The organism is Neorhizobium sp. NCHU2750 (assembly GCF_003597675.1).
Classification (GTDB): domain Bacteria; phylum Pseudomonadota; class Alphaproteobacteria; order Rhizobiales; family Rhizobiaceae; genus Neorhizobium.
On sequence record NZ_CP030827.1, the window covers coordinates 227,013 to 341,136 of the forward strand.

At 60.5% G+C, this 114,124-nt stretch carries 108 protein-coding genes and 1 tRNA gene (2 of these 109 only partly in view); 73 read left to right on the top strand and 36 right to left on the bottom strand.

Features of this window, described 5'->3' with window-relative positions:
- Both NCHU2750_RS01085 and NCHU2750_RS01090 read left to right on the top strand, forming a co-directional pair.
- Nucleotides 1-225, top strand: the end of a protein-coding gene (locus NCHU2750_RS01085; RefSeq protein ID WP_162939421.1) for a hypothetical protein. It extends 471 nt beyond the left edge of the window; 225 of the gene's 696 nt are visible here — the last part of the coding sequence; its start codon lies off the left edge, out of view; the stop codon is at nt 223-225.
- 184 nt (nt 226-409) lie between these two features.
- Nucleotides 410-607, top strand: coding sequence for a transcriptional repressor TraM (locus NCHU2750_RS01090; protein ID WP_119938760.1), 198 nt, complete (start codon nt 410-412; stop codon nt 605-607).
- Between the two features lie 176 nt (nt 608-783).
- On the opposite strand, the gene NCHU2750_RS01095 is transcribed toward NCHU2750_RS01090, so the two are convergent.
- The 3 genes from NCHU2750_RS01095 to NCHU2750_RS01105 all read right to left on the bottom strand — a co-directional run bounded on the left by NCHU2750_RS01095 (nt 784) and on the right by NCHU2750_RS01105 (nt 2,803).
- The gene (locus NCHU2750_RS01095) at nt 784-1,074 is read right to left on the bottom strand and encodes a hypothetical protein (protein ID WP_119938762.1); all 291 of its coding nucleotides are present in this window, start codon (nt 1,072-1,074) and stop codon (nt 784-786) included.
- On the bottom strand, nt 1,071-1,745 hold the full coding sequence (locus NCHU2750_RS01100; RefSeq protein ID WP_119938763.1) for a ParA family protein: 675 nt from the start codon (nt 1,743-1,745) through the stop codon (nt 1,071-1,073). Before NCHU2750_RS01100 ends, NCHU2750_RS01095 begins: the two co-directional genes overlap by 4 nt.
- 497 nt (nt 1,746-2,242) lie before the next feature.
- Nucleotides 2,243-2,803 carry a hypothetical protein gene (locus NCHU2750_RS01105; RefSeq protein WP_162939440.1) on the bottom strand — a complete coding sequence of 187 codons (561 nt, stop codon included), beginning with the start codon at nt 2,801-2,803 and terminating at the stop codon, nt 2,243-2,245.
- Between the two features lie 381 nt (nt 2,804-3,184).
- Between NCHU2750_RS01105 and NCHU2750_RS01110 the strand changes: the two genes are divergently transcribed.
- Both NCHU2750_RS01110 and NCHU2750_RS01115 read left to right on the top strand, forming a co-directional pair.
- Entirely contained in the window at nt 3,185-3,421 is a 237-nt protein-coding gene (locus NCHU2750_RS01110; protein WP_245480305.1) for a hypothetical protein, read from the top strand.
- The gene (locus NCHU2750_RS01115; protein ID WP_119938767.1) at nt 3,418-4,509 is read left to right on the top strand and encodes a tyrosine-type recombinase/integrase; all 1,092 of its coding nucleotides are present in this window, start codon (nt 3,418-3,420) and stop codon (nt 4,507-4,509) included. Before NCHU2750_RS01110 ends, NCHU2750_RS01115 begins: the two co-directional genes overlap by 4 nt.
- A gap of 69 nt (nt 4,510-4,578) precedes the next feature.
- Here the strand turns inward: NCHU2750_RS01115 and NCHU2750_RS01120 are convergent.
- The 10 genes from NCHU2750_RS01120 to NCHU2750_RS01160 form a co-directional block, all read right to left on the bottom strand.
- A tRNA-Phe gene (locus NCHU2750_RS01120) sits at nt 4,579-4,654 on the bottom strand.
- 10 nt (nt 4,655-4,664) lie between these two features.
- Nucleotides 4,665-4,862: a hypothetical protein gene (locus NCHU2750_RS30285; protein WP_162939441.1), complete on the bottom strand. Its 198-nt coding sequence runs from the start codon at nt 4,860-4,862 to the stop codon at nt 4,665-4,667.
- A gap of 19 nt (nt 4,863-4,881) precedes the next feature.
- Nucleotides 4,882-5,097, bottom strand: a complete 216-nt coding sequence (gene yacG, locus NCHU2750_RS01125; protein ID WP_119938769.1) for a DNA gyrase inhibitor YacG — start codon at nt 5,095-5,097, stop codon at nt 4,882-4,884.
- 80 nt (nt 5,098-5,177) lie between these two features.
- Nucleotides 5,178-5,798: a Maf-like protein gene (locus NCHU2750_RS01130; RefSeq protein ID WP_162939442.1), complete on the bottom strand. Its 621-nt coding sequence runs from the start codon at nt 5,796-5,798 to the stop codon at nt 5,178-5,180.
- 23 nt (nt 5,799-5,821) lie between these two features.
- On the bottom strand, nt 5,822-6,040 hold the full coding sequence (gene infA / locus NCHU2750_RS01135) for a translation initiation factor IF-1 (protein WP_014327290.1): 219 nt from the start codon (nt 6,038-6,040) through the stop codon (nt 5,822-5,824).
- A gap of 155 nt (nt 6,041-6,195) precedes the next feature.
- Complete coding sequence (locus tag NCHU2750_RS01140; protein WP_502703811.1) at nt 6,196-6,687, bottom strand: arsenate-mycothiol transferase ArsC; 492 nt, start codon at nt 6,685-6,687, stop codon at nt 6,196-6,198.
- A 2-nt stretch (nt 6,688-6,689) separates the two neighbouring features.
- Nucleotides 6,690-7,163, bottom strand: coding sequence for a UPF0262 family protein (locus NCHU2750_RS01145; protein ID WP_119938773.1), 474 nt, complete (start codon nt 7,161-7,163; stop codon nt 6,690-6,692).
- A gap of 3 nt (nt 7,164-7,166) precedes the next feature.
- Nucleotides 7,167-8,465: a histidinol dehydrogenase gene (gene hisD / locus NCHU2750_RS01150; protein ID WP_119938775.1), complete on the bottom strand. Its 1,299-nt coding sequence runs from the start codon at nt 8,463-8,465 to the stop codon at nt 7,167-7,169.
- Nucleotides 8,466-8,519: 54 nt separating this feature from the next.
- Nucleotides 8,520-8,951 (bottom strand): DUF2948 family protein, encoded by a 432-nt coding sequence (locus NCHU2750_RS01155; RefSeq protein WP_119938777.1) that lies wholly within the window; start codon nt 8,949-8,951, stop codon nt 8,520-8,522.
- Nucleotides 8,952-9,149: 198 nt separating this feature from the next.
- Nucleotides 9,150-9,407 (bottom strand): hypothetical protein, encoded by a 258-nt coding sequence (locus NCHU2750_RS01160; RefSeq protein ID WP_119938779.1) that lies wholly within the window; start codon nt 9,405-9,407, stop codon nt 9,150-9,152.
- A gap of 123 nt (nt 9,408-9,530) precedes the next feature.
- Here NCHU2750_RS01160 and NCHU2750_RS01165 point away from each other — a divergent pair, with 123 nt between their 5' ends.
- A complete protein-coding gene (locus NCHU2750_RS01165; RefSeq protein ID WP_245480306.1) occupies nt 9,531-10,112 on the top strand; it encodes a DNA-3-methyladenine glycosylase in 582 nt (193 codons plus the stop codon).
- A gap of 93 nt (nt 10,113-10,205) precedes the next feature.
- A complete protein-coding gene (locus NCHU2750_RS01170) occupies nt 10,206-10,427 on the top strand; it encodes a hypothetical protein (RefSeq protein ID WP_119942796.1) in 222 nt (73 codons plus the stop codon).
- A 100-nt stretch (nt 10,428-10,527) separates the two neighbouring features.
- Here NCHU2750_RS01170 and NCHU2750_RS01175 read toward each other — a convergent pair whose 3' ends face one another.
- Genes NCHU2750_RS01175 through bcsN form a run of 3 tightly spaced genes read right to left on the bottom strand, consistent with a single transcriptional unit; the run spans nt 10,528 to nt 16,309 of the window.
- Entirely contained in the window at nt 10,528-13,020 is a 2,493-nt protein-coding gene (locus NCHU2750_RS01175) for a cellulose biosynthesis cyclic di-GMP-binding regulatory protein BcsB (protein ID WP_119938782.1), read from the bottom strand.
- Nucleotides 13,021-13,029: 9 nt separating this feature from the next.
- A complete protein-coding gene (gene bcsA, locus NCHU2750_RS01180) occupies nt 13,030-15,210 on the bottom strand; it encodes a UDP-forming cellulose synthase catalytic subunit (RefSeq protein ID WP_119938783.1) in 2,181 nt (726 codons plus the stop codon).
- Nucleotides 15,211-15,250: 40 nt separating this feature from the next.
- Nucleotides 15,251-16,309, bottom strand: a complete 1,059-nt coding sequence (bcsN, locus tag NCHU2750_RS01185; RefSeq protein WP_119938784.1) for a cellulose biosynthesis protein BcsN — start codon at nt 16,307-16,309, stop codon at nt 15,251-15,253.
- A gap of 243 nt (nt 16,310-16,552) precedes the next feature.
- Here bcsN and NCHU2750_RS01190 point away from each other — a divergent pair, with 243 nt between their 5' ends.
- From NCHU2750_RS01190 to visR, 14 genes are all read left to right on the top strand, one after another.
- Complete coding sequence (locus tag NCHU2750_RS01190) at nt 16,553-18,862, top strand: cellulose synthase (protein WP_119938785.1); 2,310 nt, start codon at nt 16,553-16,555, stop codon at nt 18,860-18,862.
- Between the two features lie 369 nt (nt 18,863-19,231).
- Entirely contained in the window at nt 19,232-20,836 is a 1,605-nt protein-coding gene (locus tag NCHU2750_RS01195) for a methyl-accepting chemotaxis protein (RefSeq protein ID WP_119942798.1), read from the top strand.
- Entirely contained in the window at nt 20,836-21,129 is a 294-nt protein-coding gene (locus NCHU2750_RS01200; RefSeq protein ID WP_119938786.1) for an STAS domain-containing protein, read from the top strand. The genes NCHU2750_RS01195 and NCHU2750_RS01200 overlap by 1 nt, the downstream gene beginning before the upstream one ends.
- A 2-nt stretch (nt 21,130-21,131) precedes the next feature.
- Nucleotides 21,132-21,497: a chemotaxis response regulator CheY1 gene (gene cheY1, locus NCHU2750_RS01205; RefSeq protein WP_119938787.1), complete on the top strand. Its 366-nt coding sequence runs from the start codon at nt 21,132-21,134 to the stop codon at nt 21,495-21,497.
- Between the two features lie 16 nt (nt 21,498-21,513).
- A complete protein-coding gene (locus NCHU2750_RS01210; protein WP_119938788.1) occupies nt 21,514-23,745 on the top strand; it encodes a chemotaxis protein CheA in 2,232 nt (743 codons plus the stop codon).
- 8 nt (nt 23,746-23,753) lie between these two features.
- Entirely contained in the window at nt 23,754-24,239 is a 486-nt protein-coding gene (locus NCHU2750_RS01215) for a chemotaxis protein CheW (RefSeq protein WP_119938789.1), read from the top strand.
- Entirely contained in the window at nt 24,236-25,144 is a 909-nt protein-coding gene (gene cheR / locus NCHU2750_RS01220; protein ID WP_119938790.1) for a protein-glutamate O-methyltransferase CheR, read from the top strand. Before NCHU2750_RS01215 ends, cheR begins: the two co-directional genes overlap by 4 nt.
- A complete protein-coding gene (cheB, locus tag NCHU2750_RS01225; protein ID WP_119938791.1) occupies nt 25,141-26,190 on the top strand; it encodes a protein-glutamate O-methylesterase CheB in 1,050 nt (349 codons plus the stop codon). The genes cheR and cheB overlap by 4 nt, the downstream gene beginning before the upstream one ends.
- Nucleotides 26,191-26,580 carry a response regulator gene (locus NCHU2750_RS01230; protein WP_119938792.1) on the top strand — a complete coding sequence of 130 codons (390 nt, stop codon included), beginning with the start codon at nt 26,191-26,193 and terminating at the stop codon, nt 26,578-26,580.
- Complete coding sequence (gene cheD, locus NCHU2750_RS01235; protein ID WP_119938793.1) at nt 26,577-27,134, top strand: chemoreceptor glutamine deamidase CheD; 558 nt, start codon at nt 26,577-26,579, stop codon at nt 27,132-27,134. The genes NCHU2750_RS01230 and cheD overlap by 4 nt, the downstream gene beginning before the upstream one ends.
- Nucleotides 27,135-27,165: 31 nt before the next feature.
- Nucleotides 27,166-27,555 carry a chemotaxis protein CheT gene (cheT, locus tag NCHU2750_RS01240; RefSeq protein ID WP_119938794.1) on the top strand — a complete coding sequence of 130 codons (390 nt, stop codon included), beginning with the start codon at nt 27,166-27,168 and terminating at the stop codon, nt 27,553-27,555.
- A 142-nt stretch (nt 27,556-27,697) separates the two neighbouring features.
- Nucleotides 27,698-29,371 carry a flagellar basal-body MS-ring/collar protein FliF gene (fliF, locus tag NCHU2750_RS01245; RefSeq protein WP_119938795.1) on the top strand — a complete coding sequence of 558 codons (1,674 nt, stop codon included), beginning with the start codon at nt 27,698-27,700 and terminating at the stop codon, nt 29,369-29,371.
- Nucleotides 29,372-29,683: 312 nt separating this feature from the next.
- Nucleotides 29,684-30,406 (top strand): transcriptional regulator VisN, encoded by a 723-nt coding sequence (visN, locus tag NCHU2750_RS01250; protein ID WP_502703861.1) that lies wholly within the window; start codon nt 29,684-29,686, stop codon nt 30,404-30,406.
- 12 nt (nt 30,407-30,418) lie between these two features.
- On the top strand, nt 30,419-31,165 hold the full coding sequence (visR, locus tag NCHU2750_RS01255) for a transcriptional regulator VisR (protein ID WP_119938797.1): 747 nt from the start codon (nt 30,419-30,421) through the stop codon (nt 31,163-31,165).
- Between the two features lie 34 nt (nt 31,166-31,199).
- On the opposite strand, the gene flhB is transcribed toward visR, so the two are convergent.
- From flhB to flgF, 8 genes are all read right to left on the bottom strand, one after another.
- Entirely contained in the window at nt 31,200-32,282 is a 1,083-nt protein-coding gene (flhB, locus tag NCHU2750_RS01260; protein WP_119938798.1) for a flagellar biosynthesis protein FlhB, read from the bottom strand.
- 218 nt (nt 32,283-32,500) lie between these two features.
- Nucleotides 32,501-33,547 carry a flagellar motor switch protein FliG gene (gene fliG / locus NCHU2750_RS01265; RefSeq protein WP_119938799.1) on the bottom strand — a complete coding sequence of 349 codons (1,047 nt, stop codon included), beginning with the start codon at nt 33,545-33,547 and terminating at the stop codon, nt 32,501-32,503.
- Between the two features lie 31 nt (nt 33,548-33,578).
- Entirely contained in the window at nt 33,579-34,106 is a 528-nt protein-coding gene (gene fliN, locus NCHU2750_RS01270) for a flagellar motor switch protein FliN (RefSeq protein WP_119938800.1), read from the bottom strand.
- A 69-nt stretch (nt 34,107-34,175) separates the two neighbouring features.
- Entirely contained in the window at nt 34,176-35,132 is a 957-nt protein-coding gene (locus NCHU2750_RS01275; RefSeq protein ID WP_245480440.1) for a FliM/FliN family flagellar motor switch protein, read from the bottom strand.
- Between the two features lie 5 nt (nt 35,133-35,137).
- On the bottom strand, nt 35,138-36,010 hold the full coding sequence (motA, locus tag NCHU2750_RS01280; protein WP_119938801.1) for a flagellar motor stator protein MotA: 873 nt from the start codon (nt 36,008-36,010) through the stop codon (nt 35,138-35,140).
- 109 nt (nt 36,011-36,119) lie between these two features.
- On the bottom strand, nt 36,120-36,680 hold the full coding sequence (locus NCHU2750_RS01285) for a hypothetical protein (protein ID WP_245480307.1): 561 nt from the start codon (nt 36,678-36,680) through the stop codon (nt 36,120-36,122).
- A complete protein-coding gene (gene fliI, locus NCHU2750_RS01290; protein WP_502703862.1) occupies nt 36,680-38,023 on the bottom strand; it encodes a flagellar protein export ATPase FliI in 1,344 nt (447 codons plus the stop codon). The genes NCHU2750_RS01285 and fliI overlap by 1 nt, the downstream gene beginning before the upstream one ends.
- A gap of 80 nt (nt 38,024-38,103) precedes the next feature.
- Entirely contained in the window at nt 38,104-38,841 is a 738-nt protein-coding gene (gene flgF / locus NCHU2750_RS01295; RefSeq protein WP_119938802.1) for a flagellar basal-body rod protein FlgF, read from the bottom strand.
- Nucleotides 38,842-39,058: 217 nt separating this feature from the next.
- Between flgF and flgB the strand changes: the two genes are divergently transcribed.
- Genes flgB through fliP form a run of 10 tightly spaced genes read left to right on the top strand, consistent with a single transcriptional unit; the run spans nt 39,059 to nt 45,206 of the window.
- Nucleotides 39,059-39,466: a flagellar basal body rod protein FlgB gene (gene flgB, locus NCHU2750_RS01300; protein WP_119938803.1), complete on the top strand. Its 408-nt coding sequence runs from the start codon at nt 39,059-39,061 to the stop codon at nt 39,464-39,466.
- A gap of 1 nt (nt 39,467) precedes the next feature.
- On the top strand, nt 39,468-39,881 hold the full coding sequence (gene flgC / locus NCHU2750_RS01305; RefSeq protein ID WP_119938804.1) for a flagellar basal body rod protein FlgC: 414 nt from the start codon (nt 39,468-39,470) through the stop codon (nt 39,879-39,881).
- A 2-nt stretch (nt 39,882-39,883) separates the two neighbouring features.
- Nucleotides 39,884-40,231: a flagellar hook-basal body complex protein FliE gene (gene fliE / locus NCHU2750_RS01310; protein WP_119942807.1), complete on the top strand. Its 348-nt coding sequence runs from the start codon at nt 39,884-39,886 to the stop codon at nt 40,229-40,231.
- 20 nt (nt 40,232-40,251) lie between these two features.
- Nucleotides 40,252-41,040: a flagellar basal-body rod protein FlgG gene (flgG, locus tag NCHU2750_RS01315; RefSeq protein ID WP_119938805.1), complete on the top strand. Its 789-nt coding sequence runs from the start codon at nt 40,252-40,254 to the stop codon at nt 41,038-41,040.
- Nucleotides 41,041-41,063: 23 nt separating this feature from the next.
- Nucleotides 41,064-41,549: a flagellar basal body P-ring formation chaperone FlgA gene (gene flgA, locus NCHU2750_RS01320; RefSeq protein WP_119938806.1), complete on the top strand. Its 486-nt coding sequence runs from the start codon at nt 41,064-41,066 to the stop codon at nt 41,547-41,549.
- Nucleotides 41,546-42,670: a flagellar basal body P-ring protein FlgI gene (locus NCHU2750_RS01325; RefSeq protein WP_119938807.1), complete on the top strand. Its 1,125-nt coding sequence runs from the start codon at nt 41,546-41,548 to the stop codon at nt 42,668-42,670. The genes flgA and NCHU2750_RS01325 overlap by 4 nt, the downstream gene beginning before the upstream one ends.
- Nucleotides 42,667-43,221 (top strand): MotE family protein, encoded by a 555-nt coding sequence (locus tag NCHU2750_RS01330; RefSeq protein WP_119938808.1) that lies wholly within the window; start codon nt 42,667-42,669, stop codon nt 43,219-43,221. The genes NCHU2750_RS01325 and NCHU2750_RS01330 overlap by 4 nt, the downstream gene beginning before the upstream one ends.
- Nucleotides 43,218-43,934, top strand: a complete 717-nt coding sequence (flgH, locus tag NCHU2750_RS01335) for a flagellar basal body L-ring protein FlgH (RefSeq protein WP_119938809.1) — start codon at nt 43,218-43,220, stop codon at nt 43,932-43,934. Before NCHU2750_RS01330 ends, flgH begins: the two co-directional genes overlap by 4 nt.
- Before the next feature lie 34 nt (nt 43,935-43,968).
- Nucleotides 43,969-44,475 (top strand): flagellar basal body-associated FliL family protein, encoded by a 507-nt coding sequence (locus NCHU2750_RS01340; RefSeq protein ID WP_119938810.1) that lies wholly within the window; start codon nt 43,969-43,971, stop codon nt 44,473-44,475.
- On the top strand, nt 44,472-45,206 hold the full coding sequence (gene fliP / locus NCHU2750_RS01345; RefSeq protein ID WP_119938811.1) for a flagellar type III secretion system pore protein FliP: 735 nt from the start codon (nt 44,472-44,474) through the stop codon (nt 45,204-45,206). The genes NCHU2750_RS01340 and fliP overlap by 4 nt, the downstream gene beginning before the upstream one ends.
- A 530-nt stretch (nt 45,207-45,736) precedes the next feature.
- On the opposite strand, the gene NCHU2750_RS01355 is transcribed toward fliP, so the two are convergent.
- On the bottom strand, nt 45,737-46,201 hold the full coding sequence (locus NCHU2750_RS01355) for a BspJ family T4SS effector nucleomodulin (protein ID WP_119938813.1): 465 nt from the start codon (nt 46,199-46,201) through the stop codon (nt 45,737-45,739).
- Between the two features lie 365 nt (nt 46,202-46,566).
- Nucleotides 46,567-48,495, bottom strand: coding sequence for an O-linked N-acetylglucosamine transferase, SPINDLY family protein (locus tag NCHU2750_RS01360; protein ID WP_119938814.1), 1,929 nt, complete (start codon nt 48,493-48,495; stop codon nt 46,567-46,569).
- A 391-nt stretch (nt 48,496-48,886) separates the two neighbouring features.
- Between NCHU2750_RS01360 and NCHU2750_RS01365 the strand changes: the two genes are divergently transcribed.
- The 10 genes from NCHU2750_RS01365 to rem (NCHU2750_RS01410) all read left to right on the top strand — a co-directional run bounded on the left by NCHU2750_RS01365 (nt 48,887) and on the right by rem (NCHU2750_RS01410) (nt 60,070).
- Nucleotides 48,887-49,765, top strand: coding sequence for a flagellin N-terminal helical domain-containing protein (locus NCHU2750_RS01365; protein ID WP_119938815.1), 879 nt, complete (start codon nt 48,887-48,889; stop codon nt 49,763-49,765).
- A gap of 364 nt (nt 49,766-50,129) precedes the next feature.
- The gene (locus tag NCHU2750_RS01370) at nt 50,130-51,011 is read left to right on the top strand and encodes a flagellin N-terminal helical domain-containing protein (protein WP_119938816.1); all 882 of its coding nucleotides are present in this window, start codon (nt 50,130-50,132) and stop codon (nt 51,009-51,011) included.
- Between the two features lie 293 nt (nt 51,012-51,304).
- Nucleotides 51,305-52,189, top strand: coding sequence for a flagellin N-terminal helical domain-containing protein (locus NCHU2750_RS01375; protein ID WP_119938817.1), 885 nt, complete (start codon nt 51,305-51,307; stop codon nt 52,187-52,189).
- Between the two features lie 312 nt (nt 52,190-52,501).
- The gene (locus tag NCHU2750_RS01380; RefSeq protein ID WP_119938818.1) at nt 52,502-53,470 is read left to right on the top strand and encodes a flagellin N-terminal helical domain-containing protein; all 969 of its coding nucleotides are present in this window, start codon (nt 52,502-52,504) and stop codon (nt 53,468-53,470) included.
- A gap of 184 nt (nt 53,471-53,654) precedes the next feature.
- Nucleotides 53,655-54,302 carry a hypothetical protein gene (locus NCHU2750_RS01385; RefSeq protein ID WP_119938819.1) on the top strand — a complete coding sequence of 216 codons (648 nt, stop codon included), beginning with the start codon at nt 53,655-53,657 and terminating at the stop codon, nt 54,300-54,302.
- Complete coding sequence (locus tag NCHU2750_RS01390) at nt 54,295-55,644, top strand: MotB family protein (protein WP_119938820.1); 1,350 nt, start codon at nt 54,295-54,297, stop codon at nt 55,642-55,644. The genes NCHU2750_RS01385 and NCHU2750_RS01390 overlap by 8 nt, the downstream gene beginning before the upstream one ends.
- A 6-nt stretch (nt 55,645-55,650) precedes the next feature.
- Nucleotides 55,651-56,979, top strand: coding sequence for a MotC family chemotaxis protein (locus NCHU2750_RS01395; RefSeq protein WP_119938821.1), 1,329 nt, complete (start codon nt 55,651-55,653; stop codon nt 56,977-56,979).
- Nucleotides 56,976-58,598: a flagellar hook-length control protein FliK gene (gene fliK, locus NCHU2750_RS01400; protein WP_119938822.1), complete on the top strand. Its 1,623-nt coding sequence runs from the start codon at nt 56,976-56,978 to the stop codon at nt 58,596-58,598. The genes NCHU2750_RS01395 and fliK overlap by 4 nt, the downstream gene beginning before the upstream one ends.
- The gene (locus NCHU2750_RS01405; RefSeq protein WP_119938823.1) at nt 58,531-59,127 is read left to right on the top strand and encodes a lytic transglycosylase domain-containing protein; all 597 of its coding nucleotides are present in this window, start codon (nt 58,531-58,533) and stop codon (nt 59,125-59,127) included. The genes fliK and NCHU2750_RS01405 overlap by 68 nt, the downstream gene beginning before the upstream one ends.
- Nucleotides 59,128-59,398: 271 nt before the next feature.
- A complete protein-coding gene (rem, locus tag NCHU2750_RS01410) occupies nt 59,399-60,070 on the top strand; it encodes a transcriptional activator Rem (protein WP_119938824.1) in 672 nt (223 codons plus the stop codon).
- Nucleotides 60,071-60,222: 152 nt separating this feature from the next.
- On the opposite strand, the gene NCHU2750_RS01415 is transcribed toward rem (NCHU2750_RS01410), so the two are convergent.
- A complete protein-coding gene (locus NCHU2750_RS01415) occupies nt 60,223-62,427 on the bottom strand; it encodes a DUF1217 domain-containing protein (RefSeq protein ID WP_119938825.1) in 2,205 nt (734 codons plus the stop codon).
- Between the two features lie 355 nt (nt 62,428-62,782).
- Here NCHU2750_RS01415 and flhA point away from each other — a divergent pair, with 355 nt between their 5' ends.
- From flhA to NCHU2750_RS01460, 9 genes are all read left to right on the top strand, one after another.
- A complete protein-coding gene (gene flhA / locus NCHU2750_RS01420; RefSeq protein ID WP_119938826.1) occupies nt 62,783-64,873 on the top strand; it encodes a flagellar biosynthesis protein FlhA in 2,091 nt (696 codons plus the stop codon).
- On the top strand, nt 64,870-65,622 hold the full coding sequence (fliR, locus tag NCHU2750_RS01425) for a flagellar biosynthetic protein FliR (RefSeq protein ID WP_119938827.1): 753 nt from the start codon (nt 64,870-64,872) through the stop codon (nt 65,620-65,622). The genes flhA and fliR overlap by 4 nt, the downstream gene beginning before the upstream one ends.
- 10 nt (nt 65,623-65,632) lie before the next feature.
- The gene (locus NCHU2750_RS01430) at nt 65,633-66,043 is read left to right on the top strand and encodes a hypothetical protein (protein ID WP_119938828.1); all 411 of its coding nucleotides are present in this window, start codon (nt 65,633-65,635) and stop codon (nt 66,041-66,043) included.
- Nucleotides 66,044-66,086: 43 nt separating this feature from the next.
- Nucleotides 66,087-66,653 (top strand): rod-binding protein, encoded by a 567-nt coding sequence (locus tag NCHU2750_RS01435; protein WP_119938829.1) that lies wholly within the window; start codon nt 66,087-66,089, stop codon nt 66,651-66,653.
- Between the two features lie 29 nt (nt 66,654-66,682).
- The gene (locus tag NCHU2750_RS01440) at nt 66,683-67,051 is read left to right on the top strand and encodes a hypothetical protein (RefSeq protein ID WP_119938830.1); all 369 of its coding nucleotides are present in this window, start codon (nt 66,683-66,685) and stop codon (nt 67,049-67,051) included.
- Nucleotides 67,048-67,593, top strand: coding sequence for a flagellar basal body-associated FliL family protein (locus NCHU2750_RS01445; RefSeq protein ID WP_119938831.1), 546 nt, complete (start codon nt 67,048-67,050; stop codon nt 67,591-67,593). Before NCHU2750_RS01440 ends, NCHU2750_RS01445 begins: the two co-directional genes overlap by 4 nt.
- Nucleotides 67,594-67,706: 113 nt before the next feature.
- Nucleotides 67,707-68,912, top strand: a complete 1,206-nt coding sequence (locus NCHU2750_RS01450; protein ID WP_162939443.1) for a glycosyltransferase family 2 protein — start codon at nt 67,707-67,709, stop codon at nt 68,910-68,912.
- Between the two features lie 49 nt (nt 68,913-68,961).
- Nucleotides 68,962-70,110 (top strand): UDP-galactopyranose mutase, encoded by a 1,149-nt coding sequence (glf, locus tag NCHU2750_RS01455; RefSeq protein ID WP_119938833.1) that lies wholly within the window; start codon nt 68,962-68,964, stop codon nt 70,108-70,110.
- Between the two features lie 140 nt (nt 70,111-70,250).
- Nucleotides 70,251-72,041: a polysialyltransferase family glycosyltransferase gene (locus tag NCHU2750_RS01460; protein WP_119938834.1), complete on the top strand. Its 1,791-nt coding sequence runs from the start codon at nt 70,251-70,253 to the stop codon at nt 72,039-72,041.
- Between the two features lie 202 nt (nt 72,042-72,243).
- On the opposite strand, the gene NCHU2750_RS01465 is transcribed toward NCHU2750_RS01460, so the two are convergent.
- Nucleotides 72,244-73,371 (bottom strand): DUF707 domain-containing protein, encoded by a 1,128-nt coding sequence (locus tag NCHU2750_RS01465; RefSeq protein ID WP_119938835.1) that lies wholly within the window; start codon nt 73,369-73,371, stop codon nt 72,244-72,246.
- A gap of 486 nt (nt 73,372-73,857) precedes the next feature.
- Between NCHU2750_RS01465 and rem (NCHU2750_RS01470) the strand changes: the two genes are divergently transcribed.
- The 9 genes from rem (NCHU2750_RS01470) to NCHU2750_RS01510 all read left to right on the top strand — a co-directional run bounded on the left by rem (NCHU2750_RS01470) (nt 73,858) and on the right by NCHU2750_RS01510 (nt 87,755).
- Nucleotides 73,858-74,529: a transcriptional activator Rem gene (rem, locus tag NCHU2750_RS01470; RefSeq protein WP_119938836.1), complete on the top strand. Its 672-nt coding sequence runs from the start codon at nt 73,858-73,860 to the stop codon at nt 74,527-74,529.
- Between the two features lie 220 nt (nt 74,530-74,749).
- On the top strand, nt 74,750-76,042 hold the full coding sequence (locus NCHU2750_RS01475) for a flagellar hook protein FlgE (RefSeq protein ID WP_119938837.1): 1,293 nt from the start codon (nt 74,750-74,752) through the stop codon (nt 76,040-76,042).
- Nucleotides 76,043-76,061: 19 nt separating this feature from the next.
- Complete coding sequence (gene flgK / locus NCHU2750_RS01480; protein ID WP_119938838.1) at nt 76,062-77,516, top strand: flagellar hook-associated protein FlgK; 1,455 nt, start codon at nt 76,062-76,064, stop codon at nt 77,514-77,516.
- Nucleotides 77,517-77,518: 2 nt separating this feature from the next.
- Entirely contained in the window at nt 77,519-78,547 is a 1,029-nt protein-coding gene (locus NCHU2750_RS01485) for a flagellar hook-associated family protein (RefSeq protein WP_119938839.1), read from the top strand.
- 48 nt (nt 78,548-78,595) lie between these two features.
- A complete protein-coding gene (gene flaF / locus NCHU2750_RS01490; protein ID WP_119938840.1) occupies nt 78,596-78,943 on the top strand; it encodes a flagellar biosynthesis regulator FlaF in 348 nt (115 codons plus the stop codon).
- On the top strand, nt 78,940-79,386 hold the full coding sequence (gene flbT, locus NCHU2750_RS01495) for a flagellar biosynthesis repressor FlbT (RefSeq protein WP_119938841.1): 447 nt from the start codon (nt 78,940-78,942) through the stop codon (nt 79,384-79,386). The genes flaF and flbT overlap by 4 nt, the downstream gene beginning before the upstream one ends.
- Nucleotides 79,380-79,811 (top strand): flagellar hook assembly protein FlgD, encoded by a 432-nt coding sequence (gene flgD / locus NCHU2750_RS01500; protein ID WP_119938842.1) that lies wholly within the window; start codon nt 79,380-79,382, stop codon nt 79,809-79,811. Before flbT ends, flgD begins: the two co-directional genes overlap by 7 nt.
- Before the next feature lie 83 nt (nt 79,812-79,894).
- Complete coding sequence (gene fliQ / locus NCHU2750_RS01505; RefSeq protein WP_119938843.1) at nt 79,895-80,161, top strand: flagellar biosynthesis protein FliQ; 267 nt, start codon at nt 79,895-79,897, stop codon at nt 80,159-80,161.
- Between the two features lie 274 nt (nt 80,162-80,435).
- The gene (locus NCHU2750_RS01510) at nt 80,436-87,755 is read left to right on the top strand and encodes a beta strand repeat-containing protein (RefSeq protein ID WP_119938844.1); all 7,320 of its coding nucleotides are present in this window, start codon (nt 80,436-80,438) and stop codon (nt 87,753-87,755) included.
- A gap of 42 nt (nt 87,756-87,797) precedes the next feature.
- Here the strand turns inward: NCHU2750_RS01510 and NCHU2750_RS01515 are convergent, their stop codons facing one another.
- Complete coding sequence (locus NCHU2750_RS01515; protein WP_119942809.1) at nt 87,798-89,837, bottom strand: O-linked N-acetylglucosamine transferase, SPINDLY family protein; 2,040 nt, start codon at nt 89,835-89,837, stop codon at nt 87,798-87,800.
- Between the two features lie 239 nt (nt 89,838-90,076).
- Here NCHU2750_RS01515 and NCHU2750_RS01520 point away from each other — a divergent pair, with 239 nt between their 5' ends.
- From NCHU2750_RS01520 to NCHU2750_RS01570, 11 genes are all read left to right on the top strand, one after another.
- The gene (locus tag NCHU2750_RS01520; RefSeq protein ID WP_162939444.1) at nt 90,077-90,721 is read left to right on the top strand and encodes a hypothetical protein; all 645 of its coding nucleotides are present in this window, start codon (nt 90,077-90,079) and stop codon (nt 90,719-90,721) included.
- An 87-nt stretch (nt 90,722-90,808) separates the two neighbouring features.
- Nucleotides 90,809-92,653, top strand: coding sequence for a GumC domain-containing protein (locus NCHU2750_RS01525; protein ID WP_119938846.1), 1,845 nt, complete (start codon nt 90,809-90,811; stop codon nt 92,651-92,653).
- Nucleotides 92,654-92,829: 176 nt separating this feature from the next.
- Complete coding sequence (folD, locus tag NCHU2750_RS01530) at nt 92,830-93,729, top strand: bifunctional methylenetetrahydrofolate dehydrogenase/methenyltetrahydrofolate cyclohydrolase FolD (protein WP_119942811.1); 900 nt, start codon at nt 92,830-92,832, stop codon at nt 93,727-93,729.
- A 144-nt stretch (nt 93,730-93,873) separates the two neighbouring features.
- On the top strand, nt 93,874-95,235 hold the full coding sequence (locus tag NCHU2750_RS01535; RefSeq protein WP_119938847.1) for an ABC transporter substrate-binding protein: 1,362 nt from the start codon (nt 93,874-93,876) through the stop codon (nt 95,233-95,235).
- 205 nt (nt 95,236-95,440) lie between these two features.
- Entirely contained in the window at nt 95,441-96,454 is a 1,014-nt protein-coding gene (locus NCHU2750_RS01540) for a carbohydrate ABC transporter permease (RefSeq protein WP_119938848.1), read from the top strand.
- 1 nt (nt 96,455) lies between these two features.
- Nucleotides 96,456-97,625, top strand: a complete 1,170-nt coding sequence (locus tag NCHU2750_RS01545) for a carbohydrate ABC transporter permease (RefSeq protein WP_119938849.1) — start codon at nt 96,456-96,458, stop codon at nt 97,623-97,625.
- A 50-nt stretch (nt 97,626-97,675) separates the two neighbouring features.
- Nucleotides 97,676-99,343, top strand: a complete 1,668-nt coding sequence (gene bglA / locus NCHU2750_RS01550; RefSeq protein ID WP_119938850.1) for a beta-galactosidase BglA — start codon at nt 97,676-97,678, stop codon at nt 99,341-99,343.
- A gap of 23 nt (nt 99,344-99,366) precedes the next feature.
- Nucleotides 99,367-100,455, top strand: a complete 1,089-nt coding sequence (locus NCHU2750_RS01555; protein WP_119938851.1) for an ABC transporter ATP-binding protein — start codon at nt 99,367-99,369, stop codon at nt 100,453-100,455.
- 177 nt (nt 100,456-100,632) lie between these two features.
- Nucleotides 100,633-100,989, top strand: a complete 357-nt coding sequence (locus tag NCHU2750_RS01560; protein ID WP_119942813.1) for a hypothetical protein — start codon at nt 100,633-100,635, stop codon at nt 100,987-100,989.
- Nucleotides 100,990-101,130: 141 nt separating this feature from the next.
- The gene (locus tag NCHU2750_RS01565) at nt 101,131-101,376 is read left to right on the top strand and encodes a DUF982 domain-containing protein (RefSeq protein ID WP_119938852.1); all 246 of its coding nucleotides are present in this window, start codon (nt 101,131-101,133) and stop codon (nt 101,374-101,376) included.
- Nucleotides 101,377-101,506: 130 nt separating this feature from the next.
- Nucleotides 101,507-101,971: an Imm26 family immunity protein gene (locus NCHU2750_RS01570; protein ID WP_119938853.1), complete on the top strand. Its 465-nt coding sequence runs from the start codon at nt 101,507-101,509 to the stop codon at nt 101,969-101,971.
- 121 nt (nt 101,972-102,092) lie between these two features.
- Here the strand turns inward: NCHU2750_RS01570 and edd are convergent, their stop codons facing one another.
- The 5 genes from edd to NCHU2750_RS01595 form a co-directional block, all read right to left on the bottom strand.
- The gene (gene edd, locus NCHU2750_RS01575) at nt 102,093-103,910 is read right to left on the bottom strand and encodes a phosphogluconate dehydratase (protein ID WP_119938854.1); all 1,818 of its coding nucleotides are present in this window, start codon (nt 103,908-103,910) and stop codon (nt 102,093-102,095) included.
- A gap of 112 nt (nt 103,911-104,022) precedes the next feature.
- The gene (pgl, locus tag NCHU2750_RS01580) at nt 104,023-104,721 is read right to left on the bottom strand and encodes a 6-phosphogluconolactonase (RefSeq protein ID WP_119938855.1); all 699 of its coding nucleotides are present in this window, start codon (nt 104,719-104,721) and stop codon (nt 104,023-104,025) included.
- Nucleotides 104,722-104,726: 5 nt separating this feature from the next.
- On the bottom strand, nt 104,727-106,205 hold the full coding sequence (gene zwf, locus NCHU2750_RS01585; protein ID WP_119938856.1) for a glucose-6-phosphate dehydrogenase: 1,479 nt from the start codon (nt 106,203-106,205) through the stop codon (nt 104,727-104,729).
- 77 nt (nt 106,206-106,282) lie between these two features.
- Nucleotides 106,283-107,572, bottom strand: a complete 1,290-nt coding sequence (locus NCHU2750_RS01590; protein WP_119938857.1) for an NAD(P)/FAD-dependent oxidoreductase — start codon at nt 107,570-107,572, stop codon at nt 106,283-106,285.
- A gap of 11 nt (nt 107,573-107,583) precedes the next feature.
- Nucleotides 107,584-109,023 carry a glutamine synthetase family protein gene (locus NCHU2750_RS01595; RefSeq protein WP_119938858.1) on the bottom strand — a complete coding sequence of 480 codons (1,440 nt, stop codon included), beginning with the start codon at nt 109,021-109,023 and terminating at the stop codon, nt 107,584-107,586.
- Between the two features lie 138 nt (nt 109,024-109,161).
- Here NCHU2750_RS01595 and NCHU2750_RS01600 point away from each other — a divergent pair, with 138 nt between their 5' ends.
- From NCHU2750_RS01600 to NCHU2750_RS31110, 4 genes are all read left to right on the top strand, one after another.
- Complete coding sequence (locus tag NCHU2750_RS01600; protein ID WP_119938859.1) at nt 109,162-110,346, top strand: BaiN/RdsA family NAD(P)/FAD-dependent oxidoreductase; 1,185 nt, start codon at nt 109,162-109,164, stop codon at nt 110,344-110,346.
- A 170-nt stretch (nt 110,347-110,516) separates the two neighbouring features.
- On the top strand, nt 110,517-110,651 hold the full coding sequence (locus NCHU2750_RS31105; protein WP_256377696.1) for a hypothetical protein: 135 nt from the start codon (nt 110,517-110,519) through the stop codon (nt 110,649-110,651).
- Nucleotides 110,652-110,802: 151 nt separating this feature from the next.
- Nucleotides 110,803-112,644: a methyl-accepting chemotaxis protein gene (locus tag NCHU2750_RS01605; protein ID WP_119942815.1), complete on the top strand. Its 1,842-nt coding sequence runs from the start codon at nt 110,803-110,805 to the stop codon at nt 112,642-112,644.
- Between the two features lie 119 nt (nt 112,645-112,763).
- Entirely contained in the window at nt 112,764-112,886 is a 123-nt protein-coding gene (locus NCHU2750_RS31110) for a hypothetical protein (protein WP_256377697.1), read from the top strand.
- A 6-nt stretch (nt 112,887-112,892) separates the two neighbouring features.
- Here NCHU2750_RS31110 and NCHU2750_RS01610 read toward each other — a convergent pair whose 3' ends face one another.
- Both NCHU2750_RS01610 and aceA read right to left on the bottom strand, forming a co-directional pair.
- A complete protein-coding gene (locus NCHU2750_RS01610) occupies nt 112,893-113,144 on the bottom strand; it encodes an SMc00767 family acetate metabolism repressor (protein WP_119938860.1) in 252 nt (83 codons plus the stop codon).
- A gap of 211 nt (nt 113,145-113,355) precedes the next feature.
- Nucleotides 113,356-114,124: the 3' portion of an isocitrate lyase gene (gene aceA / locus NCHU2750_RS01615; protein ID WP_119938861.1), read on the bottom strand. 521 nt of this gene lie beyond the right edge of the window; only the last 769 of its 1,290 coding nucleotides appear in the window; the start codon falls outside the window, past its right edge; its stop codon occupies nt 113,356-113,358.

Below are 114,124 nucleotides of genomic sequence, written 5' to 3' on the forward strand. Positions count from 1 at the left end.
TACAACCCTGCGATGGCCTTCGAGCACAATCTAGCTGAGCGAGAACAACTGCTATCGCGCTTACTGTCTTTATCAAAACCCAAGACGACGATTGAAGTTACCGCAAAAATGCACTGCCTGCTGACCATGCAGGACCCCGACAACAAACTCGCTGACGCACCATGGCGCAATTTGCGGCAAATGTTGCTCGACCTCATAGAGGTTACGCGATCGCCCACACCCTGAAAACCTGCCCCAAGCCTTGCTATCGAGTACCGGCAAGCGCCAATATGCGATTTAGTCGCCTATTTGCGTGAGAGTAGAACGATGCGTCACCTCGAAGATGTCTCGGACCTGATGTTGTCAGCCAGACAGCTCTCATCCGGCGGAAACCCTGACGGTGAGAGCTATCCAGACACATCGGCGCCTGATGAAACAGGCCGAAGACCTCTTTCAGGGTCTGCCCGAAGAATACCAGACCGGAGAATCTCGAGGCGGCGAACAGCGTCTCGCCTATGTCGAGGCTGAACTCGAAATGTTCACTCAAGCGGAAACGGTCAACCTGTTGGTCAAGATGCTCGGCTATATTCCGGAACTGCCCGAAGATGAAGAGTGTCCTCGGGACTGAGGGGCGCGTTGTCCATTGTCCGCTCACAAGGCCCAAAAGGTACCTCGATCAACTTGGCGACCGGATTCGACGCAAAGCAATCTGGGTAAATAAGAATAACGCGCGTTGACGTTGACGCATTTTGACGCAGCATAGATGCGTTCTATGGAGTGCGGAAAGCCGTCGTGCTTCGCTAGTTACACTCCCGCCCTGTCCATGAGCTCCTTCAGTGCCTCAGGATAGGACATTCTGTTCTGTTCGCAGAACAGCAGGAATCGATTGAAAGTCGTCACCGGCGGCCGAATATTCAAGTTGGCGGATGGCTCTGATGGTTTGCGGCGAGTCAGCTTCTGAACGGGTTCCCGAGCAACAAATCCATGGCGCTCACCGATCGCGTCTACCTTTGAATCTGAAATTTTGACAGCTTCATCCTTATCAGGCGTGATGTTGGCGAGCTTGCCGCCAAAGCCGAGGTTTTTTCCGCTCATGCCGCCACCTTCGCGTCGATCACCAAATTTACAAGTTCCTCAGCGAGACGAAAAGCGTTATCTCGCGCTGCAGGGAGACCATTGACCTCACGACCGTCAAGTTCGGTCAGGTCCTGCTGGTAAAAGAACATTGCCTTATATGCTGACCGTTCGTTCAAGTGGTTTCTAAAAATTGGAACATCGCTTGCAGTGAGTTGCGAGGTGATCTGCCTCTCAAGCTTCGTGGCGATTGCAGGTGAGGTTCGAGTGAACAGAATTTTGTAGGGAATGGTCTTCTCGAAAGCCTGCTCCTCTTCGTGAATGAGGTTAATGGCGCGTGCGGCCAGCTCTGCATCCGTTGGGCTAGCTTGAATGGGAATGACAACCAATTGAGCTCTTGCCAGTGCTCGCGACATAAGACGGCTTGCAGTGCCTTCGAGGTCAACGAATACGAATTGAAACTTTCTACGGTACTCGTCGAGTTTTGAAGTGATAGTGCTCTCGTTGACATCACCGTCGACGATCACCGGATTTCTAGAAGCTCCCGCCCTCCATCCTTTGATGGCCCGGTTCGGATCGCAATCGAGAATTATCACGCTCGCTCCCTGTTCAGCCAGAGACGTCGCAAGAACCAACGTACATGTCGACTTTCCCGCGCCACCTTTAGGATTGGCCACCGTGATGACAGGCATTTCCGACCTCCTATTTCGTGATGAAGCAGTTCACCGCATCATAATGCTTTAACATGCGTTAACACGCTTTCTGTCGCGTCACAATGCAAGATCGTTAACGTGCGTCAATCTTGACGCATGCTCTTCCTGATGGCAGGTGCCAATTATCGTTGATGGGTACAGCCGTTACCCTGCTACTGAAATCACTGTAATACCCAAGCTGTTTCGAAGCGGAACAAGCGCAGAAGGAAACCGCCTACCCAAAACCGAGCGGACATCAACAAGGTATGTTTCGGACAAGAAGCCACGCTCAGCCTCCATCACCGCTTTGTATTTCACGCACTGGAAGAGACCCCGCGCAATGTCAGCATCGTTCGAAATGGATGACTTTACCTCGACAGCGAATTTATCTGCTCCCGAAATAAAGAGGACGTCTGGCTTATCACCGGACGGCAATGGTTGCTCGGAAGCCCCTATTGCAGCACTGATTATTCCAACCAAACTCGGATCGCGAATGATTAGATCCTTGAGGGCTTTGTGCTGAGGGCCTTCTCCGCCACCATTGCCACGACCCGTCTTCGCTTTCGCATCTTCGCTTTCGCAATTACCTGTGACCGATCATCTTCACTCATGACGAGATCGAATTCGCTCAACAACTCCCGCCAATATGGGTACGCAAAAACGTCCGCCCAGTAGCCGTTGAGGTATAGTCTTTTTTGCTGCCGATCGAGCTCCCCATAGTCGACATCTCTACCGGCAAGAAAGCTATCGAAACCAGGCCCAGGCATCTGGGTTCCCTTGTTGATAACAAGTGACTGAATGTGGGGAGGCGCTCGCTTCTTCCATCCGCTTTTACGGGAGAGCTCGTCGAGACTGTGGCCAACGCTGCCTAACACCCAATTCAAATCCCGTGGGTTGGGCATGCCCAGCTCCCAGGCTAGCCCCTCATAGGTAATTGGCTTCCCCGATAGGGCTTGACGTACCAGGATAGGAAGCGCTCGCCTAGCTCGCTCCTGATAAAGCTTCTCTCCGAAGATGTCTCCAGCAACAGAACTCGTTTCAGCCACATAAATCTTCATGAAAACGTGATTTTAGAAGACAGGGCCCGCACCGTGCTTCCAGATTCAGATGATAAGTGGTCTCCCGCCAAAATCACAAGGCGTCCACTCCAACCTTGGTTTCCCGCTCGCACCATTCCGGCGCCCACAAGGTCGAGCTAATTCAGGTCATACAATTTGTTCGCCGTTCGTTCATTGTAGAATTCTGCAATTCCATACTCCTGAGGAATCGTAGTTCAATGAACCACATGAAAACATTCGGAAGGCTGCGGCAAACCGTCGTTCGTTATTGAGGGAGCTGTCAAACGTGGAGGCGATCGTCCTCTGCTTACGCTCGATCACTCGAACCGCTTCGTCGTCTTGTCCAGTGAAGTAATCAAGGTCAGCAGCGGAGGCGAAACAATGGCGAATGCGATGTTGAATATTAGGATTGTTCAGCCGCGGATGATGTCGATGAAGCAGGCGGCAGACTATGTCGGCCTGCCGATGCGACGGTTTCCACGCATCTGCACTGTTCGGCCGGTCGCGTTGCCGGAGAGCGAAGAGCGCTATGACATTCGAGACCTCGACCGATGGCTCGATCAGATCAAAGCTGGAAACGCGGACACCGACGCGGAGATCCTGGAGCGACTCGGATGACAAAAGTGCGAGCCAGACGTCCCAATAAGTACAAGGGATGGCAGATATTCAGGGACCATGACGGTGAATGGCGCTGCTATCACCGCAAAACCCGCGAGAAAATCGACTGCCAGAAATTCGAACCGTACTCGCTGGCCTTCGACATGGAGATCCATCGCATCAACGGATTGGTGGGTGAAAAGCAGACCAGACCAGGCACGCTCGGCATGCTGATCACCAAGTACCGCGAGAGCACAAGGTTTCGCAACGAGCTGGCGCCACGAACTCGGTCAGACTATCAGAAATGCTTCGACTACCTCCAGGCGATCGAAGACACGCCGTTAGACCGCTTCAACCCACCGCTCATCGCCAAGATCCGCGACAAGGCGCTAGAGAAGCACAGGTTCCGATTCGCAAACTACGTTCGCTCTGTGCTGTCCGTTATTTTCGACTGGGGCATCGAATATGGCTACACGAAAGACAACCCAGCAGCCAAGGTAAAACCCGCCCGCCGCCCTAAAACTCTGCCCGATGCAAATCGGCCATGGACGGACGCCGAGCGCGATACCGTGCTGGCAGCACTTCCGACCCACATGGAGCTGCCGATCGCTCTCATGATGTTCTACGCGCTGGATCCGCAGGACGCGCTGGCGCTACCAAGGACAGCTATAACGGAGAAAGGTTTGGATACACGGCGCAACAAAACGGGCCGCCCGATTTACCTGCCGCTGTTTGAGCCGGTGGAAGCGGCGATGGAGCGCGCTCCGAAACACGATGCCGTAACGCTCTGTGCTAACAGCTGGGGCCGTCCGTGGACCTACAATGGTTTCAGTACGAGCTGGGCGAAAGTGAAGGGCAAAATGGAGACCGAAGGGGCGATCCAGCCCGGCCTGACCTTGAAAGGCCTTCGGCACACCGTCGCAACCATTCTAGCCGAAATGGGCAAGGACAACGGCACCATCGCGCTGGTGCTAGGCCACGCCACCGAAGCTATGGCAAAACACTATTCGCGACGGGCGGATATGACGACACGAGCGTCGGCGGCGGTCAGCGATTTCGAGGCAGAATTGAACAAACGAAAAACGAAAGTTGTCAAACCAGCAGTTTGAAACTGTCAAACTCGCAAAAATTGGAGATTATAAAACGTGAAAAATGCTATACACAGCAAGGGCTTAGAATGGTGCCCGGAGGCGGATTTGAACCACCGACACGCGGATTTTCAATCCGCTGCTCTACCAACTGAGCTATCCGGGCATCCAAGGCTTCAAGCCTTCCGGTCAAAACCGGCGGGGGCGTCTCCCCCGGAAGCGAGCGGGGTTATAACATCTTGTTCGGCCATGTCCAGCACCCTGCGCGACTTTTTTGACAGGTTTGCGAAATTCGTAAATTCACAAGCAAAAACAATCGCAAAATAGACGACCTCGATCGCAATTGAAGCGCCGGTGCCTGTGGAAAGTCTCAAGCGTGGCCGCCTTCAGCCCTCAGTCACGTCCGTCCGGGTCGTCTGCCTTGCTTTCGTCGTCGGCGACAGGAATGGCATAGGAACCTTTGAGCCAGCGCGACAGGTCGAGCGTGCGGCAGCGCTCGGAACAGAACGGATAGTCCTCGCGTGAGGAAGGCTTGCCGCATTCGGGGCAGGGGCGGGCTTTTCTCAGAGGCTCGACCTTGCCGCCCGTCTTGATCGGTTCTGATGCCATGGGAGATGCTCCTCTTGCCGGATGGATATGGGGCGCTACGGCAGTCTGGCCGAAGCAGGATCAGGGCATGGGATAGGGGCTCAGGCTTCCGGCCAGCCCTGCGCCACGTCGAAACCTTCGCCGGCAAGCAGGGTCGTCACGTCATACAGCGGCAGGCCGACGACGTTGCTGTAGGAACCGACGAGCTTCTGCACGAAGGCGCCGGCAATGCCCTGGATCGCATAGGCACCCGCCTTGCCGCGCCATTGGCCGGATGAGATGTAGGTCTCGATCTCGCGGGTGGATAGCCGCTTGAAGCGCACTTTCGTTTCCACCACCTTCTGGCGGAACTGGCCGCCGGGGGTGACGAGGCAGATGCCGGTATAGACCCAGTGGCCGCGGCCGGAGAGGAGGTGCAGCGCAGCCGATGCCTCTTCCGTATATTCGGTCTTTTCAAGGATGCGCCGCCCGACGGCGACGACGGTATCGGCAGACAGGATATAGCTGTGTCGCCAGGCCGGGTCGTCCTTGATCGCCCGATAGCTGGCTTCCGCCTTCTCTGTGGAAAGGCGCCGTGCCAGCGAGCGCGGATGTTCTGCCCGCTTCGGCGTCTCGTCTATATCCATCGGCATCAGCCGCGCAGGCTCGATGCCAACCTGGTTCAGGAGGTCGAGGCGGCGCGGCGAACCGGATGCCAGTATCAGCTTTTGCTCGAGCGCCATCAGCTCTTGCCCCTGCCTGTCGCTTACTTGAAGCGATAGGTGATGCGGCCCTTGGTCAGGTCATAGGGCGTCATTTCGACAAGAACCTTGTCGCCGGCCAGAACGCGGATACGGTTCTTGCGCATGCGGCCCGCGGTATGGGCAATGATTTCGTGGTCGTTTTCGAGCTTCACCCGGAAGGTCGCATTCGGCAGCAGTTCCGTGACGACGCCCGGAAATTCGAGGACTTCTTCTTTAGCCATTTACTGGTGTTCTTTCTGTGGTTGGTCGCAGGCGCGGTCAGGTTTTGAAAGACCGGCGCCGCAAAATTGGGCGGAAACTACACAATCGTGTCCGCTTTGTGAACCTCGCTTCACATCTATTCTTTTCGAGCCTCAAATGCCGGTCTTTTCAGCCGTCAACCGCTGGCCGGTGGCGGCCGCCGGATGGGCTTCATCCGCTTGTCGATCAGCTTCCACAAATGGTCACGGACCTCGCGATAGGCATCGAGCCGCTGGTCGCGCGTGCCGGTCACCACGGTCGGGTCCATGGTCGGCCAGTAGACCACGTCGACCGGACTGGAACGGGTCAGTTCCAGCGCCACGTGATGGGCCTCGGGCGCCAGCGTCACGATCAGGTCGAAGAAATCATCCTCGATTTCTTCCAGCGTACGTGGCTTGTGCGGCCGGTTATGGGCAAGCGAAAGGCCCACCTCTTCCAGCACCACATCGACGAAGGGATCCGGGTCGCCGGAACGGACACCGGCCGACTGGATATATATATCGGGTTGCAGCAGGCTCTTTGCAATGGCCTCGGCCATCGGCGAGCGGATCGAGTTCTGCCCGCACATGAACAGGATCGCCGTCGGAATGCCGATCGTCTGCTTCCGGTTGGGAGCCTCCGCGGTCATCGTCAGCCGCGCCAGTAAAGCACGCAGACGAGCGTGAACAGCCGCCTTGCGGTGTCGAAATCGACGCCGATCTTGCCGTCCAGCCGGTCCATCAGCGTCTGCGAACCTTCGTTATGGATGCCGCGCCGGCCCATGTCGATCGCCTCGATGCGCGAAGGGGTCGCCGTCTTGATCGCCTCGTAATAGCTCTCGCAGACCATGAAATAGTCCTTGATGATCCGCCTAAACGGCGTCAGCGAAAGAATATGAGTGGCGACATCCTCGTCGCCTTCGGTGGTGATCGTCAGCACCAGCCGCGCATTGACGAGCGAAAGACGCAGCCTGTAGGGCCCGCCCTGATGACCGAGCGGGGTGAACGAGTTTTCCTCGACGAGATCGAAGATCGCCACCGCGCGCTCGTGCTCGACATCGGGGGTGGAGCGCCCGATCGAGTCGTCGAGGACGACATCGCAGAGACGAAACTCCCCCGTGGCCATGGCTTATTCTCCGGGGTTGAGGCGGATTGAAACGGAGCGCGCATGGCCGTCCAGCCCTTCAGACGTGGCAAGCGTGATCGCTGCCGGCGCCAGCTGGCGAAGCTGGTCTGCGCCAAGCCTGAGGATCGACGAGCGCTTGACGAAGTCGAGCACGCCGAGACCGGAGGAAAAGCGCGCCGAACGCGCGGTCGGCAGCACGTGGTTGGAGCCACCCACATAGTCGCCGATCACTTCCGGCGTATGGCGGCCGACGAAGATCGCCCCGGCATTGCGGATACCCGCCATCAGCGCGTCAGGATCGGCAACCGCAAGCTCCAGATGCTCGGCGGCGATCCGGTTGGCGAGCGGCAGTGCCTTTTCGAAACTCTCGACCAGGATCACCGCGCCGAAATCCCGCCAGCTTGCCGTAGCGATCTCGGTGCGCGACAGGGTCTTCAACTGCCGCTCGACGGCGGCTTCCACCGCCCGGCCGAAATCGGCATCGTCGGTCATCAGGATCGACTGGGCGCCGGCATCGTGCTCGGCCTGAGCCAGCAGATCGGCGGCAATCCAGTCCGGATCGTTGTCGCGGTCGGCAATGACAAGCACTTCGGACGGGCCGGCGATCATGTCGATGCCGACCGTGCCGAATACCTGGCGCTTGGCGGCTGCCACATAGGCATTGCCGGGACCGACGATTTTTGCCACCGGCGCGATCGTCTCCGTGCCATAGGCAAGTGCTGCGACGGCCTGCGCTCCACCGACGCGGTAGATTTCGCTGACTCCTGCAATGCGCGCGGCAGCCAGAACCGCGGGATTGATCTTGCCGCCACCGGCCGGCACCACCATCACGAGGCGCGGCACGCCGGCAACCTTGGCCGGCACGGCATTCATCAGCACGGAGCTCGGATAGCTCGCCGTGCCGCCTGGAACATAGAGGCCGACCGCCTCGATCGCCGTCCAGCGCGAGCCGAGACCGACGCCGATATCGTCCTCGTAGATGTCGTCCTTCGGCATCTGCCGCGCATGGTGCTTTTCGATGCGCTGGGCGGCAAGCTTCAGGGCATCGATCACAGCCGGATCGGTTTCTGCCACCGCCGCGTCGATTTCCGCTTCGCTGATCCGGATGCCGTCGCGGGCCAGATCGACCTTGTCGAACCGGGCCGAATAATCGATCAGCGCCGCATCGCCGCGGGCGCGTACGTCGTCGATGATCGTCTTGACGGCGGCATTGACGTCTTCGGAGACCTCGCGCTTGGTCGACAGGAACGCCGCAAAGCGGGTTTCGAAATCTTCTGATGCCTGTTCAAGCCAGCTTGCCACGCGGATTGCCCTTCCATTCCTATGCCGTCATTCGATGGCCGGTCAGGGATCCGTTCAGGGATGCTGCGGCCTCGATGCGGTTTCCCACGCGCCGCCGATATCCGCAAGTGCGACTTCGATGCATTCGACATCGAGCGCGATCATGCCGCTTCCCGAAAGCACCAGTTCCACCGTCCCGTCCGGGCCTTCGCCCTTCTGTTCGAAGCGCACGGCGAGAAGCGACAGCACGTCGTCAGGTCGCCCGCGGTTGATACCGGTGGAGCGCACGGCCGAGACGCGCTTGAACACAAGGGCAGCCCGGTGGCGTTCGAAACCCTTGCGCTTGCCCTCTGCCGCAGCCCAGTCGAAGCGGTTGGCGGCAAGCGAGAAGGTCCGGTCCGATGAAGACCAGTGCACATCCGAAAGCTTGAAGACGGCATCCTGCATATGGGCGGATACGACGCCCAGATCATCCGTATCGAGAGCCAGAAGCTTGAGCCCGGTCATGCGTTCATTCCATCCTTCCCGTGAGGTCGGGGACTGCCATCCGGCAGTCGATTGTTCCATGACAGGGAGATAGGATGGACGGCTTGCGGAAGCAACCGTGCCTTGCGAAGTCTTGCGCCGTTGCTGCGAGGGCAAATGGTGCCGAACGGGGAGCGGCATCGTTCGGCTATCCCATATCGGTTGTCCCGAGTGGGAGGTTTAAGCCATGCCGCCCAGAGCCTGCCCTTCGCCGAACGGACGCAATGAGCGGTTGGTCTTGACGACCGTGTGGATCAGCACGTCGTCGTCGCGAATGCCCATCTGGTAGAAGCGGATCGTCATCGCCGCAAGCCGTTCGGATGCCGGATCGTGGCGCGACATGCAGGCGATGTAGCGCGCTGTCTCGAAGATCGTCTGCAGACGCTCCAACTCGTCCGGACCAATCGGTTCGTAGCTTGTGACTTTCGAATGTTCCATGTCCTTGCCAGCCCTCAAGGATTATTTAGTGCTGACTAATAAATGCAGGTTTTGCGCTCACATGAAAGGCAGGCAGGCAAACAGCTTTAATGCGTGGTAAACCGCTGTGCCGCGCTCTTAACCATGAGCGCTCGCGACCTGCTTTGGGGAGACATGATGGAACCGGCCTTCTTTGCCCGCTCGGCCGTCGAAGTGGCACATGATCTTATCGGCATCGGACTTGAGGTCGGCGGGGCGGGCGGCATGATCATCGAGACGGAAGCCTATGAACCGGACGATCCCGCCTCGCACAGTTTCAACGGTCAGACGCTGCGCAATCGTGCTATGTTCGGCCCGCCCGGCCATGCCTATGTCTATCGGTCCTACGGCATTCACTGGTGCCTGAATTTCGTCTGCCGGCCGGGAAGCGCCGTGCTCATCCGCGCGCTTGAACCGCTGTCAGGCCTCGCGGCGATGGCGGCCCGGCGCGAGCGCGGCGACCCGCTTCTGCTATGTTCCGGTCCGGGCCGTCTTTGCCAGGCACTCGGCGTCGGTATCGAACATGATGGTCTGTCGCTGTTCGAACCGCCCTTTGCTCTTTATGATGCAGAGCGGCCGCCGTTGGTTTCTTCAGACAGGCGCATCGGCATTTCCCGTGCGGTGGAACGCCCCTGGCGCTTCGGTCTTCAGGGCTCCCCCTTCGTCAGCCGGCGTTTCGCTGCGTAACCCCTCCCACTCCGGGGATAGCATTGGCCAGAGGCTTGCCTTGTCGAAGGCATCGGATAAATGACGGCGCAGGATCAACCGGCGGAGGGTGCCATGGACGACGTGATACAAATCGACAACCGCGGCGATTTCGGCCTCTGGGCGATCGAGATCGCTAAGCAGATTGTCAGCGAACAGGGTTTCGAGCTTGCCAGGGCTGCCCGCGATGGCAGCGAGGAAGATGTCCGGGTGGCCGGCAACGCCCTCGGCCAGGCGATCACCAATGCCATGCTGGAAGTTTATGATGGCCTCACCGAGGGCCTGCCCGAAGAGTAAGCGGCAGACATGCCGTCGCCCGGCAGGATTGCGGGCCTGATTGCTGTGTTCGATGTCGGGCGAACGCGCCAATTGGCCGCCCGCTCTCTCATGGTTTGGCTCAGCGGCGGCCGAGCAGGCTCAGCAAGCCGCCGGTCGCAAGGCCGAGCAACAGGCTGCCCGCGGCGAGCAGCAGCGCATAGGACATGATGTTGTCCGATAGCCAGTTCGCTGCAATCAGCCGTGCATTGCTGAACGTGAGGTCATGGGTCGGCATGAAACGGAACCAGCTGACCGGCACGCTCCCCGTCTCCTCGTCCGGACCGCTATAAATCGCGATCCGGCCGCCGAGTTTTTCCCATTGCTGGCGGGGCGAGACCTGCCGCATGCTGTCGTCGAGCTCTGCCGCATCCGGCGCAAGCACGGCAGTCCAGGTGCCCTGGCCGGTCGGGTCGCTCTCCTGCGCCACGATCAGCTGCGCCGATTTAGGCGGCTTGTAGAGCTGGTCGGTGGCAGGCGCGAAACGCATGGTGGACAGAGACAGGTCGTAATTCTGCTTCGCCCAGGCACTGATCTGCGAGAACTGCCGGCTGAGGAAGTTGCTGTCGGCCCGCTGCTGCCAGTCCTGCAGGTTGATGCCCGGTGCCGTGATCGTGTGCGGGGTGATATCCGGGCTCCAGCTGTTGCGGCTGTCCTGGTCGATCTTCAGTTGTGAAAGCACATTGAGCGGCATTTCCGATATACCGCCGACGAAGATCGCATTGCGCTCCGCCATCCGCGCCGCCGAAATAGTCACGTTGAAGGGGATGATGTGATGGGCCGCCACCGCGAGCTTGCCGGTAAATGTTGCCGCGGCCGAAAGTGTCGGCTCGTCTATGCGTCCGAGAAAGAGCGACACCGGTTCCTGCTCCTGCTCGCGCGAATAGGGAAAACCGGTGCCGACCGTGGCGGCAACATTCGGAACCTGGGCAATGCGGGCGAAATCCGGCATATGGAACTGCGAGGTGCCGAAGATCGCAAAACGGGGCTTGGTGTCGCTGCTCGCACCCGGTGCGCAGGCGGCATCCGATGCAGTCCGCAGCGCAGCCTCGAAGGTGATCGTGTTCACACCGGGGTGGAAATGCCTGAGCGTGAGCTTGATCGGCAAATGGTGCAGCACGGCCCCGCCCGCAGAGGTGATAGGCACGGTGGTTGCGATATTGCCGTTGACGAATATGTCGAGATGGCTGCCGGGCAGCACGTCCGGCGTATAGGCTGCATCAAGCAGGATGCGCGCCTCGCCATAGGCATTGGCATAGAAATCGGCCGGCACCCCGATGGTAAAGCTGGTGCGGAACAGCCGACCGTCAAATTCCTGGCTGTTGACGCCGAGAGCCGAGAAATCCAGGGTCGTGTCCGAGAACAGGAAAGGCGTATCCATGCCCCGCCAGCTCTCCGTCGACAGCACCTCGCGGCGCTGCATCGACCGTCCATCGATCGAACCGATGAAGCTTTCGACAAGGCTGCTGATCGATGGCCAGTTCGGCCCCGCCAGCACGAGAGCGGAAACGCCGCTCTCGCCGGGATAGTCGATGAAGCTCGCCATCGCAGTGTTATTGGCCGAGGGCGTCAGCCCGGGCAGGACGGATTTCAGTTCGTCATTCGTCCCGACGAAGACGGCGACCTCGCCCGGCTGCAGCGTGCCCTCAGCCTGCCGCTGGAAGGAGAATGACTGATTGGGCATGCCGCCGATCAGGGAAAGTGCCTGCGAAAGCCGCATCAGCGTATCGGTGGCGCCCAACTGGTCCAGCGCCGGTGCGATGATCCTGAAGCGGGTATTGCCCTTGCCGTCGACGCCGATCGCCCTCAGGTCGTCCAGCGTTCCGAGCCGGCGGTCGTTGGCGCCGTCGAAGGAGATGTAGGTGCCTGCCGGATCGACATCGGTCCATAGCTCGTAGGTGGATTCGATCGTGCAGTCGGTGCGGTGACGCTGGCTGGCGCCGAAACGCACCATGTTGCCGCCGGCCTTCAGCAGCCCGGCCGGGATCTCGAAGATGCGCTCCGCCGGTTTTTCTGCCGATGCGATCGGCTCTGCGGCAACCACCACGTCATTGATGGTGACGGTCAGCTTCGAGGTCTCGGGGGCGACGAAGATGGAGTTCTGGTAGGTCACGTGCAGCCGCGCGGCGCGCCCGGCCTGATCCGCGGTCAGATAGACCGACCATGCCCGCTGCTCGATCTCGCCGTTGAGCCGCATGTCGGAGAAGGGGAGAAGGTAGCGACGCGTCTGGTCGGTCGGCGCGACAGCTGTTGCCTGCTTGGTCTGGGACGGGGCGACGGTCGGGGCAGCGTTCTGCATCGGCGCCGGGGCGGCCTGCGGCTCCTGGCTCGGGCGTGGCGGCTGGGCGCTCCACTGTGCCGGTGTCTGCTGCTGCGGCGCCGGGCTCGGCTGGACAGGAACGGCGGCTACCGGCGGCTGGACCGGCGCGGCGGGCCTCGGCGTGTCCTTGATGCCCTGATCATGCCGTTCCACGCCCATGTCGAACGGCATGGCGTTGGGCTGTGTCGTGCCTTGTTGGGCAAGAGCCTGTGTGGCGGCGAGGGCGGTAAGCGCGATGACGATCAATCTGTTCATGCCGCGCTCCTAACCGTTTTCCGTGCTGCGCGACGACTTGCTCAGGTCACGCATCAGGTAGCCCAGTCCACGGCTCGTCTGGTAGAGCGCCAGGCCGAGGAACCAGAAGGTTCCGCGGAACAGCCCGGGATTTTTACGACGCGACGTCTGGAACTGCGTCCACTGCGCCGAATTGGCGAACATCAGGTCGGCGATCAGTCGGTGATCGACCGATTTCTGCGGCATGTAGCGGCAGCCGACCGAGGTCACGTCGCCGGTGCGGTCGAAATTGCGGATCTCGACGGGGAGTTCGCTGACCGGCAGGTCGCTGAACGGCTGGAAGCGGATATGCCCTACCGTTTCCATGGCAATAGCCGTGGCACCCTCGGTATAGACCTCAAGCGATGCGCCGTGCACCGACACGTTGTTGATCGTTGCCGTATACCATTTGCCATCGACGCCGAATTCGCAGCGCCGGCTGATCTTGACGCGGCGCGATGCCTGTCGTTCGCCGCGTTCCGACACGACGCCGAGGGCCGCGCCCGCGATGATGATGTTGAGCAGGTTCCAGCCGCCCACCACCAGCGTCACGTCGGCCTTGAACGGCTCGGTATAGAGTTTGTAGACGCTCATCGCGAGCGCCACGATCAACACGAAGAAGATCACGAAGAACGGCCGGCTGACTTCCGAAAGGCGGCTGACGGACACGGATTCGTCCTTGGCCGTGACCTTGAAGGTCGGCTTGCGCGGATTGAGCATGACCGAGATGACGGCGGGCAGAAGATGCACCGTCTGCACATATTCGTAGAGTTCGGAAATCCATGGCCAGCGGAACGAGCCGTAGAGATAGTTCTGCATCATCATGTTCACCGCCATGTAGGTCAGCGAATAGACGAGAAACTCGCCGCCCGACGAGGTGAAGATCTCCAGGTCGAAGAAGATGTAGAACAGCGGTGCGAACAGGAAGATCGTCCGCGGAAAAGGAAACAGCCAGAACAGCGTCGAGGACATGTAGCAGAGGCGCTGTGCCGGCGAGAGGCCACGCTTCAAGGGTGGGAAGCGGAAGCGCAGGATCTGCATCATGCCCTGCGCCCAGCGCGAACGCTGGCCGATGAAGCTTGCAAACGTCGCCGGCTGCAGGCCTGCGATCAGCGGCCGGTCGACATAGATGCTGTTCCAGCCCAGGCCGTGCAGGTCGAGCGCCGTTTCGCAGTCCTCGGTGATGCTGACGCCGGAAAAGCCGTTGGAGACCTGCAACGCCTTGCGGTTCAACACCGCTGCAGAGCCGCAGAAGAACGACGCGTTCCACTTGTCGAGCCCGCGCTGGATGATGCCGTAGAACATCTCGTTCTCACTCGGCATCTTCTCGAAGGTCTGCAGGTTGCGTTCGACCGGATCGGGATTGAGGAAGAAGTGCGGCGTCTGGACGAGGAAGAGCTTCGGGTCCTTCTCGAAATAATGCACCGTCTCCAGAAGAAAGTCGCGCGTCGGCGCGTGGTCCGCGTCGAACACGGCAATCAGGTCGCCGTTCGAATGGGCAAGCCCGTTATTGAGATTGCCGGCCTTGGCATGCTCGTTGCGCTCGCGCGTCAGGTAGCGCACGCCGAGTTCCTCGCACAGCGTCTTCAGCTTTTCGTGGCGTGCCTCGGCCGCGCGCGCGTCGGCGACATTGTTGGCCTTGCGCTTCTGCACCGTGCCGCCGTCGTCGAGCAGCCAGACGGTCAGCTTTTCGGCCGGGTAGTCCATGTTGCGGGCGGCGGCCAGCGTGTTGGCAAGCAGCACCTCGTCCTCGTTGTAGCTCGGAACGAACACGTCGACCGTCGGCAGATTGTCTTCACTGCTGGAACGGCTGCCGGGCCGGCTCGGCGGCAGCGGCATGGCGACGACGAACAGGCTGAGTGACAGCATCAGCACGCTGTACATCTCGGCGAGATAGACGAGCATGCCGGGAATGAAGTTTTCCAGCTGGTTGACCGGCGGCAGTGTGCTCGTCGTGCGCCAGTAGACATAGCGCAGCACCATGCCGGTGCCGAAGGCAAGTGCCACCAGGCGCCATCTGCCGCCAGCATCGAGCAGCTTGATGATCGCCATGATGGCGACGATCATACCACTGGCGATCAGCTGCGTGCGCGTGTTGATGGGCAAGGTCACCAGAAGAATGATCATCGCGGTGGCGATGGCCCAGATGACGGCAGAATATAGTGTCCTCATGACGCACTACCTCGATGAAACCCGGCGGCAAGAATGCAAGTCAGCGGCAGGCAACGTTTGTTCCGCCGGACGTTCCGGCACAGGATGGTGATGGAACGTCGACCCGTTGCACGGCAGGCGCGGTCGCCGCGCCGTAAGAGGTCGGCGTTGCGTAAGTCCCTGTCCGGCTGCTCGCTGAAGCCGGGCTTGCGGACGGATAACCGGACACGCCGGCCGCTCCACCGGGGGCGGGAACCCTCGGGCGATCGGGCGAAAACTGCGGTTCCTCGACCTGCGGTGCCACGCGCGGCCGGGCCGGCTGGACCCGGCGCGGCGCGGCGGCGGCGGGTTGCCGCACCGGCAGGGTCTGCACGATCGGTTCCGAGGAGGCCGGCCGTGGATAGATCGGCGCACCCGTTCCGCCGATTGCTGGGTTCAGCCCGCGTGATTCGCCATAAGGGTTCCATCCGAGCGCGTCGACCGATGCATTGATGGTGAAATTATACATCAGCGAAAGCAGTTTCGCTTCGGTGGCATTCGCCTCGCAGGTCCGGACCCGGATCTGGATCACGCCGTAATTGGCAAGCGGCGACATGCTCTGCACACGCGAGCGGATCTGCTGCCAGGCATAAAAACACAGATCCGAGCCTGCACCGCGGCCGAAAGCATAGCCGAACGGGCCGTAGACATTCTGCACATAGGACGTCGAACGGGCCATCGGCACGCGCGGCAAGGCTCTGCGCATTTCTGCCAGAATCCGCCCCTCGGTGACTGAGGAGTAGGTAAGGTCGTCTTCCGACTGGCTGAAGTCACTCTCTGTACCGAACAACTGGACCTTGATCATGTTCTGGCCGGGCGTCGAGGCCGAATTGCCGAGATAGATGTCCTGGCTGATCGCGTTGCCGTAGCGGTGCTGGATGACGTTGACAACCGCAGGCCCGGCGGGCGGAGGCGTGACGATTGCCTTGGCAGGCTCGACGCTCTTGACCACGTCTTCCGGCTGGATCGGCTTGCCGCCGCAGCCGGCAAGCGTCAGGGAAACGATCCCCAGAAGCACAGCGAGCCCCGGTCGGACCATCCCGCTTCTTCTGGACGTGTTGGTAATGAGCCTGTCCGTCATCGAAATTCCAGTGTTGGGGGCAGCCACTCATTACTCATTGCCCGCGTGTCCGCGAAATCCGCCGCTTCGACATAATTTTTGCGACGAAACGAGTCACTTTGTCATTTATTCACGAATTCTTATTTACTGATGAAATCTAAATTGTTCGTTAACCATCTGGTCGCATTCTTTAACCATTCGAGTTCAAATCTGGGCTTGAAGACGCGTGCCTTGACATCTGGGCATACAAGGACCGGAGTGCATATGCGATTTTCGCTGATCTCGTTGGCAGCTTTCGGCGTGGCGGTAGCGGCAATTGTCGTCTTCGAGCGCCGGCCGGCTGTCGATTTCAACGATGTGACCGGCTCGCTGACGGCGACCGGCCCTGCATCTGCGGCGGACTTTTCGGCAGATGCCGAGCGGACCGGGCGGCTTTCGGCCTCGGCACCGGACCAGAAATACGCACGTGCTCCACTTGTCGTCGCCCAGGCGCAGCCATCTGCCGCTGCCGGATCGACACAGCCGTCCGAGATTGCCCAGGCCGCGCCACCGGCATCGCAGGCGGCAGGATCCGCCGTGCCAGCCGCAGGTAACTCGTCGTCCGCCGCACCGCAGGTCGACGAAAGCGCACTCCGTTATTTTGCTGCCCGCGGAGATACCGCTCGCCTGCAGGCCGAAATTTCCCGTCTGCGTGCGCTCTATCCGAACTGGACACCGCCGACCGACCCACTGGCCATCCGCCCGACGACCGATCCGCAGCTCGAGAACATGTGGCAGCTCTATGCCCAGTCGCGTTATGCCGATGTCCGCAAGGCGATTGCCGACCGCCAGGCAAGCGAGCCGAACTGGCAGCCGCCGGCGGATCTGCTCGACCGCCTGAAGCTTGCCGAGGCCCGTTCGCAGCTTACCGCGGCCTCCGACGCCAAGACCTATGACGAGGTGATCCGCATCGCGGCGGAAAATCCGACCTTGCTGACCTGCAGCGAAGTCGACGTTCTCTGGCGTCTGGCCGAAGCCTTTGCCGATACCGACCGCAAGGCCCGTGCCCGCGACGCCTATCTCTACATCTTGAGCAATTGCAGCGGCGCTCCCGAGCGTCTTGCAACCGTGCAGAAGGCAAGCCAGCTTCTGCCGCCCGATATGATCGACCAGTTGCTCGCCAAGGAGCGCACCGGTGCGGACGGCAAGCCGGAATTCGACAGTCTGAGAGATGATCTCGCCCGCCGCATGGTGGGCGACGGCAATACCGATCCCAAGCTGGTCGTGCCCGCAGCCTATCTGACGCGGCTCGAAAACCTCGCCGAAAAGGGCGATCTGGCGTCGGATTCGCTGCTGCTCGGCTGGTATTACTATCGCCGGGACAATCTCGGCGGTGCCGAACGCTGGTTCCGCAAGGCCTTCACCAAGGAAGAGACCGCGTCGGCGGCGCAGGGCCTGGCGCTCACCCTGACGCGCCAGAACTCGCCGCTCGAGGCCGAAAGCGTTCTCTACAAGTGGCGTGATGATTCGCCGGGTACCAAGGCTGCCTATATGGCGGCGGTCGCCAATCTGCTGGCCATCGACCCGCCGCCGATCCTGCAGGAACAGGTTCTTGGTCGCATGGCGACCGCTGTCATGGAGGCAAAGGATGCCGCTGCCGCCCAGCAGTTCGGCTGGTATGCCCGTTACATGCATCAACCGGCAACGGCCGCCCAGTGGTTCGCTGCGGCTCTCTCCTGGAAGCCTGACGACGAGCCCTCTGCCTATGGCCTAGTGCTGAGCCGCAACGATCTCGGCGACAAGACCGGCGTCGCGGCCATCCAGCGCGTCTGGGGTGGCCGTTCTGAGCGTATCGCCAATCTCGGCGAGGACGATAATCGCCGCGGCCGGCCGGGCCAGAGTTCTGTGGCGCAGAATTACGTGGCCCAGATCGATGGCCCGCAGGCGACCCGCCAGCCGGTTCAGCCCATCCAGCCACAGGCCTATGTCCGCGAGACCGCGCCTCGGTTGCCCGATGCCTATGCACCGACACCCGTTCAGCGCGCGGCCCCGCGTGTCCTTCGTGCCGCACCGGCCGTACCCGTGGCGCGCGGATGCTCCACGACGATCGATCCCCGCTTCCTGTCGCCCGAACAGGCGCTGACGCGGGGCTGGTGCCTGATGGACCTCAACCGCCCGCTCGAAGCCGTCCAGGCGTTTGATGCCGCAAGCCTCGCCTCAGCCCCTGCCGCGCGTTCCGATGCCGCCTACGGCAAGAGCCTTGCCTATCTGCGCGCCGGCCTGACCGACAAGGCTGCGGCTGCCGCCACGACCGCGCCGCAGAACAACACGCGGGCGGTGGAACTCCAGTCCGCCATCCTGTCCAACCGCGCCGTCAGCGCATTCAAGGCGGGACGTTACCAGGAGGCGCTGATCGCGCTCGACCAGCGAGCCCAGATCGTGCCGGAGCAGACCGATCTGATGAGCCTTCGCGGCTACGCCTATCTGCGGGCCGGCCGCCGGGCCGATGCGATGCGCATATTCGAGGCGCTCGCAAATCTCGGCAATCGCGACGGTCTGAGGGCACTTGCCGACCTGACGACACCCGGGCATTGAGCCGCCGAAACCGCTGATTGTATCGACCGCGTAACGGCACTTCCCGTGCCGCGACCTACACAGTCAGTCTGTAGCAAAACGGCGTCGTTCTACTATCCATTAACCTTCGGGCAAGGAATTAACCATACAAATTGGTTATCACGGTGGAATGGGACGACTGAGGTCTGCCCACCAGGCATGAAGCCGCCAAAGCCGTACCGGTATCAATCCGGTATCCTCTCATGAACAGTCAGAAAACCTGCGATGACCGCGTTTGCGCTGCACGGGATCACCATCTCCCGTGCCGGTCGAGTTCCGTTCGTCCCCGGTCCCTGACCGACATGAGTTTCTTACGCTGCACTTTCAGGCTGTGTGGTTTTGGGGACGGATTTGGTGCAGGACACGCCAAGCGATCAGATGCGACGTGGCCAGGCGGGCAGCCTTGGCGAGAGACTGGCATTTGCCGGCCTCGACGGCGATCTGCGCGATCTGCTCCGCCGCTGTCGCCCCCAGCTCGAAGGCCGTGTCAAGAATGGCCTGCGCGATCTCATGCACCGCCTGCAGGCCTCGCCGGAAGCGTCCCGCCATTTTGAAAGCGAACAGCAGGTCGAGCGACTGAGCGATCTTCAGTCCTCCCACTGGTCGGTTCTGACCGATGCCCGTTTCGACGCGCTCTATGCCGATCGCGTCAAGGTTCTCTCCGATACCGAAAGCCGCATGGGCCTCGACCCGCGCTGGCACATCGCCGGCCATTCGGTCGTCCTGGAACATCTCGTTCTCGGTGCCGTCGAAGACATGGCGCCACGCTCCTTCATGCCCGGCGCCCGCCGGCGCGAACAGGAACTGCGCGATCTGCTCGCCGCCATCATGCGCCTCGTCATGGTCGACGTCGAAATCGCCGTATCGCTGCGCTTCAACGAAATGCGCCAGAAGCATCAGCGCGCGCTCGCCGATCAGCGGACCGCCGACCAGGCCGAGGCGGTCGAGACGTTTTCCGCCGTCATCGCCGCACTTGCCGACCGCGATCTGACGGCAACGCTTCCCGGCGACATGCCGGATGCCTATCGCGAACTCGCCGACCTCCTGTCGCAGGCGATCGGCGGCATGCGCCAGTCCGTCGAGGCGATCGGCAGTGCCAATGCCCAGGCAGCCGGCATCGCCGCATCCATGTCCGGCAATGCCGCTACCTTCGCAGCCGCATCGGAAGAACAGGCCCGCCGCGCAGAGGCCGCCCACAAGGATCTTCATCAGCTTTCCGCACTTGTCCGGGAAAGCGTTGCCGGCACCTCGGTCGCCGAGAAGGCTGCCGTCGTGACGCGCCGCTCCGTCGAGGAAAGCGGCGAGATCGTCGGCCGCGCCATCAGTGCTATGTCCGATATCGAAAAGTCGGCCGAAAAGATCGGCGAGATCATCGGCGTCATCGATGAGATCGCCTTCCAGACCAATCTCCTGGCGCTGAACGCCGGAATCGAGGCCGCCCGTGCCGGCGATAGTGGCCGGGGATTTGCCGTCGTCGCCCAGGAAGTCCGGGGCCTTGCCCAGCGCTCGGCGGAAGCGGCCCGTGAAATCAAGACGCTCGTCACCGGCACCAAGGGGCAGGTCGATGCCGGCGTGCAGATGGTTCACCGCACCCAGACCGCGATCGGCAGCATTGTCGAGCAAGTCGGCGAGATCAATGATGCCATTTCGGGTGTCGCGCGCCGCACCGCCGAACAGGCGGACGGTCTCGGCCGCGTCACCCATGACATGGCCTCGCTCAGCCAAGACATGAGCGCCAATGCCAGCTTTGCCCGCAATTCGGGCGACAGCGCCGACGAACTCCACACCGTCATCCTGGAACTCGGACGCACCGTGCGCGAGTTCCGCATCGCCCGGCAGCGAAGCTTCGAAGACGGCTACGACGACCGCCGCCCGGCAGCCGTGGCTCATGAACGACACGACGCCCCGGCAGCGCTCGAGGCACAACCCTTTTACAAACTGCAAGGAAGACGCTGATGGCAGCACGCAAGGCAGCATCGGGAAGTCTGGCGCTCGCGCCGGTCCTCGACCTCAACGAAGCATCGGTGCTGCATGGCAAGTTGATGTCCATGCGCGGCAAGGGCATCGCCATCGATGCCTCCGCGGTGGAACGCGTCGGCGTGCAGTGCGCCCAGGTCCTCGTGGCCGGCGCCAGGGCATGGGCTGCCGACAAAAAGTCCTTTGAAATTGCGAAGTCATCCGACGCCTTCGCCAAGACGATGCAGCTGATTGGCATCGACGACGATAATTTGGTTGCTAAGGAGATCTAGCAATGAAGAAAAAAGTACTGACCGTGGACGATTCACGGACGATCCGGAACATGCTTCTGGTCACCCTCAACAATGCCGGTTTCGAGACCATTCAGGCCGAAGACGGCGTTGAAGGCCTCGAGGTTCTCGAAGGCTGCGAGCCCGATGTCATCGTCACCGACATCAACATGCCGCGCCTCGACGGCTTCGGCTTCATCGAAGGCGTTCGCCGCAACGAGAAGTACCGCGCCATCCCGATCCTGGTCCTGACCACCGAGAGCGATGCCGAGAAGAAGAACCGTGCGCGCCAGGCCGGTGCGACCGGCTGGATCGTCAAGCCTTTCGACCCTGCCAAACTCATTGATGCGATCGAGCGTGTAACCGCCTGAACCGGGAATTCTTCCGATGGATATGAACGAAATCAAAGAGATCTTCTTTCAGGAATGCGAAGAGCAGCTCGCTGAACTGGAATCTGGTCTTCTCAAGCTGAACGACGGGGATCGCGACCCCGAGACGGTCAATGCCGTGTTTCGCGCCGTTCATTCCATCAAGGGCGGCGCCGGCGCTTTCGGCCTGGAAGAGCTGGTCGCCTTTGCCCACGTCTTCGAGACGACGCTGGATTGCGTGCGCTCCAATAAGCTGGAGCCGAACCAGGACGTTCTCAAGGTCATGCTCAAATCTGCCGACGTGCTGGCCGACCTTGTCACCTGCTCGCGGGATGGCGGCAGCGTCGAGGAAAGCCGCACGCGCACGCTGGTGAAGGAACTGGAGGCCTTGGCCAATGGTGAAGCCCCGCCGGCAGCCGAAGCGCCGAAGGCTGCCAAGCCCGCTGCCGCCGCGGCACCTGCGCCGAAGCCGACCGACGACAGCGGTTTCCAGCCGATCCCCTTCACCTTCGACGATTTCGGCGGAGAGGAAGAGACCGAAGAGCAGTTCACCTACGACGTCACCTTCAAGCCCGCGCGCGAGCTTTATGCCAAGGGCAACGAGGCGGCGCTCCTGCTCAGGGATCTCTCCCGTCTCGGCGAGATGAGCATCGCCTGCAACATGGACCAGCTGCCTGCGCTGGAAAGCATGGATCCTGAAGCATCCTATTTCGGTTGGAAGATCTCGATCACCACGCCGAAATCAGAGGATGAGGTCCGCGCCGTCTTCGAATTCGCCGAATGGGATTGCGAGCTGGAAATTAAGCCGGCCGAAGCCTCCGAGGCCGAAGAGCTGCCGATGATCCCCGTACCTTTCGATCTTTCCGCGCTCGACGATGAGCCGGCGGAAGTGGTCGAGACGCAGCCGGAAGCGGTTGCAGCCGCAACCGCAGAGACAGCAGCCAACGTGACCAAGGCCGTCCATGCCGCGGTCGAAAAGAAGGAAAGCGCTGCCGCCGCTGCAGCTGCCGCCCAGAACAACGCCGCTGCCGCCGCATCCTCGGCCGGCCAGACGATCCGCGTCGATCTCGATCGCGTCGACCGCCTGATCAACCTTGTCGGCGAGCTTGTCATCAACCAGGCAATGCTCTCCCAGAGCGTCGTCGAAAACGACACGAACGGTACTTCGTCCATTAACATGGGTCTCGAAGAGCTGCAGCAGCTCACCCGCGAGATCCAGGACTCGGTCATGGCGATCCGCGCTCAGCCGGTCAAGCCGGTCTTCCAGCGCATGTCGCGTATCGTCCGCGAAGTGGCCGACATGGTCGGCAAGCAGATCCGCCTTGTCACCGAAGGTGAAAACACCGAAGTCGATAAGACGGTCATCGACAAGATCGCCGAACCGCTGACCCACATGATCCGCAATGCCGTCGACCACGGCATCGAGAGCCCGGAAAAGCGCGTAGCCGCCGGCAAGGATCCGGAAGGCACGATCAAGCTTTCCGCAAAGCATCGGTCCGGCCGTATCCTGATCGAACTGCAGGACGATGGCGGCGGCATCAACCGCGAACGCGTCAAGCAGAAGGCGATCGACAACGACCTGATCAGCCCGGATGCCAATCTGTCCGACGAAGAGATCGACAACCTGATCTTTGCACCGGGCTTCTCCACCGCCGACAAGATCTCCGACATTTCCGGCCGCGGCGTCGGCATGGACGTCGTCAAGCGGTCCATCCAGGCACTCGGCGGTCGTATCTCGATCTCCTCGCGTCCGGGTCTCGGCTCGACCTTCACCATGAGCCTGCCGCTGACGCTCGCCGTTCTCGACGGCATGGTCGTCACCGTTGCCGGCCAGACGCTGGTCGTGCCGCTGACGGCGATCGTCGAAACCTTGCAGCCGGAAGCATCCTCCATCCATTCCTTCGGCGCGAACCAGCGGCTCATCTCGATCCGCAACTCGTTCTGCCCGCTGGTCGATGTCGGCCGCATCCTGAATTTCCGCGCCAACCAGGCCAACCCGGTCGAAGGCGTCGCACTGCTGGTCGAGTCCGAGGGTGGTGGTCAGCGCGCGCTGATGGTCGATGCCATCCAGGGCCAGCGCCAGGTCGTCATCAAGTCGCTCGAGGCGAACTACACGCATGTCCCGGGTATCGCCGCGGCAACCATTCTCGGTGATGGACGCGTGGCTCTCATTCTCGATGTCGACGCCGTCGTGGGTGCCTCGCGCGGCCAGTCGCTGAAACCTGAAATGTCGCTGGCAGCAGCAGGATAACGGGATCGATGACCGTCTCTTATGCCGTAAAATCTCTTTCGCAGGGGTTCCGGGAGCTGATTGCCTTCCGGATCGGCGACCAGGAATTTTGCGTCAACGTCATGTCCGTCCGCGAAATCCGCGGATGGACCCAGGCGACCCCGATGCCGCACGCGCCATCATACGTGATGGGTGTGATCAACTTGCGCGGCGCGGTACTGCCTATCGTCGACATGTCTGCCCGGCTGGGCATGAAGGAAGCGGAACCGACGGCTCGCCACGTGATCATCGTCGCTCAGGTGAAGAGCAAGACGGTCGGTCTTTTGGTCGAGGCCGTTTCCGATATCCTTACGATTACCGACGATACTATCCAGCCTGTGCCGGAAATATCCTCCGATCTGGAAAAACAGTACGCGAGAGGGATCCTGGCCATCGACAAGCGGATGATCTGCCTGATCGAACTGGAAGCCCTGTTCCCCGAAAAAGCTCACGACAAGGAAAGTGAAGCTGCATGATGCCGTTGGGCGCGATTGATAGCCGGCAGTCCCCGGATGAGGTTCTGGCAAGCGGAGAATATCCGCTGACCCGCCGCGACCTCGCCGATATCGCTGCGATGATCTATGCGGATGCCGGAATCTATCTGAACGATTCCAAGGCCTCGCTCGTCTATTCGCGCCTGTCGAAGCATATTCGCAATCTCGGCCTGCGCGGCTTCCGCGAATACTGCACGCTTGTGGCTTCGCCTGAAGGTGCCCCGGTTCGGCGTGAGATGCTCTCGCATCTGACCACCAATTTCACCCGCTTCTTCCGCGAAAACCACCATTTCGAACATCTTCGCGACGAGGTTCTGCCGGGGCTCATCAACCGCGCCAAGTCTGGCGGCAGGGTTCGCATCTGGTCGGCCGCCTGCTCCGACGGGCAGGAACCCTATTCGATTGCGCTGACGGTGATGAGCCTCTTGCCGAATGCCGCCGATTACGATTTCCGCATTCTGGCCACCGACATCGATCCGAAGATCCTCGCCATCGCTCGTGCCGGTGCCTACGAGGAAGGAGCGCTCGAAAGCGTTTCGCCTGCCATGCGCAAGCAATGGTTCCGCGATGTCGACGTCAACGGTCGCCGCAAGTGCCAGATCGATGACCGGGTCAAGAAGCTGATCACCTTCAACGAGCTGAACCTGATGGCCCAATGGCCGTTCAAGGGCGGCTTCGACGTCATTTTCTGCCGTAACGTCGTGATCTATTTCGACGAGCCGACCCAGATGAAGATCTGGTCGCGTTTCGCTTCTCTGCTGCCGGAAGGCGGCCACCTCTATATCGGTCATTCCGAGCGCGTGTCGGGCGATGCCAAGCATCTCTTCGACAATATCGGCATCACCACCTATCGCTATATCGGCAAGCATGGAGGTCACCGCCCATGAGCGCCCCCGCACGCGTTCTCGTCGTCGATGACAGCCCCACGATGCGAGGCCTGATCACGGCCGTCCTCAACTCTGATCCGGATGTTGATGTTGTCGGCCAGGCCGGCGATGCGATGGAGGCCCGCGCCGCCATCAAGCAGCTCAATCCCGACGTCGTGACGCTGGACATCGAGATGCCCAACATGAACGGGCTGGAATTTCTCGAAAAGATCATGCGGCTGCGGCCGATGCCGGTCATCATGGTCTCGACCATGACCCATCACGGCGCCAATGCGACGCTCGCAGCGCTTGAGATCGGCGCCTTCGATTGCGTCGGCAAGCCGGCACCGGGGGATCGGCGCCCGTTCATGGATCTCGCCGAGAAGGTCAAGGCAGCGGCCCGTTCCGGCCGCAAATGGGCAACTGCGCCGACGCCAGCTCAGGTCGCTCCGCCACCATCGGTTCATGATTATCGCGTCGGTCGCAAGATTGTCGCCATCGGATCGTCGACCGGAGGCGTCGAGGCGTTGATCGCAGTGTTGCAGAAATTCCCGCAAAACTGCCCGCCGACGGTAATCACTCAACATATGCCTCCGACGTTTACCAAAAGTTTTGCTGAACGTCTTAATCGTATCTGCGCCCCTGTTGTGGAAGAAGCGACCGATGGCGCGCGTCTGGAGATCGGCAAGATCTACCTCGCGCCCGGTGGCGAACGTCACATGCAGGTGGCAAACCCGTCAGCGCCATGCTGCCGGCTGATTGAAAAGGACCCCGTCAACGGCCACCGGCCGTCGGTCGATGTGCTTTTCAACTCGGTCGCGGAATTGGCCGGCCGCAATGCGGTCGGTGTGATTTTGACTGGCATGGGGCGCGATGGGGCCTCCGGACTTCTGAAAATGCGCAGCGCTGGCGCCCGCACGATCGGACAGAACGAGAAGACCTGTGTTGTCTATGGGATGCCGAGGGTTGCCTATGAATTGGGGGCCGTCGAGCAACAACTTCCCTTGGGCTCCATTGGAGAAGAAGTTTTGAAATTAACTGCCGCCCGAAAAGAAGGTACCGAATAAATGTCTCTCGCTGAAAAAATCAAAGTTCTGATTGTCGACGATCAGGTCACCAGCCGTCTTCTGCTCAGCGATGCCCTGACACAGCTCGGCTTCAAGCAGATCACTTCGGCAGGTGATGGTGTGCAAGGCATGAAGATCATGTCCGAACAGCCCCACCACCTGGTCATCTCCGACTTCAACATGCCCAACATGGATGGCATCGGCTTCCTCCAAGCTGTGCGTTCCAACCCGACGACCAAGAAGGCAGCCTTCATCATCCTGACCGCGCAGGGCGACCGCGCGCTGGTTCAGAAGGCGGCCCAGCTTGGTGCCAACAACGTTCTGGCCAAGCCATTCACCATCGAAAAGATGAAGGCAGCCATCGAGGCTGTATTCGGAGCCCTTAAATGAGTGATGCCATCGCGGGCAGGCGCGTCCATATCATCCAGGGAGAGTACAAGGTCATCGACGACCCTGACGTCGTCCTGTCGACGATACTTGGCTCGTGCGTGGCCGCATGTCTTCGCGATCCCGTCGCCGGTGTCGGCGGGATGAACCATTTCCTGTTGCCAGGCTCGGGCGGGGCCATGGCATCGGGAGGTGACGCGACGCGCTACGGCGTGCATCTGATGGAACTGTTGATCAACGGTCTCCTGAAGAAGGGCGCCCGCCGCGACCGGCTCGAAGCCAAGGTCTTCGGCGGCGCAAAGACCATCGCCAGCTTCTCCAATGTGGGTGAGCAGAACGCGGCCTTTGCCATGCAGTTTCTGAGAGATGAAGGCATCCAGGTGGTCGGTTCGTCCACCGGGGGGGAGCACGGCCGCAAACTGGAATACTGGCCGGTCAATGGCCGGGCCCGGCAATATCCTCTCACCGGCGCCGAAACCCAGAGAACGGTCGCGCTCGAGCAGCGCCCGATACGTACACCACAGAAGCCGGTCGACAACTCGATCGAGTTCTTCTGATTTTCATTTTCAGCGATTTTCGGGGACTTGCATGAACGAGATAGTGAAGCCTGCGACTGAGCCCCTCGAAGAATCGCTACCGGAAATCCTGATGCGTCTGGTTTCCGAGCTGCATGATGTCGCCTATCTGATCGAGCGCGTCGAGCCCCAGATCGTGGAAGTGGGCGGCGCCGATATCCTCAATTCACCCGACGCGATGAAGGTGCTGCAGGGCATCGACCTTGCCGTCCAGAAAACCCGTGGACTGGCGGAATTCATCGATACCATCACCAGCGCCATCCCCGAACACTGGCGTGTCGACGTCTCGACGGCGCTCAGCCTGGTAAAGCTTGCCGACATGCAGAAATCGCTCGCAAGCGGCTTGCGCCACGGGCATTCTCAGCCGTTGAGCAAGGCAGCCGGCGACTTCGATTTCTTCTGATCTGACCGCAGGTCGCAAGGGTCAGGACCCGGCCACCCCATCTCCAAACATTCCATATTGCCGAAATGCTCGCACAAGCTTCGCATCCTAGGGTGCGCTCGGGCAGAAGCTCTATAACCGTGTTCGGCGATGTGGGAACAGAATGAATCTGTTAGCTCAATTTTCACAAATTTTTAAAAATCTGGCGTCACTTGGTCAGACAAGACTTATTGCCATGGGCGCTGCCGCCGCGATTTCCATCGCGATTGTCGTTGCAGCGGCGATGTTTGTTAATAAGCCTGCTTACGAGACGCTGTATGTGAACCTTGAGACCAGTGATCTCAATCAGGTCAGCATGGCGCTAGCCGAAGCGAACATGGACTTCGAAGTCGGTTCGGACGGCAAGAGCATTCAGGTCCCGGTCGGCAATACCGGCAAGGCACGCCTTCTGCTTGCAGAAAAGGGCCTGCCCAACAGCAGCAATGCCGGCTACGAGCTTTTCGATAATGTCGGTTCCCTCGGCTTGACCTCCTTCATGCAGGAAGTGACCCGCGTCAGAGCCCTGGAAGGCGAAATCGCCCGCACCATCGAGCAGATCAGCGGCATCTCGGCCGCCCGTGTCCACCTCGTCATGCCCGATGTCGGCAATTTCCGCCGTGCCCAGCAGAAGCCCACGGCTTCGGTGATGATCCGCGCCAATTCCTCCACCGGCCGCAAGGCCGCATCGTCGATTCGCCACCTCGTCGCTTCCGCCGTTCCCGGGCTTGATGTCGAAGACGTCACTATTCTCGATTCCACCGGCCAGTTGCTTGCCTCTGGAGATGACGGCAGCAACAATCAGCTGAACCGCTCGCTCGGCATCGTCCAGTCCGTCCAGTCGGAAATCGAATCGAACATCGACAAGGCGCTGGCTCCGTTCCTCGGCATGGACAATTTCCGTTCCAGCGTCACGGCATCGCTCAACACCGACAGCCAGCAGATCCAGGAAACCACCTACGATCCGAATTCGCGCGTCGAACGTTCGGTTCGCACGACCAAGGAAAACTCGCAGTCGCAGCAGGCTTCGGAAGACAACGCCGCGACAGTGGAGCAGAACGTTCCCCAGGCTGCCCCCCAGCAGGGTGGCAACAATGGTCCGAAGTCTTCCGACCAGTCCGACAAGCGTGAAGAACAGACCAACTACGAAATCAACCAGAAGACCGTTGCGACGACCCGCAACAGCTATCAGATCGACAAGGTCTCGATTGCCGTCGTCGTCAACAAGGGCCGCATTGCCAAGATGGTCGGCGAACCGGCCGACCAGGCAAAGATCGACGCCTATCTGGCTGAAATGCAGAAGATCGTCGCCTCGGCTGCCGGCATCAGCACCGATCGTGGTGATGTGGTGACCGTCACCGCCATGGATTTCCTCGACAACCAGCTGCTCGACGAAACCGACACTGGCCCTGGCCTGATGGACGTGCTGACCCGCAATGCCGGTGGCATCATCAACTCGCTCGCCTTCCTCGCGGTTGCATTTCTGGTCGTCTGGCTTGGCCTTCGTCCGATCATCCGCACCGTCACCGGCACAGGCAAGTCCAGCGAGACGCTGGCCGAGGGCGCCGGTCTCGAACTGCCCGACTTCTCGCCGGCCGGTGGAGCTCCCGCTCTCATGGATGGCTTCGGCTCGGATTTCGGCTTCGACGGCAGCAGCGATCTGTTGGGCGAGGAAGAGGCGGATGGCTTCAACCGCCGCGTCAAGGAAGGCCCGGAAAAGCGTCTTGCCCGCATGGTCGAGATCTCCGAAGAGCGGGCTGCCAAGATTCTCCGCAAATGGGCCTTCGAAAAGGCCGCCTGATCGGCGCTCACGAAAATATGATGATGAAAGGCCGGGCATGTTCCCGGCCTTTTCCTATGTTCTGGCTAAGGCTTTCCCCGTTTATTACTGGCCAAAATGCGACACGTGGATCGCAATTGGGGAAATCTCCGCCGCAGGCGATGGCAAATGTGAGTGCATCTCCTAAGATACGCCATGATTCGTTGACGGGCCCCGCGGGCCATCGATTCGAGATTTGCAGCATGTATCGGCGTACGGGATAAATGGATAGACTTCTCCAGGCGAGGTCGTAATCCACGCAGCAGGAGCAGATAACGAATGGAGTTATCGGGCATGGATGTCACGGCGCAAGGCCGCTCCGTTCCGGAGGCAACAGACGCTCGTTCTCTGTCTCGCGCACAATTGGCCCGCCGTTTTTCGGCCCTTGCCGGAGCCGACAATCTCCAGGTGATCATGCGGCTGCTTGCAGATCATGTCGGTGCTTCGCATTTCCTCCTCGTCCGCTATGACCTGATCCAGGAACATGGGCTCGATTTCATCGTCACATCCAACTGGCCATTCGACCTGGTCCGCCGGCTGGGTGCCGAACTGGCAAGCGGCTATGCCCGCTCCACCGAGCTGGAGAAATGTTTCTCCGTTCTGGCGCCGACTTTCTCGCTGTTGCCGGACGACGTCGTGCTGCCCGACAGGATCAGTCGCCAGTATTGCTCCCTGACCTTTTGCGTCGGACGCACGCGCTTTTCTCTCATGTTTCTGTTCCAGGAGGGCATCATCCTCTCCCAGGAGCAGTTGAAGGAGGTCGGGTTGCTGGCCGCCTATGGCGCAAGTTTCGTGGAAAGCGTCGAATCGCGCACCGAACGTGACTTCGAGCTCACCGAGCGCGAGCTCGAATGTCTCTTCTGGATCGCCGAGGGCAAGACCAGCGACGAGATTGCGGTGATCCTCGGGATCTCGCGTAACACCATCAACAACTACATCACCAGCGTGATGCGCAAGACGGCGACGAAAACCCGCTCCGAGGCGATTGCCTACGCGGTTCGCAACAATCTGGTTTAGGGCGGCGATTGCATGGGGTATTCACGAGGCGGAACTGCTGACGGGCCGGGGAGCATCCAGTACCTGCGTCTTCAGCGCGGCTCGAGCCGGTCCGACATTTTCCCCAAGCTGATTGCCATGCAGAAGAGCCTGAAGGCTCGGAACTTCGCCGTTTTCCGGATTACCGGCGCAGGCTTGCCGAACAAGCGCAAGCTGGTCTGCGAACTGGAAAACTGGGGCACGGGTGCTGGCGAAGAGCGGGTGCGCCTGCTGCATGAGGTCGAGGACATCCTGCTCGATCATATTGAAATGTCGCTTCTGCCGCTGATCTGGAATGGTTCGGGTGCCGCAAGTGTCGCGAATGCGGGCGAGTTTGCCCCGCTGATCCGCAGGCTGGAGCCGACCGGACTGTCTTTCGCCGGTCTGGTCTTCCCGGTGCGTCTCGGCGCTCTTGGAAACGGGTATGTGGCATTTTTCGGTGACCAGCTTGAGTTGACGGCCGATCTCGTTATCGAGCAGCACGTTCACAGTAGCCAGATCATGATGGACTTGCTCGCGCTCGACGAGCGTCGCAGCGTGCCGTCCGAATCGCTGAGCGAGCGCGAGATAACCTGCCTTCAATTGGCGGGTGACGGGCGAATAAGCGAAGAGATTGCCGAAAAGCTCGGCCTCTCCGTCCACACCGTCAACGCCTATCTCGGATCCGCGACGATCAAGCTCGACTCGGTCAACCGCATCCAGGCGATCGCCAAGGCAATCCGGCTCGGCTATATCACCTGACCCGGCCTGAGCTCACGGCCGAAAGACCGGGCCGTCAACGACGCTGGCCGCGCCTTGCCCTCAACGCATAGACCTTGTGAATGAGTTCCGCGACCGCCTTGTAGAACGGCGGCGGGATGATGCCATCCACGGTAACCTGCGCAAACATCGAGCGCGCCAGCGGCGGATCCTCGAAGATCGGGATGTTGTTGGCTTCGGCAACTTCGCGGATCTTCAACGCGACGAGGTCCTGCCCCTTCGCGAGGACCACCGGGGCATCGCTTTCCCCCTGGGCATAACGGAGTGCCACGGCGTAATGCGTCGGGTTGGCGATGACGAGTGTTGCACGGGGTACGTTGGCCATCATCCGGCGCCGCGCACGGTCGCGGCCGATGGAACGGATGCGGGCCTTGACGATCGGATCGCCTTGGGACTGCTTGAACTCGTCCTTCACTTCCTGTTTGGTCATCCGCATCATCGTGTACCAGTGATGCCGGGTCCAGAAAAAGTCGGCGACCGCCACGATGGCGGTGGCGAAGAGGATCACGATCATGATCTTCTTCATCACGCGCATCATCGTCACGATGATCACCTGCGGATCGGAAAAGAGCGCATCGATCGATCGGAAATAATCGTTGTGCAGGATGACGACCATGATGATCGACACAATGATGATCTTGAAAAGTGACTTGCCGAACTCGACCAGGCCCTGAACGCTGAACAGACGGCCCCAGCCCTTGACGATCGAGATCCGCTCGGCCTGCGGCGTGATCCGTTTGAGCACGAATTGCGGCATGTGCTGTGCCACGTTCGAGCCGATGCCGAAGGCGATGAACAGCACGGCAACAGGCAGCAGCATTCCACTCACGTCCCAGGCAAGCCGCACGGCCAGCGAGACGAGGTCGCTCGCCGATTGGATCGTCCATTGATCCGGCTCTTCGAAAATGTCACGCAGCGTCTCTGCAAGGCGTGCCGCGCCCTTTGGCAGGAAGAACACGAGGTAGATGTAGAAGGCGAGAGCCGAGGCGAATATCGGGACTTCGCGGGACGTGGGGATATTGCCCTCGGCAAACGCGTCCCGAATCTTTTTCTCGGTCGGGGCCTCTGTTTTACTGTCCTTGTCCTGATCGTCTGACACGAGCGTCTTCCTGGCGGTCTGCGCGCGACAACGCGAACGGTTCTTTCCAAAAACCCTAGTCCTGTGGCCGCAGACGGGCAATCGCGCGGCAGGCGGGCAGGGGCGTTTTCAACAGCGATTGGTGACGTCTTTACCCACAAACGCATAGACCCGAAAATCGCTGCCGATTTTCGGGTCTATTGCTCGTTTTCGTGCCCTCAGGCGTCGATCGTGGAGGATCAGGCGGCTGCGCCGGCGTCCTCTGCTTCCTTTTCCTTGAGCATGATCTGCCCGGAATTGGCCAGCCTGAGTGCTTCCTGCGCGATGGCGCGGCGGGCAATCGCGATTTCGCGCGGATTGGTGCCGGGCGTTTCGACCTGCAGGTCCGATTCGATCATGCGGCGCGCGCGCGGGCTGAGCGACGACAGCACGCTTTCGCGAAGCGCCGGCGACGATGTCCGGAGCGCCATGGTGATGACTTCGCCGGAAATGTCGTTGAGCAGCAGGACGCGGCTGCGCTGCGGCATGAGCAGGATGTCGTCGAACAGGAAGATCTTCGGGCGAACCTTGTTGACGGCCTCCTGGCTGATCTCCTCGAGCGAGGTGAGCAAGGTGTCGACATCGGGCTTGGTCAGTTCGTTCATCAGTTCGGCAACCTTGATCGGGCCGGCCGAATTCTTCTCGCGCTCGATCTCGCTGATCAGGTCGACGACCTTGTTCTCGATGATCTGGGCGGCCTTCGGGTTGACGTTCTTCAGGTTGACCGTACGGTTCATGATGTCGGCGCGCTGGCCATCGGGCAGCTTCAGAAGCACCTTGGCACCGAAGCCGGAAGGCAGCATCGACAGGATATAGGCAACCGTCTGCGGATGCTCGCGCAAGAGGAAGGCGGCAATGAAATCCGGCTCGGCTTCCTGCAGCCTGTCCCAGATGGATTCTTCATAGGACTGGAAGGCCATGCGGCGGCCAAGCAGCCCGTCGACTTCTTCGGGGGTAAGACCGGCCTCGAGAATGCTCTCGATGACCTTGGCATTGTCCATAAGGCCCGCGCCTTCGGTGAACAGGTCCTCGAACTCGTTGACCAGCTGTCCAAGCTCGTTCGGCGGAATGGTGCGCAGGGTCTGCGCTGCGGCGATGATCGCCTGCAGTTCCGCTTGGGTGAAATATTTGAGCAGCTTTCCGGCGACATTCTTTCCCATGGCAAGCAGCACAGCCGCTGCCTTTTCCGCCTGGGAAAGAGGTTTGTCTGTCAATGCCCCGCCGCCGAAGTCTTCAAAGTCCATCATGGTCTTTTCCTCTTTGCTTCAGACGTCAGGATCAGGATGTCCTGGAGCTCATGACTTCGATGAGCTTTACGCCGAAGCGGGTATCGTCGTCTTCGAGAACGGTGATCTCTCCACGAGCGATGCGGCGGCCGTTGACCGTGATGTCAACCGGTTCGCCAATCTTCTTGTCGAGCGCCACGACGGCACCCTCTTGCAGGTTCATCAGATTGGACACTGAAATACGACTCGTTCCAAGCACAACATGAACATCAATCGGGATATCCATGATCAGGTCAAGGTTCGTATGCAGGCCTGAGCCGGCTTTCCCACCCGTATCTCCGGCCGGGAAGTCGAAATCGCCGCCCGCGCCGGCGTCACTGCCGAAGGAGGGCAGTTCCGGGCTGGTTTCGGCGCCGGCGGGGAAGTCGAAGCCGAAACTGTCGTCGGCCGAAGGCGCGGTGCCATCGGCGTCATGCTTCATCACACCACGAAGGTCGTTGACCGCGTTGTCGAAGTCAAAGTCCGAACCTGATGTGTCCAGTGCGTTGTCTTCCGTCGAAGCTGTTTTCTTTGTCGCCATGAAATTAGCATTCCCGTTCCAAATTTATCGGCCACCGGCCTCGTCGCCCGGTCGCAGAACTCGCCTGCGTCAGCCGAGCAAATGTTTCAAAATGTCGTTTTCGTTGCTGACATTTTCCTTGACGCGAACCGTGTAGTTTTCGCCGCTCCTGCCGAACTCGCAATTATACATCTCGCGCCCGTTGGCGCTCACGTCGACGACGATCTCCTCGCTGTCGCGGAAGGCGATGACGTCGCCCGCCACCAGTTTCGAGATCGTTGCCAGAGTGAGGGCCTCCAGCGGGATCTTCGCCTCCAGCGTCACGCGCGAGCGGCGGACCTGCTCGGACATGCTTTCCGTCCACTTCTCGTGGTCGCGGGAAAGCTCGCCCTTGGGCTTTGGAAGCGTCACCGTGGTCTTCAACAGATATTGCTGCGGAATGACGAGGAAGAAGTCCGAGGTCACCTTGCCGAGCTTGATGCCGATGCGGATCGAGACGGCGAACGGATCGGCCGCGTCTTCCTCAGGCTTCAGCCGTGCATCGGCATTGTGCGGTGGCTCGATCGAAGGCTCGAAGCCGCCTGGTGCGTTGACACCCGAGCGCAGCACCTGGGCAATCTTGTCGAAGACCACCACGGAAAGCTCCAGTTCGATCTGCGAAAGCTGCCGCGTCGGCGGCTGGAAGATGGTTTCGGGCATGGCACCGAGCAGGGTCTCCATCATCGTGATGACGAAGGCGTTGCCGCAGGCGATGACGAAGTTCGGGCACCAGTTGCGAAGGGTGGCATCCACCAACGCGACATTGTCGCCGAGCGCGCCGACGAGTTCGCTCATCACGCCCGACTGGTAGCCTTCGTAGGAAATCTCCACGCCAAGCCCGAGCTCGCTCTGCAGCACGTCGGGCAGGAAGGCGAGGTAGAGGCTGCCGAAATCCTGGCTCAGCCGCTCCAGCGTCTTTTGGTCGCCGAGCGAGCCGGTCAGGCGGGCAAGAAGCGCCCGTCCCATGGCCGGCTGCTGTTGCGAAGCTTGGGGATTGCTGTTCTGCATGATCGTCACGCTGCCTTCGTGTCGCCGCCGGGTTTCATCATTTCCTGCTCGACCGAGTCGATCGAAGGACGGTCGGACGAGGAGATCGTCTTGCGGCCGTATTCAAGCGCCACCTGCGGTACGGAGCCGTTCATGTAGGCAAGCAGGGTCTGCTTGACGATGATATAGAGCCGATGCTGCTTGGTCCGCACGATCTTGATCTGCGACACGAGCGGGTTGCAGAGGCAGTAGGAAAGGAAGATGCCGAGCATCGTGCCGACCAGTGCCGAGCCGATCAGGCCGCCGAGCACTTCCGGCGATTCATTGATATGGCTCATGGCCTTGATGACGCCGAGAACGGCGGCGATAATACCGAGTGCGGGGAAGGCGTCGCCCATCAGCTGGATCGCGTGATAGGGCTTCAGCCGGTCATGCAGGATGGTTTCGATTTCCTCGTCCATCAGCGCCTCGATCTCGTGCGAGCGGGCATTGCCGATGATGATCAGTCGAACGTAATCGCAGATGAACGCCGTCAGCTCGGTATCCTTGAGAACCATCGGGGCGGACTGGAAGATCGAGGATTCCTGCGGATTGTCGATATGCGCTTCGATTTCGTTACGCGACTTCGTCCTCAGGTCACGCATCAGCGAGTAGAGAACGCCGAGCACTTCCAGATAGGCCTTTTCCTTCGGCACGGCACCCTTGAAGGCCTCGCCGATCGCCTTGCCGGAATCCTTCAGCACCTTCATCGGATTGGCCATGACGAAACTGCCGACACCGGCGCCGCCGATGACCATGAGCTCGAACGGCTGCATCAACAGGCCCACATGGCCGCCCATGGCCATGAAGCCGCCAATGATACAGCCAACGGTGATTACCAATCCGATAATAAGATTCATAGTAAGCTCGCATCCAACGCTTTTGCTTGAATAGACTGATAAGGCGTCTGCCTTGCGTGAGACTGTTGTGGTCTGGTCCGGCTAAACTGGCTTTGCGGGCCGCAGCGTCTCATTCGCTGTAGATCTTTCCCGCAGACGTGACGATTTCCCATTTGCCGCTGCGTTGCCTGAGGCTCGCTAGGCGCGAATTATCCGGCAGCGTAGAACCGATCTGCACCAGGAAAATGCCGCTCGCATTCTCGATCAGAGCGCGGCCGTTTGCAACATGCAGAAGCTTGAAATCGGTGCCGCCGGGGAAGGGCTGGTTCTGGAAGCCGCCCGGCTCGCCCGAACTGTCGGAACCGGACGATGGAATTGCCGCCGTCGTCAGGCGGTCGTCAGCCGGAGGAGGCTCGGTGGTCCTGTCTGCCTCGTCGACAAGCGGATCGCGCATCGCGCCGATACCGGCATCGCCTACGGGACGAATGTGGCTCGCATTGCGCATGCCCTCCCAGCCGGCGACGTTGACGCCGAACTTGTCCTGATTGAAGAACACATACCAGGGGAAGGCCGCACAGAGCATCGAAAAGCCGATCAGCGAGGCGACGATCCATCGGTCTATCGGCTTCGTCACGGCGCTGCCGCCGCTGCGGCGCCGCCTGAATGGTATCTTGCCTGGAAGCTTGGCCATCAGGCACCCCTCTTTCCTGCCGGTACGGCGCGATTATTGCCGGTGAGGGCAGCCTTCAGTGCGTTGGCAAGCTCCGTATAGGCATCGATTACCACCGGATCTCCGGGCGATTGCTTCAGCACGTCGTAGATGATCGGCACCTGCTTGACCGCCATGTCGAGATCGGGATCGGCACCCGGCCGGTAGCCGCCGATCAGGCGCAGGTCCTTCGTCTCCTCGTAGATATTGATCAGGCCTTTCAGCCGCGAAACCAGCCGTTCCTGGTCACCCGTCCAGGCCTTGCGTGCCAGACGCGAGATCGACGACAGCGGATTGACGGGCGGATAGCGGCCCTCGTCGGCCAGCGCGCGGTCGAGCACGATATGGCCATCGAGGATACCGCGGGTCGAATCGGCGATCGGGTCGTTGTGATTGTCCCCGTCGACGAGGATCGAGATGATCGCCGTGATCGTTCCTGCACCCTCCATGCCGGGTCCGGCACGTTCCAGCAGCCGCGGCAGCTCGGTGAAGACGGAAGCGGGATAGCCGCGCGCAACCGGCGGCTCGCCGGCTGCGATCGCGACCTCGCGGATGGCATGGGCGAATCGCGTCACGCTGTCGGCGATGAAAAGCACGTTCTGGCCCTGGTCGCGAAAATGTTCGGCGATCGTCATGCCGACCAGCGGCGCCATCTTGCGCAGCATCGGGCTCTCGTCGCTGGTGGTGACGACGATCACAGCCTTTGCGACGTTCTTGCCGAGCGTGTCCTCGATGAATTCGCGCACTTCACGGCCGCGTTCGCCGACAAGCGTGATCACCACGCGGTCGAAGGCATCGGCCTTTGCAAGCATCGACAGCAATGTCGATTTGCCGACGCCGGACCCGGCGAAAACCCCGAGACGCTGGCCATAGCAGATCGGCGCGAAGATATCGATCGCCTTGACGCCGGTACGGAACGATGTGTCCACGCGTCTTCGGGTCATCGACGGCGGCGGCTGGCTATTGATCGAGCGCTGCACTGGGCCTTCACGAAGCGGCCCCTTGCCGTCGATCGGGCGGCATAGCGAGTTGATCGTCCTGCCGCACCAGCTGTCGCTCGGCGCGAGCCGGAATTCGCCGGTGCGCAGCACCAGGTCGTCGACGCCGATCGGCGCACCCGGTTCGATCGGGCAGACATAGATGAGGTCGGGCTCGACGCGCACGACCTCGCCCATATGCAGGCCGGTCGCGCTCTGGTGAGAGACGAATTCGCCGAGGCGCACGTGCCGGGACAGGCCGCTGACCGTATAATAACCGGCGGCGATCATTCTCACCCGGCCGCCCCAGGAGAGAACATGCGCGGGATCGGCATAAAGGGCTGCCATATCGGCAAGCCGGTCCAGACGGTTCATTGCCACCGGCTGGAAATCCTCGGGCTGGGCTGCGGTCATCATTACTGTGTCCGTCAGCTGGTAACGCCGCCAAGCGTCTTCATCGCTTCAGAGAAGGTGTCTTCGCTCGTGCTCATCAGCGACGAGATGCTTTCAAAGGCGCGGTTGACCTGAATGAGCTGCGTCATCTCGCCGATGGCATTGACGTTGGACTGCTCGAGAAAGCCCTGCATCACGCCCACGCCCATCGTGTCGACCACCGGCTGTGGCGTTTCGGTGGAGACCACGCCGCTGTTGTCGGTGCGATAAAAGCCCTTGCTCAGATCGGCGGTAAAGACGCCGATCTGCCCGACGGTCCGGCCATTCTGGTTGATACGGCCATCGGTGCCCACCTTGGGCGAACCACCGGTCGGGTCGAGTTGGATCGGACCTCCTCCCGAATCGAGCACCGGATAACCCAGTACCGAGACCAGGCTGCCGTCGAGCGACATGGAAAAGCGGCCGTCGCGGGTCAATACCGGCCCCTGCGGCGTCTGGACCTGGAACCATGCGTCGCCTTTGACGGCGAAGTCGAGCGAGTTGCCCGTCTGCTCGACGTCGCCGGTCTTCGTCGACAGATAGTCGTTACCCTGCGTGACGAAAGCCACCTTGGTATTGTTCTGGTTCTTCGTCTGGCTGAGAACCTGATCGAACTTCACCTCCGTCGCGCGAAAGCCCGTCGTATTCATGTTGGCGATGTTGTCGGAGATCGTGGTGAGGCGATGTTCGAGCGCGATCTGGGACGAAAGGCCGACATAGAGACCGGATTGCATGTGTGGCTCCTGATTTAAAGGATACGCCGCATGCCCTCGCGGGGGAGAGCTCTGGCAAGTTCGGGAACACAGTTAAGTGCCCGGCCTTGCGCGAACCTGTTTGACGAGAACGAAGGGATTTCCGCTGTTTTCCGTCGAAATCTGAAGCCGGCCCCTACCGCAAGTCCCGCGCAAGATTGTCCCTCTAGCGTCCTGGACGACAAGATGGAGAACACCCATGACCACCCAGCCGATCCAGTTGTTCGAGCTTGCGTCTCGGCAGGCAGAATGGCTGTCCGTCAGACAGCAGGTTGTCACGACGAACGTCGCCAATGCCAATACCCCGAAGTTTCATGCGAAGGATGTCACTCCGTTCGACGCGGAGTTGAAGTCCACCAGTGGCATGGGCCCGATGGCAATGGCGCGCACCAACCCGGCGCACATGGTCGCCGACATCGCCGGTAACGGCGAGGTCGAAGTCAAGGATGGCAAGCTCGATCAGGAAATCGGTGTCCAGGAATCGGGCAACACCGTCGCCCTGGCGACTGAAATGACCAAGATGGGCGACATCAAGCGGCAGTTCGATCTGAACACGCAGCTCGTCGGCTCGATGAACAAGATGATGCTGGCGGTACTGGGCAAGTAAGATGGATTCACTGATCGCTTCGATGAAGATCGCCGGCAGCGGCCTGGAGGCTCAGTCCACTCGCCTGCGTGTCGTTTCCGAAAACATCGCGAACGCCCGCACCACCGGCGACACTCCCGGTGCGGATCCCTATCGCCGCAAGATCATCACCTTCGGTGACGAGATGGACAAGGTCGCAGGCGTCAACATGGTCGACGTCAAGAAGATCGGCACGGATCAGGGCAAGTTCACCGAGGAATATGATCCCGACCATCCGGCCGCCGACGAGCACGGAATGGTCAAGTATCCGAATGTGAACGTGATGATCGAAATGGCCGATCTTCGCGAAGCCAACCGCAGTTACGAGGCTAACCTGCAGAGCATCAAGCAGACGCGGGACCTGATCTCGTCGACAATCGATTTGTTGAAAGGTTAATGATGATCGATAGCATTTCAAGCATCGGTTCGCTGACGAAGTCCAACGGTCTCGACCAGACGGAAAGCACCGGCACCAGCCTCACGGATATGCTCGGCACGGCAGCCGGCACGGTCGCCACCGGCGTCGCCGGCCCGTCTTTCGGCAGCTATCTGGCCGATGCCGCCAAGGGCGCTCTCGACACCGTCAAGAACGGCGAGGCCATGTCCTTTGCCGGAATCCAGGGCAAGGCATCCACTCGTGAGGTTGTCGATGCCGTGATGGACGCGAACCGCACCCTTCAGACCGCGATCGCGGTCAGGGACAAGGTCGTCTCCGCGTTCCTCGACATCACTAAAATGCAGATCTAGAAAGCAGGGGTTATACCGTCATGAGAGCACTCGCTATTGCCGCTACGGGTATGAACGCCCAGCAGACCAACCTGGATGTCATCGCAAACAACATCGCCAACATCAACACGACCGCCTTCAAGCGCGGCCGTGCGGAATTCACCGATCTTCTTTATCAGACGGAACGAGCAGCCGGCCTTGCCAACCGTGCCGACCAGGCGATCGTACCGGAAGGCGCCAATATCGGTCTCGGCGTGCAGACGGTTTCCACCCGCAAGCTGTTCGAACAGGGTGAGCTGACCCAGACCAGCAACGATCTCGACGTCGCGATCGTCGGCCATGGCTGGCTGCAGGTCCAGGGCACCGACAACACCACGGTCTATACGCGTGCAGGTTCGTTGAACAAGGATGCCAACGGACGTCTGGTGACCTCCGACGGCTATGCTGTCATTCCTCAGATCACCATTCCGAACGATGCGACGGAAGTGACGATTTCGGAAGACGGTACCGTTGCGGCCCGTATCGGCGATGCCGACACCACGACCAATCTGGGTCAGCTGCAGCTTGCACTCTTCGCCAACGATGCCGGCCTGCGGCCGATGGGCGACAATCTCTTCGGCGTCACGGATGCATCCGGCGATGCCGTCGTCGGCAACCCGACGGACACCGGTTATGGCTATCTCAAACAGGGATACCTGGAAGCGTCCAACGTCGATTCCGTCAAGGAAATCACAGACCTGATTGCCGCGCAGCGCGCCTATGAAATGAACTCGAAGGTCATCACCACGGCCGACGACATGGCCAAGATCGTCAGCCAGAATCTGAAGTAACGAAAACGGACGGGGCAAACATCATGTTTCCTGAGAGGAATGCATTTCGGTCGGCTGTCGGCAGCGCAATTCTTGCGCTGCTCTTCATCGCGGGTGCCGGATCTCAGCACGCGATTGCCCAGACCTTGTATGCAGTCGTACCGACATCGACGATTTTCCCTGGCGATACCATCTCCGCCGGGCAGGTAACTGAGGTCGAGGTAACCAATCCGAACCTTGCGGGTGGTTACTCCTCTGACTTGAGCCAGGTTGTCGGCAAGGTGTCGAAGCGCACGCTGGTGCCGGGCCGGACCATCCCCGTCGCCTCGCTGCGCGATCCCTTCACCGTCGAGCGCGGCAAATCCGTCCGCATCCTGTTCAATGTCGGCGGCCTGACCATCTCGGCGTCCGGCTCGTCGATGCAGGATGCCATGACCGGTGAATCCATCAAGGTGAGAAATGTCGAAAGCGGCGTCATCGTCACCGGCACGGTCAGGCCAGACGGCAATGTCGAGGTTGCGCAGAAATGATTGGCAGAATTCTTACAGCAGTAATCGCGGGCCTCGTGGCGCTTCTGGCGGCTGCCCCGTCTGTTGACGCGGCGTCGAACGCGCGCATCAAGGACGTCGTCTCGCTGCAGGCGGGACGTGACAACCAGCTCATCGGTTACGGCCTCGTGGTCGGCCTGCAGGGAACCGGCGACAGCCTGCGTTCGTCGCCATTTACCGACCAGTCCATGCGCGCCATGCTGCAGAACCTCGGCATTTCCACCCAGGGCGGCCAATCGGCCGCCAAGAATGTCGCCGCCGTCATGGTGACCACCAACCTGCCGCCCTTCTCCAGCCCCGGCAGCCGCATCGACGTAACGGTCAGCTCGCTCGGTGACGCGACCTCCCTGCGCGGCGGTACGCTGATCATGACCTCGCTGACCGGCGCCGATGGGCAGATCTATGCCGTGGCCCAGGGTGCCGTGGTCGTATCCGGCTTCAACGCCGAAGGAGCTGCAGCATCGCTGACCGAAGGTGTCACCACCACGGGCCGCATTCCCGGCGGCGCCATCATCGAGCGCGAACTGCCGTCGCGCTTCAAGGATTCCGGTGCACTCGTATTGCAGCTGCGAAACCCTGATTTCTCGACCGCCATCCGGGTCGCCGACGCAATCAACGCCTTCGCTGCAGGCGCCTATCACATGTCGATCGCCGATGCGCGCGACAGCCAGGTCGTCGCCGTCCAGAAACCGCCGCAGGAAGACCTTGCCCGCCTGATGGCACGCATCGAAGACCTGAACGTCCAGACCGACACGCCCGCCAAGGTCGTCATCAACGAGAGGACAGGCACGATCGTCATCGGCGCCGATGTGCGGATATCGAGAGTGGCGGTCAGCTATGGCACGCTTACGGTCCAGGTCACGGAATCGCCTCAGGTCAGCCAGCCGATGCCTTTCTCGAAGACAGGCCAGACCGTCACCGTGCCTCAGACCGATATCACTGCCGAGAAGACCGGTGGACCGGTTGCCGTTCTCGAAGGCCCGGATCTGCGGTCTCTGGTGGCAGGTCTCAACAGCATCGGGGTCAAGCCTGACGGGATCATCGCCATCCTGCAGGGCATCAAGTCTGCCGGTGCGCTACAAGCGGAGCTCGTCCTGCAATGAGTGGTCCCGATCTGATATCCGCAAAATCGAAGCCGTGGCAGCGTTCGTCGGTGCTTCTTCCCGCACTTGCCCTGCTTGGCCTCATGGTCGCGCTTCCCTCTGCCGATGCGCAGGAACAGGTGCGTGACGCCTCAGGCCAGACCACCGAAAACGAGGTTCTTCAATATTGCAACAACATCGCCGACGCCGCGCGCGATCGTCGATACGCCTTGCAGAAACAGGATCTCGAAAAGCTGCAATCGGACGTCAACGACCGCATCGCCGTCATGGAGAAGCGCAAGACCGAGTATGAAGACTGGCTCGCAAAGCGCAACGAGTTCATGAAGCAGGCGGAAAACGGCCTTGTCGACATGTTCAAGACGATGAAGCCCGATACCGCTGCCCCGCAGCTGGAAGCGATGCAGCCACCGCTCGCCGCAGCCATCATCATGCGGCTGCCGCCGCGTCAATCCGGTCTGATTCTGAGCGAGATGGATGCCAAGAAGGCCGCCGCCGTGGCCACCATCATCGCCAGCGCTGCGGATCCCAATACCTCGAAAGACCCGTCATGAAGAAACTTGCTCCCGCAATGCTGATGTCCGCGGCGCTCCTGTCCGGCTGCCAGACGCCCCAGGCGATCAAGGAGGTCGGCAACGTTCCTTCGATGAGCCCGATCGGCAGCGGACTGCAGTTCAGCCAGACGCCGCAGCTCGCCTCCTATCCGAAGCGGCCGCACAACATGAACAACGGTTACTCGCTCTGGAGCGACAGCCAGGCTGCATTGTTCAAGGACGCCCGCGCGCTCAATATCGGTGACATCCTGACGGTCACCATCAAGATCAACGACAAGGCCGATTTCGACAACGAGACGAAGCTCGAAAAGAGCAACGACCATACGAACGCTTGGAATGCCAACGCCACCATTTTCGGCTGGAAGCCCAGCACCGACTCCACCATCGGCTTCAACGGCGAATCCAATGCGGACGGCAAGGGCTCGACCACGCGCTCCGAGCAGTTGAACCTTCTCGTCGCCGCCGTCGTGACCGGGGTTCTGGAGAACGGCAATCTGCTGATCAGCGGTTCGCAGGAAGTGCGCGTCAACCACGAGATCCGCATTCTCAACGTCGCCGGTATCGTCAGGCCGCAGGACGTCGATGCGGCGAACACGATCTCGTATGACAAGATCGCCGAGGCCCGCATTTCCTATGGCGGTCGTGGTCGTGTCACCGAAATTCAACAACCGCCGGTCGGCCAGCAGCTCCTGGATCTGTTCTCGCCGATCTGAGCTGTCCGGGCTCTTTGCCGAGGGATGAAACAACATGGCTATCACGGCTGAGGACGAGATCGTCCCGAAAAAGAAGAGCGCGCTTGTCCCGCTGATCGGTGCCCTGCTCGCGCTGACGGTCGTCGGCGGCGCCGGCGGCTGGTTCACCGGCAAGCTGCTGGTGCCGGCGCAAAAGCCGGCGGAAGCCGAAGCCGCCAAGCCTGCTGAGGAAGGCGCCAAGGATGCAAAGGGTGAGGCGGGCAAGCCTGCGGCCGCCCAGATCAACCTGGTCGAACTGCCCCCGGTCCTGACCAATCTCGGCTATCCGTCGCAGAACGTCATCCGCCTTCAGGCTGCGATCGTCTTCGACGGGGCGCCGGATCAGGCCATCGCCGATGCAATCAACGAGGATATTGTGAACTATCTGCGCACCGTGCCGCTGCAGCAGCTGCAGGGGCCGCGTGGATTCACATATTTGAAGAGTGATCTCCTGGAGATTGCTGGTCTGAGGTCCAAAGGGCGTGTAACAAAGGTCCTGATTAGGACTTTTGTTGTCGAATGATTCGTCTCGCTATTTTTGTCATTGCTCTGGCATTGGCGCCTGAACTGGCGCATGCGCAGCAATTGCAGGATCTCCTCAAGGTCCCGGTCGATGGCTCGGCTGCGGCCTGGATCGTTCGCACCTTCGGGCTGCTGACCGTCCTTTCGGTTGCGCCTGGCATCCTGATCATGGTGACGAGCTTCCCGCGCTTCATCATCGCTTTCTCGATCCTGCGAACCGGGATGGGCCTGTCCACCACGCCGTCCAACATGATCCTGACCAGCATGGCGATGTTCATGACCTTCTATGTCATGTCACCGACGCTTGATCAGTCCTGGCAGAACGGCATTCAGCCCATGTTGAACAACCAGCTGAGCGAGGCGGAGGCGATAGATCGCACGGCCGAGCCCTTCCGCACGTTCATGATGGCCAATACCCGTCCGAAGGACCTGGCGCTCTTCGTCGATATCGCCACGGAGCGCAAGCAGCAGACGGAAGAGAACGGCAAGCCTTATTACCGCGTCCTGATCCCGGCATTCATGCTGTCGGAAATCCGTCGCGGTTTCGAAATCGGCTTCCTTATCGTGCTTCCCTTCCTTGTCATCGACATGGTTGTGGCGACCATCACCATGGCCATGGGTATGATGATGTTGCCGCCGACCTCGATCTCGCTGCCCTTCAAGATATTGTTCTTCGTTCTGATCGACGGCTGGAACCTGCTTGTAGGCTCGCTGGTGCGATCCTTCTCTTAAGGGGTAGATCCACAAATTCCGCGATTTTTGGAAAGGGGAGGGACGGAAAGCTTCGTCTCTCCCTTTCTCGTTCCATATCGGTAGGAATCCCGGATGTGTGGCAAGGATCAGGGCCGAGGCTGGCCCACATGGCAGGCGCCGGTTTGATCGCAGCCACAGCCGTTTGCGGGCGGGAGCGTCGCTGCTGGCGTGCCGGCTCGCGGACCAGCATTTGACGCTGTCGCTTTGGAACGACCCGCCCCCGGTTCGCCCTTGAAGTATTCCTGGACTGGACGTGAATGCCTGATGATGCGTTGACGTACCGGCTCTCTCTTGGCCGATGCCGGCCGTGTCGGCGGCTTTCCCTCTGAACGAACGTCCGATGAGTTCGGCGGCACGAGGCCGAGCCTCACGGACACAGAATATGTCGGGCGCGGCGCCACTGCCGGTTTACGCTGCCTTCAAACAGATTTGCCGCGCATGGCGCGGCAAATGGGATCTGAAATGTTCGCTCTGGCTTTTCGCCGGCAGTATGATGCCGGCGGAAGGGTTCAGTGCGTATGTGCCAAAGCGCTGAGTTCGAGCGCTGCCTTGGCCTTGGTATTGTGGAAGGTCACCTTCTTGAGGCTGTCGGCCAGCATAGACGTGTTCTCGCTCGGGTCCGACGAAGGGTTCTGGAAGTTGATGTAGTTGATCGAGATGCTTGCCGTGTCGCGCTCGAGCTTCAGGCGGCCGTAGACCGTGATACCCGGCGGGCTTATCTCGAGGTCGAGCGTGATCGACGGATAGCTGTCCCAGTCGAGCTCGTAGTCGCCTCCGACGCCGAATCGGACCGTGCCCGGATGGAAATAAAGTTCTGCGGCGGACTCCACCAGATCGGCAATGCTGCCGTGATATTCGAAATGCAGCAGCGAGATCAGGTCGGCCGCGTCGAGCAGCCTAAGCTCGGCCGCCAGCGGGCCGATGGCCTTGGCAAGGATCTCTTCGCGTTCGATAGAGTAAGGGCATGTTTTCATGTTGAGCCGTCTAGCCAGTTTTATGGTTAACGTTATGTTGGGCTTCCCGAAGTTGTGTCCGCATCGGGAAATCGCTCAATTATTACGATAGTTGTCGAGACTTGCGCAGGAATGGATTGTTGAAATTAAAGAGAAATTTCGAAAAATCCATAACTCTGGCGTAAGGATGCAGACCGCACCGGCCTGACGCCGCCCGTCTCGACTGCCTGGTTTGCCGACGCAGGTTCACCGCGTTTCGGCAAAAGATACTCCCTTGCCCGGCAAAGTGCTGCCGGGACAAAAAGGGGGTGAAAAGCATCATGCTTGGAAGTGGAGAGGCCCAGAAGTCACTCTGCCTCGACTATGTTCACGGATGTCCCGACCTGTCAGTCGGCTTTTTCCATGAATGGCTCGGTGCGCGGCGGAAGTGCCGCTATGTCGAAATGATCCGGTTTCAGGCCCTGCTTGGCGCGATCCACCATCGTCACGTAGGCGGCCTCGATATGCCGGCAGAAGCGCTCGGCATCGAAGAGGGGGCTGCGCAGCCTGTTGTCTTCCAGACGCTTGCGCAGCGGCTTCAGCATCTCGGGATTATTGCCGAATTCGATAGCCCGGCGCAGATAGTCCTGCTCGTCCTCGGCGATCATGTCCGGCAGGTCGATGGCATTCAGCAGGCTCTCACTGACCCGCGACGCGAAATTCGTGCCCTTGTAGGTGAGCACCGGCAGACCGGCCCACAGCTGTTCTGACGTCGTCGTGTGGCCATTGACGGGGAAGGTGTCGAGGCCGAGATCTGCAAGCGGAATACGGTTCAGGTGGTGCTCGAAATGCAGCTTGTTCATGAACAGGATGCGCTTGGCCGGAACGCCATTGGCGAGCAGCTTCTTCTGGATGTTGATGCGGCCGTCGCTGTTGTTGGTCAGGATCCAGATGACGCTGTTGGGCGTAGCCTTCAGGATGTCGGACCAGACGTCCATCATCCTCGGCGTGATCTTGCGGTTCGCGTTGAACGACGCGTAGATGAAGGCGTCTTCCGGCAGCCCGACTTCCTTGCGGGTCATGGCCTGAGCAAGCGGCCTGTTGACAGGGTCGTTCGGCTGGTAGGTTTCCGGCAGCCTGCAGAATTTCTCGTAATAATGCGGCTTCGAACTGTCCGGCAGGACATATTTGTCGCCGACGACATAGTCGAGATCGACATTGACGGTGGAACCCGGAAAGCCGAGCCAGCCCACCTGGATCGGAGCGGGCTGCATGTTGAAGATGTTGGTTCGGTTGCCGGTCGTATGGCCCTTCAGATCCACCAGGATGTCGATGCCGCGGGCCCGGATTTCATTGACGAACTGCTGGTCGTCCATGTCTCTGACCGTGACCACGGTGCCCCATTGACTGCGATCCGCCACGTTGGCCCGCAGCAGCTTCTCTTCCGTATGGCAGAACAGCGTGATCTCGAATCGATCGCGGTCATGCAGCTCGAAGATCCGGCGGATCAGCTTCATAGTCGCGTGCTGGTCGAAAAGGTCGGAAGAAACATAGCCGATGCGGATCTTGTCCGACCACCTGTGCCGCATCTGGTGACGGATCGCGGTCATCTGCGGCGAGAATGTCGGCGTATTGCTTCGCGCCATCTGGTTCAGATGTTCGTCACCGGTCCAGTGCAGGTTGAAGAACGTGCCATCCCACCTGAGGAATTCGGTATCCCCGGCCGCCACGGCAGCATCGATGATCGGCTGATGACGCTCCTGCGCATCGAACTTGCTGTGTTCCCGGCTGAACGTGAGATACATCAGACGGATGGAATTGTTGTTCGGCAGTCGGCTGAGCAACACGCGCGCCGTCTCGATATCGGAAGGATCGAAAATATCCCAGGTATAGAGCGAGATGCGCGCGCCGAGCCGCATATGCTCCAGCTCATTGCTCCTCATCAACACCGTCTTGAACACACGGGCGAGGCGAGCCTGATTCCGGTCCATGAGAAGCGACGCGACGATATAGGCAAGCGCCGGATCGCGTGTGATCTTGGGCAGGATGCGGTTTGCCAGCGCCAGCGCCTTTTCCTTCTCGCCGATCTCGAAATAGATCCGGATGCTGTCGATCAGGTTGTCGTCGGCATGCTGGCCGCCAAGCTCGGAGGCAAGCAGGTAGGATTGGGCGGCTTCCGCCTTGTGGCCCAGCTGTTGAAGTGTGCGGGCGAGCAGCATGTAGGTGCGGGCGTCCTTCTGGACGTCGAGAAGCCGGTTAATGGTCGCAAGCGAAGTCGTATAGTTGCCGTTGCGAAACTGTTGGGACGCGGCCTTGTAGCTGATCTCGGTCAACATCTGCTCCGTTAATGCTGCAACAGCCTCTGGCGACATGCGGCAACGCGCTGTCGGAAGGCCATGCGGAAATTCAGTCCGTATTTGCTACCCGGCGAAGCTTGCTTGAAACCGGTGCCTCGGAGAATGCCGCCCTGAAGCCGACCAGACGGGGCTTTGGCAAATTTTTCGCGCCGGCGCGTTCGTTAAACCCTTTGTTAACTATGCTTTGCATCCCGCTGCTTCGCGGCCCCGAAATTAAGAATGTGGCAAGGCCTTGGGGTCTAATTTTTCCCTGCGACGGGTTGGTGTCCTTAAAGAAAAACGGAACCGAGTGGCATGATGTCGGACCGTCGCAGCCGCATAAAAACCGGCATGTCCTCACCGTTTGTTTTCAGTCTTTAGGGGACGCATCATGACTAGCGTAAACTTCAATGCCGGCGCAACCGCCGCACTTCAGACCCTCCGTAACATCAACGACAGCCTGGACAAGACGCAGAACGCTGTCTCGACCGGCCAGAAGGTTTCTTCGGCTTCTGACGGCGTAGCCTACTGGTCCATCGCCACGACGATGAAGTCGGACAACAAGGCCCTCGGCGCCGCTTCGGATGCCCTGGCCGTTGGTTCGGCCAAGGTCGACACTGCTTACTCCGCAGTCGACAGCGCCATCGACGTCGTCAACGAAATCAAGGCCAAGCTGGTTACCGCTTCGGAAAGCTCTTCCGACAAGGACCAGATCCAGCTCGAAATCACCAACCTCCAGGACCAGCTCTCGTCGATCGGCCAGGCTGCATCCTTCAACGGTGAAAACTGGGTTGTTGCCGGCAGCCAGACGCAGGGTACCGTTGTTGACGGCTTCATCCGCAACTCTTCGGGCGGCGTCCAGATCACCACGGCGACCTACGACATCTCGACCTACGCCATGTTCGATTCGATCCAGGCCAACGGTGCTGGCACGGGCGGCATTCTCGGTGCTGTCATGACCATCGCTCTGACCTCGACCATGACCCAGGGCCAGATCGACGACTACATGGATACGGTCGAAACGGCTCTGTCGAGCCTGACCGACTCCGGCGCTGCTCTCGGTGCCATGACCACCCGCATCAACCTTCAGAGCGATTACGCATCGAGCCTTTCGGATGCTATCGACTCGGGCGTCAGCGGCCTCGTAGATGCCGACATGGAAGAAGAATCGGCCAAGCTATCGGCGCTCCAGACGCAGCAGTCTCTAGCCATCCAGTCGCTGTCGATCGCCAACTCCTCTTCTCAGAACGTTCTGCGTCTCTTCCAGTAAGAGTTCGCCGAAACCTTCAGATGACAGAAGGGCCGCGCCGCAAGGCGCGGCCTTTTCTGCATTTCGAGTTTCCCTTCTTCGCCGGTATCGGCGCTGCGCAGGGCGCGATGCATGGGCCGTATTTCAGCCCTTTTGAATGCATTAACGGAAGGTAAACATTCACATTTAATATTAACAGGAAGTAAATGATTACGTTATGAAAATTATCTTCGCACGTTTGCTAATCGTTAACCTTAACGGTGTCTAATCAGCTCATCAAAACGACGGGCCGAGATTAACGGTTTCCGGCAAGCATGAAGCTGACTGTCGTTCCCGGCGCAATCCGGAATGTCCCTTCCATCATAGTGCCAAAGGGGCGACTTTTATGACGAGCATTCTGACCAACACTTCCGCGATGGCCGCACTCTCGACGCTGCGCGACATCAACACCAACCTTGCTGATACCCAGGAACGCGTTTCGTCCGGTTACAAGGTTGCCAAGGCTTCCGACAACGTTGCCTACTGGTCGATCTCGACCACCATGAATTCCGACAACAAGGCCCTCGGCGCTGCTTCTGACGCTCTGAACGTCGGCGCTGCCAAGGTCGACACCGCGTACTCCGCAGTCGACAGCGCCATCGACGTCGTCAACGAAATCAAGGCCAAGCTGGTTACCGCTTCGGAAAGCTCGACCGACAAGGATCAGATCCAGCTCGAAATCGACAAGCTTCAGGAACAGCTCTCGGCTGTTGGCCAGGCTGCTTCCTTCTCTGGCGAAAACTGGGTTGTTGCCGGCAGCCAGACGCAGGGTACCGTCGTTGACGGCTTCATCCGTAACGGTTCTGGCGGCGTCAACATCACCACCGCAACCTACGACATCTCCTCCTACGCCATGTTCGGCTCGATGTCGGCCGATGGTGTCGGTACCGGTGGTATTCTCGGTGCCGTCATGACGATCGCCCTGACCTCGACCATGACCCAGGGCCAGATCGATGCCTACATGGATACGGTTGAAACGGCTCTGTCGAACCTGACCGACTCTGGCGCTGCCCTCGGCGCACTGACGACCCGCATCGACATGCAGAGCGACTACGCTTCCACCCTGTCCGACGCCATCGAAACCGGCGTCAGCGGCCTGGTCGATGCGGACATGGAAGAAGAATCAGCCAAGCTCTCTGCGCTCCAGACGCAGCAGTCTCTGGCGGTTCAGTCTCTGTCGATCGCCAACTCCTCCTCGCAGAACATCCTGCGTCTCTTCCAGAGCTAAAAAAATCCCCTTTGGGAAAATCAGGCCGCGCGCAAGCGCGGCCTTTTTTAATGCGTTGTTTTTATTTGTTAATTTTATATTCCTTCGAGATCTTTTCTTAAGGTCTCGTTTAGTTTCATTAACGTCATCACGGTCCCGTTAACGCGTTGTTAACCATGATGAGGTTTTCTCCTCGTCATTGGAACAGCGGACCGGTGCGCAGAAAGAAGACGCCCGGCAGGCATGAAGCTGATCGCGGTTACCGGTCCACACCGGAATGTCCCTTCAATCTTTCAGCCATAGGGGCAATTCAGATGACGAGCATTTTGACCAACACTTCCGCAATGGCCGCCCTCTCGACCTTGCGGGGTATCAACAGCGATCTGGCCGACACTCAGGACCGCGTGTCGTCCGGCTACAAAGTTGCCAAGGCCTCCGACAACGTGGCCTACTGGTCGATTTCGACCACCATGAATTCCGATAACAAGGCGATCAATGCGGCACAGGACGCGCTCGGCGTCGGTGCTGCCAAGGTGGATACCGCCTATTCGGCTATCGACAGCGCTATCGACGTGGTCGACGAAATCAAGGCCAAGCTGGTTACCGCCTCGGAAAGCTCGACCGACAAGGAGCAGATTCAGCTTGAAATCACCAAGCTCCAGGAACAGCTCTCGGCCGTGTCCCAGGCAGCCTCCTTCTCCGGTGAAAATTGGACTGTAGCCGGCGCGGACGCCTCCAACGCGGTCGTCGTTGACGGCTTCATCCGCAACTCGGACGGCACGGTCAAGGTGACGACGGCCGAATTCGCAATTGCATCCTACGCAATGTTCGGCTCCATTTCTGCCACTGGCGTCGGTACGGGCGGTATCCTCGGCGACGTGATGACGATCGCTCTGACCTCCACTATGACGCAGGGCCAGATCGACTCCTACCTCGCGACGGTTGAAAGCGCGCTGTCTAGCCTGACGGATGCCGGCGCGGCGCTGGGTGCGCTGACGACCCGCATCGACATGCAGGACGACTACGCCTCCACCCTGTCTGATGCCATCGAAACCGGTGTCAGCCGCCTGGTCGACGCAGACATGGAAGAGGAATCGGCGAAGCTCTCGGCGCTCCAGACGCAACAGCAACTTGCGGTACAGTCGCTCTCGATCGCCAACTCCTCCTCGCAGAACATCCTCCAGCTCTTCCAGAACTAATGGATTGATTTATCTGCTCTTTAAGATCGTCATCCGGGCCGCGCTGATCCAGCGCGGCCCGGATTGGTTTCCCCGCCTCCTGTCCCGAAAGTTGCATTCCGGTTTCGGTGGATCGGCGGCCGCAGCAGTCCGGATTCAAGTTGTAAAAGATTGCTGCTTGTCCGAATCGTAGGTTTTCATTAACCTTTAACCAAACGGCCAAGAGCCATTAGGTGACGCGCCTGCGCCAGAAGCGGGCCCGAATGAAGTCGAAGCGTCACAGCCGGAGCACTGCCGGCATGCCCTGATATCCAATATATAGATGGTGAGAACATGCCCAATATAATGACCGTTGGTTATTTGCAGAGTGCGCTGCAGACGCTTGTTCTGTCCACCAACAACCTCAATGACACCCAGAAGGTGGTATCGTCCGGCCTGAAGGTGGCAAGTGCCGCCGATAACGCCGGCTACTGGTCTGCGTCGACCAACATGACGTCCGACCAGAGCGTTCTCAGCAGCATCGGTGATGCATTGAATCTCGGCTCGTCCAAGGTCGACACGACCTATACCGCGGTCGATTCTGCCATCGATATCCTCGATCAGATCAACAGCCAGTTGGTGACCGCCAATGAACCGGGCACGGATCGGGAGGCGCTCAACGACAGCATCAGTTCGCTGAAGGAAAACCTCAAATCGGTGCTGCAGGCCGCGACATTCTCCGGCGACAACTGGCTCTATAATACCGCCGACAATCTCTCAGGCACGAAGTCTATTCCGACGTCGTTCCAGCGCAGCGTATCCGGTGCGGTCTCGCTCAGCTATGTCACGGTCGACACCGCCGATACGACGCTTATCGATACGGCCGATGCAAGCCGGGGCATGCTGACCCAGTCGGTCGATGCCAACACGCTCAATCCGGACGGCACCAGCACGGCGCGAAACTACTATCTGCTCGACGCAGGATCCACCATACCCGCCGATGGCCAGGAGATATCGATCTCCGATGACACGACGAGCGATCAGCTTGCCGACATGATCTCTGTCGTCGGCAACATTACCGACAGCCTCAACCAGCTGGCGAGCTCTCTTGGCACGGTATCAAGCCGCATCGATCAGCAAACGAGCTTCGTGTCGTCGCTGGAGGATGTTCTCGATACCGGTGTCGGCCGTCTCGTCGATGCCGATATGGAAGAGGAATCCACGAAATTGACCGCTTATCAGACCTCGCAGTCGGTGGCGAGCTCGACCCTTTCGCTGCTGAACAGCCATCAGCAGAGCGCCCGGGTCCTCTTCGAGAACTAATATCTGCCCCTCTTCATCTTCGCACAAGTTTGGCATCGTAGCTGATCTTTGGCGGTGATGCGTCCGTCCCCGGACGGATTCGCCGCCATGTTCGAAGGCCAGGGTGCGAAGAAGAGGTTCTCTTGATAATCTATACGGTAAGCCCTTTCGCTATCCGCATGTCGGCCAGGTCAAGGAAACTCTCATGAGTGTGCCGCTTGCCCGTTACTTGAAGGATTTTGGTGCGCCGCAGCCTCAGCCGCAGGCGCAGGAATTTGTCTCGGACTTCGATTTCGCCGACAGCCCGTTCGATATGCCCGAAATATCCTCCGAGCCGGAGATCGATATCGAGGCGGAGAAGAGCAAGGCCTATGCCGAGGGCCATGAGGCTGCGACGCGGGAAATAGCTGCCCGACACGAGGAGCAACTGGCGGAACTTGCCACCCTGCATCGCCAGGAGATGGATGCGCAGGCGGCGAAGTATGAAGAGGCCGTCGCCCAGCGCGTCGAGGAATTTCTCAAGCAGATGCATGTTTCCCTGGCCGGCTGCGTCGAGACCGCCGTTGCCAATGTGCTCACCCCCTTTGTCCAGGATCAGGTCGCGCGCGTTGCCGCTGCGAAATTCGCCGAGGATGTGGCGGAAGAGGTAGGGCAGGGCCGCACAGTCAAACTGGCCATAACCGGCCCCGAGACCTTCATCGACACGATGCGCAAGCGGCTCGATCCGCTCGTCAGCGAGGTCGACTATACGGATGCGCCGGAAATCGACATGAAACTGGAAGTCGGCGACACGGTTCTGGTGACACGCCTGAAGGCTTGCGTCGAAGCGATGGAAGAGCAGATCGATGAGTGAAAGTCATCATCACGGCAAGAACGAGATCATCGTCGTCAAGCGCCACAAGGGCGATCACGACGGCGCCCATGGCGGCGCCTGGAAGATTGCCTATGCCGACTTCATGACGGCAATGATGGCCTTCTTCCTGGTCATGTGGCTCGTCAATGCCTCCAATGAGGAGACCAAGGCTTCGATCGCCAGCTACTTCAACCCGATCAAGCTGACGGACGAGACGCCGGCATCGGAAGGGGTCAAGAACCCGGCAAATGAAGCCCAGGGCGAACAGGACGGCCAGAAGTCGGACGTCAAGGCAGACAAGTCGACGAACGGCGCAGCCGCCGCGTCCGGCGAGGATCTCGCCGCCTCTTCCGGCGACAATACCAGTTTCTCCGAGAATGCCTTCTTCCAGAACCCCTATGCCGTCCTGGCGGAAATTGCACAGGAAGTCGGCCAGCAGGCGAATGTCAGCGTCAAGGGTGAAGGCGGTGCCTCCAATTCCGGCCCGTCGACCGGTGCCTCCGGTGGTCAGGCCTATCGCGATCCCTTCGATCCGGATTTCTGGAGCAAGCAGGTTGCCGGAGCGCAGGCCAACCAGAGCAATGGCGAGACCGGTGCCGTAGCGGTCTCGCAGGACAGCAAGTTGCCCGACGCACCACAGGTCAAGGAAGCCAAGGCTGAGGCGCAGTCGCAAAACCAGCCTGACGCCAAGACCCAGCCGCCCGCCGATGCCAAGCCGCAGGATGCTCAGCAGATGGCTGCACTCCAGCCGGCTGCCGCTGGCAATCCGACAGACGCAGCCAAGGGCCAGGACACCAAGACCGGCGGCAAGCCGGATGTCGGCAAGGCGGACAAGACTGCCGACAAGCAGGAAACCCATCAGGCTTCTGCGGAAGAAACCAAGAAGGCCGAGGAACTGAAGACCGAGATCGTCAAGGCGATGACCGGTGTCCCCGGCAAACTGGCCGAAGGCATCGTGGTGACTCCGTCCGAAGGTGGTCTGCTGCTCAGCATTTCCGATCAGGTCGCCACACCGATGTTCGACCTCGGTTCGGCCGTGCCGCGCCGCGAGACGGTGCTTGCCATGGAGAAGGTCGCCGAGGTGCTGAAGAACAAGCCGGGCTCGATCGTGATCCGCGGCCATACCGACAGCAAGCCCTATCATGGTGGCAAGGACGACAACTGGACACTGTCGATGGACCGCGCCCATGCTGCCTATTTCATGCTGATGCGCGGCGGACTGGACGAAAGCAGGGTCAAGCAGCTTTCGGGTTTTGCCGATCGCCGGCCGCAGACAACCGACAATCCCGACGACGGGGCAAACCGCCGCATCGAGATCCTGATCGCCGATGGTTCAAGGTAAGCGCTGATGTTCGTTCGTAGCCCCTGGTTTGCCCGTCTGACGTTCCTTGCCGCCGCCATGGCCGCATGGGCCGGCGACGTGCGCGCCCAGGACCAGTCGCTCGATGCCTACAAGATTCTCCGCTCTCTGCAATTCGTGCAGGATTCGCTCGTTCGCGGCGATCATTCCGCCGCGGACCTGCAGCGCTATCTTCTCGATTCGCTGGACAGCCGGTTGCGCACGGCCGAAAATTCATCGCTGGCCGACACGCGCAATGCCGATGCCGTCTTCATCTATGTCATGAGCGGCGGCAATCCGGCGACGCTCAACTTTCTGGCCGCGCGCGATACCCAGGGCTATCTCGACGCCCGGGTCGTCAACGTCCTGCAGAAATATCTCGACGGCAGGGGCGCCCAGGTCTCGAATTCCCTGGCAGGTCTCGCCGACGAATATGAGGGCTCGGCGATCGGCCCCTATCTCAATCTCGTCGCCGGAAATGTGGTCTATGCGGCCAATCCGGGGCAGGCGCTGACATTCTACGACCGAACCAGATTGGATGCGCCGGGCACCATTCTCGAAGAGGCGGCGCTGCGTCGATCGATCGTGGCGGCCGTAGCCCTCAAGGATAGCGAACGGGCCTTCGGCTATTCGGTGCGCTATGCGCGCCGCTTCCTCCATTCTCCCTATGCCGGCCAGTTTGCCGATCTGTTCGTCGATCTCGCCGTAACCGGTCAGCCGGCCATCGGAACCGATCGGGTGGCTGAAGTGGCCGAGTTGATGGATGCGGACCGCGCCCAGGAATTATATTTGCGCATATCGAGGCTGGCGACGCTTAAGGGCAAATACGATCTCGCGAGTTTCGCTGCCGAACGGGCGAACAAGTTGAATGCCGTGCTGGATGGCAAGGGCATGGCCGTGCTGCCGGGGCTTTACGAGCAGATCTCCAAGGTATCGTCATCCAACGTTTCTGAGGTGATCGGCGATCTTGCGGCCATTCCGCGGGATGGCCTGTCCGACCGCGACAAGGCCCTGCTCGATGCGGCGCAGCGAATTGGCGAGGAGATCGTCAAGCCCGTGGCCATGCCGCCAAGCAGCGGTGATGATATCAACGCCCAGGCATCCGGCGCCCACGATGCTCCCGCAGCCGGGACCGTGGCCAAGGCTGCGGGTCCTGTGCCGTCGGGCGTGCCACCCGCGCCGGCGTCGGCCGCCGGTCCAGCCGCGATAGCGGCCAAGGGCGCGGCCCCTGTTGCTGCGAAAGGGCCGGACGCGGCGGTCGACGATTTCGTTGCGCAAGGCAAGAACAAGCTGGGTGAGATAGATTCGCTCCTCGCGAAGGAGGATGGTGACAAATGATGAATGTAGTGAATGCGATTGTCGCGCCGAAAGCCGACACGAGCTCGTCCTCTTCGACCAAGGCAACGCGGTCGAACGGTGATGACGGTTTTGCCAAGACGCTCAATTCCTACGGGAACGACCAGGACAAAGGCGCCAAGGCCGACGATGCCGACAGCGACAGCGGTTCGGCAGCAACGGCGAAGTCCGGCCAGGACAAATCCGCCGACACCGCCGCCGGCACGAAATCGACCGACAGCAGCACCGCAAAGAACTCAACCAAGTCCGGTGCCGCCGGCGCCAATGGGACCGCCGGCAATGCGCAGGCCGCAGGTCAGGCTGGCCAGGTGGCCGATCCCGCGACGGCCGATGCATCGACGGATCTGCCTGTGAGCACTGACCAGCAGGCCACGGCGACCGATACGACGGATACCGCAACCGATACAGGCCTTGCTGCTGCGACCGATCTCCTCGCTGACCTGCAGGCAGCCGTCCCGACGACGAAGGGCCAGTCGACGCAGGTCAACACCGCCGGCGACAAGGACAAGACGGGCGAGACGGATCAGGACGGGGCTGACGCCACGGACGGCGGCAAGACCGGCGATGGCGGCGCTGCGGAGGATGTCCTGGCGATCCTACAGGCTGTTCCTGACGCATCGACCTTGGCCGCAGCGCAGGCCGGTGCCGCCGCTGCCCAGACCGCACAGGCCGGCGTAGCGGCCGTCAAGGGCGGACAGTCCGGTGCCGCAACGGCCCAGGTGGGCACCGTCCAGCCTCAGGCTGATGACATGGCCGCCATGACCGACACCGATACTCTCGCCACGCGTGCGAGCGCGATGGGCCTGTCGATGCCGGCAGACAGTACCGACACCACGCTTGCGACCGGCTCCACCGTCTCGGCGACCGCGGTGGCCACCGCCGCCACCGATACTGCCCATGCAGCAAAGAATGCTCTCGCCGAGGCCATCGCTCAGGATACGTCGCAATCGACCACCGACGACAGCTCGACCAATATCGATCTGTCGATGGTGACCGTGACAGATAGCCGCCGCTATATCGGTCTTGCTCCGAGTTCCAACGCGCTGTCGCTTGCTACGGCCTTCGGACAGGATCCCGACTGGTCGGCAGCCATGGACCCTAGCGCCAAGCTTTCCAACGAGGCCCTCTATGCCAGCACGGGCAAGGTGGTGAACACGTTGACGATCGCACTCAATCCGGGCGATCTCGGGCAGGTCACGGCGACCATGCGCATGGTAGGCGAGCAGTTGAACATCCACCTGACGGTGGAAAACAGCAAGGCCTACAAGCAGATCACCAGCGATAGCTCCTCGATGCTGGATAACCTGAAGGCGCATGGCTACAGCGTCGACCAGATCACGGTGAGCATTTCGAGCGCGTCCTCTTCCGACAAGGGGGCCGACACGTCTGCGGGTGGGCGACAGTCCTCCGACATGAGCCAGGCACAGCAGCAACAGCAACAACAGCAGAGCGGCCGCCAGGGAGGCAGCTTCAGCCGTAGCGCGGGTGACACAACCGACGTCATCGCGCGTGGCAGTTCTTCCGGAGGTCGTGATGAAGGTTTGGCTCAGGGTAACGCTGTCGGCAGCACTGATAGTCGCCCCGACCACGTTTATCTCTGAACCGGGCAGGGCGGCCGTCGGGCAGGGCGTTGCCTGCGAAAGGCAGATCCAGCATGCGGCGGCCCAATACGGCATACCCGAAGGGATACTCTATTCCGTCGGGTTGACCGAGACCGGCCGCAAGGGCTCGCTCAGCCCTTACGCGCTGAATGTCGAAGGCAAGGCCTATTTCCCGGGTTCGCTGCAGGAGGCTTTTGCCCAGGTGGCAGCAGCCAGAGGGCAGGGTGCCAAGCTGATCGATATCGGCTGCATGCAAATCAATCTCATGTATCACGGCGAGAATTTTGCCTCGTTGCAGGATATGTTCGATCCGGCGCAAAACGTCGCCTATGCGGCGCGTTTTTTACGTGAGCTCTATGATCGGCACGAGACCTGGACGATGGCCGTTGCCCGCTATCATGCGGGTCCCAACAACAACCCTGCACAGCAGCAATATGTCTGCCGGGTGATCGCCAATCTCGTGGCGTCCGGCTATGGTCAATGGACCTCGGGTGCATCCGGATTTTGCGCCGGTGGAAACTGGCGATAACAGTGTTTTTCGGCTTGACTCTGCTCCCGCCGCTGATTTGGCAACAATGAGGCGTGTCAATTCGAACCTTCGTGTTTCGTCCGTGCAACACCCGATTCCAACAGGAAAGTTGTGGTGATTGGCCGATTGACCCACTAGATGTGGTGCAAATCGGACCGGCATGGTTAATCAATTATTAATTAGTCCCTGCAATTTCCCATAATTGTGGCCGAGTCCCGCGATTCGTACTCATCGCATCAGCAAATGAACTGGCTGATTCGGAGATGGGTGAATGATCGTCGTGGTTGATGAGCGAGAGCTCGTGACGGAAGGCTATACATCCCTGTTCGGGCGCGAAGGCATTCCTTCCGCGGGCTTCGATCCGGTCGAATTCGGTGAATGGGTCAACTCGGCAGCCGATGCCGATATCCGCGCCATCGAGGCCTTCCTCATCGGCCAGACCAAGAGCGCCTGCGATCTGCCCCGCGCGATCCGCGACCGCTCCACCGCCCCCGTCATCGCCGTCTCCGATCAGCCGTCGCTCGATGCGACGCTCGCCCTCTTCGATGCCGGCGTCGACGATGTCGTCAGGAAGCCGGTTCATCCGCGCGAGATCCTTGCTCGCGCCGCTGCCATCCGCCGCCGGCTGCAGGCGATCTCCAACTACACCGATATCGGTTCGATCCGGGTCTTCTCCGACGGTCGCGATCCCGAGATTGCCGGTGAAGTCTTCCCGCTGCCGCGCCGCGAGCGCCGCATTCTCGAATATCTGGTCGCCAACCGCGGCCGCCGCGTCTCCAAGGCACAGATCTTCTCGGCCATCTACGGCATCTTCGACGAGGACGTCGAGGAGAACGTCGTCGAAAGCCATATCAGCAAGCTGCGCAAGAAGCTCAGGAAGAAGCTCGGTGACGATCCGATCGATTCAAAGCGCTTCCTCGGTTACTGCATCGACTGGAATTGAGATCAACGGGGGCCGACCCCGCGCCGAGCAAACGAAAACACCGCCCGATTTGATCGGGCGGTGTTTTCGTTTGAATATGAGGGCACGGGCAGGGGAGGGCGCGATCACAACACCAGCGGGCTTACCCGATCGTCTGTCCCTGTACTTCGCGATCAGCCGGAATTGAGCTGCGCGACAGCAAGCAGCGTGTCGGCGCTGATCGATGACGACGTCGTTCCCTGAAGGATATCGAGTGCGGGAGAGTCCGTTGTGCTGTTCTGGGTATCGTAGAGTGCGGTGAAGCGCTGGACGAGCGTTTCCACGTAGTCCGGGTCGCCAAGCTTGTCGAGGTCGATGAACTTCTCGACGGATGCCGCCTGCTTGTCCAGATCCTGGCTGGAGAAGTAGCTCGACAGGCTGAACGATGTCGTGAAGAATTGCAGAAGGGCCGTATCGCCGAGAATGTCGTAGGCGTTGGTGATGTCGGGTGCCTTGCGCTGGAAATACAGTGCAAGCCGGACGCCTTCGTTGGAATCGCCCTGTTCCTCTTCCATCGTCTGTTCGTAGTAATTGTTGACCGTCTTCAGCACGTCGCCACGCTGCTGAACGGTACCGAGCGTATCGGGAGTGAGATTGCCGTCGGAATCGAAGTTGAAGGACGCGACGATTTCCGCAAACTTGCTGTTGGACTGCTGGTTGACATAGCTGTCGGGGTCGTCGAGGTCGGAATCAAACATCTGCTTCCATTGATCCTCGGTGACGCTGTCGGGGTCAATGCCCTGGCTCTCAGCCAGAAAGTCGGTCAGGCGGGAATTGGAAACCAGCTGGTCGACATTGGTGATCGATTCCATCTGGGTCTTGTAATACTCGATCTCGTCATTGGCCGCATCCTTGGCATCGGTCTCTTCAGTGCCGTCGAGGAAGCGGGTCTTCTGGCTCAGATATTCGTTGGCATAGTCGGCTGTAACATGCTCCGACTGTGCCAGAAGGGGCGTGGTCGCATTGCCGTCGCTGTCAAAATTGAAAGCCTTGGCGAGCTCGACATAGCGGTCATCGCCCAACTGGTTGACGTAGCTCTTCTTGTCATCGACGTCGCTCTCGAGCACCTTGCGCAGCTTGGCGGTGGATACGTCGTCAGGATCTATGCCATATGCGCGCAGCGCCACGTCCCATATTTCCGTGGTGCCGTTATTGTTTTCGTCGTCGTCATCGGCGTTGGAGGTCAGGAAGTCGTCGACGCTGGTTACGTTGGCGATCCGCGTCGTGTAGTTGGACACGGCGTCGCTGACCGCATCGGCCTGGTCGCCCTGAAAGTTGGTCTTGTACATGGATGCCAGACTGCTGATCTGATCGGCATTCTGCGCCGTGTCGCCATCGGCAAGCGTGTCGTCCGACTGGAAATTGAAATAGTCCAGCAGTTTCGTGTTGCCGATCGTTTCGGCGAAGGTCTGGCTGTACATCATGCTCGCCACGCTCGATGCCAACATGGTATCGCGCAGGCCGAATGCGGTCTGTACGTAGTCGAGCATGCGCGGGTCGTTGGTGATGTCGGTAGCGCTGGTCGCCTCGGCGACGTGCTTTTCCCAGTATTCCTGATTTGCCTGGGTGAGCAGGTTCGAAGGGTAGGTGGACTGGGTGTAGATGTAGTCCAGCCGCAGATCGTCCGTCTGGTCGGAGGTCTGTGCGGTTTCGCCGTCCGCCACGGTGCCGTCGCTCTGGAAGTTGAAGGCTTCCGCCAGCTGCTTCCAGGAATCGCTGCTGGCCTTGTTGGCCACGCTGTCCGGGTCGTCGAGATCGCTGGTCAGGACCTGTTTCAGATAGCTCTTGGACGTATAGGTGGCATCAAGGCCAAAGGCATTGAGAACATAGGTTCTCATCTCGTCATTGTTGACGAGGTCGTCGACATTGTCGACCTTGCCGATATTGGCGTTGAAGTACGAAACCTCGGACTGGATGTTGGTCACTTCGCTATCGAACGAGTCCTGATAGGCGGTCGTCACCGTGTCGGCCTGCGCGGTCGTCTGGGCGACCTTGGTATCGCCGGAGAAGTTGTAGGCCTTCGCGAAATCGGCGTACCGGCTGTCGGTCAGCGAGTTGGCAAAGCTCGAAGAATCGTTGGGATCGCTCTCCAGGACCTTCTTCATGAAGGCCTTGGCATAGGTCATGTCCTCGAGGCCGTAGGCCTTCATCGCATAGGAGAACAGCCGGTAGTCGTCGACGAAATCGTCGGCATTGGTGATCTTGCCGATATTGGCTTCGTAATAGGCGGTATCGCTCGATACGGTGCTTTCGCTTGCCACACGCGACAGGGACGTCTTCATGTCCCGGTTGACGATGAGATAGCTCGTATATGTGGAAAGGGTCGACGTCGTCGTCATTGCGATGGAGGCCTCTTGCTTGCTACAGCGGCCTTCATCATGGCCTAGCCTTGCGCAACCATCGCGCACAATTTCACACAGCCGGTCAGCTGCACATTGTGATAATTCGTCGATTCTATATCAAAATCGTCGATTTGTCACCCCTGCAGCTGATGCATGGTGTCTGAGGTCTTGCTCGGCAACAGGATCGGGGCGGTGCGGCCTTTGCCGCGGTCACTCTCACGCAAGCTTCGTTTCCTAGATTTTCGCCAAATCGGTCTGTCGTCGGATGTTGCGATGGCCGCCGGTGTCGAAGGAAGTTGCAAGCGAAAGCGCCTCTGGCGGTTTCCGAATCTCATGACGAGACGGAGCAGAAATGGCCACCCCTCCTAGCATTTTGCCGCTGCCGAAAGTGTCCGCGCGTGGACGCGATGTCGGGTTCGCCATCGGCATTGTCGCCATCCTGTGCATTCTGTTCCTGCCCATTCCGGTCATTTTCATCGATATCGGCCTGGCCTTCTCGATCGCGCTGTCGGTGCTGATCCTCATGGTCGCGCTGTGGATCCAGCGCCCTCTCGATTTCTCGTCATTCCCGACCATCCTGCTGATCGCGACAATGATCCGCCTGTCGCTCAACATCGCCACCACGCGTGCCATCCTCTCGCATGGCCATGAGGGTCATAACGCTGCCGGCGGCGTCATTTCCGGCTTCTCCAGCCTCATCATGTCTGGTGACTTCGTCATCGGTCTGATCGTCTTCCTGATCCTCATCGTCGTCAACTTCATCGTCATCACCAAGGGTGCGACCCGTATCGCGGAAGTCGGCGCCCGCTTCACCCTCGACGCCATTCCCGGCAAGCAGATGTCGATCGACGCCGACCTGTCGGCCGGCACGATCGACGAGAAGGAAGCGCAGCGCCGCCGCAAGGAGCTGGAAGAGGAAAGTTCCTTTTACGGCGCGATGGACGGTGCTTCGAAATTCGTCCGCGGCGATGCGGTCGCCGGCCTGCTGATCACCGCCATCAACGTCTTCGGCGGCATCATCATCGGTTACTTCCGTCATGGCATGGAAATCGGTCAGGCTGCCGACGTCTTCGTCAAGCTGTCCGTCGGTGACGGTATCGTCTCGCAGATCCCGGCGCTGATCGTTTCGCTCGCGGCCGGCCTGATCGTCACGCGCGGCGGCAACCAGGGTTCCACGGACGCGGCCGTCATCGGCCAGCTCAGCGGCTACCCGAAGGCCATGTCGGTCGCTGCCGGCCTGATGTTCATCCTCGGCCTTGTTCCGGGCCTGCCTTTCCTGCCCTTCACGGGCCTTGCTCTTCTGCTGGCAGCCGGCGGCTGGTTCATTCCCCGCCAGATCGAAGCCCAGAACAAGGTTCTGCGCGAGGAAGAGGAAAAGAAGGCTGTCCGCACCCAGGAGGTCGAGCGCGACACCGTCAAGAACGCCCTGCGCACCACGGAAATCGAACTGGCACTTGGCAAGCTCGTCTCGCCGCGCCTTCTCGGCGCGCATCAGGAACTGGCTTTCCGCGTCAGCAAGATGCGCAAGAAGTTTGCCGTCCAGTATGGCTTCGTCGTGCCCGAGATCAAGGTGACCGACGATATCGCCATTCCCGACAAGTCCTACCAGATCCGTATCCATGGCACGACTGTTGCCGCAAGCACGCTTCGCGTCGGCGAAGTGCTGGTCATCACCGGCAAGCGCCACAAGCCGTCGGTACCCGGTGACGAGGTTCGCGAACCCGCTTTCGGCATGCCGGCGGTTTCAGTCCTCGAACATTTCGTCGACGACCTGAAGCGCGAGGGCTTCCACCCGATCGACAATATTTCTGCGCTTTTGACCCATGTCAGCGAGGTCATCCGCAACAACCTGCCTTCGCTTCTGTCGTTCAAGGACGTCAAGATCCTGATCGACCGGCTGGATCCGGAATACAAGAAGCTCGCCGACGAGATCTGCTCGTCGCACATGTCCTATTCCGGCCTGCAGGCCATCCTGAAATTGCTGCTGGCCGAGCGCGTCTCCATCCGCAACCTGCACCTCATCCTCGAAGCAGTGGCCGAACTCGCGCCACATCTGAAGAAGGCCGAGCAGATCGTCGAGCATGTCCGTGTCCGCATGGCGCAGCAGATCTGCGGCGACCTTTCCGACAATGGCGTGCTGCGCGTCGTGCGAATCGGTACCAAGTGGGATCTCATCTTCCAGCAGGCGCTCAAGCGCGATGCCAAGGGTGATGTGATTGAATTCGACATCGATCCACGCAATCTTGAAGAGTTCAGCAACGAGGCAAGCAAGGTTATCCGTGAATTCATGGACGAGGGCCTGCCTTTTGTACTTGTGACCCTGCCCGAAACGCGCTCCTATGTCCGCATGATCACCGAGCGGCTGTTTGCGACGCTGCCGGTTCTGTCTCACGTCGAATTGGCGAAAGGCACGGAAATCAAGATACTCGGTTCGATTTCATGATCCCCGATCCACAGGGCGCCGTCATGGCGCTTTTCCTGGCATTCTGCCGTATTGGCGGTTGCCTGATGGTCATGCCGGGGTTTTCCTCTGCAAGACTGCCGATGCAGATAAGGCTTTTCATAGCGCTGGCGTTATCGCTGGCGCTTTTGCCCATGTTCTGGGACACGCTCTATCCGCCCGCAACGGCCGCGCCCGAAGTCTACCTGGTGACGATTTTTTCCGAAACGATAACCGGTGTGGTTTTCGGCATGGTGGCGCGCATCTATTCGCTCGGCATTCAGTTTGCCGGCTCCATCATGAGCATGGCGATCGCTTTCAACTCGAGCCCGACCGGCGACATATTCGAAGACAGTTCGGATAACAACCTGACCAGCCTTCTGCAGACCGGGGCACTGTTCGTGCTCTTCATCCTCGATTTCCATCATTACATGATCAAGGCGGTGGCGGAATCCTACACGACAATACCGGTCGGGACGCTGGTTGGTGCGCAGAAATCCCTTATCAGTGTGACCGATGCCCTTGCGGCGACCTTCAAGATCATGTTGCGGCTGGCGAGCCCTTTCATCCTCTATGGCATGCTGTTCAACGTCGTCGTCGGCATGATCAACAAGCTCGCGCCGCAGATCCCTCTCTACTTCATTTCCACGCCCTATGCGCTCGCCGGCGGCATATTGCTCGTCTACTTCACGATCGCTGCGCTGCTCGACCAGTTCGCCGACGGCTTCTTCGTCATCTTCAACGCCCTATAGAGGATCGACAATGGCGGACATGGACCGATCGAAAAAACTCAAGCGGCTGGTTTCGGTCCAGCGGCACATGGAAAAGATCATCGAGAACGATCTGGCGATCATCGTTCGCCAGCGCGATGAAGTCGCCGCTGCCATGGATCTCACGGCCAGCGTGATGACGTCGCTCGATCCCATTCATCGGGGGCTGTCGCGACACTATCTCGGCCGGTTCTCGCGTCTATCGGCCGAGGAACGCCAGCTGGCGGCGTCGCGCAAGGCGCAGGAAACGCGTCTGGCGAGGGAACGCAGCAAGGGCGACCGGCTGGAGGAGCGCCGCAAGGAGGCGGCCGAGCAGGAGCAGCGTGCTCGTGAGGATGAGGCGGTCTATAATCTGCTGGAGATGACGATCACCTTGAAGGACGCCAGCTTCCAGCAAGGTTAGCCTGCGAGAATCGGCTTCGTTTTTTAGCAAAGAGGAAAACGAAGTGGCTATATCTCCTCCCAGCGATCTTGTGCTCGACGTCGTCAAGGCGGCCGATCCGGACAGCATGATGGCAGCCCGTGACAAGTTGCGCACTGCCAGCGCCAGTAACCAGGCTGCCGTCCTGACTGCCAGCAATGATGGTTTTGCATCGATGCTGGGCTCCACCGGAAGCGATACGATGAAGGCCGGTCTCGGCAATGCCCATCACGGCTCGACCGAGAAGATCCCGGAAACCTACCGTAAGTTCGAAGCCAGCATCCTGTCGACCTTCTTCAAGGAGATGATGCCGAAGGATAGCGAGGCGGTCTACGGCAAGGGTACGGCGGGTGACTTCTGGAAGGGCATGATGGCCGAGCAGATGGCCGATTCCGTTTCGAAGCAGGGCGGCCTGGGCATTGCCCAGCAGGTTTTCCAGCAGGCCCTGAACAAGCAGAAGCTCGAGGCGCCGACTGCAACGCCGGATCAGAAGAACCACGATATGGCCCTTAACATGATCACCGACATCGAGCGTCGTGCGCTGATCTCGCCGCAGACGGGCACCGACAAGACAGATAACGACGCGGCCTGATCAGGGCGGGGGCGAGGGAGAATAGTCCTATGGAAGTCATCAATAGCGAATACCGTATCAGGGCGGTTCTCGGTCGTCTCGATGTGATCATCGAAAACGAGAACCAGCGGATCGGCACGGATCCGGATTTCGACTTCAAACTGTCGAATGCACACAAGAGCCGTTGCCTTTACGAGTTGACGATGTTGTTCCGCAACAGCGACCGCAACGAGATTACGTCTGCCCATGTTGAACAGCTGCACGCGCTGAAGGCCAAGCTCAAGCTGAACGAGCGTCGCGTCGAAGCCCATATGCGCGCCGTGCGCGCAGTAACCGAGCTTCTGAAGAATGCGGTGCGCAGTGCCGACGATGACGGCACCTACTCGCAGCAGCAGTTCATGGTCCGGGCCGGTAAATGATCAAGCTCGTCCTGATCGGCATCTGGGTCTGCATCATCTCGCTCGGCGGGGTCTATGCAGCGGTTACCCTGGCAGGCGGCGGTGCAGAAGTCGCCTCTGCCAAGCAGGAGGTGCCGCCGACTTATGTCCCCGGCGAAGTTCTCAGCATTCCGGTCATTTCCGGCGGTGATGTGAGCGGCTATTTCCTCGCCAAGGTCTCGGTGATGGTCGATCAGGAAAAGGCGGCAAAGACGCATATTCCGATGGCGCCCTACATCACCGACGAGCTTTATACGGTGCTGGTCGGCGACAAGCTGATCGACCTGCCGAAGGCGGGGCAGATCGATGTCGAAGGGCTGCGCACTAGGATCAAGACCGATCTCAACGCCAAGGCCAAGGAAGAGCTGGTAACCTCCGTCATCTTCGAACAGCTGGATTACATCTCCAAGGCGGATGCGGCCGGCAAGTCGAGCCAGCGGCCGCCGATGAAGAAGATCATTGCGCCGGAGCCGGCTCCGGCCGGTGCGGCTGACGGCAAGGGCGGTTCGGCCCCGTCGCACTGATGCGACAGCTGTTCTGGCTGCGCCGGCGGCCAGGACCTCGGAAAAAGCCCGGCATCGTAGCAACAGCAGACTGCCTTGCGGTGTGCGCCAACAACTCTCAAGCGGTTCCAGCCATGTCCGAATCCGAAATCCTGCTGTCCATCTGCGTTCCCACCTACAATCGCCAGTTCCTGCTGGAACGGAATATCTCGTTCCATCTCAAGTCCTTCCGTGAACTCGGCATCTCCTTCGAAATCGTCGTCGTCGATGATTGCTCGACGGACAACACCGCCGAATACATGAAGTCGCTGGCGCATGTGCCGGAAATTTCCGCCTTCCGCCGCGCCAGCAATTCCGGTTTCGTCAGCAATTACGCCTTCGCCATGCGCCGCGCCAAGGGCCGCTACGCGGTGTTTCTTGGCGATGACGACCTGCTGATCCCGGAGAAGGTCGTCGAATATCTGCGCCTCATGGAGGCCGATCCGGATCTCGGCATGATCCAGGCACCATGGCTTCTGGTCGATGCCCGTCCCGGCCGCGGAGACATGGGTCCCTTCTATCGCATTCCCGGGCCGACCCGCTTCGCCCGGGGAGATTTCCGCGGTCTTCTCGATTTCATCCTCGCCTGGCATGTCTTCCCCGAATTCCTCATCGTCCGGCGCGATGTGCTCGACAAGACCATCTCGGGCGGCACGCCCTTCATCTTCTGGGCCTACCTCTATACGACCCGTGCACTCGACAAGGCCGGCGTGATGTTCGTGCCCGAGCCCTTCGCCCGCGTCACGGCAGTCTCCGACGATCCGCGCATGCAACAGGGCAATAACGAATGCATGTTCCAGTGGGACACCTATCGCGGCGGCCTGGAATATCTGGCGTCCCAGAGCTGGAAAGGCCAGCAGCCGACCCCGCTCGACTATCAGAATACGACCGAGAAAATCATGGACTTCATGTACAAGCGCCAGTCCGTGGCCCTGCGCTTGCATATCCAGACGAAGAACTGGGTGGAGGCCTATATCCTCTATCACCGGATGGCGGCCTACAAGGAAATCACCCTGCCGGGCACCTCCGTCGACATGCTGCGCAAGCTTGCCGGCGTCGCCATGGCGGCGTCCGAAGCGACGAGCTTCAACGCCCTGCCGGCGATCGTCGATCCGGCCCTGACGGCCGACCTCATCAACCTTCTGCCGGCAAAGGTGCAGGAGCGCCTGACCCGAAACGTGCCGATGGGGGCCGAGGACGGCGGCCGTGCCTGGCTGAAGCTCGATCCCCGCTTCGGTGAGCCGATGCGGCCGCAGGATGCCGCATTCAATGTCAGCAGCTATGTCGACCAGTTCATCTGACAGGCGTTTGGCAGCGGCGGTCTAAGCCGGGTGAGTGGGGCAAAGCGAAATGACGAAACCAATCTTGATTGTCGGTGCCGGCCTGTCCGGCGCCGTCATCGGCCGGGAACTGGCCGAAGCCGGCCATGCGGTGAAGATCATCGATCGCCGCCCGCACATCGCCGGTAACTGCCACACCGAGCGCGACGAAGCGACCGGTGTCATGGTGCATGTCTATGGCCCCCATATCTTCCATACCAATGACGAGGAAGTCTGGGCTTACGTCAACGCCCATATGCGCTTCATGCCCTATGTGAACCGGGTGAAGACGACGAGCGGCGACAAGGTCTATTCGCTGCCGGTCAACCTCCACACGATCAACCAGTTCTTCGGCAAGACGCTGCGGCCCGACGAGGCGAAGGCGTTCATCGCCTCTCTTTCCGATCCCGCCATCGGCGAGCCCGTCACCTTCGAGGACCAGGCGCTGAAATTCGTCGGTCGCGATCTCTATGGGGCTTTCTTCGAAGGCTATACGCGCAAGCAGTGGGGTTGCTCCCCGGCCGACCTGCCGGCCAGCATTCTCAAGCGCCTGCCGGTCCGCTTCAATTACGACGACAACTATTTCGCCCATCGTTTCCAGGGCATGCCCGAACATGGCTATACTGAAATGGTGGCAGGCATTCTGGACCACGGCAATATCGAGGTTGAACTCAAGCAGGAATTCTCCCGCACAGAGGCCGCCAACTTCGCACATGTCTTCTATTCCGGCCCGCTTGACGGCTATTTCGGCTACGAACTCGGCCGGCTCGGCTACCGTACGCTGGATTTCGAGCCCTTCCGCTACGAGGGCGACTATCAGGGCTGCGCCGTGATGAATTACGGGGATGTGGAGATACCCTATACCCGCATCACCGAGCACAAGCATTTCTCGCCCTGGGAAGACCACGAGAAGAGCATCTGCTATCGCGAATTCTCCCGCGAATGCGGACCGAGCGATACGCCCTATTATCCGATCAGGCTGAGCGGCGAGCAGGCCCTCCTGTCGCAATATGTGGAGCGCGCCCGGCAGGAAAAGGACGTCACCTTCGTCGGCCGCCTCGGCACTTACCGTTATCTGGACATGGACGTCACGATCCGCGAGGCGCTCGATACGGCCAAGGCCTGCCTTGCCGCCATCGCGGCCGGCGAGGCCATGCCGGTCTTCAGCGTGGAGCCGTGAGGTTTTCTCGACCTTCCGCTTCGGGCTGCCTCAGTTTCGGCCGCGGCTGACAGCCAGAGATTATCGACCGCAAGGCAATACGTCTCACGGTTTCGGCTGCCTGCACCAGTATGGCGCCATACTAAAGTGAAGGGACACTGATGGAAATCGAAGCGAAGAACTCAATCGTCATCGCGCGCACTGAGCAGAATTTGCGATGGGTTGCCTCAATCGACGATTCATACGCGGTCTATGTCTATAATCTCGGCAGCGCCATCAGTGACGACGTGGCTCTCGACCGGATTGACCATATTATCGAGGTGTCCGAACCGCTGGGGCCCTCTGCGGTTTTTCTCAGGCATATTCTGACCCAGGTGGCCGATGACGGCATGATAAGCGTGTTCGTTGACGCGAATGCCCAGGCAAATATGGCGCCACTCGCCGACTGGCTTGCCCATTGCACGGCCTGGAGCGACCCCGACGCAGAGCCGACGGAAGATCGGGATATGGCGGCGATCGTACCCGAATTGGCAGTCTCGGCGGGAAAGAAGCTTCTTCGGCCTGACCTTCTCGCCTCGGGCATACCGGCGCTTTTTCGTTCGGTCGGGCTCGATCAGCTCGCTGCATCGGCTTCGGGCGGCGGGGTTGGTTCCTATCGACAATACCCCGTCGTTGCTCTCAGGAATTCTGCCATCAAGGCCATGGGCGGCGACATCTGGAACCAGCTCTATCGTATCGTCTCGGGCGATGACGCGCAGGATATGCTGCTCTCGCACGTCTGGCCGCATCTCTTCGGCGCACCCTTCGAGAAAGCAAGCCGCGAAATCCAACAAGGTTCGCCTGTTTACGCCATGCGCGAAACGAAGCCAGCGCCGCTTGCCGATGTCTCGAATAACCAGGCGTTGCAGCAGGACATGATGTCTGAGCTCACCGCCGAAGTGTCCAGGCTGAGCGCGACTATCGATACCCAGCGCCAGGCCATGTCTCAACTCGTTGAGATCGTCAGCACCGTTGTCGCTGCCGCTGTTGCGCCCCGCCGCCGGCAACGCCTCTTCATCTCGACCGGCTATTTCGCCACCGCGGTGGCTGCGACTGTCCTGCAGCAGCTGGACGACGACTACGACAACCATTTGCTGATCGTCCTCGATCGCCAGGACCCGCTGATCAACAGGCGGTGGGCGTATCAGATGTTCTCCAATTGGGCCTCCGTAAGGACTGCGACGCACGTCGAATACTACGTCAACAAGGCAGAGTTCCAGAACCCTTTCGGCATAGACTTCAACGAGGTCTATTCGCCCGACATCACCGTGATCAACTTCGTCCGTGCCAAGTTCAAGGCGGAACGCTACCACTTCTTCGAGGAAGGCCTGTCGACCTACGACCACATCAAGCGTCTTACGGTCGATTGGCCGGATGTGCTGACATACCTCCTCTTGCCGGAAGTGGTCAGGGGACATCGCGCCACACCCATCGCGATCGACCCGGTAAGGTTTCGCGAAACAATCGGCAAGGCAGGCCGCTATTATCGCATGCCGACGTTCGAGAAGCCCAGGAACGTCATACTCCTGGCCACCGGAGTACCGGTCTACGCCGCCGACAAACGGCACCAGTCCTTCGCGTTTTTTGACGAGGCGGTCGCCCAGCTAAAGGCTGAGGGCTATCAGGATATCTGGCTGAAGCCGCATCCGAGAGTCGAGATAAGAGACATATATCCGTCCTCAAATCTCGCGGCTCAAGGTGTGCGTTTGCTCGAGAGTGATGTGCCATTGGTCGAGGCAATCGTGGAGCAGAACAGGGACAGGATCGATTTGATCATATCCCTCTATTCAAGCTTCTCCGTTTATTCAGAACCGTTGTTCGGCATCAGGTCACGGAGAGTGGAGGGAGCGATGATCGACGCTTATCAGCGTGATCTCAAGTCCATCCAGGATGGCCATGTCCAGCCCGTTTAGGGCCAAGACCAAGAAGCGGACAAAGCCTGCCCTGCCTTAAGGATTGGCGTTGATCGACCGCCCGATGGCAAACAATGCTCGACAAGAGCCCAAAGCAATGCCGGCGTAATTGCTCACGCCGGCGCTTATGCCACAAGACTGTACCCTTTCGGCCCCCGTTTCCAGCGAGGATGGCCGGGGCCCAGGCGTCTTTATCCCGGTATCATCTCACCCCGGCTATCGAGCGCATCTTGTGCTGGTAGGCGCGATGGACGACGGCTTGTTCATTGATTGCGGCCCGCAAATCATAGGTCGCGCCGATCGGCCGGGTGTGCTTCACGGCGACCGCGTCGATGACGCCGATCTTGTTCTGGGGATATCCGAGCAGGGACGGCCAAAGGTGATCGAGGCCGTAGCCAGATTCCACATCTCGTATGGACCCCATGCAGATCTTGAGGGCGGCCTTGCTGAATATGGGGCACATGATCTCGACAAATGTCCCGTACCGCACGGTGCTGTCGGGGCGTTGGACAGTCAGGGGGTGGTTTGGAAAGGAACCTGGCCCTTCCGTCAGCGATGGCTGAGCGAGATCCATCCCAAGCTTTCTGAAGAGATGGAACATCCGGTTGATGCTCGCACCATCGCACAGCAGATCGTCATCCGGCAACCAGATCGCGTCATAGTCCCAGAGTGGGCTGCCCTGATAGAAAAGATCGTAGAGCAGGCGGAATTTCTTCGTTTTGGGAATATGGGCAAGATACTCGTAGGGAGGCGCCACCTGCGGTGTTTCCGCGCCGTAATATCCCACGCAGATGTCCCAGTTCCGGGTCATGGCTGTCAGCCCGTCGAGCCAGCGTGGGTGAAGCGACTGCGCACCCGCGGGAACGACGACGAGATAAGGCCTCCTCATTCCATCTTCCCGCTGGGTGATGAACGTGGCGCGGCGGGGCGTGGCAGCTGGTGTCGCATATGTCGGATGCGCCGGATGGTCGACCTTCTCCAGCAGGAAGACGGCCTGCGTGCCATCGATCCTCCCGCGACCGGCGAGAAGGCCGATCTCACCGCCCTCAACCGTCGCGACGTTGAATGCGATCGAGGGAAGCCCGTTCTGGTCGACGAAGCAAAGGCGACCGTTGACGATCTGCCAGGTGTCCACCGATGCGGATGCGAAATTGCCGATCAGCCCGTTCGGGGCCAGCACCACGAAAGGGCAAAGCAGGCGCCCATCGATGTCGGTCAGGCGCCAGAATGTGCCCTCCAGGACTCCCGCGGCCACAGGCGGCGCTTCCGTAAGGCGATCAAGAACGGCTTGCGGGCTCATCTGCGTTTGCTGCGAGGTCAGGTTCAGCATCGGTGCTCTCAGCTTCTCGACGGAAGGCAGTGAGATGCCTTGACCGCATGGATGGATAATATCGGGCAAGGCGTGCGTGCCTTTGGAAACGGAATGCCCCGAATGTCCTTACCGTCTTCCGGCTTGTGCCAAACTTGAGGAGTGTCGACGGTGGCGGAAAATCTCCCGCAAGGATGTTTTTGGCAATTTCCGTGTTGACAGGAAGTGCAATCATAGGAAGAAGTCGCGGCGAATATCGCTCCTGCCGCTGATTTGGCAACAATGAGGCGTGTCAATTCGAACCTTCGTGTTTCGTCCGTGCAACACCCGATTCCAACAGGAAAGTTGTGCCGATTGGTCGATTGACCCACTAGATGTGGTGCAAATCGGACCGGCATGGTTAATCAATTATTAATTAGTCCCTGCAATTTCCCATAATTGTGGCCGAGTCCCGCGATTCGTACTCATCGCATCAGCAAATGAACTGGCTGATTCGGAGATGGGTGAATGATCGTCGTGGTTGATGAGCGAGAGCTCGTGACGGAAGGCTATACATCCCTGTTCGGGCGCGAAGGCATTCCTTCCGCGGGCTTCGATCCGGTCGAATTCGGCGAATGGGTCAACTCGGCAGCCGATGCCGATATCCGCGCCATCGAGGCCTTCCTCATCGGCCAGACCAAGAGCGCCTGCGATCTGCCCCGCGCGATCCGCGACCGCTCCACCGCCCCCGTCATCGCCGTCTCCGACCAGCCGTCGCTCGATACGACGCTCGCCCTCTTCGATGCCGGCGTCGACGATGTCGTCAGGAAGCCGGTTCATCCGCGCGAGATCCTTGCTCGCGCCGCTGCCATCCGCCGCCGGCTGCAGGCGATCTCCAACTACACCGATATCGGTTCGATCCGGGTCTTCTCCGACGGCCGCGATCCCGAGATTGCCGGTGAAGTCTTTCCGCTGCCGCGCCGCGAGCGCCGCATTCTCGAATATCTGGTCGCCAACCGCGGCCGCCGCGTCTCCAAGGCACAGATCTTCTCGGCCATCTACGGCATCTTCGACGAGGACGTCGAGGAGAACGTCGTCGAAAGCCATATCAGCAAGCTCAGGAAGAAGCTCAGGAAGAAGCTCGGTGACGATCCGATCGATTCAAAGCGCTTCCTCGGTTACTGCATCGACTGGAACTGAGATCAACGGGGGCGGCGCAGGCTGCCCCTGTTTTCGTTGCGTATCGGGCCTTACGGGCCAGTTTCTCTAGATGATTTCATTGGCTCAGCTCTGTCGCCGTTTCCTTTCGACTGTGGGCTTTTGAGACAACCGCTTCTTTAATTCACGTCCACCGATTTCAGACAGCTTCACGCAAGGACCGATCCCTAATGTGGAGCAACTATCACAGCGAGGATTCGAAATGAGCCTTTTTGGAACCATGAAGACCGCCGTCTCCGGAATGAATGCTCAGGCCAACCGCCTGGGCACGGTCGGTGACAATATCGCCAATTCGAGCACGACCGGCTACAAGGCCGCATCGACCTCGTTTTCGGCGCTGGTTCTTCCTTCCACCACCGGCAGCTACAATTCGGGCGGCGTCGAGAGCAACATCTCCTATGCCGTTTCCGAACAGGGCGCGCTGGAATACACGACGTCTGACACCGATCTCGCGATCCAGGGCAGCGGCTTCTTTATCGTCCAGGATACGGCCGGCAATACCTTCCTGACGCGCGACGGTTCGTTCACCCCCGATGAAAATGGTTATCTGGTCAACGATTCGGGCTACACGCTGATGGGCTATCCCGCCGATGGCGGCGCAGCGACCACGGTCGTCAACTCCTATGACGGTCTGGTTCCGGTCAAGGCCAGCGATTCGAGCATCGCTTCCGTTCCGACCACGCTGGCCTCGCTGACCGGCAACCTCAACCAGGCTGCGGACGAAGTCGCTCTCGGCTCATATGCCAGCGATAACTCCGCGAGCGTCGATGTCGACCAGGACAGCGTGCTGAAGACTTCGGTCACCACCTATGACGATTACGGTGCGGCCGTCACCTACGATATCTATTTCACCAAGACGGACAGCGACAGCAATTCCTGGGAGGTCTCCGTCTATAACGCGGCCGATGCCAGCACCAGCGGCAGCGGTAGCTTCCCCTATGGTGGAGACGGGCTCCTCACCAGCTCGGAAATCACCTTTGATTCGACTGGTGCGATCGCAAGCGTTGGCGGATCCTCGACGGACCTGTCGATCGTCATTCCTAACGGTGGTGACGGTATTTCGCTCGATCTGTCCGGCATGAGCCAGAAAGCCTCCGACTCGGCCATCACCAAGGGTACCGCCAACGGTAGTGCCGCCGAAGCGATGACCGGTATCGACATCGATACCGACGGCACCGTCTACGCGACCTACGCCAGCAGCGACCCGAAGGCGCTCTACCAGATTGCCATGGCGACGGTTGCAAGCCCCGACAATCTCGAGGTCTATTCGGGCAGCGTCTACAAGACGACCGCCGATTCCGGTGTCGTCACCATCGGCTTCGCCGGCATGGAAGGCTTCGGCAGCATCACCTCCGGTGCTCTCGAAACCTCCAACGTCGACCTGGCCAGCGAACTCACCGAAATGATCGAGTCCCAGCGCAGCTATTCCGCAAACTCCAAGGTGTTCCAGACCGGCTCTGACCTCATGGACACGCTGATCAACCTCGTAAGGTAAAAGGCTAGGAGCTAGCTGAATGTCACTCGCATCCGCAATCAATACGACGAAGGCGATCCTGAGCAACACCGCGACGCAAACGTCGGTGGTGTCGACCAATACCTCAAACACGAGTACTGAGGATTACAATCGGCGGACTGCGGTTACGACGACGAATGCCTATACCGGCGCGACCACGGTCAAGACCGAGCGCACCGAAGATACGGCTCTGCTGAAGCAGACGCTGGCTGCCATATCCGACGATTCCGGCCAGCAGGCACTGCTGGACGGCCTCAATTCGCTCGATGCGGCGATGGGAGGCGACGACTATACCTCGACGCCTTCCCAGTATCTCTCGGCTTTCGTCGATGCACTCAATTCCTACGCGGCGTCTCCGAGCGACACGACCCTGGCATCGGCGGCGGTTGCCGCCGCCAACGACGTTGCCACCTCACTCAATCAGCAAACCTCGGCCGTTCAGGGCTTGCGCGCTGATGCCGATGGTCAAATCGCGTCTTCCGTCGACACGCTGAACCAGCTTCTGAAGGATTTTCAGACGGCCAATGATGCGGTCAAAACGGCGACCGCGGCCGGTACGGATGCGAACGATGCGCTCGACACGCGCGAAGGCCTGCTGAAGCAGATCAACGAGATCGTTGGGGTCAATGCATCTGTTGGCGACAACAATGACATGGTCCTCTACACCACCAACGGCACGACCCTTTTCGAGACGACGCCGCGATCGGTGACTTTCGCACCGACGGCGATCTATGATGCCACGACCGAGGGCAATAGCGTCTATATCGACGGTGTTGCAGTGCCGGCCGGACAAGGCGGCAGCACCACGGCCGATGGTTCGCTGCAGGCTGAACTGCAGCTTCGCGACGAGGTTTACCCGACCTATCAGGACCAGTTGGACGAGATCGCCCGCGTAACCATCAATATCTTCTCCGAGAAGGACGCGTCCGACAATCCGGTCACCGGTCTGTTCACCACGTCCGCGGATCCTGATCCGGCACTGAGCCTGGATCCGGACGATGCCCAGATCGTCTCGGGCCTCGCCGGACTGATCACGGTCAACCCGACTGCGCTCGCAGATCCGACCACGCTGCGGGATGGCGACGTGTCCGGCACCAGCCAGAACGCCGAGGATGCCAGCGGCTATTCCGATCTGCTTTACGGCTATATTGCGGGCTTCCAGAACACCGTCAGCTTCGATGGTGATGCGGGCACGTCGACCAGTGCGACCCTGCTGGACTACGCCAACGATTCCGTCGGCTGGGTCGAGGAATACCGAAGCAATGCAAGCACGGCAGCGGAAAACACGTCGGCAATGGAATCTCGCGCCAAGGAGGCCTATTCCAACTCGACCGGCGTAAATCTCGATGAAGAACTGATGCTCCTCCTCGATATCGAGCAATCCTACAAGGCCGGCACCAAGCTGCTTTCGACGATTGGCGATATGCTGGACTCATTGTTGCAGGCGGCTAGCTGATCATGAAAACCACGTCGATATCAACTCTCGCCCTCAGCCAGTCGATGCAGTCGACGGTCTCCAACGCCATGACGGAGGTGACCAAACTGCAGGACGAGGCAGTGACCGGCACCTATTCGGATGTTGGTCTCGAACTTGGAACGAAGACGTCGACCAGCCTCGACTATACCCGCGAGAGCGCCCGGCTGCAGTCGATCGTCGATTCCAATTCCTTTGCCGAGACAAGGATGGATGCGTCCCAACTGGCGCTGACCAATATCTCGGATTCGGGGCAGTCGCTGCTCGATTCCCTGACCGCACTCGGCGGCAATTCGGACGTCAACAGCCTGCAGGTGGCCTCCGATTCGGCCATGTCGGTCCTGGAGAATTTCGTTGGCTACGCCAATACCGCGGCCAACGGCGAATACCTCTTCTCCGGCATCTCGACCGACGTCCAGCCGTTCGATGACGACTTCATCACCAATGTGACGACCGACTTCAACAATGCCTTCAGCGACTACATGTCGGCAAACGGCATCGCTTCCGCCAGCGACGTCACTGCAGACCAGATGACGGATTTTCTGTCCGATTATGAGTCATCTTTCGATTTGTCGAACTATACTGACGCATCTGACACGGTCATGTCGACGCGCATCAGTTCTTCGGAAACCGTAGACACATCAACAAGCGCTACGTCCGACGGTTTCCAGAATCTTGTGCTCGCATCTGTGGTATCCTCGCAGTTGACCAATGCCGGGCTTAGCAGCGGCGCGTTGCAGGTCGTGAGCGAGAACGCAACGCAGTATGCCGGCACTGCCATCTCGGGCGTCACTGCTCAGGCATCGGCGCTTGGCTTGTCTCAGGAACGTGTCGACAAGGCGAACACGTATATGAACAACCAGATCACCATCATCAATACGCAGCTGAGCGATCTCGTCGGTGTCGACACGGACGATGCGTCGGTGCGGCTGTCGACACTGCTGAACCAGGTTGAGACGTCCTACTCGATCACCTCGAAAATACTGGGCATGAGCCTGGCGGATTATCTGTAATCATCGGCATGAAGTGACGATGGGCGCGCTACCATGAAGGGTAATTGAATGTTTCAGTTTTCATACGCGGAGGTCATGGAGGATGACCTCAACGTCGCCCGCGACAGAGAACGACAGATCCTGACAAGATCGATCGATCTCCTGGAGGCGGCGAAAGAAAGCGCCAGATACGACAAGGCTTCGATCGAAGCGATTTACTACACCAGAAGGGTGTGGATGCGCTTGGCCGAGGATCTCAGAAGTTCCGAAAACCAGCTGAGCGTGGAAATTCGGGCCAACCTTATATCGATCGCCATATGGATACTCAAAGAGTTGGAAAACATTCGTCGACGTAAGTCTACCAACTATCAGGGTATCATAGACATAACCATCATCATCCGGGATGGATTGAAATGAAAAGTACGCTACGCCTCTCGCTGAAATCCGGGGAAAAGATCTTCGTCAACGGTGCCGTCCTACGGGTGGACCGGAAGGTCTCGATCGAATTCCTCAACGATGTGACGTTCCTGCTGGAAAACCATGTTCTTCAGCCGGAGCAGACCACGACGCCGCTTCGCCAGCTCTATTTCATTGCCCAGATGATGCTGATCAATCCCGAGGGCAAGGAACATTCGATGGCGCTGTTCCGCAAGTCGATTACCATGCTCATGGCCTGCTTCCAGAACGAGGAAGTCCGCTCCGAGCTGAAGCGGATCGATACGCTCGTGTCTTCTGGACGTCCCTTTGATGCTCTGAAGGCGATCCGGGCTCTCTATCCGGTGGAAGAAGCGATTCTGAACAAGAACGAGATCACGCCCGCAGCCGTCATGGAGTTGCGAAAGGAAATTGCGCTATGGTAGACGCGGTAGGTTCTTCGACGTCCACGACGTCAACGACGTCGTCCTCTGCTTCGGCAACCGCCTCTGCGGCTGCGTCGCTGAACTATGACGACTTTCTCCAGCTGCTGATCGCACAGATGCAGAACCAGGATCCGACCGATCCGATGGACTCTTCCACGCAGATCTCGCAGCTGGCGACCTTCTCTCAGGTTGAACAGACGATCCAGACGAACTCGAACCTGGAAAGCCTGATCAGCCAGTCCAACCTGTCGAACGCCTCGTCCTATATCGGCAAGACGATCAGCAGCGCGGATGGCAAGACGACCGGGGTGATTGCTTCCGTCGAGGTCAATTCCGACGGCCTGTCGGCGACGACTACCGACGGCGACACGATTGCCATCGAGGACGGCATCACGATTTCGAGCACGTCTAATTCTTCCTCTTAAAGAACTGTGCCGAATCTCTTAAGGTCTGAATGCTGCCGGTTTGTCGAAGCATACGACCGGCCGATACTTAAGGGATAGACACGATGAATGAGGCAGACGCGCTCGATATCATGCGCAACGCCGTTTGGACCGTGCTGGTTTCGGCAGGGCCGGCGGTGCTTGCCGCAATGGTTGTCGGCGTCACCATCGCCCTGATCCAGGCGCTGACCCAGGTTCAGGAGATGACGCTTACCTTCGTGCCCAAGATCGTTGCGGTCATGCTGGCGGTTGGCCTGTCCGCCTCCTTTATCGGAGGTCAGATCAACCTGTTTGCAGATCTTGTTTTCTCCCGTATTCAAAACGGTTTCTGACTGCATTTGCTTGTGCCGGAGCATGACGACCGGCGTGCGCAGGCGAAATTCTGACAATGTGACGGATTTTTCGTGGTTGGCCCATTTCGACCAGCCTCGCACAAGGCAGTTTTCCTACATCCTGAAGCAGCAGCCGGCATAATGGCCGATTGAAGCTCGCCTTAAGTCCCGGGTCGGCAAGGCCAGCGGCCTGGAGATCCGATGACGGTTTCTATGATGGCGGGAAGTCAGTCGGATTGTTTTCGGCATTTGATCAAGCGTCAAGGCTCCGTTCATGACTTCTACTATTTCTTCGCTTAGCGTCACGCAGATCAGAACGCTTTCGACGACGGCGGTGGCAGCATGGTCGACGGAGGATGTGGCATCGCTGACCACCGCGCAGATCAAGGCGCTGTCTTCCGAGCAGATTGCTGCTCTCGATACCGAAGACATCGAGACTTTCTCCACCACCCAGCTTGCAGCGATTTCGAACAGCGCCATTATTGGTCTGACGATGGATCAGCTCGCGGTCCTGAACTCGGTGGCGATTGAGAGCCTGACGAGCGGCCAGGTTGCTTCTCTGACCTCATCGCAGTTGGACGCGCTGACGACAGACCAGGCTGAGGCTTTGACATCCTCGCAGGTCAAGGCGCTGAGCAGCGCCCAGCTTGCTGCATTGACGACTGCAGATATTGCCACATTCTCTACGGATGACATGGCAGCCATCAACTCGGCGGCCATTTCAGGTCTCTCGACCGCGGCCATCGCGTCGCTGACCACCGCTCAGGTCGCCGCCCTTTCTTCGGCGGCGGTCGGTCGGTTGACCACGGATCAGATCGCCGCATTCTCCACGAAGCAGATCGCGGCCTTGACCACTGCCCAGGTTGGCGCGCTGAAGTCTGTCCAGGTTGCGGCTCTCGGCACGGACGATATTGCCGCAATGTCGACGGGCGATATTGCGGCCCTCAGCAACAGCGCTGCGACAGGATTGACCTCCGCCGAACTTGCCGCCCTGACGACTGCTCAGGTCGCGGCTCTCAGCACCGCTGCAATTGCAAGCCTGTCTTCGTCACAGATAACCGTCCTGTCCACCAGTCAGATCCGGGCACTGACGACAGATCAGGTAGCCGTCCTGAAAGCGGCCCAGATCGCAGTCCTCGGCACAGGCGCTATCAGCGCCATGTCCACCAGCCAGATCGCATCGCTCGGCACAGGCGCCGTAGCAAGCCTGACCACTGATCAGGTGGATGCATTGTCGACCGCCCAGGTATCTGCCCTCACGGCGGCTCAGCTTGGAATGATCAAGGCGACGCAGATCGTCATCCTGTCGACGGCCGAGATTGCAGCTCTGTCGACGGACCAGATCGCGGCCCTGTCCACCAAGGCGATCGCGGGCCTGACCACCGACCAGATCGGTGCCCTTTCGACCAGCCAGGCGGGTGCGCTGACATCCGACCAGATCAAGACCTTGTCTTCGATCCAGATTTCGGCGCTCGGCGCCGACGACCTTGCGACCTTCTCGACCGCCGAGATGGCGGTGATCACCAGCAAGGCGATTGTGGGCCTGGCGACGGCCATCGTCGCATCCCTGTCGACGGCGAGCCTCGCCTCGTTGAGCACCACTGCCGTGGCGGTTCTCTCCACTGACCAGATCGCAGCTCTATCCACCGCCCAGCTTGCCGCGCTGACCACCCGTCAGGTCGCAGCCCTCAGCTCGGCGCAGACTGCCGTTCTCGATGCGTCGGATCTGGATGCATTCTCGACCGCAAGCATTGCCGCACTCAGCAGCAAGGGCGCCGTGGGTCTCAGCACCGATGTCATGGCATCGCTATCCACCGCCCAGATTGCGGCGTTGAACACGTCGGCTGTCGCCCATCTGACGACGCTTCAGATGGGCGTTCTGTCGGTTGAACAGGCCGAGGCTCTTTCGACTGCCCAGGTCACAGTGCTGAGCTCCAAGCAGCTTGCCATGCTGAGCGCCGAACAAATCGCAACATTCTCGACCGACGAAATCGCTGCGATCACCAAGACCGGAGTGACCGGGCTGAGCGAAGATGCGGTGGCATCGTTGTCGACTGCGCAGATCGCAAGCCTCGGCTCCAGCGCGGTTGCCAGCATGACCACTGCCCAGATCGACATCCTGTCGTCGGCCCAGATTGCCAGCATGACCACGGACCAGATCAGGGCGCTGAAGACGGGTCAGGCCGTTGCTCTGGGTAGCGACGGCGTGGCCGCGCTTTCCACTGCTCAGATAGCGGTATTGTCGACCGCTGCCATTGCCAGCCTCACCGTTCTTGAGGTCGCGGCGCTTGACTCCAGTCAGGCAGAAGCCCTGACGTCATCGCAGGTCAAGGTTCTGAGCTCGAAGCAGATCGCGGCTTTTGATGGCGACGATATCGCAACCTTCTCGACCAGCGACATGGCGGCCATCAGCAGCAGTGCCATTACCGGCCTTGCGACGAACATTGTCGAGGCACTCTCGACCGCACAGCTCGCGGCCCTGAGTACAAGCGCCTTCGCAGCGATGACGACCGACCAGGTCGCCGTCCTGACGAGCAGCCAGATTTCGGCGCTGACCACCGCGCAGGTCAAGGTTCTGACATCTGCGCAACTTGCGGCAATCAATCCTGACGACTTCATCGCGCTTTCCGCCACGTATCTTTCGGCAATCAGCAGCAAGGCGATCGCCGGTCTACCGACCAGTACCATCGCAGCCCTTTCGACCGCTCAGGTCGCAGCGCTGAGCACGACCGCGATTGCGGCCATGTCGACTGCCCAGATCGCGGCACTGTCCATCGATCAGGCCACCGCCATGACCACCGCTCAGGTCAAGGCTCTGACCTCGAAGCAGATAGGCACGCTTTCGACCGACATTCTGGCCGCCTTCTCCACGGCGCAGGTCGTTTCCCTGTCGACGGCTGCCGTCGCCAATCTGACAACCGAACAGGTCGGAACCCTGTCCTCCGCCCAGATTGCCGCCCTGTCCACGGCGCAGGTCGCATCGCTGACCTCCACGCAGATGGAAGCGCTGGATGCCGATACGATCACCGGCTTCTCTGCAGCCCGCATATCCGTTTTGAGCGCTTCCGCGGTCTCCGCCCTCTCGACGGAAGTCATCGCGGCTCTTTCGACGACGCAGATCGCGGCGCTGAGCACGTCCGGCGTAGCAAATCTCACGACCGATCAGATTGCTGCTCTTTCGACGGCACAGGTCGATGCTCTGTCGACACTGCAGATCAGCGTTCTGAAGACGGCGCAACTGTCGGCGCTTTCCAGCGATGACCTTGCAACCTTCTCGACTGCGGACATGGCGGCAATCGGCACCAAGGCGATTTCCGGCCTGAGCACCAGCACGATCGCTTCCCTGTCGACCGCACAGATTGCCGTTCTGAGCGCAAGTTCCGTTGCCAATCTGACGTCGGACCAGATCGAGGCGCTGTCGTCTTCGCAGATCGCGGGCCTTTCGACGAAACAGATTTCCTCACTCACCTCCACGCAGATGGCGGCGATGAGTGCCTCCACCTTGTCGGATCTCGGCTCCGATCAGATCGCAGCCATAAGTACGAGTGCTGTCCGCGGCCTTTCCGACGATCAGTTGTCGACGCTGACGACAGCTCAGGTCGCGGCAATGTCGACGAACCAGATGGCGGTGCTGACTTCGGCACAGATATCTGCGTTCGGCACCGACGACATGGCGGCGCTTTCCTCCGACCAGATCGCGGCATTGAGCACGGCGGGCGTGGCCGGTCTTTCCACAAGACAGGTCGCCGCTCTCTCGACCACGCAGGTCGCGGCCCTGACCTCGACACAGGTCGCCGTCCTCAACGCCGACCAGCTGGAAACGCTGGATGCGTCCGATCTGGCGACTTTCACCACCAAGGAAATGGCAGCGCTCACATCGAGCGCCGTTTCCGGCTTGACGACTGCCGTCATCGCAAGCCTCTCGACTGACCAGGTTGCTGCCCTGAGTGCCACTGGCGTAAAGGGCCTCAGCACCAGCCAGATCTCTGCCCTGTCGACAAGCCAGACCTCGGTCATGACGACCAAGCAGATTGCGGCGCTCAGCTCCGATCAGTCCAATGCGCTTGGCACGGACGACATCGCGAGCTTCTCCACGGCTCAGATTGCCGCATTCAGCACCGCCGGCATCACCGGTCTGACGACGAAGCAGGTGGCGGTACTCTCGACCGCTCAGGCCGCGGCGCTGACCTCCGTCCAGGTCGCCGCATTGAGTTCGGCGCAGATCGCCGTCATCGGCACGCAGAACATCACGACATTCTCGACCGCCGACGTTGCGTCTATCAATACTGATGCGGTTTCCAGCCTGACCACCGACGCGATTGCGGCACTGTCGACAAGCCAGATTGCGTCGCTCAGCACCAGTGCCGTTGCATCTCTGACGACCAAGCAGATTGCCGCCTTGAGCACCGGCCAGGTTGCGGCCTTGTCGAGCAAGCAGGCTGCGGCGCTCACCTCGCAGCAGATTGCGGCGCTGACTGCCGATGATCTTGAATCCATGTCGACCCTGGCACTGGCAGCCATCAGCTCCAGCGCCATCGCCGGCCTGTCGACGACAACCCTGGCATCGCTCTCGACCGAGATGATCTCCGATCTCGGTACAGCGGCTATAGCCGGCATGACGACCAAGCAGATCGCGGCACTCAGCTCCGATCAGGTCGAGGCGCTGACCACCAAGCAGGTCGCCAAGCTGACCTCGGCGCAGGTTGGTGCCATGACCACCGGTGAAATCGCCGCTCTGTCCACGCTGCAGATCTCCGCTATCGGCACGGCGGGCATATCGGGCCTGTCGAGCACGCAGGTGCAGGCGCTTTCGACGGCTCAGACAGAAGCTTTGACCAGCACCCAGGTGGCCGCGTTCTCGTCGAAGCAGGTGGCGGCACTCGGCACCGACGACCTGGCGCTTTTCTCGACGAAGGAAATTTCGGTCCTGAGTTCGGCCGCCGTTGTCGGTCTCTCGACGGACACGATCGCCTCGCTCTCGACCGATATCGTTGCAGCGCTGAGCACGGCTGCGATCACCGCCCTGTCGACGACGCAGATGGCGGCTTTCTCCTCGACCCAGCTTGCCGCCCTGACCAGCAGCCAGGTCAGCGCCCTCAATTCGAAACAGCTGGAGACACTTGGAACCAGTTATATCGCGTCTCTCTCCACTGATGAGATCGCGACATTGTCCACCGCCGTCATCGCCGGCCTGTCGACCGCCCAGATCGCGGCCATGAGCACGGCCCAGGCCGAGGCGCTCACCAGTACCCAGATCGCGGTCCTGAGTTCGAACCAGATCGGCGCCCTCGGAAGCGATGATCTCGCGCTCTTCTCCACGCGTGAAATCGCGGCATTGGGTTCGTCGGCGATTGCCGGCCTGTCGACCTCGATCCTGCAGTCGCTTTCGAGCGATCAGGTGCAGGCGCTGAGCACGGATGCGATCGTCGGTCTTTCGACCACCCAGGTTGCCGCCCTGACCAGCGACCAGCTGGAAGCTCTGACCACGCTGCAGTTCGGTGCGCTGACCTCGCGGCAGATCACGGCACTCGGCACGACCGGGGCTTCGGTCCTTGCAACCGAGCAGGTCGCCGCCATCAGCACGGCGGCCTTGGCAGGCCTGTCCTCCGCCCAGGTGGCTGCCCTCTCCACATCTCAGGTCGAAGCACTGACGAGCACGCAGATCGCAGCGCTCAGCTCGACGCAGGTCGCAGCGCTCGGTTCCGACGATCTGGCCGTCCTCACGACGAAAGAACTGTCGACGCTGAGTTCCAGTGCGATCACCGGCATCTCCGCCTCCATCCTTGCGTCCTTCACGACGGAACAGGTGTCATCGCTGGGTTCCGCCGCAATCGCGGCGCTGACGACGACACAGGTGGCGGCTCTCAGCAGCACGCAGATCGACTCGTTGACGACCGCTCAGGTCAGCGCCTTGAGTTCCAAGCAGATTGCCGTCCTCAGCACCGATACGATTGCGGGTCTTTCGACGGATCAGATCGCATCCTTCGGCACGGCCGGCATTGCCGGGCTGACCACCGCCCAGATCACGGCGATGTCGACAAGCCAGGTCGAAGCGTTGACCACGGCGCAGGTCGGGGCATTGAAATCGGCACAGGTGGCGGTCCTCGGAACGGACGATATCGCGGTCTTCTCCACCGCCGATATTGCCGCCCTGAGTTCCAGCGGCGTCGCCGGCCTGTCGAGCGCGGCTTTGGCGGCCATGACCACCGAACAGGTTGCATCTCTCGGAACTGCCGGGCTTGTCGGCCTGACCAGCGCCCAGATCGCAGCGTTCACCACCGTTCAGATCGAGGCACTGACGGCGACCCAGATTGCTGCATTCAGCTCCAGGCAGATGAGCGCCTTCGATCTCGACGACCTCCAGACGTTTACGACCGAGGAATTTGCGGCCATCAGCTCGACCGGTATTTCCGGCCTGTCGACCGCCACCTTTGCGGCACTGACGACCGACCAGATCGAGGCGCTTTCCACCGCCGCCATGTCGGGCCTCACCACCGCACAGGTTGCGGCTCTGACCGTCGATCAGTTCGAGAACCTTTCCACCGCCCAGATCGGCGCGCTCTCCTCAACCCAGGTCGCCGCCATTCAGACCGCGGAAATCCTGGCGTTGACCAATGAACAGGTTGCCGCGATCAGCACCGCGGGCATTGCCGGCCTGACCAGCAGCCAGGTCGCGGCGCTGAGCCTCGACCAGATTTCGGCCCTGTCCACCTTGCAGATCGCAGCCCTCACATCGACCGGGATAACCGGGTTGAGCGCCGAGGACCTGGAGACCTTCTCGACCGAAGAACTGGCCGCGATCAATTCCAGCGCGATCGCGGGATTGCCCACCGACTTCATTGCCGCCCTGTCGACACAGGAACTTGCTGCGCTCGGCACCAAGGGCATCGCCGGCCTGACAAGCGCCCAGGTCAACGCCCTGACATCCGACCAGCTGGGCTCGCTGACGACGACCCAGATCGCCGCCTTCAGCTCCGCGGGTCTCACGGGCCTGTCGACGGACGACATGGACGCATTCTCGACCGAGGATCTCGCCGCCATCGGCACCGTCGCGATCAAGGGCCTGTCGACCGCGATCATCGCGGCCATGACGACCGACGAACTGGCGGCACTTTCGGCAAGCCAGGTCGGCGGCCTGAACTACAACCAGATCGTCGCGCTTTCGACCTCCCAGGTCGCATCGCTCTCGACGGAGCAACTGCATGCGCTCAACGCCCTGCAGGCCGCAGCGCTAGGCACCGACGACGTGGCGGTCCTCACGACCGACGATATCGTGGCGCTCAGCACCGGTGCGATCTCCGGCCTCACGACCGCAGCCATCGCCTCGCTCACGACCGAGCAGGCCGAGGCGCTGACCGTGGAACAGGTCGCCGCACTGACTTCGGATCAGCTCGCCGTGCTTTCGGACGACGATCTGGCAACCTTCTCGACCGACGATATCGCCGCCTTCAGCACCACGGCGCTGCCGGGCCTGTCGACGGAAAGCATTGCCGCCATGACGAGCGAGCAGCGCGACACGCTGATCGATACGCATATGGCCGCACTGAGCTCCGCCCAGGTCTCGACGATCATCTCGCTCTATCTGGCGGCATAACGGATTACCGATAGCGCGGGGCAGTCTCTGCCCCGCCCGTTCCTATGCAGCGGGTTCCGACCAGAGGCGGCTATCGGCAGCGATCGGCGCGATCGCGTGCCACTCGGCAAGCTTCTCGCGATAATGCGCGCGATAGCTCGCCTCGTCGAAGAACGCGCTGTGAGCCTGAACCAGTTCCGCGCCGATCTCGTAATAGACATCGAGATTGGCAAGATCCGGCACCGGCGTTTCGCCCCGCTCGCATTCGCCCTGCATCTCCCAGAAGATCTCCTCCAGCCGGCGGGCAAGGCCGGGTATGTCGCGCAGCACGCTCGTCTCGCGCCTGGCCTGCAGGGCATCCCTGATCGTCTTCAGGCTGGCCGGGCTTTTCGCAAAACCGACAGCCTTCGCAACATAGTCGGCCGGCCCCTCGCAGATCAGCTCCGGCACGCCGGCCGCATGCACGATGCTGGCGCAGAACCGTGCGGCGAAGCTGCGGCCGGGGAAGGTGAGGACCGGCAGGCCCATCGTCAATGCATCGGCGCCGGTGGAATGAGCGCCGTAAGGGAAGGTGTCGAGGAACAGATCGGCCAGTGCAATGCGCGCCAGATGGGCGGCATTCGCTGCCTTGGGGGCAAAGATGATCCGATCGCCGCTGATCCCGGCCTTCTCGGCGATGTCGCGCAGCCGTTGGTCCACCTTGTCGCCACCGGTCAGCAGCCAGAGCACGCTGTCCGGCGCCTGCCGCAGGATCTCTATCCACTGGCCATAGGTCGCCTCGGTGATCTTCTGCATGCCGTTGAAGCAGGCAAGCACGAACTTCTCCTTCGGCAGTCCCGCCTGCTCACGCGTCGGCCTGTCGGCGATCACCCGCTTGCGGTCGATCGGCTGGTCGCAGGCGATGCGGAACACCTTTTCCGAATAATAGATCTCGCTTGTCGCCGGAACGATATGATCGTCGCTGATCATGTACTGGTGGAACGGGCTGCCCATCGAACCCGGATAACCGCAGAAATTGACGATGATCGGGGCAGGGCGATAAGCGAAGATCTTCGTGCGGGCATGCTTTGTATAGCCGTTGACGTCGACCAGCACGTCGATCTCGTCGTCATGGATCAGCTTGGCGGCATCGAGGTCAGTGAGCGTGGCAATGTCGCGCCAGCAGTCCACCGCAGCCTTCATCCGCGTCTGTGTCGGGTCGTTCACCACCGGATCGCCGCAGTAATAGGCATAGATCTCGACGCTTTTTTTGTCATGCAGTTCGAGCACTTCCCTGAGCGCGAAGCCGACGGCATGGTCGCGCAGGTCGGAAGACACATAGCCCACCCGCAGGCGCTTGCCGGTGCCCGTCTTCTGCTTTGCCTTGCGGCGCTCGAGTGCGCGTGTTTCCACCCGCCCGACCAGGGACTTGTTGTAGCGGTGCGCCTTGGCCAGCTGGAACATCGGATCGTCCGAATAGCAGGCGAGCGTCAGCGGCGACATGGAATCGATCAGCTGCCGCAGCGTCACATGCGTCGAAGGCGTCAGGATCGGCCATTTGCACTGCCGCTGGCGCAACGCGCTCCAGTGCTGGCCGGATTCCGGCTTGTCCGGGCGAAGCTCGATGGCCTGCCACAGCGCCGCCTCGGCCTCCTCCATCAGGCCCGCATTTTCCATCACCCGGCCGATATGCTGCAGCGTCATCAGCCGGTGGCCGGCGCGCTCGGCGGTCGTTTCCGCCGTCATCGCCGTATAGCTCTGCCATTGCTGGATCGCCTGCACGGCAAGCCCGCCATCCTCGAAGGCGCGCCCAAGGTTGATATGCGCCGGGCCGAAGGCAGGGTCGAGTTTCAGGCAGGCTCTCAATGCATTGATCGAGCCGGCGAGATCGTTGAGCTGCCGCAGCGTCACCGAATAGTTGAAATACACGAGATGAAGAAACGGATTGCTGTCGTTGAAGGCGATCCACGCCTTGTAGATCTCCGCCGCATCCGCCTTCCGCCCGACTGCGCTGCGGCTCTCGGCCACCGTGAACAGATCGGTGAAGGCGAGCTTCTGGGTGCGTGCCAGTTCGAGGATTTCGGCAAGCGGGGTATCGGCGGCTAAACTCATGTTCTCGACCATCGCATCCGTAGGATTTGCAGCGACCTGCATTGCGGGCAATCATTGCCTCAAACCGTCATATCGCCTGCGGCGGACGATGGGCAAGCGTGGGCCAATCTGTGCATCTGTTGGATTCACAGGAACCTGCTCCGGTGACGCATAGTTGAGCAAAGGTGGCATTTTAACGTTTTGATTCAGCCCATGGAGACGACGCGCTGTTATGAGATCTGACAGCGGAATTTTCCGCGTGAGAGATGGCGATGCACGCGTTGCAAAAGGCAGTTTCCGGTCGGCAGAACGTCACCGTGTTCGGCATGGACATAGCGGATCTCGATTGGAATTCCGCGCTTGCCCGCGCCGAAACCCTGGCCTCGACCAGGGTTGGCTCGGCAACGCTCGCCTTTGTCGATGAGAGCAGGCTGGTCGCCGCACTGTTTGCCTCTTCCGCAACCGCCATGCTGAGGCAGCGCTCCCTGCTTCTGTCGACGGGCGGCATTCTCGTACGGCTACTGCTGAGAGCGATGGGCGGCAAAGGGGCCTTCCAGGCACGTTTTCCGGCCGATCTTTTCGTTTCTGCGCTGATCACCTATCTGCCGGGGCACCGGCGGATCGCCATTGCGGGAACCGATACAGCAAGGATCGATGCCCTGACGGCCCATTTCGCACGCCACGCTCCCTGGCATGATGTCATGCCCTTCTCATCGGCTGGCAATCTCTCCGGTCGCTTCGACATCCTGATCGTCGATGCCGTCGATCGGATGGCTGAACGCCGGGTCATGGAACAGATCGCCGGGGCGGATGCGAGTCTCGTCATTCTCGCCGGAAGCGGACTTTCCCGCTACGTGAACGGCAATCCCGCCTCGGTCGAGCCGCCGAAGCAGATCTCCACGCCCGCTGCCGCCTGACGGTTAACCTTTTGTTTGCCACGAAAATTTAGACTGCGTTAATCAACGCGGGCAAATCAGCCTCGCTGCGCGCAGGGGTGGTGGATCATGTACGGGCCGATGGACGCCGATCGAGACGACGGAGAGCTGCAGGGGGTTCTGCCTGAAGCACGACCGTCGATCCTGCGCCGATTGAGCCCGGCCTTCCTCGTCATCGGCATCACGGCCGGCCTGGGCGCAGGCGTGCCGCTGGCCGCCACCCAGTTTCTCGACGTGACCTACAGGGCGCAGGCGCAGATCTCGGCAGGCGAGGGCGATCGCGACCATGTCGCAACAGCCATCCATGACCTCCAGTCCCGCGCCACGCTGGACAATGTCATCCGCGCGCTCAACCTCGGGCGCGGTGACGAGTTTTCTGCGAACCGTCCGACGGTGACAAAGGTGATTTCCGACGTCCTGTCCGGCGACGTGACCACGGTCTCCGAGGCGGAGGATGCGGTGCGCCAGCGGCTGCGCAATGCCATCTCCGTCGATTACTCTGCCGATGATCAGAAGATCGAACTCGACGCCGTGGCAGCAAACCCGGCCAAGGCGGCCACGCTCGCCAACCGCCTTGCAGACGAGTTGCGCCGCCTGCTCGCCACAGGCAGCGGCCCCGCACGTGATCCGCAGCTTGACAAAATGCGCGCCGCCGCCGACCGGGCCGATGCCGCACTGGCAGGCTTCGCGGCCAAGCTTGACGGCGATACGCGGACAAGGCTGAAGACCTTCGAGGACGACCGCAGCTCGGTCGAGGCAGGTCTCGGCGAGGCCGAGCAACAGGTGAAGGATCTCACCGCCAAGCAGGCGCTTGCGGCATCGATGACCCTCTCCGACGTGCTGACCAAGCCATTGCCCGACAGCTTGGAATTCACCGGCCTCGAATATGCGCGGCAGCGATATGTGCAGGCCGATCTGGTGCTGCAGCAGCTCTCCGTCACGCTCGGGCCTCTTCATCCAAGACGAGCGGCCGCCCAGTCCGTCGTCGATGGCGCCCGGCGCGACATCGGCAGCGCCCTGAGCAAGCTCTCCGTCTCGCTGAAGGATGAGGTCGCTTCGGCGACGACATCCCTTGCCGATCTCAAGAACCATCAGGCCGCCCTGTTGGCCGACACGCAGCTGAACGACATCTCGAAGCAGCTGACCACGCTCCAGAACGCCGCCGACGAGGCCCGCAGCAATCTGGAAAAGCTGCAGGCTTCCGCGCCCGTCTCGAAACCGGCCGTGCTTGCTCTCCCGCCCGTGCTGATGCCGGCCACCGCTGCCTCGGTGACCCGGCTCGGACCGGACATGACGATGCTCGCCGGTATCGGCGCGGCGACCGGCCTGGTCATCGGCCTTGCTTTGTCGGCGCTGGGCTATCGTCGCCAATCGCGCCTTGCGGACGAACTGGACGACATGCCGATCGAGCTTGAGATCCCTGATGCGGACATCCTGCCGCAAAGGCAGCAGCAGGCGTATCCGCATGTGCCGGCCGCCATGCTGGTCGAGCCTGTCATCATGCAGGACATGGCGCAGGATGAGGATGCCGATGATCGCGTCATCGACATCGATCATCTCCTGCTCGAACCCGGTCATGGCCGTCCCGTTGCCGCGAACGACCTTGTGCAAGATGACGACCTCGAGCCGCGCTTTGCCGCCAATGACACAACCTCGTTCGGTGATCGGATGAGGTCGCTTCTGGTCGAGCACCAGAGACTTGCCGAACAGGCGGACCTTCCGGCACTGCTTGCCGCCGCCGTCGATCATGCCCGCCGCCGCCTGGCGGAAGCCGACGGGCAGTCGCTTGTCGCCGCACAGCTGAGCGAGACAGGCCACGATATCGACGAACTTCTGGAATTCCAGCGCGAGCTTTCGGAATTGCGGGAACTGATCCGCCTCCATTCCACCAGCGATCTCAAGGCAACCGGCTGAAGCTTGCATCCCGGCCTCGGCCCGACGTCGCGGCGCCCCCGTTGGATAGGCTCGTCTACGGTCAGCCCCGCCGACAAATTCCTTGCATTTGCCTGATCGGGACAGCATAGGGCGTTCACGGGCAATCGGGCTTTTGCCGATCCCCTAATTTGACGCTGAGAAGCGAGGAGTTCACCGTGGCATTTGTGATTGATGGCAAGGAAGCAGCAGCTTCCGTCATTTCCGCTGTAACCGCAGCATCCGCATCGCTGAAGGAAAGAACCGGCATCGCCCCCGGTCTCGCCGTCGTCATCGTTGGCAACGATCCGGCAAGCCACGCCTATGTCAATTCCAAGGGCAAGATGGCCAAGCAATGCGGCTTCAACTCCATCCAGCACACGCTGCCGGAAGAGACGACGCAGGAAGATCTGCAGGCGCTGGTCGACACGCTGAATGCCGATCCGGCCGTCCACGGTATCCTCGTCCAGCTGCCGCTGCCGAAGCATTTCGACAGCGACGTCATCATCCAGTCTATCCTGCCGCAAAAGGATGTCGACGGGTTGAGCATCGCCAATGCCGGCAAGATCGCCACCGGTGACCTTGAAACCGGCCTGATCTCCTGCACCCCTGCCGGCGCTATGCTGCTGGTCAAGCGCGTCCATGGCGAGGATCTCTCGGGCCTCAACGCCGTCGTCATCGGCCGTTCCAACCTGTTCGGCAAGCCGATGGGTCTTCTGCTTCTCGCCGCCAACGCCACCGTCACCATGGCGCATTCGAGGACGAAGGATCTCGCTTCCGTCTGCCGCAATGCCGATATTCTGGTCGCCGCCGTCGGCCGTGCGGAAATGGTCCGGCGCGATTGGGTGAAGCCCGGTGCCACCGTCATCGATGTCGGCATCAATCGCGTCCCGGCACCGGAAAAGGGAGAAGGCAAGACCAAGCTCGTTGGCGACGTCGCCTTTGCCGAAGCCTCCGAAGTGGCGAAGTCGATTACTCCGGTTCCCGGCGGCGTCGGACCGATGACGATCGCCATGCTGATGGCCAACACGGTCATCGCCGCGCACCGTGCCTGCAGCCTTTCCGTGCCGAAATTCTGACTTTGGAACATTTGTCGCGCCTTGGTTGCGACGGCGCCTCTTGATTCCTCTGCTGGCGCGTTAAATCATCTCTCCGGTTGCCGTCCCATCAAGGCGGCAACTCTTCGGATCGACTTAAACGATTTTGAGAGGGAGGAGGATTTGATGAGGGCTTCCATAGTCATAGGCACCGCCCTGGCGGCCATGATCGCGGGCATGGCAAACGCGCAGGAACTGAAGTTTCCGCCCGGCCAGGACGCCAAGTTCAACTGGAAGAGCTACGAGGATTTCAAGGCGGCCCATGCCGACCTGAAGGGCCAGAGCCTGACGCTGTTCGGCCCCTGGCGCGGCGAGGACGAAGTGCTGTTCAACAGCGTGCTCGCCTATTTCAATGCGGCCACCGGCATTAACGGCAAATATTCCTCGTCGGAAAACTACGAGCAGCAGATCGTCATCGATACCCAGGCGGGCTCCCCACCGAATATCGCCATCATGCCCCAGCCCGGCCTTCTCGCCGACCTCGCGCCCAAGGGCTATCTCGCGCCGCTCGGCAAGGAGACGGAGGATTGGGTCCGGACCAATTACGGCTCCGGCGAAGACTGGATCCGTTACGGCACCTACAAGGGCAAGGACGGCAAGCAAGGCTATTTCGGCTTTCCCTTCAAGGCCGACCTGAAATCGATCGTCTGGTACGTGCCGGAAAACTTCGAGGAAGCCGGTTACGAGGTCCCGAAGACGATGGAGGACCTGATCAAGCTCTCCGACCAGATCGTCAAGGACGGCGGCGTGCCGTGGTGCATCGGTCTCGGTTCGGGCGGCGCCACCGGCTGGCCGGCGACCGACTGGGTCGAGGACATGATGCTGCGCACCCAGAAGCCAGAGGTCTACGACAAGTGGATCACCAACGAAGTGAAGTTCAACGATCCGGCCGTCGTCGGTGCGATCGAGGAATTCGGCCGCTTCGCCAAGAATGACAAATATGTCGCCGGTGGCGTCCCGGCCGTCGCCTCCACTGATTTCCGCGACAGCCCGAAGGGTCTCTTCGACATTCCGCCGAAATGCTACATGCATCATCAGGCGTCCTTCGTGCCCTCCTTCTTCCCGCCGGACAAGAAGCTCGGCGTCGATGCCGATTTCTTCTATCTGCCGACCTTCGCCTCCAAGCCGGAACTCGGCACGCCGGTTCTGGGCGCCGGCACGCTCTTCACCATCACCAAGGATAGTCCTGCCGCGCGCGCCTTCATCGAGTTCCTGAAGACGCCGATCGCCCATGAAGTGTGGATGGCGCAGACCTCCTTCCTCACCCCCTACAAGGGCGTCAATCTCGATGCCTATGCCAATGACATCATGAAGAAGGAGGGCGATCTCCTGACCAAGGCCACCACCTTCCGCTTCGATGCCTCCGACCTGATGCCCGGCAAGATCGGCGCCGGTGCCTTCTGGACCGGCATGATCGACTATGTCGGCGGCAAGGACGCCAAGGCCTCGGCCGACGAGATCCAGAAGGCCTGGGACGGGTTGAAGTAGGGGTTCGGCGCTCCGAATACCCCCTCTGGCCTGCCGGCCATCTCCCCCACAAGGGGGGAGAAGACCCAGCCGCTTTCTCCTCGCCCGGTCTCTGACACCGAGGGCACGGCTGGGTTAGGCCCTCCCCCTTGTGGGGAGGGTGGGGAGGGGACTTTCTTGAAAAGCGGCGATCCAGCCAAATAATAAAACAACAGGGAGGGGCAGAATGGCATCGCAGATCGTAACAGCCTTCGGGGCCGTCATTGCCGGCGTCTTCGCCTGTGCCTTCTATTACTGGTTCTCCGACAAGCTGCTGCAGATCGCCTTTCCGGTGCGCGGCGGGGATGCGCGGCGGGCTTCGGCGAACCTGCGTATCCATGCCGCGATCCGCCCCTGGCTGTTCCTCGGCCCGGCGCTGATCCTTCTCGCCGTCTATCTCGTCTATCCGGTCATCGCCACCTTCATTCTGTCCTTCTACGATCGCTCCGGCGGCAATTTCGTCGGGCTTGCCAACTATCGCTGGGCGGCAACCGACGATCAGTTCCGCCAGTCGATCTTCAACAATATCCTCTGGCTCGCCGTCGTTCCCGCCGCCTGCACCTTCTTCGGCCTCGTCATCGCCGTACTGACCGACCGCATCTGGTGGGGCAATATCGCCAAGAGCCTGATCTTCATGCCGATGGCGATCTCCTTCGTCGGCGCCTCGGTGATCTGGAAATTCATCTACGAATATCGCGGTGCCGAAGGCCCGCAGATCGGCCTCCTCAACGCCATCGTGCAATATTTCGGCGGCGATCCGCAGGTCTGGATCGCGCTGCCGCTGTGGAACAACTTCTTCCTGATGGCGATCCTGATCTGGATCCAGACCGGCTTTGCCATGGTCATCCTGTCTGCGGCACTGCGCGGCATTCCCGAAGAGACGATCGAGGCCGCCGTCATCGATGGCGCCAATGGCTGGCAGATCTTCTGGAAGATCATGGTACCGCAGATCTGGGGCACCATCGCCGTCGTCTGGACGACGATCACCATTCTCGTTCTGAAGGTCTTCGACATCGTTTTGACCATGACCAACGGCCAGTGGAATACGATGGTTCTCGCCAACCTGATGTTCGACTGGATGTTCCGCGGCGGCGGCGACAGTGGCCGAAGCGCCGTCATCGCGCTGGTCATCATGGCGGCCGTCACACCGATCATGATCTGGAATATCCGCCAGGTGAAGGATGAAGGGGGCGAGCACTGAGATGACCATCACAGCCCTCCGCCGCATCGGCCTTCCACGTCTCATCGTTCATATTTCGGTTCTGGCGATCTGCATTCTCTGGCTGATCCCGACGATCGGCATCTTCGTCACATCGTTCCGCGATCCCGGCCAGATCGCCTCGTCCGGCTGGTGGACGGCCTTCTCCGGCGCCACGGAAACCAGTGCGGCGCGCCTCGGCGAACCCTCGACGGCGAGACAGGACGGAGCAAACTATGTGATCTCCGGCTCGGTCTTCGACGGCGGCCAGGAGGCGGCGAAGAAGGGCGATGTCCGCGCCTTCGGCACCAAGGTCGCGGCCCCCACCGAATTTTCAGCCGGTGAAACGGCCGATCTCGGCGATGGCGAGACGCTCACCGTCAACGAAGACGGCACTTATACCTATCTGAAGAACGCCCCCTTCACCGACAAGCGCGGCAGGCGGGTCTATCTCTCGGTCGCCCAGCCGCCCCATTTCACCCTTGATAATTACCGCACCGTTTTGACCTCGCAGGGCATCGGCCAGGCCTTCGTCAATTCGCTGACAGTCGCGGTCCCCGCTACCATCATCCCGATCCTGATCGCCGCCTTTGCCGCCTATGCCCTGTCCTGGATGCATTTTCCCGGCCGCGCGATCCTGATTGCCGTCGTCGTCGGCCTGATCGTCGTGCCCTTGCAGATGTCGCTGATCCCGCTTCTGACGATGTATAACGAGATCGGCAGCTTCTTCGGCGTCGCCTCGCGCAGCTATGTCGGCATCTGGCTGGCGCATGCGGCCTTCGGCATGCCGCTCGCCATCTATCTCCTGCGCAACTATATCGCCGGCCTGCCCAAGGAGGTGATCGAATCAGCCCGTGTCGATGGTGCCAGCGATTTCGAAATCTTCGTGCGTATTGTGCTGCCGCTCTCGTTTCCGGCGCTCGCATCGTTTTCCATCTTCCAGTTCCTTTGGACCTGGAACGATCTTCTCGTCGCCATGGTCTTCCTCGGCACCGGCAAGGACCAACTGGTCCTGACGGGAGCATTGAACGCACTTTTGGGCTCCATGGGCGGCAAATGGGAAATCCTCACCGCTTCGGCCTTCATTACCATCCTCGTCCCGATTATCGTCTTTTTTGCGCTGCAGCGTTATCTCGTCCGCGGCCTGCTTGCAGGCTCCGTCAAGGGCGGCTGAGGTCGTGGCCATCCGTTTGAACCCGTCACAATAACCCACAAGGATATTGAATGAGCATTCCCGCAGAAGCCGGCGCGACACCCGACAAGGTCATCGATCGGGACTGGTGGCGCGGTGCCGTCATCTACCAGATCTACCCGCGCTCCTTCCAGGATTCCAATGGCGACGGCATCGGCGACATGAAGGGCATCACCGCCCGTCTGCCGCATGTGGCAGCGCTTGGTGCCGATGCGGTGTGGATCTCGCCCTTCTTCCCGTCGCCGATGAAGGATTTCGGCTACGACGTGTCGAACTATACCGATGTCGATCCGATGTTCGGCACGCTGTCGGATTTCGACGGCATGATCGCCGAGGCGCACCGGCTTGGCATCAAGGTGATGATCGATCTGGTCATGTCGCATACGTCCGACCAGCACCCATGGTTCGTCGAGAGCCGCTCCTCGCGCTTCAATCCCAAGGCCGACTGGTATGTCTGGACGGATGCCAGGCCCGATGGCACGCCGCCCAACAACTGGCTGTCGATCTTCGGCGGGTCAGCCTGGCACTGGGATCCGACGCGCATGCAATATTACATGCACAACTTCCTCACCTCGCAGCCGGACCTCAATCTGCACAATCCGGAAGTCCAGGACGCGCTGCTCGACATGACCCGCTTCTGGCTGAAGCGCGGCGTCGACGGCTTTCGTCTCGACACGATCAACTTCTACTTCCACGACAAGGAATTGCGCGACAACCCGGCGCTCGCCCCGGAAAGACGCAACGCCTCCACCGCGCCCGCGGTCAATCCCTATAACTTCCAGGAGCATCTCTACGACAAGAACCGCCCGGAAAATCTCGATTTCCTCAAGCGTTTCCGCGCCGTCCTCAACGAGTTCCCGGCAATTGCCGCCGTCGGCGAGGTGGGCGACAGCCAGCGCGGGCTCGAAATCGTCGGCGAATACACATCCGGCGATGACAAGATGCAGATGTGCTACGCCTTCGAATTTCTGGCACCCGATGCCCTGACGCCGTCGCGCGTCAGCGAGGTGCAGAAGGCTTTCTCTGCAGCGGCCCCGGAAGGCTGGGCCTGCTGGGCCTTCTCCAACCACGATGTGGTGCGCCATGTCAGCCGCTGGGGCCAGGAGGTTCTCGACCGCGATGGTTTCGCCAAGATGCTGTCGGCCATCCTTCTGTCGCAGCGCGGTTCCGTCTGCCTCTATCAGGGCGAGGAACTGGGCCTGACGGAAGCCGACATCGCCTATGCCGACCTGCAGGACCCTTACGGCATCCAGTTCTGGCCCGAATTCAAGGGCCGCGACGGTTGCCGTACCCCGATGCCCTGGGATGCGCAGGCACTGCAGGCGGGTTTCTCGACCGCCGAGCGCACCTGGCTGCCGATCCCGGTGGAACACCAGTTGAAGGCCGTCAGCGCGCAATATGGCGACCCGTCTTCCGTGCTGGAGCAGTATCGGCGCTTCCTCGCTTTCCGTAAGGCACATCCGGCCTTCGCCAAGGGCGAGATCGCTTTCCGGCCCATGGACGAACCGCTTCTGGCCTATGAGCGGCAATATGGCAATGAAACCATCCTGTGCCTGTTCAACATGAGCCCCAATCCCGTATCAGGCACCCTGCCGTTGGGCGAGTGGGAGGCGCTGGAAGGACATGGTTTCGAGGCCGCGCGCGATGGAAAGAGGGTCGAATTGACCGCCTGGGGCGCATTTTTCGCCCGGCGGCTCTGAGGAACGAGGGGAGGAGGACGATCATGACCGGCGTTACATTGAAGGACATCCGCAAGACCTATGGCCAGGTCAAGGTGCTGCTCGGCATCGACCTGGAGATAGAACAGGGCGAGTTCATCGTCTTCGTCGGCCCGTCCGGCTGCGGCAAGTCGACCTTGCTGCGCATGATCGCGGGGCTGGAAAGCGTCACCGCCGGTGAGCTTTCCATCGACGGCGAGGTCGTCAATGACGTGCCTCCCTCGCGCCGTGGCATCGCCATGGTGTTCCAGTCCTATGCGCTCTACCCGCATATGACGGTCTACGATAACATGGCCTTCGGCATGAAGATCGCGCGGGAAAGCAAGACCGAGATCGACCGCCGTGTGCGCGCGGCGGCCGATATCCTGCAGCTCACGCCCTATCTCGACCGCCTGCCCAAGGCACTGTCCGGCGGCCAGCGTCAGCGCGTCGCCATCGGCCGCGCCATCTGCCGCAACCCGAAGGTCTTCCTCTTCGACGAACCCCTGTCGAACCTCGATGCCGCCCTGCGCGTGGCGACCCGCATCGAGATAGCCAGGCTGAAGGAGAAGATGGCCGACACGACGATGATCTACGTCACCCATGACCAGGTGGAGGCGATGACGCTCGCCGATCGCATCGTCGTGCTTTCCGCCGGAAAGATCGAGCAGGTCGGCCCGCCGCTCGAACTCTACGAGCGTCCCGCCAATCTCTTTGTCGCCCGCTTTATCGGCTCGCCAGCGATGAACATCCTGCCCGCCACAATTTCCGAAGCGGGCCAGAACACCGTGGTCGCTCTTAAGGGCGGCCGGTCGGCTTCGGTGCCGATCCCGGTCCCGGCGGAAGCGAAAGGCAAGGCGGCCAGCCTCGGCATTCGCCCGGAAGACCTGATCATCTCGGTCACCGACGACTATCTTTTCGAAGGACGAGTTCTTCTGGTGGAAGCGCTCGGCGAAGTGACGCTGCTCTATCTCGAATCCGGTCCGGGGGAGGAGCCTGTCATCGCCAAAATGCCGGGCACGACGGACGTTGCCAAGGGCGATATCGTGCGCCTCAAGGCTCAGCCAGAAAAGCTCCATCTCTTCGATTCCGATGGCCGGACATATCGGCGCTGACCGGTAAGCCTCCGTTCACCACATTGGAGGGATCGCCGCAATCTCCCGTCCTCAAATGGGACGCGCCAACCCATTGTTAAACTTCGTCCCCTAGCGTCCATATGCAAGTATAGGAGAATTGTTGTGGGTGCGGCGACATTTAACAAAAATCATTATCTGAACAAGGAAGAGTCTTTCATGTATGACCGCGAACAGCGGTTCAAGATGGAAGATACGATGAATGCCGGCCGCATCGAATACACGGAAAAGGCCATCCTCAACATGGCGCAGCGCCGCTGCGACGTGGTGCAGATCTCCCAGAGCGGTGCCGTCCTTGCGCTCCTGACGCAATATAATCTTCCCCAGCAGTTCTATCTCGATATTCCCGATGCCCGCATCAACAAGGTCGGCTGCATGCTGATGCGCATCAATATGAACAACACGATCGATGTCCGCTTCCTGCGCCTGCTGACGGACAAGGAAATGAACCGCATCTTCGTGTTCTCCACCCATCCGCGCCATCGCGACCACAAGATGGATATCCGCACCTGGTAAAGGCCTGCGGCACCTGACGCTTCTGCTTCTGTAAAATGCGGTCTCGGTGGCGCCTTTCTGCGCCTCGAGAACTTTCTTCGTCTCGCCTTGGCTCTCGATTGCCGATAAGACACCGGCCAATCGAATCTCGGAGAAGAAGACGTGGGCAAGAGCTGGAACAAAGGCGTCACCCTGGCCCTGGAAGAACCGGGCAAGTTCACCACCATCAGCACGCTCGAAGAGGCCTCCTGGGCCATGATCGAGGACTGGCCGCTGGAAGAGGGCGAGGCGCTGGACAAGGCGCTGCTCATCTTCGAGGCCGTCATGAAGGGCAAGAAGCCGCTCGAAGCCGCAAGGCTCGCCTTCATTGCCGCCGCGATCGAGGCGGGCATCGAGATCAAGGATTAAAGAAGTTTGACCGACGGGCAAAAGATTGCTGTCGAGACATCCCGTTGGCAATACGAGTCGAGGGCCTTTGTCGGACCTATGCGGAGTTCTCGAAACTCGTTAAACGTGTTGCTGGAGCGGCGAGGGTGCGATGGGCAGAGGCAGAAAGCAGAAGCGGGGCGATATCGTTAGGATTGATATTGGAGGCGGGAAGCAATTCTACGCCGTCGCCCTAACGCCTCCACTTTTCGCATTTCTGGACGGTATTTCGGAACATGGGGAACCGGTCCAAGACGTGCAAGATCGAGGGGTTCTCTTCAAGCTATGGGTAATGGACCGCGCTGCAAAGTCCGGGCGATGGCCCATCGTTGGAACGGTTGAGCCATCCGCGGTATCCGCGTTGGACGGTGCAGTGTTCTTCAAGCAGGACCTGATTGCCGGGAGTATTACGGCCTATGATACTAAGGTAAGTACTGAATCTCCGCTCAGCTTTGAAGATGCGGACCGCTTGGAATGCGCTGCTGTTTGGAGCGCTGAGCATGTCGAAGACAGGCTTCGTGATCATGTGAACGGCATTTCGAACAAGTGGTGGGCATCAATGCGGCCTCGGAGATAGCGTTGATCGCCGCCGCCCCACCTTCACGAAAAGGCTTCGAAACGATGAAGCCGCATGCATAAGGAGCGGCCGTGGATCTTGTGTGATTCCACGGCCGACAGGTCTGCATTGTAGTCTGCCCTCAGGCGAAAACGCTGGCCCCCTGGTCCGCCCGGCCGACATTGCGGCGGAAGGCGGAGAAGAGTTCGCGGCCCATGCCGAAATCGTTTTCGGAAAGGTCGGCTTCTGCCGGCACGCGGGCGGCAAATTCGGCGGCGTCCACCAGCACTTCCAGCGTGCCCGCAACCGCGTCGAGACGGATCATGTCGCCTTCGCGGATTTTTGCGATCGCGCCGCCATCACAGGCTTCCGGCGTCATATGGATCGCCGCCGGCACCTTGCCGGATGCGCCAGACATGCGCCCGTCGGTGACGAGCGCCACCTTGAAACCGCGGTCCTGCAGCACGCCGAGCGATGGGGTCAGCCGGTGCAGTTCCGGCATGCCGTTCGCCTTCGGGCCCTGGAAGCGCACGACGGCGATGAAGTCGCGGTTCAGCTCGCCGCGCTTGAATGCATCCTGCAGGCCCTGCTGGTCGTGGAAGATGATCGCCGGCGCCTCGATGATATGACGCTCCGGCTTCACCGCCGAGATCTTGATGACGCCATGGCCGATATTGCCGGCCAGCATCTTCAACCCGCCGGTCTTCTGGAACGGCTGGTCGACGGTCGTCAGCACCTTCGCGTCGCCGCTCACGTCCGGCACGCTTTCGCGCGTCACCTGGCCATCCGCGCCAAGCTTGGCCTCGACCGTATAGGCTTCAAGCCCGTGGCCGAAGACGGTGCGCACGTCCTCATGCACATAGCCTTCGCGCAGCAACTGCTTGATCAGGAAGCCCATGCCGCCGGCGGCATGGAAATGGTTCACGTCGGCAAGCCCGTTCGGATAGACGCGGGCGAGAAGCGGCACGGCATCCGAAAGCTCGGAAATATCCTGCCATGTCAGGTGAATGCCGGCAGCCCGCGCCATCGCGACGAGATGCATCGTATGATTGGTCGAGCCGCCCGTCGCATGCAGGCCGACGACGCCGTTGACGATCGAGCGTTCGTCGATCATCTCGCCGGCCGGCGTGAATTCGTTGCCCATGGCGGTAATCGCGAGCGCCCGCTTGGCGGCCTCGCGGGTCAAAGCTTCGCGCAGCGGCGTGCCCGGATTGACGAAGGAGGCGCCGGGCATGTGGAAGCCCATGATCTCCATCAGCATCTGGTTGGAATTGGCCGTGCCGTAGAAGGTGCAGGTGCCCGGGCCGTGATAGGACTTGGATTCGGCTTCGAGAAGCTCGGCGCGACCGACCTTGCCCTCGGCATAAAGCTGGCGGATGCGCGACTTCTCGTCGTTTGGCAGGCCGGACGTCATCGGCCCGGCCGGAATGAACACGGCCGGCAGATGCCCGAAGGTCAAGGCTGCAATGACGAGGCCCGGTACGATCTTGTCGCAGATGCCGAGATAGACCGAGGCATCGAACATGTTGTGCGACAGGCCGATGCCAGCCGCCATGGCGATCGTATCGCGCGAGAAGAGCGACAGTTCCATGCCCGGCTGGCCCTGGGTCACGCCATCGCACATGGCCGGCACGCCGCCAGCCACTTGGGCGATGCCGCCGGCTTCGCGGGCTGCGTCACGGATGATCTGCGGAAATGTCTCATAGGGCTGGTGGGCCGAGAGCATGTCGTTATAGGCGGTGATGATGCCGAGGTTCGGGACGACGTCTCCGGCGAGCGCGTCCTTCTCGGCGGGGGAACAGACCGCAAATCCATGCGCAAGGTTGCCGCAGGAGAGAACGGTCCTGTGCGGACCCTTCTCGACCGCCCGGTTCAACCGGTCGAGATAGGCTTCGCGCCGCGGCTTGGATCGTTCGACGATCCTCGCCGTAATTGCTTCGATGCTGGAATGCGCCGCCATGTTCAATACTCCTTCGGTCAATCCCGGTTTGGGAGAGGCCGAAGCCACCGGGGTCGCAGGTGCCACGAATAGACCGGCGCCCTTTGCACGCTGGGGCGCCGGGATGAGCGCCTTATGGCGCCCAGTAGATCTTGAGCGGTGATGCCGCGCGGTTGAGGACGGCGCGGATCGGCATCTCGGTTTCGTCCGATCCTGCTTCTGCCTTAGCCAGCACGTCCTTCTTTTCCTGCCCCTCGATATGCAGCACCAGCAGGCGCGCATCCGAAAGCGCAGAGAAGGTGAAGGTCAGGCGCTCTTCGCCCGCACCCGCCGCCGCCATCGTCATCACGCCGCGCGGCGTCGAAAGATCGAGCGCCTTGGCAAGGTGATTGCCGTGCGGGAAGAAGGATGCGGTATGCCCGTCTCCGCCCATGCCGAGGATCGCGACGTCGAACGGCCTGCCGATCGATGCGGTTGCCACCGTGGCAATCTCGGCCGCAGCGTCTATTGTCGCCGCCTCGTGGTAAAGGGGAATAAAGGTCGCAGCCTGAGCCTTGTCCTTCAGCAGATGGGTCGCGACCAGAAGATGGTTGGAGCGTGGGCTGTCGGCCGGCACGAACCGTTCGTCCACCAGCGTCACGGTCACCTTGGTCCAGTCGATATCCTTCTCCGAAAGCACCTCGAAGAACCGCTTTGGCGTCGATCCGCCGGAGACGGCAAATGACGCCGTCCCCTTTTCGGAAATCGCTGCCGAAAGCCGTGTCGCAACCTCGTCCGCAAGGGCGTTGGCGAGTGCTGCTCCATCGGCAAAGCTATGATAAGTCGATGCCATGTCGATCAGCCTTCGTGCCAGGTGCGGCCGTCACGTTCGATGAGCGCGATGGCCTGGCTCGGACCCCAGGTGCCGGCGGTATAACCCTGCGCCACCTGTCCGGTTTCTTCCCAGCCCTTGAGGATCGGATCGACCCACTGCCATGCGGCTTCCACTTCGTCGCGGCGCATGAACAGCGTCTGGTTGGCGCGAATCGTATCCATCAGCAGGCGTTCATAGGCATCCGGGCTGCGGACCGAAAAGGCCTCGGCAAAGCTCATGTCGAGCGAGACGTTGCGCAGGCGCATGCCGCCCGGACCGGGGTCCTTGATCATCAGCGACTGCTTGACGCCTTCGTCCGGCTGCAGGCGGATGATCAGCTGGTTTGCCGAAATGCGGCCCGCTGCCGTGTCGAAAATGTTGTGCGGCACCGGCTTGAAGGTGATGACGATTTCCGACATGCGCTCCGTCAGGCGCTTGCCCGTGCGGATGTAGAAGGGCACGCCCGCCCAGCGCCAGTTGCCGATCTCGGCCTTGATGGCGACGAAGGTCTCGGTGTTGGAAACGCCGCCTTCCAGCTCTTCCAGATAGCCCTTGACCGGGCCGCCTGCGGAAGCGCCGGCGCGATACTGGCCGCGCACGGTCATCGTCTCGCAATTGTCGGCGGTGATCGGCTTCAAAGCGCGAAGAACCTTGAGCTTTTCGTCGCGCACGGCTTCGGAATCCATCGACGACGGGGTTTCCATCGCAACGAGGCAAAGCAGCTGCATGATGTGGTTCTGAACCATGTCGCGCAATGCGCCGGCCGTGTCGTAATAACCGGCACGACCTTCGAGGCCGACGGCTTCGGCAACCGTGATCTGCACGTGGTCGATATAGTTGGCGTTCCACAAGGGCTCATAGAGCGCGTTGGCAAAACGCAGCGCCATCAGATTCTGGACCGTTTCCTTGCCCAGGTAATGGTCGATACGGTAGATCTGTTCTTCCTTGAATACCTTGCCGATCGTGTCGTTCAGCTCCAAGGCCGAGGCGAGGTCGCGGCCGATCGGCTTTTCAACGACGATGCGGGTCTTCGGCGTGATCATCTTGTGGTCGCGGATCTTTTCCGAGATCGCGCCGAAAATGCCCGGTGCTACGGCGAGGTAGAAGGCACGCACGCGATCCTTGCCATTGCCCTCGTCGAGCAGCTTCTTCAGCTTGTCCCAGCCATTGTCGGACTTGGCATCGACCGGAATGTAATAGATGCGTTCGCAGAAGGCCTTGACCTGGGCCTCGTCATATTCGCCCTTCTTCAGGTGCTCTTTCAGAGCGTCCTCGGCAAACTTGCGGTATTCCTCGTGGGAAAGGCCGCTGCGCGAGGCGCCGATGATGCGGGTCGGCTCCGTGAACTGACCTTCGATCTGCCGGTGATACAGGGCCGGCAGAAGCTTGCGCTCGGCAAGGTCTCCGGTCCCGCCGAAGACGATGCAATCGAATGGTTCCACTGGAATGATCTGGCTGCTCATCGCTCAACTTTCATCGTGTGTGGTTGGGGTGTGTCTTATGCTAATCGATTTAAAAAGGCTAGTCCGAAATCGCGCTCTCAGGTGCGGTCTCTTAGCGCAAACCAGGTGAGTGCGAGAAAAAGCAAGGGTTTACGCATGGCGTGTCCTCCTGGGAAGGCGGAAATATTGAGATCTGCAAGAGCATCGAGTTCGCTCTTACGTCCGGCAACCATTTCAGCATAAAGCTTGCCGCAGTAATTTGACAGCATGACGCCATGGCCGGAATAACCGCCGATTGCGGTTACGCCGGGCATGACTTGCCGCACGAAGGGACGCCGCGGCAGGGTTATCCCCACATTGCCGCCCCAGGCATGGGTGATTCGCGCAGCCTTCAGCGCCGGATAGGTGGCGATGATCTGCTGGTGAATCGCTTCCGCCGTGTCCTTGGGATCTTTCGAGGAATAGACCTCGCGCCCGCCGAACAGCAGCCGGTTGTCCTTCGACTTGCGGAAATAGCGCACCACGAAACGGCTGTCGCAGACAGCCTCCATGCCGGGAATGACATGCGGGAACGCATCGAGCGGTTCGGTTGCCGCAATGAAGGAGCCGATCGGCATGACATGCGCCGAGGTAACCGGCTCGAGATTGCCGATATAGGCATTGGTGGCGATCAGCAGCCGGTCGGATGTCAGCGTGCCCTTCGCCGTCTCGACCTTGATCTTGCCGCCCTCGCGGCGGATTGCCGTGGCCCTGGTGTTCTCGTGGATTGCCGCACCCGCAGCCCTGGCCACCTTCGCCAGCCCGACCAGCAGTTTCAGCGGATGGATATGGCCGGTGCCGGTATCGCGCACGCCGCAATAGTAATCCTTGGTGCCGACACGCTCCTCCGTCTCCGCCTTGTCCATGAAGGTCATGTGCGGATAGTCGTAGCGTTCGGCGGCGATGTCCGCATTGGCGCGGTAATCGCGCTCATATCCCGGCTTGTGCGACACGTTGAGCTGGCCCGGCATGTAGTCGATATCGATGCCATGCACTGTCGCAAAATCGAGGAGATGCCGCTTGGCGTTTTCTGCCATGGCAAACAGCAGTTTCGAGCGTTCGTAGCCGAGTTCCTTTTCGGCCTCTTCCGGCCACCAGCGCTGCCCGGTGCCGAGCTGACCGCCATTGCGCCCGGAGGCACCGTCGCCGAAATGCTCCGCTTCGATCAGCGCCACCGACACGCCGGCCTTCGCCAGATTGTAGGCTGCCTGCAGGCCGGTATAACCGCCGCCGATGATCGCCACGTCGACTGATTTCGATCCGTCGAGCGCCGGATAGGTCGGGCGGTCGTCTACGCTTGCCTGGTACCAGGAAAGACCGGGCGCGATCGGGCTCTGCCAATTGTCCATGCTTGCAGCCCTCATACGTTGAGCAGCAGGAACTCGCGCTCCCACGGGCTGATCACCTGCATGAAGGTCTCGAACTCGCCGCGCTTGACGCCGGCATAGATGCCGATGAATTCCTTGCTGAACACCTTCATCAGTTCCGGCTCCTCTTCGAGCAGCGAAACAGCATTGAGCAGGTCGCGCGGCAGGTCGATTGCGCCTTCATTGGCGGATTCGTCGGTCGGCGGCGTCGGCTCGATCCCGTTCATGATCCCGAGAAGACCGCAGCCGAGCGAGGCGGCAAGCGCCAGATAGGGATTGGCATCCGAGCTCGGCAGCCGGTTCTCGACACGCCGGGCGACGGGATCGGAAACCGGCACGCGGAAAGCGGTCGTGCGGTTGTCGTAACCCCAGGCGGTGTTGACCGGAGCCGCCATGTCCGGCGTAAGGCGGCGATAGGAGTTCACGTAGGGCGCCATCATCACCAGCGTCTTCGGGATATAGCTCTGCATCCCGCCGATGAACTGGAAGAACTCCTTTGACGGCGATCCGTCCTTGTTGGAAAAGATGTTGGCTCCGGTCTCGATATCCACCACCGACTGATGGATATGCATGGCCGATCCCGCCTGGCCCTGCATCGGCTTGGCCATGAACGTGGCATAGATACCGTGTTTCATCGCCGCTTCGCGGATCGTCCGCTTGAACATGAACACCTGATCGGCAAGCTCCACCGGGTCGCCGTGGCGAAGGTTGATCTCGAGTTGTGCCGGACCTTCCTCATGGATCAGCGTGTCGATCTCCAGTCCCTGCTTTTCGGAGAAGTGATAGATGTCGTCGATCAACTCGTCGAATTCGTTGATGCCGGCGATCGAATAGCCCTGGCCACCCAGGATGGAACGGCCCGAGCGGCCTTTCGGCGGATGCAGCGGATAGTCCGGGTCGTCATTCTTGGCGACCAGATAGAATTCGATTTCCGGCGCCACGACCGGTTTCCAGCCGCGCTCGGTATAGAGCCGGACGACATTCTTCAACACATTGCGCGGCGTATAGCTCACCGCATCGCCCTCCGTATTGACGATGTCGCAGATCACCTGTGCCGTCGGGTCGGTTTCCCATGGCACGACGGAGAGCGTCGAAAGATCCGGCGTCAGTTTCAGGTCGCTGTCGCGCGGCTCGTAGCGGAAGCTCTCCGTCTCCTCCGGATACTCGCCTGATATCGTATGCCGGTAGAGCGCCGAAGGCAGTGCCAGCGACGTGTTGGAGGTGAATTTCGACGACGGCATCATCTTGCCGCGCGGCACGCCGGCAAGGTCGGGCGTGATGCATTCGATATCCTCGATCCCGCGGGCACGAAGCCATGCCGCAGCTTCCGCCCAGTCCGACACGCCGCGAAGCGAGGTCAGCGTTGGCTGTGCAACGGCGGCTTTTGCGACCGTACCGACTTTCGCAACGGGATTGGCTTTCTTCGTGGGCATGACACACCGGGGTGAGGTTGATCGAATGTTCCCATCATAGCCACCGATCGGCAATTGGCGAGGGGGGAGGCGTTGACTTTGGATGAACTATGGCGAACAGCGGAGGCGGCAACCGCCTGTAGCCGAAGGAGTGAAGGATTGGCGCGGAAATTCGATGTGGTGATCCTTGGCGCAGGCGCGGCCGGCATGATGTGCGCCATTCGCGCCGGTGCGCGGGGCCGTTCCGTGCTGGTCCTCGACCATGCGAAGACACCGGGGGAGAAGATTCGCATCTCCGGCGGCGGGCGCTGCAATTTCACCAATATCCACGCCGGACCGAAGAATTATCTTTCGGCCAATCCGCATTTCGTCAAATCGGCGCTCGCTCGCTATTCGGCGCAGGATTTCATCGATCTCGTCAATCGTCACGGCATCGCCTTTCACGAAAAGACGCTCGGGCAACTGTTCTGCGATGACAGCGCCAGGGATATCATCCGCATGCTGCTTGCCGAGATGGAAGCGGCAGGCGCCAAGCTCGAACTGCAGACCGGCGTCACGTCCGTCGAAAAATCCGGCAACGGGTTCCGCATCGCCACGGCCAGCGGCGAGGCGATCGAGGCAGGCGCTGTCGTCGTCGCCACCGGCGGCAAGTCGATCCCCAAAATGGGCGCGACCGGTCTTGCCTATGACATTGCCCGGCAGTTCGGCCTGAAGCTTGTCGAAACCCGCCCCGGCCTCGTGCCCCTGACGCTCGATCCCGCGCTGCTGGAAAAGCTGTCGCCGCTCTCCGGCATCGCCGTGCCTGCCGAAATCCGCCACGGCAAGGCCGCCTTCCGCGAAGCCTTGCTCTTCACCCATCGCGGCCTGAGCGGCCCCGCCATCCTGCAGATTTCCTCCTATTGGCGCGAGGGCGACGAGATCACCGTCGTCATCGAGCCCGATCGCCGCATTTCCGACGACCTGAAGGTGGCCCGCAAGGCAAACGGCAAGCAGGCCATCCAGACAGCACTTTCCGAAATCCTGCCCAAGCGGCTGGCGCAATTCTTTGCCGAGAAACATCCTGCGGCCGCCAAACTTGCCGATTGTTCCGACAAGCTGTTCGAGGCGATTGCCGCGTCTATCCAGGATTGGCGCATTCGCCCCGCCGGCTCTGAAGGCTATCGCACGGCGGAAGTCACGCTTGGCGGCATCGACACCTCGGAACTGGATTCGAAGACCATGCAGGCGAAGACCATGCCCGGTCTTTATTTCATCGGCGAGTGCGTCGACGTCACCGGCTGGCTCGGCGGTTACAATTTCCAATGGGCCTGGGCATCCGGCCATGTCTGCGGCGAAGCGCTCTGATTATAAGCTTCGGCTGTCGATCGAGGGTTGCAATTGCTGCATGCCTCCATCGATTGATTCAGCACTTGTTAATGTGCCTGACAGATGCTGCCATATTGACAGCTAATTTTTGTGTTCAAGACACCGATAGGCTGTCAATATCAGTCGATCATCGTCTGGGAGTTCGATATATGCCGAATGCTCGCCGTGCCCGCGCCATCGCCATTGCCAAGGCTGACGACAGTGCCGCCTTGTTCCGTTTTCGCCTGCTGATGATCGCTGTCGGCGCCACGGCTGCACTTCTGGCTCTTCCCGCTCTGTTTTAATCGAGCAAGCTAATATTGTTCTGAATGCCTGTAGTTGCAGGCCGGAACTCCGCGTGTGCGCGGCCAATTTCCTTACCATTTGTCAAATTCAGCAATTTTTCACACCTGTCACGGATGATCGCGGAGGTTTTTCCCGCTAGAGTCGTCCATGATGAAGAACATCCTGCCTTCCTCCGTTGTTTCGAAAATCGTTTTTCTTTGCCTTTTCCTGATTACGGTTGCCGTTTCCGCGGTTGCGGGCCTCGCCTACAGCTATTACCGCAGTGACATCATGGCGGCTGCCCTGGAAGACGCCAACAATTCCATCCGAACCATGGGCTTGCTTTACGAAGCCGAACTGCCGGGCGCCAGCGCTTCGCTGAAGGACGGCAATCTCGACAGGGTAGCTGCAGGCGAGGGGACCCTGAAGGGCCACGATCTCGTCGACCGTACCGCCAACGCCATCGGCGGCGTTGCGACGGTCTTCGAAAAGCAGGGCGGCGATTACGTCCGCATCTCCACCAACGTGAAGAACGAAAAGGGCGAGCGTGCCATCGGCACCAAGCTTGCCGCCGATCACCCGGCGCAGGCAGCCCTTGCCAAGGGACAGCCCTATGTCGGCCCGGCCGTCCTGTTCGGGCGCGATTTCATGACCGCCTATTTCCCGATCGTCAATGCGTCCGGTGCCGTCAGCGGCGTGCTGTTCATCGGCATCCCGATGCAGGTCTATTTCAGCCATATCGCCTCGGTCGGCCTTGCCCTGACGATCACCTCTCTCATCGCGCTGCTGGTCATTGCTGTGGCAAGCTACTTCGTCATCCGCGCCCTCATCCGCCCGCTCGGCGTGTTGACGGGCTCGGTCCGGACGATCGCTGCCGGCGGCAACAGTGCCGACATTCCCTACACCGCCCGCACCGACGAATTCGGCAATATCGCCCGTGCACTCCAGGTCTTCCGCGACAATGCGCTGGAAAAGCTGCGCATCGAGCAGCAGAGCGCCACCCATCGCGCCGAGGCGGAAGCAGAACGCGAACGCAGCGATAGCGACAAGCGCATGGTCGACGGCCAAATCGATCAGGCGGTGACGGCACTCGGCGCCGCCCTGTCGCGACTGTCGAACGGCGATCTTTCGGTTACCATCGACCAGCCCTTCTCCGGCAAGCTCGAACCGCTGCGCACCGATTTCAACGGTTCGATCATCCGCCTGCGCGACACGCTTGCCCATATTCGCCAGAGCACCATGGCGATCCAGAAGAGCAGCGCCGATCTGAGCCATTCCTCCGCCGATCTGTCTCGCCGCACTGAAAGCCAGGCGGCCTCGCTCGAAGAGACGGCTGCGGCCGTCGACGAGATCACCGCAACCGTGCGCTCCTCCGCCGATCGTGCTCGCGAGGCCAACGATGCCGTCTCGCAGACGAAGAAGAGCGCCGACAATTCCGGCACCGTCGTCAAGAATGCCGTCGAGGCCATGAGCCGGATCGAAGACGCCTCGCAGAAGATCGAGCTGATCATCGAAGTGATCGACGACATCGCCTTCCAGACCAATCTCCTGGCGCTCAACGCCGGTATCGAGGCCGCCCGCGCCGGCGACGCCGGCAAGGGTTTTGCCGTGGTTGCCCAGGAAGTGCGCGAACTCGCCCAGCGTTCCGCCGATGCGGCCAAGGAGATCAAGGGCCTGATCAACCAGTCGACCCACGAGGTGGGTGCCGGCGCCTCGCTCGTCCAGCAGGCCGGCGAAGTTCTCGCAACCATCAGCAGCGAGATCGTCGTCATCAGCCACCATGTCGAGACGATTGCCACCGCAAGCCGCGACCAGTCGGCGGCGCTGCAGAACATCAACCAGTCCGTCAACCAGATGGACCAGATGACCCAGCAGAACGGCGCCATGGTGGCCGAGACCAGCGATGCGAGCCGTCGTCTGGCGGAAGAGACCGAGGCGCTCTTCGACCTGCTGCAGCAGTTCCGCATCGATGCCGCGGCACGCGTCTCCAGCCGCTTCGGGCAGGCTGCCTGAGCCTCCGAACATCCCATCAAGGAAAGTGAGAAAGGGCGGCTGCAGCCGCCCTTTCTCTTTGCGGGGTTCAGGAAGGTATCCCGGCCGGCATTACGCCACATGCGCATGGAGCGGTCGGCATGAACCCGGCTCTTGTGGGCAGGCGCCCGGCCGGTGTTGGCATTGCTCCGGCGGCAGGCTGGGGGGCTGCCTGGGCAATCGCGCAAGCCGCAGCCTCGTGGCTCAGCGCCACGATGGCGTGACCGCGGTCAAGAGAGCCTGTTGGTCATGACGACGGGAACCATGAGGTCGCCCCAGTGGCCATCGCCGCCGTGATGCCGGGCCGAGCGGATCAATTCGACCGAGACGCCGGCCTCGACCGCCTTCATGACGGCATGGTTCAGCCGGTGCAGGTCGTTGGCCAGCGCCCGGATTGCGGTCTGCTGGTCAGCGGTCATGGCGCTCGCCTGTTCCTCGGCGCGTTCCTTGACATGGGTCTTGATCGGGGTCTGGATCGTCATTTCGGGGTCTCCTTTCGTTGGTTTCTGATAGTCAATCCGTTGGTTTGCATAGGCTTTCTTCCGGTGGCAAAATCCCCCTCTGCCCTGCCGGGCATCTCCCCCACAAGGGGGGAGAGGACCTGTGGCTACCGCCCATTTCTGTCTTTGAGCACTGCCGGGAAAGCTTGGTTAAGCCCTCCCCCTTGTGGGGAGGGGTCTTTCTTCGGCCCAATCACTCCGCCGCCGGCCTGAACTGCGCGTGCTCGGTGGATTCTCCCATGGCGGTCGTCGACGACAGGCCGCCGGTAATCGCCATCGACACGGCATCGAAATAGCCGGTGCCGACCTCGCGCTGGTGCTTGGTCGCCGTATAGCCGTTGACCTCGGAGGCGAATTCCGCTTCCTGCAGCTCGGAATAGGCGGCCATCTGCCGGTCCCTGTAGCCGCGCGACAGCTCGAACATGCCGAAATTCAGCTGGTGGAAACCGGCCAGCGTGATGAACTGGAACTTGTAGCCCATCGCCCCGAGTTCCCGCTGGAACTTCGCGATCGTCGCGTCGTCGAGGTTCTTTTTCCAGTTGAACGACGGCGAGCAGTTATAGGCGAGCATCTTGCCCGGATGGTCCCGCTGCACGCCCTCGGCAAACCGGCGGGCCTGTTCGAGGTCGGGCTTCGATGTCTCGCACCAGATGAGATCACAGTATGGCGCATAGGCGATCGCGCGGGCGATGCAGGGCTCAAGCCCGTTCCTCACCCGGTAGAAACCTTCCGCCGTGCGCCCGGCATCGTAGTCGACAAACGGCCGGTCGCGCTCGTCGATATCGGATGTCAGGAGCTTGGCCGCCTCCGCATCGGTGCGGGCAATGACCAGTGTCGCAACGCCCATGACATCGGCCGCAAGCCGCGCCGCCGTCAGGTTGCGGATATGCGCCGCGGTCGGGATCAGCACCTTGCCGCCCAGATGTCCGCACTTCTTCTCCGATGCCAGCTGATCTTCGAAA

What these genes read in the sequence shown, in the direction of transcription:
- flgB (WP_119938803.1), top strand. Translation starts at nt 39,059, where the DNA reads ATGACCACCCAGCCGATCCAGTTGTTCGAGCTTGCGTCTCGGCAGGCA.
- NCHU2750_RS01515 (WP_119942809.1), bottom strand. Translation starts at nt 89,837, where the DNA reads ATGGTCGAGAACATGAGTTTAGCCGCCGATACCCCGCTTGCCGAAATC.
- NCHU2750_RS01365 (WP_119938815.1), top strand. Translation starts at nt 48,887, where the DNA reads ATGACTAGCGTAAACTTCAATGCCGGCGCAACCGCCGCACTTCAGACC.
- NCHU2750_RS01385 (WP_119938819.1), top strand. Translation starts at nt 53,655, where the DNA reads ATGAGTGTGCCGCTTGCCCGTTACTTGAAGGATTTTGGTGCGCCGCAG.
- flgK (WP_119938838.1), top strand. Translation starts at nt 76,062, where the DNA reads ATGTCACTCGCATCCGCAATCAATACGACGAAGGCGATCCTGAGCAAC.
- fliE (WP_119942807.1), top strand. Translation starts at nt 39,884, where the DNA reads ATGATCGATAGCATTTCAAGCATCGGTTCGCTGACGAAGTCCAACGGT.
- pgl (WP_119938855.1), bottom strand. Translation starts at nt 104,721, where the DNA reads ATGGCATCGACTTATCATAGCTTTGCCGATGGAGCAGCACTCGCCAAC.
- flgC (WP_119938804.1), top strand. Translation starts at nt 39,468, where the DNA reads ATGGATTCACTGATCGCTTCGATGAAGATCGCCGGCAGCGGCCTGGAG.
- NCHU2750_RS01405 (WP_119938823.1), top strand. Translation starts at nt 58,531, where the DNA reads ATGAAGGTTTGGCTCAGGGTAACGCTGTCGGCAGCACTGATAGTCGCC.
- infA (WP_014327290.1), bottom strand. Translation starts at nt 6,040, where the DNA reads ATGGCTAAAGAAGAAGTCCTCGAATTTCCGGGCGTCGTCACGGAACTG.
- NCHU2750_RS01360 (WP_119938814.1), bottom strand. Translation starts at nt 48,495, where the DNA reads ATGTTGACCGAGATCAGCTACAAGGCCGCGTCCCAACAGTTTCGCAAC.
- NCHU2750_RS01395 (WP_119938821.1), top strand. Translation starts at nt 55,651, where the DNA reads ATGTTCGTTCGTAGCCCCTGGTTTGCCCGTCTGACGTTCCTTGCCGCC.
- visR (WP_119938797.1), top strand. Translation starts at nt 30,419, where the DNA reads ATGGGGTATTCACGAGGCGGAACTGCTGACGGGCCGGGGAGCATCCAG.
- NCHU2750_RS01190 (WP_119938785.1), top strand. Translation starts at nt 16,553, where the DNA reads ATGCGATTTTCGCTGATCTCGTTGGCAGCTTTCGGCGTGGCGGTAGCG.
- NCHU2750_RS01160 (WP_119938779.1), bottom strand. Translation starts at nt 9,407, where the DNA reads ATGGAACATTCGAAAGTCACAAGCTACGAACCGATTGGTCCGGACGAG.
- NCHU2750_RS01105 (WP_162939440.1), bottom strand. Translation starts at nt 2,803, where the DNA reads ATGAAGATTTATGTGGCTGAAACGAGTTCTGTTGCTGGAGACATCTTC.
- NCHU2750_RS31110 (WP_256377697.1), top strand. Translation starts at nt 112,764, where the DNA reads ATGAACCCGGCTCTTGTGGGCAGGCGCCCGGCCGGTGTTGGCATTGCT.
- NCHU2750_RS01510 (WP_119938844.1), top strand. Translation starts at nt 80,436, where the DNA reads ATGACTTCTACTATTTCTTCGCTTAGCGTCACGCAGATCAGAACGCTT.
- flhA (WP_119938826.1), top strand. Translation starts at nt 62,783, where the DNA reads ATGGCCACCCCTCCTAGCATTTTGCCGCTGCCGAAAGTGTCCGCGCGT.
- NCHU2750_RS01090 (WP_119938760.1), top strand. Translation starts at nt 410, where the DNA reads ATGAAACAGGCCGAAGACCTCTTTCAGGGTCTGCCCGAAGAATACCAG.
- zwf (WP_119938856.1), bottom strand. Translation starts at nt 106,205, where the DNA reads ATGAGCAGCCAGATCATTCCAGTGGAACCATTCGATTGCATCGTCTTC.
- motA (WP_119938801.1), bottom strand. Translation starts at nt 36,010, where the DNA reads ATGAATCTTATTATCGGATTGGTAATCACCGTTGGCTGTATCATTGGC.
- NCHU2750_RS01175 (WP_119938782.1), bottom strand. Translation starts at nt 13,020, where the DNA reads ATGAACAGATTGATCGTCATCGCGCTTACCGCCCTCGCCGCCACACAG.
- NCHU2750_RS01325 (WP_119938807.1), top strand. Translation starts at nt 41,546, where the DNA reads ATGATTGGCAGAATTCTTACAGCAGTAATCGCGGGCCTCGTGGCGCTT.
- edd (WP_119938854.1), bottom strand. Translation starts at nt 103,910, where the DNA reads ATGGCGGCGCATTCCAGCATCGAAGCAATTACGGCGAGGATCGTCGAA.
- NCHU2750_RS01375 (WP_119938817.1), top strand. Translation starts at nt 51,305, where the DNA reads ATGACGAGCATTTTGACCAACACTTCCGCAATGGCCGCCCTCTCGACC.
- NCHU2750_RS01430 (WP_119938828.1), top strand. Translation starts at nt 65,633, where the DNA reads ATGGCGGACATGGACCGATCGAAAAAACTCAAGCGGCTGGTTTCGGTC.
- rem (WP_119938824.1), top strand. Translation starts at nt 59,399, where the DNA reads ATGATCGTCGTGGTTGATGAGCGAGAGCTCGTGACGGAAGGCTATACA.
- NCHU2750_RS01605 (WP_119942815.1), top strand. Translation starts at nt 110,803, where the DNA reads ATGAAGAACATCCTGCCTTCCTCCGTTGTTTCGAAAATCGTTTTTCTT.
- NCHU2750_RS01215 (WP_119938789.1), top strand. Translation starts at nt 23,754, where the DNA reads ATGACCGTCTCTTATGCCGTAAAATCTCTTTCGCAGGGGTTCCGGGAG.
- NCHU2750_RS01555 (WP_119938851.1), top strand. Translation starts at nt 99,367, where the DNA reads ATGACCGGCGTTACATTGAAGGACATCCGCAAGACCTATGGCCAGGTC.
- NCHU2750_RS01230 (WP_119938792.1), top strand. Translation starts at nt 26,191, where the DNA reads ATGTCTCTCGCTGAAAAAATCAAAGTTCTGATTGTCGACGATCAGGTC.
- cheY1 (WP_119938787.1), top strand. Translation starts at nt 21,132, where the DNA reads ATGAAGAAAAAAGTACTGACCGTGGACGATTCACGGACGATCCGGAAC.
- NCHU2750_RS01465 (WP_119938835.1), bottom strand. Translation starts at nt 73,371, where the DNA reads ATGCTGAACCTGACCTCGCAGCAAACGCAGATGAGCCCGCAAGCCGTT.
- flgA (WP_119938806.1), top strand. Translation starts at nt 41,064, where the DNA reads ATGTTTCCTGAGAGGAATGCATTTCGGTCGGCTGTCGGCAGCGCAATT.
- flgG (WP_119938805.1), top strand. Translation starts at nt 40,252, where the DNA reads ATGAGAGCACTCGCTATTGCCGCTACGGGTATGAACGCCCAGCAGACC.
- NCHU2750_RS01115 (WP_119938767.1), top strand. Translation starts at nt 3,418, where the DNA reads ATGACAAAAGTGCGAGCCAGACGTCCCAATAAGTACAAGGGATGGCAG.
- bcsN (WP_119938784.1), bottom strand. Translation starts at nt 16,309, where the DNA reads ATGACGGACAGGCTCATTACCAACACGTCCAGAAGAAGCGGGATGGTC.
- cheB (WP_119938791.1), top strand. Translation starts at nt 25,141, where the DNA reads ATGAGCGCCCCCGCACGCGTTCTCGTCGTCGATGACAGCCCCACGATG.
- fliR (WP_119938827.1), top strand. Translation starts at nt 64,870, where the DNA reads ATGATCCCCGATCCACAGGGCGCCGTCATGGCGCTTTTCCTGGCATTC.
- fliQ (WP_119938843.1), top strand. Translation starts at nt 79,895, where the DNA reads ATGAATGAGGCAGACGCGCTCGATATCATGCGCAACGCCGTTTGGACC.
- NCHU2750_RS01610 (WP_119938860.1), bottom strand. Translation starts at nt 113,144, where the DNA reads ATGACGATCCAGACCCCGATCAAGACCCATGTCAAGGAACGCGCCGAG.
- cheR (WP_119938790.1), top strand. Translation starts at nt 24,236, where the DNA reads ATGATGCCGTTGGGCGCGATTGATAGCCGGCAGTCCCCGGATGAGGTT.
- flgD (WP_119938842.1), top strand. Translation starts at nt 79,380, where the DNA reads ATGGTAGACGCGGTAGGTTCTTCGACGTCCACGACGTCAACGACGTCG.
- NCHU2750_RS01545 (WP_119938849.1), top strand. Translation starts at nt 96,456, where the DNA reads ATGACCATCACAGCCCTCCGCCGCATCGGCCTTCCACGTCTCATCGTT.
- flaF (WP_119938840.1), top strand. Translation starts at nt 78,596, where the DNA reads ATGTTTCAGTTTTCATACGCGGAGGTCATGGAGGATGACCTCAACGTC.
- bglA (WP_119938850.1), top strand. Translation starts at nt 97,676, where the DNA reads ATGAGCATTCCCGCAGAAGCCGGCGCGACACCCGACAAGGTCATCGAT.
- NCHU2750_RS01285 (WP_245480307.1), bottom strand. Translation starts at nt 36,680, where the DNA reads ATGGCCAAGCTTCCAGGCAAGATACCATTCAGGCGGCGCCGCAGCGGC.
- glf (WP_119938833.1), top strand. Translation starts at nt 68,962, where the DNA reads ATGACGAAACCAATCTTGATTGTCGGTGCCGGCCTGTCCGGCGCCGTC.
- NCHU2750_RS01560 (WP_119942813.1), top strand. Translation starts at nt 100,633, where the DNA reads ATGTATGACCGCGAACAGCGGTTCAAGATGGAAGATACGATGAATGCC.
- flbT (WP_119938841.1), top strand. Translation starts at nt 78,940, where the DNA reads ATGAAAAGTACGCTACGCCTCTCGCTGAAATCCGGGGAAAAGATCTTC.
- fliF (WP_119938795.1), top strand. Translation starts at nt 27,698, where the DNA reads ATGAATCTGTTAGCTCAATTTTCACAAATTTTTAAAAATCTGGCGTCA.
- NCHU2750_RS01100 (WP_119938763.1), bottom strand. Translation starts at nt 1,745, where the DNA reads ATGCCTGTCATCACGGTGGCCAATCCTAAAGGTGGCGCGGGAAAGTCG.
- cheT (WP_119938794.1), top strand. Translation starts at nt 27,166, where the DNA reads ATGAACGAGATAGTGAAGCCTGCGACTGAGCCCCTCGAAGAATCGCTA.
- NCHU2750_RS01140 (WP_502703811.1), bottom strand. Translation starts at nt 6,687, where the DNA reads ATGACCGCGGAGGCTCCCAACCGGAAGCAGACGATCGGCATTCCGACG.
- NCHU2750_RS01390 (WP_119938820.1), top strand. Translation starts at nt 54,295, where the DNA reads ATGAGTGAAAGTCATCATCACGGCAAGAACGAGATCATCGTCGTCAAG.
- visN (WP_502703861.1), top strand. Translation starts at nt 29,684, where the DNA reads ATGGATGTCACGGCGCAAGGCCGCTCCGTTCCGGAGGCAACAGACGCT.
- fliI (WP_502703862.1), bottom strand. Translation starts at nt 38,023, where the DNA reads ATGGCAGCCCTTTATGCCGATCCCGCGCATGTTCTCTCCTGGGGCGGC.
- NCHU2750_RS01200 (WP_119938786.1), top strand. Translation starts at nt 20,836, where the DNA reads ATGGCAGCACGCAAGGCAGCATCGGGAAGTCTGGCGCTCGCGCCGGTC.
- NCHU2750_RS01415 (WP_119938825.1), bottom strand. Translation starts at nt 62,427, where the DNA reads ATGACGACGACGTCGACCCTTTCCACATATACGAGCTATCTCATCGTC.
- NCHU2750_RS01450 (WP_162939443.1), top strand. Translation starts at nt 67,707, where the DNA reads ATGTCCGAATCCGAAATCCTGCTGTCCATCTGCGTTCCCACCTACAAT.
- NCHU2750_RS31105 (WP_256377696.1), top strand. Translation starts at nt 110,517, where the DNA reads ATGCCGAATGCTCGCCGTGCCCGCGCCATCGCCATTGCCAAGGCTGAC.
- NCHU2750_RS01165 (WP_245480306.1), top strand. Translation starts at nt 9,531, where the DNA reads ATGAGCGCTCGCGACCTGCTTTGGGGAGACATGATGGAACCGGCCTTC.
- NCHU2750_RS01595 (WP_119938858.1), bottom strand. Translation starts at nt 109,023, where the DNA reads ATGCCCACGAAGAAAGCCAATCCCGTTGCGAAAGTCGGTACGGTCGCA.
- NCHU2750_RS01155 (WP_119938777.1), bottom strand. Translation starts at nt 8,951, where the DNA reads ATGACCGGGCTCAAGCTTCTGGCTCTCGATACGGATGATCTGGGCGTC.
- NCHU2750_RS01340 (WP_119938810.1), top strand. Translation starts at nt 43,969, where the DNA reads ATGGCTATCACGGCTGAGGACGAGATCGTCCCGAAAAAGAAGAGCGCG.
- NCHU2750_RS01380 (WP_119938818.1), top strand. Translation starts at nt 52,502, where the DNA reads ATGCCCAATATAATGACCGTTGGTTATTTGCAGAGTGCGCTGCAGACG.
- NCHU2750_RS01540 (WP_119938848.1), top strand. Translation starts at nt 95,441, where the DNA reads ATGGCATCGCAGATCGTAACAGCCTTCGGGGCCGTCATTGCCGGCGTC.
- flgF (WP_119938802.1), bottom strand. Translation starts at nt 38,841, where the DNA reads ATGCAATCCGGTCTCTATGTCGGCCTTTCGTCCCAGATCGCGCTCGAA.
- NCHU2750_RS01145 (WP_119938773.1), bottom strand. Translation starts at nt 7,163, where the DNA reads ATGGCCACGGGGGAGTTTCGTCTCTGCGATGTCGTCCTCGACGACTCG.
- NCHU2750_RS01485 (WP_119938839.1), top strand. Translation starts at nt 77,519, where the DNA reads ATGAAAACCACGTCGATATCAACTCTCGCCCTCAGCCAGTCGATGCAG.
- NCHU2750_RS01440 (WP_119938830.1), top strand. Translation starts at nt 66,683, where the DNA reads ATGGAAGTCATCAATAGCGAATACCGTATCAGGGCGGTTCTCGGTCGT.
- NCHU2750_RS01590 (WP_119938857.1), bottom strand. Translation starts at nt 107,572, where the DNA reads ATGGACAATTGGCAGAGCCCGATCGCGCCCGGTCTTTCCTGGTACCAG.
- rem (WP_119938836.1), top strand. Translation starts at nt 73,858, where the DNA reads ATGATCGTCGTGGTTGATGAGCGAGAGCTCGTGACGGAAGGCTATACA.
- NCHU2750_RS01525 (WP_119938846.1), top strand. Translation starts at nt 90,809, where the DNA reads ATGTACGGGCCGATGGACGCCGATCGAGACGACGGAGAGCTGCAGGGG.
- NCHU2750_RS01095 (WP_119938762.1), bottom strand. Translation starts at nt 1,074, where the DNA reads ATGAGCGGAAAAAACCTCGGCTTTGGCGGCAAGCTCGCCAACATCACG.
- cheD (WP_119938793.1), top strand. Translation starts at nt 26,577, where the DNA reads ATGAGTGATGCCATCGCGGGCAGGCGCGTCCATATCATCCAGGGAGAG.
- NCHU2750_RS01520 (WP_162939444.1), top strand. Translation starts at nt 90,077, where the DNA reads ATGCACGCGTTGCAAAAGGCAGTTTCCGGTCGGCAGAACGTCACCGTG.
- NCHU2750_RS01330 (WP_119938808.1), top strand. Translation starts at nt 42,667, where the DNA reads ATGAGTGGTCCCGATCTGATATCCGCAAAATCGAAGCCGTGGCAGCGT.
- NCHU2750_RS01370 (WP_119938816.1), top strand. Translation starts at nt 50,130, where the DNA reads ATGACGAGCATTCTGACCAACACTTCCGCGATGGCCGCACTCTCGACG.
- fliN (WP_119938800.1), bottom strand. Translation starts at nt 34,106, where the DNA reads ATGGCGACAAAGAAAACAGCTTCGACGGAAGACAACGCACTGGACACA.
- NCHU2750_RS01130 (WP_162939442.1), bottom strand. Translation starts at nt 5,798, where the DNA reads ATGGCGCTCGAGCAAAAGCTGATACTGGCATCCGGTTCGCCGCGCCGC.
- fliP (WP_119938811.1), top strand. Translation starts at nt 44,472, where the DNA reads ATGATTCGTCTCGCTATTTTTGTCATTGCTCTGGCATTGGCGCCTGAA.
- NCHU2750_RS01170 (WP_119942796.1), top strand. Translation starts at nt 10,206, where the DNA reads ATGGACGACGTGATACAAATCGACAACCGCGGCGATTTCGGCCTCTGG.
- NCHU2750_RS01210 (WP_119938788.1), top strand. Translation starts at nt 21,514, where the DNA reads ATGGATATGAACGAAATCAAAGAGATCTTCTTTCAGGAATGCGAAGAG.
- NCHU2750_RS01460 (WP_119938834.1), top strand. Translation starts at nt 70,251, where the DNA reads ATGGAAATCGAAGCGAAGAACTCAATCGTCATCGCGCGCACTGAGCAG.
- NCHU2750_RS01355 (WP_119938813.1), bottom strand. Translation starts at nt 46,201, where the DNA reads ATGAAAACATGCCCTTACTCTATCGAACGCGAAGAGATCCTTGCCAAG.
- NCHU2750_RS01110 (WP_245480305.1), top strand. Translation starts at nt 3,185, where the DNA reads ATGGCGAATGCGATGTTGAATATTAGGATTGTTCAGCCGCGGATGATG.
- bcsA (WP_119938783.1), bottom strand. Translation starts at nt 15,210, where the DNA reads ATGAGGACACTATATTCTGCCGTCATCTGGGCCATCGCCACCGCGATG.
- NCHU2750_RS01570 (WP_119938853.1), top strand. Translation starts at nt 101,507, where the DNA reads ATGGGCAGAGGCAGAAAGCAGAAGCGGGGCGATATCGTTAGGATTGAT.
- NCHU2750_RS01535 (WP_119938847.1), top strand. Translation starts at nt 93,874, where the DNA reads ATGAGGGCTTCCATAGTCATAGGCACCGCCCTGGCGGCCATGATCGCG.
- NCHU2750_RS01275 (WP_245480440.1), bottom strand. Translation starts at nt 35,132, where the DNA reads ATGCAGAACAGCAATCCCCAAGCTTCGCAACAGCAGCCGGCCATGGGA.
- yacG (WP_119938769.1), bottom strand. Translation starts at nt 5,097, where the DNA reads ATGGCATCAGAACCGATCAAGACGGGCGGCAAGGTCGAGCCTCTGAGA.
- NCHU2750_RS01445 (WP_119938831.1), top strand. Translation starts at nt 67,048, where the DNA reads ATGATCAAGCTCGTCCTGATCGGCATCTGGGTCTGCATCATCTCGCTC.
- NCHU2750_RS01475 (WP_119938837.1), top strand. Translation starts at nt 74,750, where the DNA reads ATGAGCCTTTTTGGAACCATGAAGACCGCCGTCTCCGGAATGAATGCT.
- fliG (WP_119938799.1), bottom strand. Translation starts at nt 33,547, where the DNA reads ATGATGGACTTTGAAGACTTCGGCGGCGGGGCATTGACAGACAAACCT.
- flgH (WP_119938809.1), top strand. Translation starts at nt 43,218, where the DNA reads ATGAAGAAACTTGCTCCCGCAATGCTGATGTCCGCGGCGCTCCTGTCC.
- fliK (WP_119938822.1), top strand. Translation starts at nt 56,976, where the DNA reads ATGATGAATGTAGTGAATGCGATTGTCGCGCCGAAAGCCGACACGAGC.